Raw genomic sequence first — 87,365 nt, 5'->3', positions numbered from 1 at the left:
CTCGAAACCTACTTAACTCATTGAATCTCAAGGAGTTTTCCGTTTCGGCTGCGCCGGAAGTGGGGCGAATTATAGAGACTCAGAATCTGCCGTCAACCCTTAATTTCGCTTTTCTTTCAATAACTTGCAGATAGACCAAAAAACATCCAACTCCCTCTATATAGAAGAAGGATCCCGCACCCCTTCTATATAGAGAGAAGCCTCAGAGCACTCCATCCTCCTTCATCGCAGCCACTGCACCCGCCCCCAGACCCAGCACCCGCTGCAAAACGTCCAAGGTATGCTCACCCAACAAAGGAGGCGCATGGCGATACTCGACAGGCGTCCGCGACAGCCGAATCGGACTGGCCACCTGCGGCACCATCCCCGCCAACGCGTGAGGCAGCTCAATCGCCAACCCGCGAGACTTCACCTGCGGATCCTCGAATACCTGTGACAGATCATTGATCGGCCCACACGGCACACCTGCCTGCTCCAGCTGAGCCACCCACTCTGCAGTCGTCTTGAAGACTGTCGCCTGACGGATCAGCGGAATCAGTACAGTCCGATTCGCCACCCGCAGTTTATTAGTCGCGAAACGCGGATCGTCCGCCCACTGCGGCTGCCCCGCCACTTCGGCAAATTTACGGAACTGCCCGTCGTTGCCCACCGTGAGAATGAAGTCGCCGTCAGCCGTAGGAAAATCCTGATACGGCACGATGTTCGGATGCGCATTCCCCAGCCGCTTCGGCGCCGTGCCCGTCGTCAGGTAGTTCATCGCCTGATTGGCCAGGCATGCCACCTGCACATCCAGCAGCGCCATATCGATATGCTGCCCGCCCCCATCGTGATCACGATGAGCCAGTGCCGCCAGGATCGCCACGGTCGAATAAAGCCCCGTGAGGATATCCGTGAGCGCCACACCCACCTTCACCGGCCCGGCGCCCTCGTCACCCTCAGGTCGCCCGGTGAGGCTCATCAGCCCGCCAAGCCCCTGAATCATGAAGTCATAACCCGCGCGTTTGGCATACGGCCCGGTCTGGCCAAAGCCTGTGATCGAGCAATAGATCAGATCAGGATTGATCGCCTTCAGCGACTCATAGTCCAGACCATAAGCCGCCAACCCACCGACCTTGAAGTTCTCGATCAGGATGTCCGACTTGGCCGCCAGCTCCCGCACAAGCTTCTGACCCTCGGGACGCGTGAAGTCGATCGTCACCGATTGCTTGTTGCGGTTGGCCGACAGGTAATAAGCCGCCTCGCTGGTGTTCTCACCATAGGCGTCTTTCAGGAAGGGCGGCCCCCAGGCGCGGGTATCGTCACCATTACCTGGGCGCTCGACCTTGATCACTTCCGCCCCAAGGTCGGCAAGAATCTGCCCGGCCCATGGGCCGGCCAGCACTCGCGATAAATCCAGTACCCGCAGATGCGACAGCGCGCCCATGGTCGCTCTCCTATTAATAGAACGCCTGCAGGCCGGTCTGCGCACGACCGAGGATCAGCGCGTGAACGTCGTGAGTGCCTTCATAGGTATTCACCACTTCCAGGTTGACCAGGTGACGGGCCACACCGAATTCATCGGAGATCCCGTTGCCGCCCAACATGTCACGCGCCATGCGAGCAATCTCCAGAGACTTGCCGCAAGAGTTGCGCTTCATGATCGAAGTGATTTCAACCGCAGCGGTGCCCTCATCTTTCATGCGACCCAGACGCAGGCAGCCTTGGAGTGCCAGAGTGATCTCGGTCTGCATGTCAGCCAGCTTCTTCTGGATCAACTGAGTGGCGGCCAACGGACGGCCGAACTGCTGACGATCCAGGGTGTACTGGCGAGCGGTGTGCCAGCAGAACTCGGCAGCACCCAACGCGCCCCAAGAGATGCCATAACGTGCAGAGTTGAGGCAGGTGAACGGACCTTTCAGACCACGTACATCCGGGAAGATGTTCTCTTCCGGCACGAACACGTTGTCCATGACGATTTCGCCGGTGATCGAAGCCCGCAGGCCGACCTTGCCGTGAATCGCCGGAGCGCTCAGACCTTTCCAGCCCTTCTCCAGAACGAAACCGCGAATATCGCCAGCATCGTCCTTGGCCCAGACCACAAACACATCGGCGATCGGGCTATTGGTGATCCACATTTTCGCGCCGGTCAGGCTGTAGCCGCCGTCGACTTTACGTGCGCGAGTAATCATCGCACCCGGGTCGGAACCGTGGTTAGGCTCGGTCAGACCAAAGCAGCCGATCCACTCGCCGGAAGCCAGTTTCGGCAGGTATTTCTGCTTCTGTGCTTCAGTACCGAATTCGTTGATCGGTACCATCACCAGCGAAGACTGCACACTCATCATCGATCGGTAGCCAGAGTCGACACGCTCGACCTCACGAGCAATCAGGCCATAGCTGACGTAGTTGAGGCCGCTGCCACCGTACTGCTCGGGGATGGTCGCGCCCAACAGGCCGACCTCACCCATTTCACGGAAGATCGCTGGATCGGTCTTCTCATGGCGGAAGGCTTCCAGAACGCGTGGCGCGAGGCTCTGCTGGGCGAATTGCTCGGCAGTGTCGCGGATCATGCGTTCTTCTTCAGTCAGCTGTTGATCCAGCAGCAGGGGATCGATCCAGTTGAAGCTAGCTTTACCGCCCATGAGTGAGTCCTCGCAAATCGGGTGAATTAACGTGGCATTGATCCTAGGCCCGCTTCGCCATCCCGGCAAACGAGGATTTCGCATCCTGTTGTGCTAATTTCTCACTCCGAAACGTCGCAAAATGCCGATTGAGCGACATATTGGTGAGGTTTACGTACATGCGCCGCAAGATACCCAGTACCACAGCCCTGATCAGCTTCGAGGCTGCCGCCCGTCACGAGAGCTTTACCAAGGCCGCCGAAGAACTCTCCCTCACTCAGGGCGCCATTTGCCGACAGATCGCCAGCCTGGAGGACTTCCTCAGCGTCGAACTCTTCCGACGCTCGCGTCGCGGGGTGAAGCTGACAGAAGCGGGCCTTTCCTACAGCCGTCGGGTCGCCACCCAACTCGACGCAGTGGAGCGCGACACCCTGTCAGTGATGGGTCAGCAAGGTACCAACGTGATCGAGCTCGCCGTGGTACCGACCTTCGGCACGCAATGGCTGCTGCCAAGACTGAAGGACTTCCAGCTCAAGCACCCGGAAGTGACGGTCAACCTGACCAACCGCACGCGCCCGTTCCTGTTTGCCGACACCGACTTCGATGCCGCCATCTACTTCGGCGATGCCGACTGGTCCGGCACTGAATCCCACAGGCTGATGGGCGAGAATCCGATGCCGGTGTGCAGTCCTGCCCTGCTCGGTAACAAAACGCATCTGACACCCGATGAAATCGCCGATCTGCCGCTGCTCCAGCAAACCACCCGCCCCTACGCCTGGCGCCAGTGGTTCAACTCGCAACACCTGACCATCCCCCGCGACATGACAGGTCCGCGCTACGAGCTATTCTCCATGCTGGCCCAGGCAGCCATGCACGACATGGGCATCGCGCTGATCCCGCCATTCCTGATTCAACGCGAATTGGCCGAGAAACGCCTGGTGATTGCCAACCCGAACGAGCTCTCCAGCATCAAGGCGTATTACCTGATGATTCCGGAGCGAAAGGTCGAATCGGCCTCCCTCAAGGCTTTTCGCGATTGGCTGGTCAACCAGGCACACAGCTACAACCTAGAAGGCTAGAGGCTTTCAGCGATTACTAACCCCGTAGTCAGAAAAATCAAAGCCCTACAGATATAACTATTTGTCGCAAATCGACAGACTGTATACGAAAGTCGTACAGACGTCCCACAAGCGCCTGCCGACGTGGCTTTGCGCCCTCATTCGCGACTCATTGCGGCCTATTCACGTCACCGATGAGAAAATTCTTCAAATTCATCCAGACTCCTTGAAAGGCACGGCCTGCAAGGGATTCAACTGGCCATCTGCGACATTCGGTCACGGGATGACTTGTAGTTAATTTTCCGTCACCCGTCATAATCCCTTGAAGGGCATAAACTTCGCCTGCAAAATGCCGCGCCCCGCCCTGATTTGGCGGGATCGTGCTGATCGGCCGCCCCAGTCGCACCATCCGTAGTGCATGGGTTTACTCAATAAGATCACGCAGGAGATTTGACGTGCACATTGGTGTTCCTCTCGAAACCCAGACCGGTGAAACACGGGTTGCTGCAACCCCGGAAACCATTAAAAAGCTGATCAGCCAAGGTCATAAGGTCACTGTGCAATCCGGCGCCGGCGTCAAAGCCAGCGTTGTCGACAGTGCCTATGAAGCGGCAGGCGCAACCATTGGCAGTGCCAATGACGCGTTTGGCGCCGAGCTGATTCTCAAAGTGGTCGCGCCAAGCGATGCCGAGCTCACGCTGATCAAGCGCGGCACAGTGCTGGTGGGCATGCTCAACCCGTTCAACAACGACACCATCGCGAAGATGGCCGAGTGCGGGATTACCGCGTTCGCCCTGGAAGCGGCGCCACGCACCTCCCGGGCCCAGAGCCTCGACGTGTTGTCGTCCCAGGCGAACATTGCCGGCTATAAGGCCGTGCTGCTGGCCGCTCACTACTATCCGCGCTTCATGCCGATGCTGATGACCGCTGCGGGCACCGTGAAAGCGGCGCGCGTGCTGATTCTTGGCGCGGGTGTGGCCGGGTTGCAGGCGATTGCCACGGCGAAACGTCTGGGTGCCGTCATCGAAGCGTCCGACGTACGTCCGGCCGTAAAGGAACAGATCGAGTCCCTCGGCGCCAAGTTCGTCGATGTGCCTTACGAGACCGATGAAGAACGCGAATGCGCGGTCGGCGTCGGCGGTTACGCCCGCCCGATGCCGGCGAGCTGGATGCAGCGTCAGGCCCAGGCCGTGCACGAGCGCGCCAAGCAGGCCGACATCGTCATCACCACCGCACTGATTCCGGGCCGCAAGGCGCCGACGCTGCTCAGCGCGGAAACCGTGGCGCAGATGAAACCCGGCTCGGTGGTCATCGACCTCGCTGCAGCCCAAGGGGGCAACTGCCCGCTGACCGTGGCCGATCAGGTCGTGATCGAAAACGGCGTGACCATCGTCGGTCCGACCAACCTCGCCGGTGAAGTCGCCGCAGATGCCTCGGCGCTGTACGCACGCAACCTGCTGGACTTCCTGAAGCTGGTCTTCACCAAAGAAGGCCAGTTCGAAGTGAACCTCGAAGACGACATCGTCGCCGCGTGCCTGATGTGCCGCGACGGCCAAGTCATCCGCAAAAACGCCTAAGCAGGGATTCAGACGATGGAAGAGCTTATCTCCCCCGGTATCTACAACCTGATCATCTTCGTGCTGGCGATTTATGTCGGTTACCACGTGGTCTGGAACGTTACACCCGCGCTGCACACGCCTTTGATGGCCGTGACCAACGCCATTTCGGCGATCGTGATCGTCGGCGCCATGCTCGCCGCCGCACTGACCGTGACCCCGCTGGGCAAGACCATGGGCACCCTCGCGGTGGCACTGGCCGCGGTCAACGTGTTCGGTGGCTTCCTGGTCACCCGCCGCATGCTTGAGATGTTCAAGAAGAAAGCCCCGAAAGCAAAAGAAGAGGCGCCTAAGTAATGAGCATGAACCTCGTCACGACGCTCTACCTGATCGCGTCGATCTGCTTCATCCAGGCCCTCAAAGGCCTGTCGCACCCGACCACGTCGCGCCGCGGCAACCTGTTCGGCATGCTCGGCATGGCGCTGGCAATCATCACTACTGTCGGCCTCATCTATAAGCTGGGCGCTGAGCTGGCGACTGCTGGCATCGGTTACGTGATCGTCGGCCTGCTGATCGGCGGCACCGCCGGTTCGATCATGGCCAAGCGCGTTGAAATGACCAAAATGCCGGAACTGGTTGCGTTCATGCACAGCATGATCGGTCTGGCAGCGGTGTTCATCGCCATTGCTGCCGTGGTCGAGCCGCAGTCCCTGGGCATCGTCAAGCAACTGGGCGACTCGATCCCGGCGGGTAACCGTCTGGAGCTGTTCCTTGGCGCAGCCATCGGTGCAATCACCTTCTCCGGTTCGGTGATTGCGTTCGGCAAGCTCTCGGGCAAGTACAAGTTCCGCCTGTTCCAGGGCGCACCGGTACAGTTCAGCGGTCAGCACAAGCTGAATGCAGTATTGGGTCTGGCGACGCTGATCCTCGGCGTCACCTTCATGCTGACAGGCAACCTTGCCGCGTTCGCCCTGATGCTGGCCCTGGCGTTCGTCATGGGCGTGCTGATCATCATCCCGATCGGCGGCGCCGACATGCCGGTGGTGGTGTCGATGCTCAACAGCTATTCCGGCTGGGCAGCGGCGGGTATCGGCTTCTCGCTGAACAACTCGATGCTGATCATTGCAGGTTCGCTGGTGGGTTCGAGCGGTGCGATCCTCTCGTACATCATGTGCAAGGCGATGAACCGTTCCTTCTTTAATGTACTGCTCGGCGGTTTCGGCAATACAGCAGACGCCGGTCCTGCCGGTGAGAAGGAAGCCCGTCCAGTGAAATCCGGCTCGGCTGACGACGCGACCTTCCTGCTGACCAACGCAGACACCGTGATCATCGTTCCAGGTTACGGTCTGGCGGTGGCCCGTGCACAGCACGCCCTAAAAGAGCTGACCGAGAAGCTGACCCACCATGGCGTGACCGTGAAGTACGCGATCCACCCGGTGGCCGGTCGGATGCCTGGGCACATGAACGTACTGCTGGCCGAGGCCGAAGTGCCGTACGACCAGGTGTTCGAGATGGAAGACATCAACTCCGAGTTCGGCCAGGCCGACGTGGTGCTGGTACTCGGCGCCAACGACGTGGTCAACCCGGCCGCCAAGAACGATCCGAAATCGCCGATTGCCGGAATGCCGATCCTCGAAGCGTTCAAGGCCAAGACCATCATCGTCAACAAGCGCTCGATGGCCAGCGGCTATGCCGGTCTGGACAACGAACTGTTCTACCTGGACAAGACCATGATGGTGTTCGGCGACGCGAAAAAAGTCATCGAAGACATGGTCAAAGCGGTCGAGTAACCCTCGCCGGCAGCACCGGACGCCCCGACTTGTCGGGGCGTTTTTGTTTGCGCAAACCGTCGGACAATTTGCCGCGTTGTTGCAGATCCGGTAACGGTGTTTTACTTGAAACCCGCTAAATAGACGCCTCGTTTGCGACCTTGGTAGCGGGACAGGCGCTCGCGAAATTCACTAGACTGCGCATCCTGCTACTCGCTGCCCGAGAAAATAATCCATGTACCGTGACCGTATTCGCCTGCCTTCGTTGTTGGATAAAGTGATGAGCGCCGCCGACGCCGCTGCGCTGATTGAGGACGGCATGACCGTCGGCATGAGCGGCTTTACCCGCGCCGGCGAAGCCAAGGCCGTGCCCCATGCGCTGGCCGAGCGAGCCAAGGTCACGCCGCTGAAGATCAGCCTGATGACCGGCGCCAGCCTGGGCAACGACCTCGACAAGCAACTGACCGAAGCCGGCGTGCTGTCGCGGCGTATGCCGTTCCAGGTCGACAGCACCTTGCGCAAGGCGATCAACGCCGGCGAAGTGATGTTCATCGACCAGCACCTGTCGGAAACCGTCGAACAACTGCGCAATCAGCAACTGAAGCTGCCGGACATCGCCGTGATCGAAGCCGTGGCCATCACCGAACAGGGCCACATCGTGCCGACCACTTCGGTGGGTAACTCGGCGAGCTTCGCGATCTTCGCCAAACACGTGATCGTCGAGATCAACCTGGCGCACAACGCCAACCTCGAAGGTCTGCATGACATCTATATTCCGACCTATCGCCCGACCCGTACGCCAATTCCGCTGGTAAAGGTCGACGATCGCATCGGCAGCACTGCGATCCCGATCCCGCCGGAGAAGATCGTCGCGATCGTCATCACCCAGCAGTCGGACTCGCCATCCACCGTGTCGTCGCCGGATGTCGACACCAAAGCCATCGCCGATCACTTGATCACATTTCTCAAGCAGGAAGTCGATGCCGGGCGCATGACCAACAAGCTCGGGCCGTTGCAGGCCGGGATCGGCAACATTGCCAACGCGGTGATGTGCGGGCTGATCGATTCGCCGTTCGAAGACCTGACCATGTATTCCGAAGTGCTGCAGGACTCGACCTTCGACCTGATCGACGCCGGTAAGCTGAGCTTCGCGTCGGGCAGCTCGATCACCCTGTCGGAGCGGCGCAACAGCGACGTGTTCGGCAACCTGGAGAAGTACAAGGACAAGCTGGTGTTGCGTCCCCAGGAAATCTCCAACCACCCGGAAGTGGTGCGGCGCCTGGGCATCATCGGCATCAATACGGCCCTTGAGTTCGACATCTATGGCAACGTCAACTCCACCCACGTCTGCGGCACGCGGATGATGAACGGCATCGGCGGCTCGGGCGACTTCGCGCGCAACGCACACCTGGCGGTGTTCGTGACCAAGTCGATCGCCAAGGGCGGCGCGATTTCCAGCGTGGTGCCAATGGTCAGCCACGTCGACCATACCGAACATGACGTCGACATCCTGGTGACCGAGGTGGGCCTGGCCGACCTGCGCGGCCTGGCGCCACGGGAACGTGCCCGGGTCATCATCGATAACTGTGTGCACCCGGATTTCCGCCAGGCGCTGAACGACTACTTCGAAAAAGCCTGCGCCATTGGCGGCCACACCCCGCACATCCTGCGTGACGCCCTGAGTTGGCACATCAATCTGGAAGAAACCGGACGCATGCTGGCGGTGTAATCCGCACAGATTTTCCGCTGGCGCAAACACAGTTTCGCCAGCGGGATTTTGAAAACCACCTCAATCGCCAAAAACTGTACTGCTGTACCGGTCTTTTCCTACGGCTTTTGCCTACTCGAATCATCGAATTGGGTAAAAATGCACCAAATAAGCGCAGACAGGTACAGTTTGCGCGATTTTGACCCGTACACCCCCTATAAACAGTTAACTGGTCACTCACAATACAGGTGAACTGTATCTAGAGAGTCTGGCCAAACGAGAGGATTATGGGCACCAGTTAAACCACTACCTAATCCCGCCACAAGCGGAAGGATGTCAACCATGGAACGTACACTCAGTTCCGAACTGTTCTTCGAAGACAAAGCTGTAAACACCCAGGCTTCCCTGCCTCTGCGCGTTATCGCCAACCTGATGCTGTGGCAGCGCCGCATCTCCAGCCGCCACCAACTGGCTCGTCTGGATTCGCGTCTGCTGGCTGACGCCGGGATTAGCGAAGCACAACGCTACGAAGAGCTGAGCAAGCCGTTCTGGCGCTAAGTAGCGTCGCTGGCTCTGGTCGCTAGACCCACGCCAGCAACCCGAATTGAATATACAAGACCCGTCGCGGGAAACCGCGACGGGTCTTGTCGTTTCAGGCCTGAAAAACCTGAATACCCAAGCCTGAAACATTAGACAGGTACAGTTTTAAATATCAAAACAAATGATAAGTACAGTTTCGAAAAATGTGTTCAGGCCAGCATCCTGACCACTGTGCGAATCCGCAAGGGAAGCCTAAGATCCATGCAGAACGTGGCGAATGCTGTGCGAATGGCGTCTGACCCTCAGACACCGAGCCACCTCTCAATACGGTTTACCCACAGGAGTTCTCCCATGTCCCGCCTTCGTCTGCTCAGCGCCGCCACCCTGCTGGCCGTCGCTGCCAACGCCAGCGCCACCAGCTTCATCGTTACCACTGACGCCGTGGTTGGCGCGCTCAAGTCCTCTTCCGACGCCACATCCGACGTCACTTCGTCCTTCCGTGACGACAAGATCGTGCTCGCCGCCCGTGACGATGCTGCCAGCTTCGTGGCCAGCGAAGGCGAAATCCGTGGCGTGAAACTGGAGAGCGCACTGGATCACATCCGTCATCAGGCTCCACAACTGAACGCGACCGACGCACAGCTGGCCCAGGCCATTCTGACGATCTAAGCGACAGAAACATTACGGGGCACGCCGGTCGTGTCCCGATGTTTCGGCGCTGGCTCTAGTCCGGGCATTGCGCTAGCCTTGGGACTCGCCAACAGTTGCCGAGTCCCATGCGTTTTCTTACAAATCTGCTTATCCCTTCTGTACTGATTACCGCCTGCTGGATTCCTCTGGCAGACGCCTTCGATGTGTCCACACAGAACACCGTGGTCAGCGTCTGGGCCACCGGCATGGTGTCTTCCGCGCCGTTCGACCGTAAACTGATCATCGCCGCGCACGACGATGCCGCAGCGTTCGTTGCCAGTGACGGCCAGATGCGCGGCGCACAGCTGGAATCCGCCCTGCATTACCTGCGCAAAAGCCGGCCAAAACTTCATGTCAGCGACCTTGAACTGGCACAGGCAATTCTCGTCCAATAGTCATCCCTGTCTTTTCGGAGTCGTTCCATGCGTAGCCCGCTGATTGCTGCCGCCCTTGGCCTGCTGTTGTTGGCCGATATGACCCAGGCACACACCCTGGTAGCCACCAGTAACATCATCGTCCGCGCCTCCCAGCGCACCATCGATTTCACCTCCGACACCACCACGTCGATTCGCGACTCGAAAATCATCCGCGAAGCCCACGACGACGCTGCCAGTTTCGTGGCCAGCGACGGTGATATCCGTGGTGCAAACCTGGAAGCCGCTTTCAACACCTTGCGCACCCGCGTGCCGGAAGCTCGCGACGCCAGTGATCAGGTACTCGCCGAAGCCATCCTCGCACTGTGAAGTCACTCGGCGCCTGGCTGCTGGCCGGGGCGCTGTTGCTGCTTGGCAACAGCGCCCACGCCGGCCTGCAATTGCGGCTCAAGACCGACGGTCTGAGCCCCGCCCAACAACAGGCCAGCCAGGCGCTGCTCGATGAAGCCATGCAGGCGTTACCGCCGAGCTTCATCGAACGCCTGGACCGGCGCATCGATGTCGGCTGGACCGACGACATGCCCGGCAATGCTTACGGCCAGGCGACGCTCGTCTCCGAGCTGGACCTGAACCGCAAACTGCTCGCCAGTCTGACCGATGGCAGCGCGGCCACTCAAAAAACCAATCGCCCTCACGGCACCGTTCGCCGGGAACTGCTGGCCACGGTGCTGCATGAAATCACCCACATTTACGATCGCGCGCGCTTGTGGCCGGCGGCCGAACGCACGCTGATCCAGCGCTGCACCCGGCGCAACAACAGCGCCGGGCTGATCGGCATTCCCGATGAGTGCCGCGGCCAGAACGGTCGGCGCTTCACCCTCAGCGATGATCCACGCCTGCTCGACCTCGCAGGCTGGCAGCAATACGTCGGCCGTCGTGGCGAACGTGAACAGCACAACCGGCAGATCGCCCGCAGCCCCGACCTCTACGAAATCTCAAGCCCGAAGGAGTTTGTCGCGGTCAACATGGAGTATTTCCTCCTCGACCCGAGTTACGCCTGCCGACGCCCGGCGCTGTATCGCTTTTACCAGCAACACTTCGGCTGGGCACCGCCGGCCAAGGATGCGTGCGCCAAAACCTTCGCCTTCCTCAATGCCGGCAACGACTTTGCCAAACAGCCCCTGGGCCAGGTCGACCCGGAGCGCGTGTACGCGGTGGATTACCTGTTGGCCGAAGCCAACCAGAACTGGGTCAGCCGTTGGGGCCACAGCATGCTGCGTCTGGTGATCTGCGCACCGGGCCGGCCGCGCGGGCCGGACTGCCGACTGGATCTGGATCAGCATCTGGTGCTGTCATACCGCGCCTTTGTCGGTGACGTGCAGCTGTCGAGCTGGGACGGACTGGTCGGCAAGTACCCGTCGCGACTGTTCGTGCTGCCGCTGGCGCAGGTGATCGACGAATACACCAAGACCGAACTGCGCAGCCTGGCGTCGGTGCCGCTGAATCTCTCGCGCAGCGAAATCGAGGGCGTTGTCGAACACGCTGCCGAAATGCACTGGAGCTACGACGGCAATTACTTCTTCCTCTCCAACAACTGCGCCGTCGAAGGCCTGAAACTGCTACGCAGCGGCAGCAACAACGCCCGGCTCACCGGCCTCGACAGCATCATGCCCAACGGCTTGCTTGAAGTGCTGAAAGGGCGTGGCCTGGCCGACACCAGCGTGCTCGATGATCCGAAGGAGGCGTTGCGCCTGGGCTATCGCTTCGACTCGTTCCGTGATCGTTATCAGGCGATGTTCGATGTCTTGAAGAAGCAATTGCCGATCAAGCAGACAACCGTTGAAGAATGGCTTTCGCTGTCTGCCGAAGAGCGCCGCCCATGGTTCGAACGAGCTGACCTGCGCACCAGCGCCGCGTTGTTGTTGCTGGAGCAAGCCAGTTTCCGCCGCCAATTGCTGTTGGCTCAGGATGAAGTCAAACAACGCTACCTCGGCGCCCGGGAGCTGGAGAACGGTGGTATGGACAAGGCTAACGCCACGTTGCAGCAGATACTCGCCAACAGCGGCTTCCTCAGCCGGCCGGCAGAACTGCTCGATTCCCGGGGTTATGGCCTGCCGCAACCGAGCGAGTTCAGCCGTCTGGAAGCGGAAAGCAGCCAGCGCCAGAAACAGTTGCTGGCCCTGACCGGCGATCTCGATAAGGAAGTACGCGCATTGCTCGAGCCCAAACGAGCAGCCGAGATTGCGGCCAGCGAGGCCAACGTGAAGCAGATCGGCGAGCATCTGCGCAAACTGCACAAAGCCTCGGGCGGACTGGAATTACCCTGAAGAACAACAGCCCTGAAAACAAAAGACCGCAGCCGGTAAAGGCTGCGGTCTTTTTTATTGCCTGATGGATCAGTACAGAACGCCGTCCAGCACTTCGTAAACAATCCCGGTGCCCACCGCGATCAACACGATGTCACCGCCGGCACGACGCCATTCATAACCCGGGTAATACGGCAGGCGACTCAACGCCCGGTTATCCAGCCGTTCGCCGTAATAGCCATGGGGCAGCGGCCGGCCACGTACCAGATGAATGCCTGGAGGCGGCGGCGCACCGCGAACGAAGTAGCCATGATTGTCGCGAATCACCTGACGCACCGGGCCGAAGTCCCGAGGCGGCGGGCCGCCGCGATGGTTGCTTTGCCAATCATGGTGATCACCACCGCGATTGTCGTAGTGGCCCTGTTGCGGGCCGCCGTGGTCGTGATCGTCGCGCGGATCGGCGCTGGCCAGCAGCGGTGTCGCGCTGATCATCAGCACACCCAGACTGGCAATCAGACGTTTCGGCATTTTCATCGGGTCTTTCCTCACTGCACTGACAGCAAAAAGGGATTCAGAACGTGGTCCTGAATCCCTCGGTCTTGCTTGGTTAGTCTGTGCGTGGAGGCTCTAATTCCTCTGTATCAGGAACTTTACCTTCAGCTGACGCGAGCCTTACGCACGCCTTCGGACAGCGCCGAACACAGGCTCAGCACGCCGTCGATGGCCTGAGCCGGCGTGGTCGCGTTGGCGATGTGATCAATCAGCGCCGAGCCCACCACCACACCATCGGCCAGACGCGCAATGGACGCGGCTTGCTCAGGCGTGCGGATACCAAAACCGATGCTGATCGGCAGGTCGGTATGACGACGCAGACGCGCCACCGCCTCCTCGACGTGTTCCAGCGTCGCCGCGCCAGCACCGGTCACACCGGCAACCGACACGTAGTAAACGAAGCCGGAGCTGCCGTTCAACACTTTCGGCAGACGCGCATCATCGGTGGTCGGGGTGGTCAGGCGGATGAAGTCGATGCCTGCAGCCTGGGCCGGGTCGCACAGTTCCGAGTTGTGCTCCGGTGGCATGTCGACCACGATCAGGCCATCAACGCCGGCCTCTTTGGCTTCGGCGATGAAGCGCTCGACACCGAACTTGTGAATCGGGTTGAAGTAACCCATCAGCACCAGCGGCGTGTCGCTGTTGTCCTTGCGGAACTCGCGGACCATTTGCAGGGTTTTGAGCAGGTTCTGCTTGGCGCCCAAGGCACGGATGTTCGCCAGCTGAATCGCCGGGCCGTCGGCCATCGGGTCGGTGAACGGCATGCCCAGTTCGATCACGTCGGCACCGGCTTTCGGCAGGCCTTTGAGGATTGCCAGCGAGGTGTCGTAGTCCGGATCACCGGCGGTAACGAAGGTCACCAGGGCAGCACGGTTCTGTTCCTTGAGTTCGGCAAAGCGGGTTTGCAGGCGGCTCATCAGTGTTTCTCCTGCTTGGATTGCTCTTGTTGAGAGTGTTCCATGTGGTGCATGACGGTCTGCATGTCTTTGTCGCCGCGACCGGACAGGTTGACCACCATCAGGTGATCCTTCGGCAGTTTCGGTGCGCGTTTGAATACTTCGGCCAGGGCGTGGGCGCTTTCCAGTGCCGGAATGATCCCTTCCAGACGGCAGCACTGGTGGAATGCGGCGAGGGCTTCGTCGTCGGTCACCGAGGTGTACTGGACGCGGCCGATGTCATGCAACCACGCGTGTTCAGGGCCGATGCCCGGATAGTCGAGGCCGGCGGAAATCGAGTGGGCGTCGATGATCTGGCCATCGTCGTCCTGCAGCAGGAAAGTACGGTTGCCGTGCAACACACCCGGTACGCCGCCGTTGAGGCTGGCCGCGTGCTTGCCGGTTTCAATACCGTAACCGGCGGCTTCTACGCCGATAATCTCGACGCTTTTGTCATCGAGGAACGGGTGGAACAGGCCCATGGCGTTGGAACCGCCACCAATGCACGCCACCAGACTGTCCGGCAGACGACCTTCCTGGGCTTGCAGTTGATCGCGGGTTTCCTTGCCGATCACGGCCTGGAAGTCGCGAACCATGGCTGGATAAGGGTGCGGACCGGCCACGGTGCCGATCAGGTAGAAGGTGCTGTCGACGTTGGTCACCCAGTCACGCAGCGCTTCGTTCATTGCGTCTTTCAGCGTACCGGTGCCGGCGACCACCGGGATCACCTCGGCGCCCAGCAGCTTCATGCGGAACACGTTGGCCTGCTGACGCTCGATGTCGGTGGTGCCCATGTAGATCACGCAGTCCAGACCGAAACGCGCGGCTACCGTAGCGGTGGCCACGCCGTGCATGCCGGCGCCGGTCTCGGCGATGATGCGTTTCTTGCCCATGCGCCGTGCCAGCAGGATCTGGCCGATGCAGTTGTTGATCTTGTGCGCGCCGGTGTGGTTCAGCTCTTCGCGCTTTAGGTAGATCTTGGCGCCACCGCAGAATTCGGTCAGGCGCTCGGCGAAGTACAGAGGGCTCGGACGTCCGACATAGTCGCGCTGGAAGTAGGCCAATTCTTCTTTGAACGCCGGATCTTCCTTGGCCGCTTCGTATTCGCGGGCCAGGTCGAGGATCAACGGCATCAGGGTTTCAGCAACGTAACGGCCGCCGAACGAGCCAAACAGGCCGTTGGCGTCAGGGCCGTTACGCAGATCGGAGGTGTTCGAAGTCTGGGTCATGGTTCGCTCCAGCGGATTTCACGAGAAGACAATGGCGTTCACTCTACCCCTGACCTTCCAGGCTGAAAACCGATAAGATCGCCACAACCTGTCAGGAAAACTCACAGATACCATGAGCCATGACCTTCCCCCGCTGAACGCCCTGCGCGCTTTCGAAGCCACCGCCCGCCTGAACAGCGTCAGTCAGGCTGCGGAGCAACTGCACGTGACCCACGGTGCGGTCAGCCGCCAGCTCAAGGTGCTGGAGGAGCATCTCGGCGTCAGTCTTTTCGTCAAGGACGGTCGTGGCCTGAAACTCACAGATGCCGGCATCCGATTGCGCGATGCCAGCGGCGAGGCGTTCGACCGCTTGCGCAGCGTTTGCGCGGAACTGACCCAAAGCACCGCCGATGCGCCGTTCGTGCTCGGTTGCTCCGGGAGTCTGCTGGCGCGCTGGTTCATTCCGCGACTGGGACGCTTGAATGCCGATCTGCCGGACTTGCGTCTGCACCTGTCGGCCGGTGAAGGCGATCTCGATCCACGACGCCCGGGGCTGGATGCATTGCTGCTGTTCGCCGAACCGCCATGGCCGGCAGACATGCAAGTCTATGAGCTGGCCAGCGAGCGCATCGGCCCGGTCATGAGCCCGCTGTTCAGCGGCTACCAGCGCCTGCAATCGGCACCGCCCATCGCCCTGCTCGACGAACCCTTGCTGCACACGACTTCACGCCCGCAAGCCTGGCCGAGCTGGGCGCAGCAAAGCGGCCTCGACGCCAGGGCGTTGAAGCTGGGGCAAGGTTTCGAGCATTTGTATTACTTGCTGGAAGCGGCCGTCGCCGGGCTGGGCGTGGCGATCGCGCCGGAACCGCTGGTGACCGAAGACTTGAAGGCCGGGCGCCTGGTCGCGCCGTGGGGTTTCAGTGAAACCCCGGCGCAACTGGCGTTGTGGCTACCCAAGCGCGCCGCAGACGGGCGCGCCCGGCAATTGGCGCAGTGGCTCAGGAACGAGCTGCGCCAGGCGGATCACTCGCCGCGCTTGAACAACAGATAAGCGGCCAGCAGCCCCAGCGCACCGACCGCGACACCGGCAGTCGTCCACGGATGTTCCTGCGCGTAATCGCGGGTGGCGATCCCGGTCTCGCGGGTTTTGACTTTGACTTCTTCGTAGGCATCGCTGAGCAGGCTGCGCGAATGTTTCAGCGCGCTTTCAGCGTTGCCCTTGAGCGCTTTCAGGGTCTTGCGCGACTCGTCCGAAGCGTCGTCCTTCAGGCTTTCCAACGACTTGAGCAGACTCTCGATCTCCGCTTCCATGCTTTGCAACGAGGCTTTGCGTAACGAGGTGTTGGCCATGGTGGCTCTCCTGCATTGGTGATGAGTGGCGTGTGTTGTTTGGGACTTCACGGCTTCTGGAAAGTGCAGAAAATCTGAACTTCCCTTCGCCCAAGACGCCGAAATCAACACGGCAAATCGCTGCTAGGCTCAATTGCACACTTCAAGGAGAACGCCATGAGTGACCATCACACCTACAAGAAAGTCGAGCTGGTCGGCTCGTCCACCAGCAGCATCGAAGACGCCATCAACAATGCGTTGGCCGAGGCCAACAAGAGCATCAAGCATCTGGAATGGTTCGAAGTGACCGAAACCCGCGGCCACATCAAGGACGGCAAGGCTGCCCACTTTCAAGTGACCCTGAAAGTCGGGTTCCGGATTGCCAGCAGCTGAGTTTGGTCTACGCTTCTGAACTTGCGCGCTGGCCGAGTGCCATAGGAATGGCAATGCGCTACGAGGTGAGTGCATCGAGCGAACGGCTCGATGCCCGCCTTAATTAATCCGACCAGGGAGTGCGACCGATGAAGAAGTTGATATTGGCAGTAGGTTTGTTGAGCCTTGCGGGTGGTGCGTTTGCTGCCGGCAAGCCCTGTGAAGAACTGAAGGCTGAAATCGCGGCCAAGCTGGATGCCAAGGGCGTTTCCGGGTATTCGCTGGAGGTTGTCGACAAGGGTGCGGCCAGTGGCGGCAAAGTCGTCGGCACCTGCGAAGGCGGCACCAAAGAGATCGTTTACACCCGCGGCTGATCACGCCGGAAAAACAAAAGCCGACGCAATGCGTCGGCTTTTTTGTTGGTAATGATTTTTCATGTGGGAGCCAGCCTGCTCGCGATGGTGTGTCAGTCACTCAAGACGTTGGCTGACATGGCGCTTTCGCGAGCAGGCTCGCTCCCACAGGAAGTCAGAGTGAATTTCAGCCCTTCATCACCTGCGCCAGCAACTCGTAGGAATGCAGGCGATCGGCGTGTTCGTACAGGTCGCAGGTGAAGATCAGTTCATCAGCCTGAGTCTGTTCGATCAGCACTTCGAGTTTCGCGCGGATTTTCTGCGGACTGCCGACCATCGCCAGACCGAGGAAATCACCCACCGCCTCACGCTCATGAGGCAACCACAGTCCGTCCATGGTTTTCACCGGCGGACGTTGCACCAGACTTTGCCCACGCATCAGCGCGAGAATTCGCTGGTACACCGAGGTTGCCAGGTAGTCGGCCTGCTCATCGGTGTCGGCCGCCACCAGCGGCACGCCCAGCATCACGTACGGTTTGTCGAGTACCGCCGACGGCTTGAAGTGATTACGGTAGACGCGAATCGCCTCGTGCATGAAGCGCGGTGCGAAATGCGAGGCGAAGGCGTAGGGCAAACCGCGCTCGCCGGCCAGTTGCGCACTGAACAGACTGGAACCGAGCAGCCAGATCGGCACATTGGTGCCGGTGCCCGGCATTGCGATCACTCGCTGATCCGGGGTGCGCGGGCCGAGGAAACGCACCAGCTCAGCCACGTCTTCCGGGAAGTCGTCGGCACTGCCGGAGCGCTCACGGCGCAGGGCACGGGCGGTCATCTGATCGGAACCCGGAGCGCGGCCCAGACCGAGGTCGATACGTCCCGGATAAAGGCTTTCGAGGGTGCCGAACTGCTCGGCGATCACCAGCGGCGCATGGTTGGGCAGCATCACGCCGCCAGAACCGACACGAATGGTCGACGTGCCGCCGGCCAGATAGCCCAGCAATACCGAGGTGGCGGAACTGGCGATGCCGTCCATGTTGTGGTGCTCGGCGACCCAGAATCGCGTGTAGCCAAACTTCTCGACATGCTGCGCCAGATCCAGCGAGTTGCGCAGCGACTGCGCCGGGCTGCCGTTCTCGCGGACCGGCACCAGATCGAGGGTGGAAAACTTTACGTCGGACAGTTGCTTCATAAACCTGCATCTCCGATTGAGGGCGCAGGTGTGTTCTTGGCGAACGCAAACCTGCCCAATTCATAAGCGTGTTCTGTGCAATAAGGGCATATACCCGAGTTTCAATAGCCGATCCGAAATTTCCTACTAAAAAAGTCAACGATTCAGTTGGGCTGAACTTTGTTCCGGCGTCTATCCTCAGAAGCCTTGCAGGCAAAAACCACGACGGCGCGGCGTTTCGCGCCCGAATTGAAGGAGGCACACATGGCTATCGTGAAGAAGGCATCCGCGCATTGGGAAGGTGACCTGAAAACCGGCATCGGCTCGATTTCCACCGAAACCGGCGTCCTGCGCGAAGCACCCTACGGCTTCAAGGCGCGCTTCGAGGGCGGCAAGGGCACCAATCCGGAAGAACTGATCGGCGCCGCCCATGCGGGCTGTTTCTCCATGGCGTTCTCGATGATTCTCGGTGACGCCGGGCTCAAGGCCGACAGCATCGACACCCAGGCCGAGGTCACGCTGGATCAGGTGGATGGCGGCTTTGCGATCACCGCGGTGAAACTGATCCTCAAGGCAAAAATTCCGGGAGCGACCCAGGCGCAGTTCGAAGAGCTGAGCAACAAGGCCAAGGAAGGTTGCCCGGTGTCCAAGGTGCTGAATGCGAAGATCACTCTCGACGCGTCGCTGGTTGGCTGACGGATTGAGCCGGATCAGAACCCGCCAGGCAAAAATGTGGTCGAATAAATGACAGCAGCTTTCGCGCATCGTCGTGCGCGCTGCTTCGATGGAGCTTCAACCATGAAACGTTTTGCCTTGGCGGTTATCTGTGGCGTGCTGGCAACGTCGGCCTACGCAGCGCCCAAAGACTGCGAAGAACTCAAGCAAGAGATCGAAATCAAGATTCAGGCGAACGCCGTGCCCTCCTACACCCTGGAGATAGTCTCCAAGGAAGAGGCTGAAAAACACGACATCGCCATGATTGTCGGCACCTGCGACAACGGCACCAAAGCCATCATCTATCAGAAGAACGACCGCTGATACGCCTCAGATGATGCAGTTGACTTCGCGGTCCTCGGCGACGATTTCCCGCTTGTCGTTGTACAGGCGGGCACTCGGGGTAAACGCCAGCGAACGGCCTTCGAGCAAGTAACGCTGGCCCGCCTCGAAATGATCGTAGCGGATGGTCAGATAGCACAGCCGCTCGACGGGGCCGGTCATCAGGCTGCCGCCTCCGCCGAATACTTCAAAGTCGAAGCGCACCCGTAGCTCGTGGCTGCCGGGGGTGACCTGGAAGAAACGCCCGTCAGTCAGTCGCCTGTTGTCGAGACGCTCGGCCATCAGCAGTTTTCCGCCGGGGGTTGGCGTGGAGAATTCGACCCAGGCCATGTTTGGATCGACGGGAGGCAACGGTGTCTGGCAACCGGCGAGTACGCCTGCGGCCAATAACAGCATCAACGTGCGCATGATGGATGTCCATGAGTTCGGACATCCAGCATAACGCCGATCAGGTTCGCTGGCAGCCCGCTGGCGTTCCCTGTCCCACCACGTTGCGTTGTTGATCGTAGAGCTTGGCCCATGGACGGAAACCGATGCTTCCCGCCTGCAACTGATAACGCTGGCCGGCGTTGAAATCCTTGAATTTCACGTTCAACTGACAATCGCGCCACAGCGGCTCGGCATCCGGGCCGATGTTGGTCGCCTCGACCGGGAATTGGTAACGCACTGTCAGCTCATGGCTGCCGGGCTGCACTTCAAAATAACGATGATCGACGGCAGCCTTGTTGTCGACTTCCAGCGCCTGCAACGCTGTGTCCTGTTGCCGGGCATCCAGATCGATCCAGGCTTGCGAGGGGTCAGGGGTCGGCATTCCGAATCCGGCACAACCGGCCAGCGTCAGCACGCTTCCTGTCAGTATCAACATGCGCATAGCGGAGCTCCAATGGGCGGGATAGTCTTGGGCAGACTTTCCGGGGGATTTCTTATTTTGATCAGGCCGCTTCCAAGCCATGGGTTACTTGATCGCGTTTTGCGGATTTTGTTTCCGGGTGTGATGATTTTGTTGCTCAACGGTTGCTCAAGCCTGAGCTATTACAGCCAGCTGGCCAGCGGTCAGCTGCAGCTTTTGCGGGCGCGGGAGCCGGTGGCCAAGGTGATCGCCGACCCGACCCGCGACGCCAAACTGCGCGCTCACCTCGCCCAGTCCCAGAAAGCCCGGGCCTTCGCCAGCGAGCACCTGCACCTGCCGGACAACCAAAGCTATCGCCTCTATGCCGACATCGGTCGGCCGTTTGTCGTGTGGAATGTGTTCGCCACCCCGGAATTTTCCCTGAGCCCGCAGAACCATTGCTTCCCGATTGCCGGTTGCGTGGCCTACCGCGGCTATTACAGCCAGAGCGCGGCGCGGGGCGAAGCCGCGATTCAGCGCCTGCAAGGCATGGACGTGTCAATCGGCGGCGTCGAGGCCTACTCGACGCTGGGCTGGTTCAACGACCCGATCCTCAATTCGATGATGGGCTGGGGCGACGAGCGTCTGGCGACGCTGATCTTCCATGAGCTGGCCCACCAGCGTTTCTATGTGAAGAATGACACCGAGTTCAACGAGTCCTTCGCGACTTTTGTGGAACAGGAAGGAACCCGGCAGTGGCGGGCGTTTCGGGGCTTGCCCCCGGAAAACGACTCGAAGCTGAAGCAGCGGGATCAGTTCATTCAGTTGATCCTCGATACCCGCTCACGCCTCGAAAAACTTTATGCACAACCATTAGCGACAGCGCAAATGCGCGAGCGCAAGGCGGCGGAATTCGGACGGTTTCGACAGGACTATCGAGCGATGCGCGACGGCCAGTGGGCCGGAGACAAACGCTATGACGCCTGGGTCAATGCGCCGTTGAACAACGCACGGCTGTTGCCGTTCGGGCTGTATGACCAGTGGGTGCCGGCGTTTGCGGCGTTGTTCAGGCAGGTCGATGGAGATTGGCTGAGGTTTTATGCGCAGGTGGAGAGGTTGGGTGAGTTGCCGGCGACTGAGCGCAAAGCGGCGCTGAAAGCGTTGGTAGATTCGAAAGTCTGAGTGGCTGAAAGGTCCTGTTCGCGAGCAAGCCCGCTCCCACATTAAGTCTGTGCTCAACAAAAAACCAATGTGGGAGCGGGCTTGCTCGCGAAGGCGATATCACTGGCGCTGCAAAAACGCCTGATGCAGCTCCGCCAGCGTCTCGAAGTGATACGCCGGCGCTTCGGCACTCAGCTCTTCATGGCTGCCAAAACCGTAACCCACGGCCGCCGCATCCAACCCGTTACTGCGAGCACCGATCAGGTCATGCTTGCGGTCACCGATCATCAGCGTGCTGGCCGGGTCCAGCCCTTCCTCGGCCATCAGGTGGGCAATCAGCTCGACCTTGTTGGTGCGGGTGCCGTCCAGTTCGCTGCCGTAGATCACCTTGAAGTGTCTGGCGAAATCAAAGTGCCGGGCGATTTCCCGGGCGAACACCCAAGGCTTCGACGTCGCGATATACAGCTGCCGACCCTGGCCGCTCAGGGTTTCCAGCAACGGCGTGACGCCGTCGAACACCCGGTTCTCGTACAGGCCGGTAACCTTGAAACGCTCGCGATAGAAATTCACCGCCTCCCACGCCTTCGCTTCATCAAAACCATAAAACTGCATGAACGCCTGCAACAGCGGCGGGCCGATGAAGTGTTCCAGTCTGGTCAGATCCGGCTCGTCGATGCCGAGTTTGCTCAAGGCGAACTGGATGGAACGGGTGATGCCCTCACGCGGGTCGGTGAGGGTGCCGTCAAGGTCGAACAGTACGGTCTGGTAATGCATGAAAAATCCCGGGCAATAGAGAGAAAAATCAGAGCTGGTCGTAGCCTTCAGCCAGATGCAGGTCCTTGAGCTTCACGTAGTTCGCCGCGCTGTAGGTGAAAAAGGCGTTTTCCTTGGCGGTCAGCGGGCGGATCTGCTTCACCGGGCTGCCCACGTACAGAAAACCGCTCTCCAGACGCTTGCCCGGTGGCACGAGACTGCCGGCGCCGATGATCACGTCGTCCTCGACCACCGCGCCGTCCATGACGATGCTGCCCATGCCGATCAGCACGCGGCTGCCGACTGTGCAGCCATGCAGCATGACCTTATGGGCAATGGTTACGTCATCGCCAATCAGCAGCGGGAAGCCGTCCGGGTTGAACGGGCCGGCGTGGGTAATGTGCAACACGCAGCCATCCTGCACGCTGGTGCGTGCACCGATGCAGATGCGGTGCATGTCGCCGCGGATCACGGTCAGCGGCCACACGGAGCTGTCTTCGCCGATTTCTACGTCGCCGATCACCACCGCGGAGCCGTCGACAAAAGCGCCTTTGCTCAAGCGTGGGGTGTGATTCTGGTAATTGCGAAGGGACACGATTAGTTCTCTCTCTGTCGCCGATAGCTGCGGTGGGTGTCGATTGTAATTAAGATGGGCGCATGTTTCTTCCAGCCAAGGTGCCAACCGTGAGCGTGAACAACCCTCTTCTGCAGTCCTACGACCTGCCGCCGTTCTCCGCGATCCGTGCCGAACACGTGCAGCCGGCCATCGAAACCATCCTGGCCGACAACCGCGCCGCCATTGCCGAAATCCTCAAGACCCAAGGCCAGAACCCGACCTGGGCCGGGCTCGTGCTGGCGATGGACGAACTCAATGATCGTCTGGGCGCTGCCTGGAGCCCGGTCAGCCACCTCAATGCCGTGTGCAACAGCGCCGAACTGCGTGAAGCCTACGAGGCTTGCCTGCCGGCATTGAGCGCCTATTCCACCGAGATGGGCCAGAACCGCGAGCTGTTCCAGGCCTATGAAGCCCTGGCCAACAGTCCGGAAGCCGCCGGTTTTGACGTGGCGCAGAAAACTATCCTGGAACACGCCCTGCGCGATTTCCGCCTGTCGGGTATCGACCTGCCGGAAGCCGAACAGAAGCGTTACGCCGAAGTGCAGAGCAGGCTATCCGAGCTGGGCAGCCGCTTTTCCAACCAATTGCTCGACGCCACCCAGGCCTGGACCAAGCACCTGACCGACGAAGCCGCCCTCGCCGGCCTGACCGACTCGGCCAAGGCGCAAATGACTGCCGCCGCACAGGCCAAAGGCCTCGATGGCTGGCTGATCACCCTGGAATTCCCGAGCTACTACGCGGTGATGACCTACGCCCAGGATCGTGCGCTGCGTGAAGAAGTCTACGCCGCCTACTGCACCCGTGCGTCGGATCAAGGCCCGAACGCCGGCCAGAACGACAATGGCCCGGTGATGGGCGAAATCCTCGACCTGCGTCAGGAACTGGCCAAACTGCTCGGTTTCTCCAGTTTCTCCGAGCTGAGCCTGGCCACCAAAATGGCCGAATCCAGCGATCAGGTGCTGAGTTTCCTGCGCGACCTGGCCAAGCGCAGCAAACCGTTTGCCGCCCAGGATCTGCAACAGCTCAAGGCTTACGCCGCCGAGCAGGGCTGCGCCGATCTGCAAAGCTGGGACAGCGGTTTCTACGGTGAAAAACTCCGTGAACAACGCTACAGCGTCGCCCAGGAAACCCTGCGCGCCTACTTCCCGATCGACAAAGTGCTGGGCGGCCTGTTCGCCATCGTTCAGCGTCTGTACGGCATCGAAATCGCCGAACTGAAAGGCTTCGACACCTGGCACCCGGACGTTCGCCTGTTTGAGATCAAGGAAAACGGCCAGCACGTCGGCCGCTTCTTCTTCGACCTCTACGCCCGAGCCAACAAGCGCGGCGGTGCCTGGATGGATGGCGCGCGCGACCGTCGCCGCACCCTCGACGGTGTACTGCAAAGCCCGGTGGCCAACCTGGTGTGCAACTTCACCCCGGCCGACAGCGGCAAGCCTGCGCTGCTGACCCACGATGAAGTGACCACCCTGTTCCACGAATTCGGCCACGGCCTGCATCACCTGCTGACCCGCGTCGAGCATGCCGGCGTGTCCGGTATCAATGGCGTGGCGTGGGACGCGGTCGAGCTGCCGAGCCAGTTCATGGAGAACTGGTGCTGGGAGCCGGAAGGCGTCGCACTGATTTCAGGCCACTACGAAACCGGCGAGCCGTTGCCGCAGGATCTGCTGGAAAAAATGCTCGCGGCGAAGAACTTCCAGTCCGGCCTGATGATGGTGCGTCAGCTGGAGTTTTCGCTGTTCGACTTCGAACTGCACGCCACCCACGGTGATGGCCGCAGCGTCGCCCAAGTGCTGGAAGGCGTGCGCAACGAAGTCTCGGTAATGCGTCCTCCGGCCTACAATCGCTTCCCGAACAGCTTTGCGCATATCTTCGCCGGCGGTTACGCGGCGGGTTACTACAGCTACAAATGGGCGGAAGTACTGTCGGCAGATGCCTTCTCGAAGTTCGAAGAAGACGGCGTGCTGAATGCCGACACCGGTCGCGCCTTCCGCGAAGCAATCCTGGCTCGCGGCGGCTCGCAGGAGCCGATGGTGCTGTTCGTCGACTTCCGTGGCCGTGAGCCGTCGATTGACGCACTCTTGCGCCACAGCGGCCTGAGTGAGGACGCGGCAGCATGAGTGAGGCACCCGTGAAGACCAAAAAACGCTTTATCGCCGGGGCAGTCTGCCCGGCGTGCAGCGAGCCGGACAAACTGATGATGTGGAGCGAGGACGATGTCCCGCACCGCGAATGCGTGGCGTGCGGCTACAGCGATACGCTCAATGCCCAAGGGTTGTCGGTGCCGAAGGAACTGGGTACGCGAGTCAACACCAGCGCGCTCAAGCCTGCACCGGACAAAACTGTTCAGGCGGTGCAGTTCTTCCCGAACCCGAAGCTGAAGAAAAAGTCCGACGAGCAGCACTGATCGGCACCACCTTCCCCGATTCGTCGGTGGAAGGTGGTATTGGCTTAACACCTGTCCCTCGCACTTGCTTCGTAGGCTGGCCCTTTGCGCCACGCCTCGAAGGAAGCTGCCATGCCCGACACCAATCTCCTCCTGCAACACTGGACGCTGCCACCTTGGCCAGCGATTCGCGCCGAGCAACTGCTGCCGGCCGTCACCGGCATCATTGCCGATAATCGACGCATCATCGCCGAAGTGATCGCCAGTCAGACCGAACATCCCGGCTGGGATGATCTGGTGCTGAGCATCGACGAGGCCGACGCGCGCCTCGGCGAAGTCCGCTCGATTCTTGAAACGTTGTCGATGGTCAGATCCGACGATGCGATCTGGCTCGAGGAAAGCGCCAAGGCGCATCTGGCGATCGATCAGTATCGCTCTGAAAAAGCCCGCAATCGTCCGTTGTACGAGGCTTACCAGCGTTTGGCGCAGAGCTCGATAGCCGGCAGTTTCGATGAGTCGCGCAATATCGCGCTGGCGGGGATTCTGCGCCGATTCAAGCAGTCGGGCATCGAGCTTCCTGCTGAACAGCAACAGGAACTGGCGCGGTTGAACCGCGAGATCGGCGGGTTGGAGTACGTGTTTCTGGACAACCTCGAGCGTTGGGCCGAGGCGTGGAGCAAACGTGTCGATGATATTGCGCTGCTCACAGGCTTGTCGCCGGCGATGAAGGATCGTCTGGCGCGCGCCGCACGCGAGGCGGGGCATGACGGCTGGCTGATCCGTCTGGACCAGAACACCTGCCAGCACATCCTCAAGTACGCCGAGAACCGCGCCTTGCGAGAGGAATGCTATGTTGCCTACATGACCCGCGCCTCCGATCGCGGGCCGCTGGCCGGTCGCTTCGATAACGGTCCGGTGCTGACCAAACTGCTTGCATTGCGCCAGCAGAAAGCCCGTTTACTCGGCCATGAAAACGCCGCGCAACTGAGTCTGGCCAAAAACAGCGCCCGGACGACGGCGTGGGTCAGTGGCTTTCTCCTGCGTCAGGCGGCGCAGCTGGCACCTGTCCTCGCGCAAGATGCAGAACAACTGACAGACTTCGCGCAGCAACGCGGGATCGACCGGGTTCAGCCGTGGGATGAAGATTTCCTCGCCGAACAATGGCGCCAGCAGCAGTTTCCCGGTGCGCTGGAAAACCTCCGTGATTATTTTCCGCTCGAGGGCACCCTGCGCAGGCTCTATCTGTTCTGCGAACGGATGTTCGGGATCCGCATCGTCGAGCGGTCCGGTGGCGGCCACTGGCATGACGATGTGCGCCTGCTGGAAATCAGCGAGCATGAGCAGGTCATCGGCTACATCTACCTCGATCCGTTTCACCATGATGGTGCTATGGATTTCGCCGGCACTTCCACGCTGCGCAATCGCCGGATCAACGCCGAAGGCCGCCCTGCGCTGCCGATTGCCCTGCTCTACAGCAATTTCACACCGGCCACCGACAGCCATCCGTGCCGACTCGAAATCGAAGATCTGCGGGTGCTGTTTCATGAGTTTGGCCATTGCCTCCAGCACGTGCTGGCATGCTCGCCCCATCACACCCTGTCCGGCATTCTGCAATTGGGCCATGAAGCGGCAGAGTTTTCCGGGCAATTGTTCGAGCAGTGGTGTTTGTCGCGGGAGTTTGTGTTGTGGCTCGGCGCACATTTTCAGACCGGCGAACGCTTGAGCGCCGCACGGGTCGACGCAGCACTGTCAGCCATTGAGGCCCATTCCAGCCGGCAACAGGCCTTGTTGCTGATGGGGGCGATGATTGATTTCGAGCTGCACCTGACCCACGGCGACGGGCGCCCGGTCGAGGAGGTTTGCAACGATGTCCAGCGCCGCCTGGGGCCTCTGCAACTGCCGGACGATCACCGCTTCGCCAATGGATTCGATTACATGGTGACCCAATACGACGCTTCGGTTTACGCCTACGTCTGGTCGGGCGTGCTGGCTCAGGAAGCGTTCAAGCGTTTCAGCCGCGACTGGGTATTCAACGCGCAAAACGGACGTGAATTTCGCACCACATTCTTTGCGCCGGGTGCCGGGCGTCCGTTGCTGGACGCGGTGGAAGCGTTCATCGGCCGGCCGGTCGCCGGCCTCGTTGACGGGGAGGCCGGACGAGTTACTTCAGATTGACCGTCTGAAACCAGCTCTTCATCGAGCACGTGGCAAACGCGCTGGTGCTGCAATCGCCATTGGCCAGTGCGGTGCGCAACTTGTCGACATCGGCCTGCATCACGTAGCGCACGCTGTCCCGAAAGTGCCCACTCTCACCAAAGCCGCCCTGGGTCATTTCGTTCAGGGCGTCTTCCTTGCTCCAGCCCTGCACGACGATCCGGTACATCGCCGCCATCAGGCCGGTGCGATCGGAGCCGTGCTTGCAGTGCATCAACACCGGGCCGTCGGCTTCGGCGGACTGGATGGCACGCAGGGTCTTGAGCACATCACTGTCGTCCACGTGATTGGTGCGATAGGGCAATTGCACCTGATGGATACCGGGGGCTTTCAGCCAGTTGGAATCCGCTTCCGGCAGGAAGTTGATAACCGTGGCCACCTTCAGGTTGTTCAGCAACGGCACCGCGCCGTCATCGGGGAGTGCGCTGCGATAAAGCGTGGGCGACATCTGGAACAGGTTGTATTGCACCTCTACCGGCTGCGCCCACTCGACGGGACGGGAAGCCGGAGTTTGCGCGGCCTGAGCGGGAATCCAGCTGATCAGGGCCAGCAGCGACAAACAGAATGCGGAGGAAAAACGCGTCAGGAACATGCTTTGCGGCGACCGTGTGGGTTTCGTCAGTGAAGGCCGCAGCTTGCGAGCTTCGCGGTCAAATCCGCGTGAGGCGCTTGTAAAAGAATCGTGAATACCGCGGTTCCCTTGGTCGAAAAGCGGTCTTTTTTTGGCTGAATCGGTTCACCCGGTTGATTAGCCTGCTACCATTTGTCACATCATGTTGCAGACGCGTCCCCCTTCTCCCGGTCATCCCGGCCACGTCGCAGCCAGAAAATTCTTGAGCCGTTCGCAGAAACGGCTGACAACCATCAATGCCTGATGAGGTGCATCCCCATGTCTGATGAAGATCGAGACAACCCGCGGCGTGAGTTTTTGCGCAAATCCCTGACCCTGATTCCGGTCGTTACCCTCGCCGGCAGCGGACTCGGCAGCACGGTGCTGCAAGCGGCGCCTGAAAGCGCGCCTGCCACAGCTTCGGCAAAAGCGGCCGCCGTAGAAGCCAGCCCTTATCAGCCGAGCTACTTCACTGCCGAAGAGTGGGCGTTCATCAATGCCGCTGTCGCGCAATTGATCCCCAACGATGCGCAGGGGCCGGGTGCACTCGAAGCCGGTGTGCCGGAATACATCGACCGTCAGATGAACACCCCGTACGCCGCTGGTGCCCTTTGGTACATGCAGGGCCCGTTCAATGCCGACGCCGCGCCGGAGATGGGCTGGCAGAGCAAACTGGTCCCGAAAGAGATCTATCGCCTCGGCATCGCCGCCACGGATCAGTGGGCAAAATCCCTCAACGGTAAAACATTTGCCGAGCAAGACAGCGCTACCCGAGACGATCTGCTCAAGCAGCTTGAAGCCGGAAAACCGCAATTCGACGCAGTTCCGGCGAAGATTTTCTTCAGTCTGCTGCTTCAAAACACCAAGGAAGGGTTCTTCTGCGACCCGATCCACGGCGGCAATAAAGGCATGGTCGGCTGGACCATGATCGGCTTCCCCGGCGCCCGCGCCGATTTCATGGATTGGGTGGAACGCAACGAGCAGTACCCCTTCCCGGCAGTTTCGATTCGCGGCGAGAGGGCGTGAGCATGGCAACGGTAATGAAGAAGGTTGACGCGGTGATCGTCGGTTTCGGCTGGACAGGCGCGATCATGGCCAAAGAGCTGACCGAAGCCGGGCTCAACGTGCTGGCGCTGGAACGCGGACCGATGCAGGACACCTACCCGGACGGCAACTATCCTCAGGTGATCGACGAACTCACCTACAGTGTGCGGAAAAAACTCTTCCAGGACGTTTCCAAGGAAACCGTCACCATCCGCCACAGCGTGAACGACATCGCCCTGCCGAACCGCCAGCTGGGCGCGTTTCTGCCGGGCAACGGCGTGGGCGGCGCCGGGCTGCACTGGTCGGGCGTGCACTTTCGCGTCGACCCGATCGAACTGCGCATGCGCAGCCACTACGAAGAGCGCTACGGCAAAAGCTTCATCCCCAAGGACATGACCATCCAGGACTTCGGCGTCAGCTATGAAGAGCTGGAGCCGTTCTTCGATTTCGCCGAAAAAGTTTTCGGCACCTCCGGCCAGGCCTGGACCGTGAAAGGCCAACTGGTCGGCCAGGGCAAGGGCGGCAACCCGTACGCGCCGGATCGCTCGAATCCGTTCCCGCTGGAAGCGCAGAAGAACACGGTTTCCGCACAGCTGTTCGGCAAAGCGGCTACGGAGGTGGGTTACAAACCCTACAACCTGCCTTCCGCGAATACTTCAGGGCCGTACACCAATCCTTACGGCGCGCAGATGGGCCCGTGCAACTTCTGCGGTTTCTGCAGCGGTTACGTCTGCTACATGTATTCCAAGGCCTCGCCGAACGTGAACATTCTGCCGGCGCTGAAGCCGCTGCCGAATTTCGAACTGCGGCCTAACGCCCACGTTCTGCGGGTCAACCTCGACAGCACGAAAACCAAAGCCACCGGCGTCACCTACATCGACGGCCAGGGCCGCGAGATCGAGCAACCGGCGGATCTGGTAATCCTCGGCGCGTTCCAGTTGCACAACGTGCGGTTGATGCTGCTCTCCGGTATCGGCAAACCCTACGATCCGGTCAGCGGTGAAGGCGTGGTCGGGCGTAACTTCGCCTACCAGAACATGGCGACCATCAAAGCGTTCTTCGACAAGGACACCCACACCAACAACTTCATCGGTGCCGGCGGCAACGGTGTGGCGGTGGATGATTTCAACGCCGACAACTTCGATCACGGGCCTCACGGTTTCGTCGGTGGCTCGCCGATGTGGGTCAACCAGGCCGGCAGCCGACCGATCGCCGGCACCTCCAACCCGCCGGGCACCCCAGCCTGGGGCAGTGCATGGAAACGCGCGACCGCCGATTACTACACCCACCAGGTGTCGATGGACGCCCACGGCGCGCATCAGTCCTACCGTGGCAACTATCTCGATCTGGACCCGGTGTACCGCGATGCCTACGGCATGCCACTACTGCGGATGACGTTCGACTGGCAGGAAAACGACATCAAGATGAACCGCTTCATGGTCGAGAAAATGGGCAAGATCGCCGAGGCCATGGGCCCGAAAGCCATCGCCGTGATCGGCAAGAAAGTCGGCGACCACTTCAACACCGCGTCCTACCAGACTACCCACCTCAACGGTGGCGCGATCATGGGCACCGATCCGAAGACCAGCGCGCTGAACCGCTACCTGCAGAGCTGGGACGTGCACAACGTATTCGTCCCGGGCGCCTCGGCATTCCCGCAAGGCCTGGGTTACAACCCGACCGGGCTGGTTGCCGCGCTGACCTACTGGTCGGCGAAAGCGATTCGCGAGCAATACCTGAAAAACCCCGGCCCGCTGGTTCAGGCTTAAGGAGCGATGACCATGAAGACTCTCGTTATCGCGACCCTGGCGCTGCTCGGCGGCGCTGCCGTTCATGGCGCCGAAGTTGATCAATCCTTGATCAAACAAGGCGAATACCTCGCCCGTGCCGGTGACTGTGTGGCCTGCCACACGGCCAAGGACGGCAAGCCGTTCGCCGGCGGCCTGCCGATGGAAACCCCGATCGGCACGATCTACTCGACCAACATCACCCCGGATAAAACCGGCGTCGGTGACTACAGTTTCGAGGATTTCGACCAGGCCGTGCGGCATGGCGTGGCCAAAAACGGCAGTACCTTGTACCCGGCGATGCCGTACCCGTCCTACGCCCGCGTCAGCGAAACCGACATGCAGGCGCTCTACGCCTACTTCATGCACGGCGTGGAACCGGTGGCACAAGAGAACAAGGTCAGCGACATCCCGTGGCCACTGAGCATGCGCTGGCCACTGATGGGCTGGCGCTGGCTGTTCGCACCGAAGGTCGAGGATTACAAAGCCGCGTCGGACGATGCCGTTGTCAGCCGTGGGGCGTATCTGGTGGAAGGCCTCGGACATTGCGGCGCCTGCCATACGCCACGGGCCCTGACCATGCAGGAAAAATCCCTGAGTGCGTCTGAAGGCAGCAGTTTTCTGTCAGGTAGTGCGCCGCTGGAAGGCTGGATCGCCAAGAGCCTGCGCGGCGACCACAAGGACGGGCTCGGCAGCTGGAGCGAAGAGCAACTGGTGCAGTTCCTCAAGACCGGTCGCAGCGACCGCAGTGCAGTGTTCGGCGGCATGAGCGACGTGGTCACCCACAGCATGCAGTACATGACCGACGCCGACCTGACCGCGATTGCCCGATACCTGAAATCGCTGCCGGCCAATGATCCTGCCGACCAGCCACATCAGTACGACGAGAAGGTCGCCAAGGCCTTGTGGAACGGTGACGACAGTCAGCGCGGCGCTTCGGTGTACATCGATAACTGCGCGGCGTGCCACCGCACCGACGGCCATGGCTACACCCGGGTGTTCCCGGCGCTGGCGGGCAATCCGGTGCTGCAATCGGACGACCCGACTTCGCTGATTCACATCGTGCTCAAGGGCGGCACCCTGCCTGCGACGCACACAGCGCCGTCGACCTTCACCATGCCGGGTTTCGCCTGGCGTCTGTCGGATCAGGAAGTGGCGGATGTCGTGAGTTTTATTCGTGGAAGTTGGGGTAACAAGGCTTCCCCTGTCACTGCGAAAGAGGTTGCCAAGTTACGCACTGATGATATGACTACAACATCATCCGGTGATCTTGGACAAGTAACCAGCCACAACTAAGTGCAATAACCCCTGCATGATCAATCATGCAGGGGTTATTGATTCAAACGCTGTTACGGATTGGTAATACTGGCATAGGCTTTGGCCAGGGCAACCAGTTTGGCCCGATCCTGCTCACCGATTTCACCGTCGCGATCCACATCGTGCTTCAGACGGCCAATGCTGAAAGTGTGGCCGCCATCCTGGGAGGTTGCGGTAACAAAAATCGGGTCGACCAGCCTTTCAATCTGCTCGCCGGCTTCGGCATCCCAGCCCAATTCCTTACGCGCCAGTTGCATGGAAACCACTGTATTGGGCTCCGATGGGCCGGGCTGCATCAGTTGCAGAAAAATACCGCGCGAATTCAAAAACGACATCATCAATTCCTTTTGTCTTTTATATAATAAAGCGTTGTGAAGCGGAGTAAATACTACGAACTTGAAGAGCAAACCAACAGCCAACTTATGTTTCTTTAGTTTGCACAGCTGCAACTTTACCTATAAGAAAACTACAACTAACTGCGAGATTTATTGATGCACGGCCGAACGGTAGTGGATCATCCGCGACCTTGCGGATACTGTATGCATGTACAGACCAAGGACACCCGTGATGACCAGCCCCTTGCCCCCGCGCGGTCGCGGCACCGCGACCAACCCGCACAACCGCTTCGCGCCGAGTCGTTCGGTGGCCGAGGATGATGGCTGGTTTCAGGAAGTGCCTTTGACCCAGGGCACCGAAGTCAGCTTCGAGACGGCAAAGACCATCATCACCCGCAACACCTCGCCGGACCTGCCCTTCGACCGCTCGATCAATCCCTATCGCGGCTGCGAGCATGGCTGCATTTATTGCTATGCACGGCCCAGCCACGCCTATTGGGACATGTCGCCGGGGCTGGATTTCGAAACCAAACTGATCGCCAAAACCAATGCCGCCCAGGTGCTTGAAGAACAGCTGGGAAAAAAAGGCTATCAATGTGCGCCCATCAACCTCGGCTCCAACACCGATCCCTATCAGCCGATCGAACGCGAACACCGGATCACCCGCCAGACCCTCGAAGTGCTGCTGCGCTACCGACACCCGGTGACCATCGTCACTAAGGGGTCGCTGATCCTGCGTGACCTCGATCTGCTCACCGAACTGGCGCAACAGCGGCTGGTGGCGGTGATGATCAGCCTGACCACCCTGGACGACGAACTCAAACGCATCCTCGAACCCCGCGCCGCCGCGCCCAAGGCGCGGTTACGGGCGATCCGGGTGATGCGCGAAGCGGGGATTCCGGTCGGCGTGCTGTGTTCACCGATGATTCCGATGATCAACGACAGCGAGATCGAAAGCCTGCTGACCGAAGCCCACGCGGCCGGCGCCCAGAGCGCGGCCTACATGATGCTGCGCCTGCCGCTGGAGGTGGCGCCGCTGTTCGAGGAATGGCTTGAAGCACACTACCCGCAGCGCGCCGCCCATGTACTGAGCCTGATCCGCCAGAGCCGTGGCGGCGAGCTGTACGACAGCCGCTTTGGTGCGCGGATGCGTGGCGAGGGGCCATTTGCCGACCTGCTCGCCCAGCGCTTCGCCAAAGCACTGAAACGCCTTGGGCTCAATCACCGCGAAGGTTTCAACCTCGACTGCACGGCCTTCTGTCCGCCAGGTCGCCAGATGGCGCTGATCTAGGGACAATTGGCCTGTGGCCGAGAGGAAGGAATGCTTGGCCCGGTTTACGCCAGTCACGTATTTTGTGACCTGGAACACACGTTCTAGAGCGCTTGATTCAGTTTGAGTTAAGTTTCGGCAGTTACCTTGTTCATCGAGTGACTGACGGGTCGGGATGACCCGGATGTTCTAAACAGCCACTGGCTTCACACCGGAATACACGGGAACGACTCCCCGAATCCGCCAATGAGGATGAATCATGAGTGACAAGGATAAACAGCCGTTGGCTGCGTCGGCGCAAGCCGCCTCTGTGGCGGAATCCGCCGATGCAGCGTTGAAGCAGATCGTTAACGGCTTTTTGCATTTTCATCATGAGGTCTTCCCGCAGCAGGAAGAACTCTTCAAGAAACTCGCCACGGCCCAGTCGCCACGGGCGATGTTCATCACCTGCGCCGACTCGCGCATCGTGCCCGAACTGATCACCCAGAGCTCGCCCGGCGATCTGTTCGTGACCCGTAACGTCGGCAACGTGGTGCCACCCTACGGCCAGATGAACGGCGGCGTTTCCACCGCTATTGAATATGCGGTACTGGCCCTTGGCGTTCAGCACATCATCATCTGCGGCCACTCCGATTGCGGCGCCATGCGTGCGGTGCTCAACCCGGACAGCCTGGAAAAAATGCCCACGGTCAAAGCCTGGCTGCGCCACGCCGAAGTCGCGAAAACCATGGTGCATGACAACTGCAACTGCACCGACGAAAAAGAAAGCATGCCGATCCTCACCGAGGAAAACGTCATCGCCCAACTGCAGCACTTGCGTACCCATCCTTCGGTAGCCTCGCGCATGGCGAATGGTCATCTGTTCATCCATGGCTGGGTCTACAACATCGAAACCAGCGAAATCAAAGCTTACGACGCGGATCAAGGACGCTTCCTGCCGCTCGACGGCAGCCATCCGATCCCGGTGGCGACGCCCAAAGCGCGCTTCTAAATCCTCCTAAAAATCTGTGTGGTTTGACGCCGGCCGCTGTTTCAGCGGCCAGGCCTCGCCACGCCTGAAGAAAACTTCGGGAGTATCGCCATGCGTGCGGCTCAATTGAAAGCTGTGTTACCACGGGAGCTGCTCGCTTCAGTGGTTGTGTTTCTGGTCGCCCTGCCACTGTGCATGGGCATTGCCATTGCGTCAGGGCTGCCGCCGGCCAAAGGCCTGATCACCGGGATCATCGGCGGTCTGGTGGTGGGCTGGCTGGCGGGTTCGCCGTTGCAGGTCAGCGGCCCGGCGGCGGGTCTGGCGGTGCTGGTATTCGAGCTGGTGCGCCAGCACGGCATCGAAATGCTCGGGCCGATCCTGCTGCTCGCCGGTTTTCTGCAACTGGTAGCGGGACGGCTGAAGCTCGGTTGCTGGTTCCGGGTCACGGCGCCAGCGGTGGTGTACGGCATGCTTGCGGGGATTGGCGTGCTGATCGTGCTCTCACAGGTGCATGTGATGCTGGATGCTGCGCCGAAGCCCTCCGGCCTCGACAACCTCACGGCCTTCCCCGGCGCGGTGGCGCAGGCCTTGCCGTCCGTTGGCTGGCAGGCCGGGTTGCTCGGGCTGTCGACCATCGCCGTGATGTGGCTGTGGGAGAAATTCCGCCCGCATTCGCTGCGTTTCATTCCGGGTGCATTGCTCGGTGTCGGCCTGGCGACAGGTGCCAGTCTGCTGCTGGCGTTGCAGGTCAAACGTGTTGAAGTGCCGGCGAATCTGGCCGAAGCCATCGACTGGCTGAAACCGGCGGATCTGCTCAGTCTGGCTGACCCGACGCTGCTGATCGCCGCGTTCGCCGTGGCCTTCATCGCCAGCGCCGAGACCCTGCTGTCCGCCGCCGCGGTGGATCGCATGCACAGCGGCCCGCGTTCGGACTTCGACCGTGAGCTGTCGGCGCAAGGCGTCGGCAACATGCTTTGCGGCCTGGTTGGCGCGCTGCCGATGACCGGAGTGATCGTGCGCAGTTCGGCCAACGTCCAGGCCGGCGCCACCACACGCTACTCGACGATTTTCCATGGCCTGTGGCTGCTGGCGTTCGTGCTCTTGCTGTCGAGCCTGTTGCAGAGCATTCCGGTGGCGAGTCTGGCGGGCGTTCTGGTCTACACCGGGTTCAAACTGGTGGATCTCAAGGCGTTCCGTGGTCTGGGCCGTTATGGCCGGATGCCGATGTTCACCTACGCCGCCACGGCGCTGGCGATCATCTTCACTGACCTGTTGACCGGCGTGCTGATCGGTTTCGGCCTGACCCTGGTGAAACTGGCGTTCAAGGCCTCGCGCCTGAAAATCAGCCTGATCGATCTGCCGCAGGACGGGGAAATGGAACTGCGTCTGGTGGGCGCGGCAACGTTCCTCAAAGTACCGGCACTGACTCAGGTGCTGGGCAGCATTCCGCCGGGCACGACGGTGCATGTGCCGCTCAACAATCTGAGCTACATCGACCATTCGTGTCTGGAACTGCTCGAAGAGTGGGGCCGGGCGAATGCGGCCAAGGGGGCGAAACTGTTGATCGAGTCGCGCGGACTCAAGCGCAGGCTTGAGGGTCGGATCCGTACTACCACCGGAATCGGTGCAGCAGGCTAAAGCCATTGGGGGGGAACAGAGTGATCTGTTTCCCCCCAAACGTTTGCGCCGAGATCAAGCCGCAGGCTGATCCAGCTCCAGGCCCACGCCCAGACGGCGGCTCATGCACGGCCAGCGTTTCCACGCCGCACCGGTGTCCGGGCTGCTGAGTTTCTCGCGATAGGCTTCTACCGACTCCAGCGCAAAGCTGTCGTCGTCGAGCATGCTGTCCACCGCGTGGTGCACCACTTCGTCGAGTTGGTTGGCAAATTCCTCACCGATCAACTGGTGAGCAATCAGATTAGCGACCGTCATGTCCAAGGGGATCAGTGGCTGGCCGAAATGCTTGATGTACAGGTCGTTGACCTCTTCGACAAAACGGTGCGCCAGATAGGCTTCGTCCAGCAGACTGTCCAGGCCCACGGGCGGCTGGATGAAGTACTGCTCGGCGATTTTCAGCACCGGTTTGATCTGCGACTCGATTCCCGCTTCCCTGGCGACTTCATTGGCTGCATCCAGCAGGTCTGGCACTTCGTCGATGTAGGCGGCGACAAAACGCGTCAGCACGCCATTGGCGTCGGTTTCCGGCAACTGGATGGCCGGGTGCAGGTGTTGCAGTTGGGCTTCCAGCTGACGGGTCAGCTTTCCGGTTTCAATCTCGTGTTGTCGGGCTATATGTATTTGCTCGCGCAATGCGGCGGTGTTCATGAAAACTCCAGGAAACAAGGCAATGAAATAGGGAAGACATAACTTAGCTGGCTTACGAAAAATGCTAAGACGCATTTGTCATAATTATTTCATCCTTGATGCACCGGCGTTATATCGGTTTGCCACCACTCGTCTGCATCCTTCTCCATTCGTGCCCTGGAACGCAAGTGCCAGCTGTTTCATTCGATTTACGTCCGCACATTGCATTTTTCAGCGGCTGTCTATACTCGCCAATGAATGGAGTTAGCTGATGACGCCCGACTGCCCACGCAGCAAGGCCCGGCGATTCAAGTTCGTAGTCTGATGCAGCCGCTCCCTTGCCTCTGGTGAAAGCCGGCGGGATAACAAGAACGATAAGGGGAACCCGCAATGATGCGACATCCACACGTCTGGATGGGCCTCCTGTTGTGGTCGATTTTCAGCCCGGTGCAAGCTGCCTGGACTGTGAATATGGCGCCTGGAGCGACTGAAATCAGTCACGCAGTATTCGACCTGCACATGACCATTTTCTGGATCTGTGTGGTGATCGGGATCATCGTCTTCGGCGCCATGTTCTGGTCGATGATGGTGCACCGCCGTTCTACCGGGCAGGTCGCCGCAAAATTCCACGAAAGCACCACCGTCGAAATTCTCTGGACCGTCGTCCCGCTGCTGATCCTGGTGGCGATGGCCGTTCCGGCGACCGCGACCCTGATCAAGATGTACGACACCAGTGAGCCGGATATCGATATCCAGATCACCGGTTATCAGTGGAAGTGGCACTACAAATACCTGGGCCAGGACGTCGAGTTCTTCAGCAACCTGGCCACGCCCGCCGAGCAGATCCACAACAAGGAAGCCAAGGGCGAGCACTACCTGCTCGAGGTCGACAAGCCGCTGGTGCTGCCGACCGGCGCCAAGGTGCGCTTCCTGGTGACCTCCGCCGACGTGATCCACTCCTGGTGGGTGCCGGCCTTCGCGGTCAAGCGCGATGCGATCCCCGGGTTCGTCAACGAAGCCTGGACCCGCATCGACAAGCCCGGCCTCTACCGTGGCCAGTGCGCCGAACTGTGCGGCAAGGACCACGGCTTCATGCCGATCGTGGTTGACGTCAAAGAGAAGGCCGATTACGACAAATGGCTCGCCGAACGCAAGGCCGAAGCGATGCAGCTCAAGGAGCTGACCAGCAAGGAATGGACCCTCGACGAACTCAAGGAGCGCGGCGACAAGATCTACCACACCACCTGCGTCGCCTGTCACCAGGCTGAAGGCCAGGGCCTGCCGCCGATGTTCCCGGCCCTCAAGGGTTCGAAAATCGCCACCGGTCCGAAAGACGCGCACCTGAGCATTGTCTTCCACGGCAAGCCCGGCACCGCCATGGCGGCGTTCGGCAAGCAGCTGTCGGAAGTCGATATCGCAGCGGTCGTGACCTACGAACGTAACGCCTGGGGCAACAACAAGGGCGACATGGTCACGCCAAAAGAAGTGCTGGAGCTGAAACAGGCGGAAAGCAAATGAGCCGGTCTATTGCGTACTTCGTGAACCGGTCGGGGCCCTGCGTCCCGGCCTGCCCAGTCCACTCACTTGAAGGAGACCGGCCATGAGCGCTGTCATCGATGACCACGGTCATGCCGACCACGACCACGCCCACGGCCCCGCCAAAGGCCTGATGCGCTGGGTGCTGACCACCAACCACAAGGACATCGGCACGCTGTATCTGTGGTTTGCGTTCTGCATGTTCCTGCTTGGCGGCTCGTTCGCCATGGTGATCCGCGCCGAGCTGTTCCAGCCCGGCCTGCAGATCGTGCAGCCGGAATTCTTCAACCAGATGACCACCATGCATGGTCTGGTGATGGTATTCGGGGCGGTGATGCCAGCGTTCGTCGGCCTCGCCAACTGGATGATCCCATTGATGGTCGGCGCGCCGGACATGGCCCTGCCGCGGATGAACAACTTCAGCTTCTGGCTGCTGCCGGCGGCATTTCTGCTGCTGGTTTCGACCCTGTTCACCGCCGGTGGCGGGCCGAACTTCGGCTGGACGTTCTACGCACCGCTGTCCACCACCTATGCGCCGGAAAGCGTGACGTTCTTCATCTTCGCCATCCACCTGATGGGGATCAGCTCGATCATGGGCGCGATCAACGTGATCGCCACCATCCTCAACCTGCGCGCCCCCGGCATGACCCTGATGAAAATGCCGCTGTTCGTCTGGACCTGGCTGATCACCGCGTTCCTGCTGATCGCGGTGATGCCGGTGCTGGCCGGGTGCGTGACGATGATGCTGATGGACATCCACTTCGGCACCAGCTTCTTCAGTGCTGCCGGCGGTGGTGACCCGGTGCTGTTCCAGCATGTGTTCTGGTTCTTCGGCCACCCCGAGGTGTACATCATGATCCTGCCGGCCTTCGGTGCCGTCAGCCAGATCATCCCGACCTTCTCGCGCAAGCCGCTGTTCGGCTATACCTCGATGGTCTACGCCACGGCGAGCATCGCGTTCCTGTCGTTCATCGTCTGGGCGCACCACATGTTCGTGGTGGGCATTCCGCTGGTGGGCGAGTTGTTCTTCATGTACGCGACGATGCTGATCGCGGTGCCGACCGGGGTGAAGGTGTTCAACTGGGCCAGCACCATGTGGCAGGGCTCGATGACCTTCGAGACGCCGATGCTGTTTGCCGTGGCGTTCGTGATCCTGTTCTCCATCGGCGGTTTCTCCGGGCTGATGCTGGCCATCGCCCCGGCCGACTTCCAGTACCAGGACACCTACTTTGTGGTCGCGCACTTCCACTACGTGCTGGTGCCGGGGGCGATCTTCGGGATTTTCGCGTCGGCCTATTACTGGCTGCCGAAATGGACCGGCCACATGTACGACGAAACCCTGGGCAAGCTGCACTTCTGGCTGTCCTTCGTCGGCATGAACCTGACGTTCTTCCCGATGCACTTCGTGGGTCTCGCGGGCATGCCCCGGCGGATTCCGGACTACAACCTGCAGTTCGCCGACTTCAACATGGTGTCGTCGATCGGCGCGTTCATGTTCGGCGCCACGCAGATTTTCTTCCTGTTCATCGTGATCAAGACCATCCGTGGCGGCGAACCGGCTCCGGCCAAACCGTGGGATGGCGCCGAAGGTCTGGAATGGAGCGTGCCGTCACCGGCGCCGTATCACACCTTCACCACACCGCCGGAAGTGAAATGAATACTTTCTGCCTTGTGGAAACTCCTGTGGGAGCGGGCTTGCCCGCGATGGCGGTCTGCCTGAAACACCGCGTCGGCTGCATCGCTGGCAAGCCGGCTCCCACAGGGTTCTCGGCCGAGGGCAAGGATCATGGCTGACTCGATCTCGATGAAAAAGCTGGTCACCCGACTGCTCGGCGTAGTGGTGGCGATGTTCGTCTTCGGTTTTGCCCTGGTGCCGATCTACGACGTGATGTGCAAGGCCTTCGGCATCAATGGCAAGACCGCCGGGCAGTACGAGGGCGAGCAGACCGTCGATGCTACGCGGCAGGTGCGGGTGCAGTTTCTGTCGACCAACACCGCCGACATGCCGTGGGACTTCTACCCCAAGCATGACGAATTGACGGCCAACCCCGGCGCGGTGAACGAGATGATCTTCATCGCGCGCAATCCCACCGACAAACCGATGAGCGCGCAAGCGGTGCCAAGCATCGCGCCGAGCAATGCGGCGGCGTATTTCCACAAGACCGAATGCTTTTGCTTTACCCAGCAGGTGCTGCAGCCCGGTCAGCAGATCGAGATGCCGGTGCGTTTCATCGTTGACCGCGACATGCCCAAGGACGTGAAGCACCTGACGCTGTCCTACACGCTGTTCGATATCACCGCCCGACATCCTCCGGTGGCTGCAAACACTGGCGGTTAAGCGTGCCCGATAAGGAGAACAATAAATGGCAACTCATGAGCACTATTACGTCCCGGCCCAGAGCAAGTGGCCGATCGTGGCCACGGTGGGGATGTTCGTCACCGTGTACGGTCTGGCGACCTGGTTCAACGATCTGAAGGCAGCGCGCCCGGAATCCCACGGCCCGCTGATCTTTTTCGTCGGTGGGCTATTGCTGGCATACATGCTGTTCGGCTGGTTCGGCGCGGTGATCAAGGAAAGCCGAGCGGGGTTGTACAGCCCGCAGCTGGACCGCTCGTTCCGCTGGGGCATGAGCTGGTTCATCTTCTCCGAGGTGATGTTCTTCATCGCCTTCTTCGGCGCGCTGTTTTATGTACGGCATGTATCCGGCCCGGCACTGGGCGGCGAAGGCACCAAAGGCATCGCGCACATGCTCTGGCCGAACTTCCAGTTCACCTGGCCGCTGCTGCACACGCCGGATCCGAAACTGTTCCCGCCGCCCAAGGAAGTCATCAGCCCCTGGGGCCTGCCGCTGATCAACACCATTCTGCTGGTGAGCTCCAGCGTGACCATCACCATCGCCCACCACGCGCTGAAGAAAGGTCATCGCGGCGCGCTGAAACTGTGGCTGGCAATCACCGTGCTGCTGGGTTGTGCGTTCCTCGGCTTCCAGGCCGAAGAATACATCCACGCCTACCACGAACTGGGGCTGACCCTCGGCTCGGGCATCTACGGCGCGACGTTCTTCATGCTCACCGGTTTCCACGGCGCCCACGTGACCATCGGCACGATCATTCTGTTCGTGATGCTGATGCGCATCATGAAGGGCCATTTCGACAACGAACATCAGTTCGGTTTTGAAGCGGCGAGCTGGTATTGGCACTTCGTCGATGTGGTGTGGATCGGCTTGTTCATCTTCGTTTACGTGCTCTGAGGATCAGCTCACCAAGGCGCGTGCGACACCAGTTGGCCGCTGTAGAAACCCCAGGCGATCAGGCCGACGGTGACGGCGGCCAACGTCACCCGAACACTCAAGGCGATGACCAGGCGATTCGAGCTGCTGTCGTCCTTGACCAGGAAAAACAGGCCGCTGAACAGGCTGACCACCGTGGCAATCAGCATCAGGACGATGGCTGCTTTGAGCATGGGAAGAACTCCGGGGGAACAAGCGATGCACTTGAGTATAGCGATCGCACTCACTGATTTTCCGGCGCAACCATGAAGCGCTTTCGGCCGGGCGTGGTGCCGACACTGGTGGTCGGCCTGCTGCTGCCGTTGCTGATTTCACTGGGCTTCTGGCAACTGGGACGGAGCGCGGAGAAAACCGCCCTGCTCGCCAGCTACGCCGAACGCCGCGCCGCCGAACCGATGGCCAGCACCGAGTTGCTGCACAGCGCCGATCCGGCGTTTCGCCGGGTGCATCTGCACGGCCAGTTCGATGCCGCCCACAGCCTGTTGCTGGACAACCGTCAGCGCAACGGCAAGGTTGGCGTCGAATTGCTGCAACCGTTCCAGGATCAACGCAGCGGCCAGTGGCTGCTGGTCAATCGCGGCTGGCTGCCATGGCCGGACCGGCGCACGGCACCGCAATTCAACACGCCGGCTGACGCCGTGAATGTCGATGCCTGGGTGTACGTCGCCCCCGGCGCCACCTTCCAGCTGCATGCCGATCCGGTCAGCAGCACCTGGCCGCAAACCGTCACCGCCATCGAGCCCGCCAAGCTGTGGAAAACCCTCGAACGCGACGGTTTCGCCTACGAATTACGTGCCGAACCCGGCCCGGCCAGCTATCAGGCTGACTGGCCGGTGGTCGCAATGGGCCCGGAAAAACACCTTGGTTACGCCGTGCAGTGGTTCGCCATGGCCACCGCCCTGCTCGGTCTCTACCTCTATCTCGGCTGGCACAACGCAAAGGAGAAACACCATGGGAGCGGCCATGAATCCACCCAGCATGTATGAAACGAAAGCCCCGGCCAGTCGCCGTCGCGGACGCATCCAGCTGCTGCTGATCGTGCTCGGTGTGGTCGGTCCGATGATCCTCGCCACCGGCATGTACAAGCTGCAGTTCTGGGTGCCGGAAGGTCGCAGCTATCACGGCGAACTGATCGGCAACGGCCAGACCCGCGCCGACCTCGGTATCCAGGCTGACGAAACGCGCTGGCAGATGCTCGTGACCGCACCGAAGGATTGCGCGGTGGACTGCCAGCAACTGGTGTACCTGGCGCGGCAGATCCAGATCGGCCTGGGCCGCGAAGCCGGGCGCGCCAGCCATGCCCTGGCCGCTGCACAACCGTTGGCTGCCGACTACGAAGCCAAGCTGACCAGCGAATACCCGCAGCTGCAACGCTACCCGCTGGACGCGGCCACCTTCAGCAAGGCCACGGGCGATAAGGCCACGCCGCAGCTGTGGATCATCGATCCCCACGGCAACCTCGTGCTGCGCTACGACCCGAGCGTCAAGGGCAAGGATCTGCTCAACGACCTGCGTCACCTGCTGAAACTGTCGAATATCGGATAAGGGCATCGTCATGGCCAAACCTGGATTTCGCCTCGCGCTGTTTGCCACCCTGCTGGCACTGATCGTGGTGCTGCTCGGCGCCTACACCCGCCTGACCCACGCCGGCCTCGGCTGCCCGGACTGGCCGGGCTGCTACGGGTTCATCAGCGTGCCGAAAAGCGAAGCCCAACTGGCTCATGCCGAACTGCATTTCCCGGACGCGCCGGTGGAAGCGCACAAAGGCTGGAACGAGATGATCCACCGCTACTTCGCCGGCACCCTCGGCATGCTGATTTCGGTGCTGGCCGGGCGCGCGTGGGTCAATCGTCGTCATCCGAGGCAACCGCTGAAACTGCCGCTGTTTCTGCTGGCGGTGGTGTTCGCCCAGGCTGCATTCGGCATGTGGACGGTGACGCTCAAGCTCTGGCCGCAAGTGGTGACCGGGCATTTGCTCGGTGGCTTTGCGACCCTGAGCCTGCTGTTTCTGCTGACGTTGAGACTGTCCGGCGTGCTGCCGGCGCTGACCGTGCCCAAGCGTCTGCAATATTGGGCGACTGCCGGATTGCTGTTGGTGATCGGCCAGATCGCTCTCGGCGGCTGGGTCAGTTCCAACTACGCGGCAGTGGCCTGCATCGACTTCCCGACCTGCCACGGCCAGTGGCTGCCGCCGGCGGATTTCGCCAACGGCTTTCACCTGACCCAACACATCGGCCCGAATTACCTCGGCGGGCAACTCGACAGCGATGCACGCACGGCGATTCACCTGACTCATCGCATCGGTGCGTTGCTGGTGACAGTCGTCCTGCTTGGTCTGGCCTGGCAACTGAAAGTGGTCGGAATGACACGACTGGCCGGGCTGGTGCTGATCGCCCTCGGCGCGCAGATCACCCTCGGCATCAGCAACGTGCTGTTTCATCTGCCCCTGCCGGTCGCCGTGGCGCATAACGCCGGCGGTGCAGCGCTGCTGCTGACGATGGTGCTGGTCAACTACCACGCGCGAACCAGCCTGGTTCGGGTCAAGCAACCGATGATCGCACGCTGGCGCCTGAGCCCGCGTAAGCACTCGGCGGCGCCCATCACTATTAAAGGAGAGACGCCATGGCGATTCTGATCGGCGAACGTCCGGCGCAGGCGCTGTGGCGTGATTACCTGGAGCTAACCAAACCGAAAGTCGTGGTGCTGATGCTGATCACCTCGCTGGTGGGCATGTTCCTCGCGACCCGCGCCGGGGTGCCGTGGACGGTGCTGGTGTTCGGCAACCTGGGGATCGCGTTGTGTGCCGGTGGCGCGGCGGCGGTCAATCATGTCGTGGACCGGCGCATCGATGCGGTCATGGCCCGCACCCACAAACGGCCGCTGGCGGAGGGCCGGGTTTCGCCCACAGGCGCACTGACCTTTGCGCTGGTGCTGGCACTGCTCGGCCAGGCCTTGCTGCTGACCTTCACCAATCCGCTGACCGCATGGCTGACCCTGGCCTCGCTGCTCGGCTACGCGGTGATCTACACCGGTTTCCTCAAACGCGCGACGCCGCAGAACATCGTCATCGGCGGCCTTGCCGGCGCCGCACCGCCGCTGCTTGGCTGGACCGCCGCCACCGGCCACGTCAGCGCCGAACCGTTGCTGCTGGTGCTAATCATCTTCGCCTGGACCCCGCCGCACTTCTGGGCGCTGGCCATCCACCGCAAGGAGGAATACGCCAAGGCCGACATTCCGATGCTGCCGGTCACCCATGGCGAGCACTACACCAAGGTGCACATTCTGCTGTACACCTTCGCCCTGCTGGCGGTCAGCCTGCTGCCGTATGTGATCCACATGAGCGGCCTGCTGTACCTGATCTGCGCGCTCGGGCTGGGCGCAAGGTTTCTGCAATGGGCCGTGGTGCTGTACCGTGGCACTCGGCCGCACGCGGCGATCAACACCTTCAAGTACTCTATCTGGTACTTGTTTCTGCTGTTCATCGCCCTGCTCGTAGACCACTACCTACTGTTGAACCTATGACTCGAACCCAGAAAACCGTCTTCATCCTCGTCGCCGTGATCGCGCTGATCCTCGGCCTGACCGTCAACAAAGTGCTGAGCGGCAAGGGCCAGGGCGACCCGACCGCACTGATCGACGCCGGCATCATCCTGCTGCCGCAGAGCCGTAACCTGCCGGACGTGACGATGACCAATCAGGACGGCCAACCGGTCACGGTCAACGAGCTCAAGGGCAAGTGGAGCCTGCTGTTCTTCGGCTACACCTTCTGCCCGGACATCTGCCCGACCACCCTCGCCCAGCTGCGCCAGATCAAGAGCGAACTGCCGAAGGATGCGGTGGATAAATTGCAGATCGTGCTGGTCAGCGTCGACCCGAACCGCGACAACCCTGCACAGTTGAAGCAATACCTGGGCTACTTCGATCCCCAGTTCGTCGGCCTGACGCCGAAGTCGATCGACGAGCTGCAGAAGGTGGCGAATGCGGTGAGCATTCCATTCATTCCGGCCGATACCAGCAAACCGAATTACACGGTGGATCACAGCGGGAATCTGGCGGTGATCGGGCCGGACGGTACGCAGCGCGGGTTCATTCGTGCGCCGTTGAACAACGCAAAGCTGATTGCGCAGTTGCCGGTGATGCTGAACCGCAAGTAAGAACAGCACTGTTCCAATGTGGGAGCGGGCTTGCTCGCGAATGCAGTGTGTCAGTCGACCTATGTTTATCTGACCCACCGCTTTCGCGGGCAAGCCCGCTCCCACAGGGACTGTGTTTTGGGCACAAAAAAGGGGACGCCACTGGCGTCCCCTTTTTCGTTGCGGAGTCCGAATCAGAACGCCGGCAACACCGCGCCTTTGTACTTCTCGGTAATGAATTTCTTCACTTCCGGGCTGTGCAGCGCAGCGGCCAGTTTCTTCATGGCGTCGCTGTCCTTGTTGTCCGCGCGGGACACCAGGATGTTCACGTAAGGCGAGTCGCTGCCTTCGATGACCAGCGCATCCTTGGACGGATCGAGCTTGGCTTCCAGCGCGTAGTTGGTGTTGATCAGCGCCAAGTCGACCTGGGTCAGCACGCGGGGGATGGTCGCGGCTTCCAGTTCACGGATCTTCAGGTCTTTCGGGTTCTGGGCGATGTCCTTGACGGTCGACAGGATGTTGGTCGGATCCTTCAGGGTGATCACGCCGGCCTTGGCCAGCAGCAACAGCGCACGGCCGCCGTTGGTGGCGTCGTTCGGGATTACCACGTTGGCGCCGCTTGGCAGCTCTTCGATTTTCTTGAACTTGCTGGAGTAGGCGCCCAGTGGTTCCAGGTGCACGCCGGTCACGGAAACCAGGCTGGTGCCCTTGGCCTTATTGAACTCATCGAGGTACGGCTGGTGCTGGAAGAAGTTGGCGTCCAGACGCTTCTCGGCCACCTGGACGTTCGGCTGAACGTAATCGGTGAAGACCTTGACCTTCAGATCCACGCCTTCTTTGGCCAGTACCGGCTTCACGAACTCGAGGATTTCCGCGTGCGGCACCGGGGTGGCAGCAACGGTCAGGGTTTCGTCGGCGTGGGCCGAGAACGCTGCAACGGCAGCCAGGGCAACGATCAGTTTTTTCATTCAGCTAACTCCTTTTTACGGCGCCCGTCTGGCGCCTGCCAGCGAATGGCCGGCTCATGTCATTACAAAACCGGTTATTTGCGCGAGAAGTGTACGACCAGTCGGTCACCTACCATTTGCAGCACTTGCACCAGAATCAGCAGCAACACCACGGTCACGATCATCACGTCAGTCTGGAACCGCTGATAGCCGAAACGGATCGCCAGGTCACCCAGTCCACCGGCACCGACCACACCGGCCATGGCCGTGTAGGAAACCAGTGTAATCGCCGTCACCGTAATCGCTGCGAAGATGCCCGGACGGGCCTCCGGCAGCAAGGCGTTCATGATGATCTGGCGGGTGGTCGCGCCCATCGACTGGGTCGCTTCGATGATGCCGCGATCGACTTCACGCAGGGCGGTTTCCACCAGCCGCGCGAAGAACGGCGTCGCACCCACTACCAGCGGCGGAATCGCACCGGCCACGCCCAGCGAGGTGCCGGTGATCAGCACGGTGAACGGAATCATCACGATCAACAGAATAATGAACGGCAGTGAACGCAGGATGTTCACCACCAGCGACAGCAGCGCGTACACGCCTTTGGCTTCGAGCAACTGACGCGGGCTGCACAGGAACAGCAGCACGCCCAGCGGCAGGCCGAGCAGCACGGTGAACAGCAGCGAACCGCCGAGCATCATCATGGTGTCGCCGGTGGCGAGCCAGATTTCGTACCAGTCGATATTGGTGAAGAAACTCATCAGGTCTTCCATCAGCGCAACACCTCCATGTGAACGTCAGCGGCGGTAAAGCGGGCGAACGCCGCTTCCATGTCGCCACCGGTGACGGCGAGGGTCAATTGCCCGTAAGGAATGTCTTTGATGCGGTCGATACGACCGGCCAGGATGCTGTAGTCCACACCAGTTTCCCGGGCGACAGTACCGAGCAACGGCGCGTAGGTCGCTTCGCCCTGGAAGGTCAGACGCACGATGCGGCCCGGCACGTGAGCGAAGTCATCGCGCTGCTCGCTTTCGTCGATCTGCTCGCTTTCCTGCACGAAGCGCTTGGTGGTCGGGTGCTTCGGATGCAGGAACACATCAGCCACCGAACCTTGCTCGACGATTACACCGGCATCCATTACGCCGACCTGATCGCACACGCGGCGGATCACATCCATCTCGTGAGTAATCAGGACGATGGTCAGCTTCAGCTCACGGTTGATCTCGGCCAACAGTTGCAGGACCGATGCAGTGGTCTGCGGGTCGAGGGCGCTGGTGGCTTCATCGCACAGCAGGATTTTCGGCTTGGTCGCCAGAGCGCGGGCGATGCCGACGCGCTGCTTCTGACCGCCGGACAGCTGTGCCGGGTACTTTTTGGCGTGATCGGACAGACCGACCCGCGCCAGCAACTCGGCCACACGCTGGTCGATCTCGGCGCGGGACAGTTCACCGGCCAGGGTCAGCGGCAGCGCGACGTTGTCAGCCACGGTCTTGGACGCCAGCAGGTTGAAGTGCTGGAAGATCATCCCGACCTGCTGACGGAAACGGCGCAGGCCGTTGGCGTCCAGCGCGGTGACTTCTTCACCGTCGACGATGATCTTGCCGCCACTGGATTGCTCCAGGCGATTGATCAGACGCAGCAGGGTACTTTTTCCCGCGCCGGAATGGCCAATCAGGCCGAACACCTGACCGTTCTCGATGGAGAAGCTGGTCGGGTGCAGCGCGGTGATGTCCTTACCGGCGACGCGGTAAGTCTTATGGACGTTTTGAAACTCGATCACGTAGCGAACCTTGTGGGGCGCGTTGGAAAAGGATCAGCGGTTAGCCGGGCGCGCATTTTAGCCTGTCCGTATAGAGGTTCTTAGCATTTATTTCGCAAATAACCTTCGATTTGGCAATAACAGGATCAAAGGTCATAAAAAAGGAACGCCCGAAACCCTCGTCAGTCACTACTTAAGCGACTTGAAAACCCTGGGTGCCGTGCCTGGGAAACACTCAAGCGTCCCGGAGCAATCCCGGGACAAACAGGAGTTCATGACTGATGAGTACCAAGAAACCTGCCGATGACAAAAGCCAACTGGCCGGCACTGATACCCCGGATCGCGCCAACACCAACGCCAAACTCGACAGCCTGGAAAAATTTCGCTCCGACGCCACCGGTCAGGCCCTGCGCACAAACCAGGGCGTGAAAATTGCTGATAACCAGAACACCCTCAAGGCCGGGGCTCGCGGGCCGTCGCTGCTGGAAGACTTCATCATGCGTGAGAAGATCACGCACTTTGACCATGAACGGATTCCCGAGCGCATCGTTCACGCCCGCGGCACCGGCGCCCATGGATTCTTTCAAAGCTACGAGAACCATTCGGCGCTGACCAAGGCCGGTTTCCTGCAGGATCCGGGGAAGAAAACTCCGGTGTTCGTGCGCTTTTCCACGGTCCAGGGGCCGCGCGGCTCCGGCGACACCGTGCGTGACGTGCGCGGTTTTGCCGTGAAGTTCTTCACCGACGAAGGCAACTTCGATCTGGTCGGCAATAACATGCCGGTGTTCTTCATTCAGGACGCGATCAAGTTTCCTGACTTCGTCCACGCGGTGAAACCCGAACCGCATAACGAGATCCCCACCGGCGGCTCGGCTCACGACACGTTCTGGGATTTTGTGTCGCTGGTACCGGAATCGGCGCACATGGTGATCTGGGCCATGTCCGACCGGGCCATCCCGAAAAGCCTGCGCAGCATGCAGGGCTTCGGCGTGCACACCTTCCGGCTGATCAATGCCGAGGGCAAATCGCGCTTCGTCAAATTCCACTGGCGCCCCACCGCCGGCACCTGTTCGCTGGTGTGGGACGAGGCGCAAAAACTTGCGGGTAAAGACACCGACTACCATCGGCGCGATCTGTGGGAAGCCATCGAAATGGGTGACTACCCGGAATGGGAACTCGGCGTTCAGGTCATCGAAGAGGAAAACGAGCATGACTTCGACTTCGACATCCTCGACCCGACCAAACTGATTCCCGAGGAAATCGTTCCGATCACGCCGCTGGGCAAGATGACCCTCAACCGCAACCCGGACAATTTCTTCGCCGAGACCGAGCAGGTAGCGTTCTGCCCGGGCCATATCGTGCCGGGCATCGACTTCTCCAATGACCCATTGCTGCAAGGCCGGCTGTTTTCCTACACCGACACGCAGATCAGCCGACTCGGCGGGCCGAACTTTCATGAGCTGCCGATCAATCGCCCGGTCGCGCCATTCCACAACGGCCAGCGCGACGCCCAGCACCGCACGGTGATCGACAAGGGTCGCGCGTCCTACGAACCGAATTCCATCGATGGCGGCTGGCCGAAGGAAACCCCGCCGGCTGCGCAGGACGGCGGGTTCGAAAGTTATCCGGAGCGCATCGACGCCAACAAGATCCGTCAGCGCAGCGAATCGTTCAGTGACCACTTCTCCCAGGCGCGGCTTTTTTTCAACAGCATGAGCCCGCATGAGAAAGAGCACATCATCGCTGCCTACAGCTTCGAGTTGGGCAAGGTTGAGCGGGAATTCATCCGGGCGCGGGAAGTGAACGAGATTCTCGCCAACATCGATCTGGAGCTGGCCAAACGCGTGGCGGCCAACCTGGGTCTGCCAGCGCCAGGCAAAGGTACTGTGGACGTGTCGAAAACATCACTGGATCGCTCGCCAGCGTTGAGTCAGGCCAACCTGCTGCCGGAGAACATCAAGACGCGAAAAGTCGCAATCCTCGCGGGCAACGGCGTCGATGGTGCGGCGATTGAAGCGATGAAGAAGGCGCTGGCGGCAGAAGGAGCGCACGCCAAACTGCTCGGCCCGACCTCAGCGCCGGTGAAGACCGCCGATGGCAAAAGCCTCGCGGTGGATGCGTCGATGGAAGGTTTGCCTTCAGTGGCGTTCGACGCGGTGTTCGTACCGGGTGGCGCGGCGTCGGTCAAGGCGTTGAGCGGTGACGGCGTGGCGTTGCACTACCTGCTGGAGGCGTACAAACACTTGAAGGCAATCGCGCTGCATGGCGAGGCCAAACAGTTGCTGGGCTTGCTGAAGCTGGAGATGGATGCCGGATTGCTGGAGGGCAAGGATGTAGGCGCGCTGACCAAGCCATTCTTTGCGGCGATCGGGCAGCATCGGGTTTGGGACCGGGAGCCCAAGGCCAAGGCTATTCCAGCTTAAGGCTGTTGGTTGACTGAAAGGACGCCTTCGCGAGCAAGCCCGCTCCCACATTTAGTTCGTGTACGACACAGAACCAATGTGGGAGCGGGCTTGCTCCGGGCGGCGTTCCGACGAAGCTTTTAGGGTTTAGCAGGGCTCAGAACCATCTGCGCCGGCACGGTGCGCAGAATCTGCTTCTCGATCTTCAAATCGAAATCCGGATCCAGCTTCTTCACGCGCTTGGTAATCAGCGTCGCCAGCCACGGGTAGTCATTGGTGCGCGGGGCCTGAATGCTCACCGCACAGTCGTAATTCACCACATCGGCGGCGATCGCATCCAGTTGGCGGCGAAGTTTGCGGCTATCGGTGATGTTCAGCGCAACCGTGGTGCTCTCGGCAGTTGGATCGATCACCTTGGCTTTCGGCTTGGCTTCCGCGGCCTGGAGCGCTGCTTCGGCTTTCTCCAGTTCAGCCTTGCGCGCTTCGGTGATCGCGCCATTGACGCCACCGGTAAGCGCCGGGGCCTTGGGCATCAGCACGCGGGCACGGGCCAGTGCGGTCGCGGCCGCGTTCACATCGCCCTTCTGCAGGACGATCTGGCTGCGACGCAGATAGGCTTCGGCCAACTGACGCTGGTATTGCTCAAGGGATTGATCGTTGGGTGTCTCGGCCTGCAAGGCTGCCAACTGGTCTTCGGCAGTGGCCAGTTCGCTGCTGGCCAGGCTTTGCTCCAGCTGTGCGATGGCCGTGGCCCGCGCATCGGGGACTTCGGCCACCGGCGGCGTGCTTTGGCAGGCGCCCAGCAGCACTGAAAAGGCCACAAGGAGCAGATAACGGGAGGCGAACGGCTTCATTCCTGCGACTCTCTATTTGCGCAAAAAACGAGCAAGTCTACACCCCTCGACGGGGCAGAACAAAAGTCAGCAGAAACAGTGCGGCCGCTGTCACAACGATTGACGGGCCGGCCGGGGTGTCCTTGAACCAGGACAGCGCCAGCCCGCCACACACGGCGAGCATGCCCAGCACGCTCGCGCCCAGTGCCATCTGCTCCGGCGAACGGGCGTGACGTTGTGCCGCAGCCGCCGGGATGATCAACAGCGAAGTAATCAGCAATACACCGACGATTTTCATCGCCACCGCGATCACTACTGCGATCAACAGCATCAGCGCCATACGTAAACCGGCGACCGGCAGGCCTTCGACTTTGGCCAGTTCCTCGTGCACGGTGATCGCCAGCAGCGGGCGCCACAGCGTCACCAGCAACACCAGCACCGCCGCGCTGCCGCCGAGGATCCACGCCAGATCGGCCGGGCTGATCGCCAGCAGGTCGCCGAACAGATAGGCCATCAGGTCGATCCGCACTTCATGCATGAAGCTTAGTACCACCAGCCCGAGGGAGAGCGTGCTCGGTGCGAGAATTCCCAAAAGGGTGTCGGACGCCAGCGGCTGGCGTTGTTGCAGGGTCACCAGCAGCACCGCCAACAGCAGGCAGCCGACGGTGACCGCGACAGTCGGGCTGACATCCAGCAGAAAGCCCAAGGCCACGCCGAGCAGCGCGGCGTGGGACAGGGTGTCGCCGAAATAGGCCATGCGCCGCCAGACCACAAACGAGCCGAGCGGCCCCGCGACCACCGCCAGCGCCAGACCTGCAAGCAGGGCGTAAAACAGAAAATCAGCCATGCTTGCAGCTATCTCCGTGAACGTGAGGTTGAGCCGACAGGGGCCCTTTGACCACCGAACCGTGCAGGTCGTGGGCGTGGTCATGATGGTGGTGATAGATCGCCAGGCTCGGCGCGTTGTTGCCGAACAACTCGACGAAGGCCGGATCGCCACTGACCTGCTCGGGATGCCCGGAGCAACAGACATGACGGTTGAGGCACACAACCTGATCGGTGGTGCTCATCACCAGATGCAGATCGTGGGACACCATCAGCACGCCGCAGCCGTGACGGTCACGCAGACGGGTGATCAGGCTGTACAGCTCGGCTTGCCCGGCGACATCGACACCTTGCACCGGCTCGTCGAGCACCAGCAGTTCCGGCTCGCGAAGCAGCGCCCGGGCCAGCAGCACGCGCTGCATTTCACCGCCGGAAACGCTTTGCACCGGGCTGTCGATGACGTGCTCGGCGCCGACTTCCTTGAGTGCCGCCAGCGCACGCGGGCGATCAACGCCCGGCACCAGGCGCAGAAAGCGCAGCACCGACAACGGCAAGGTCGGGTCGACGTGAAGTTTTTGCGGCATGTAACCGACGCGCAGTTTCGGCTTGCGCCAGACGCTGCCGCTGTCGGGTTTCAGCAGCCCGAGCACGGCACGCACCAGCGTGGTCTTGCCGGCGCCGTTGGGGCCGATCAGGGTGACGATCTGCCCCGGCTCGACGCTCAGGTGAATGTTGTCCAGCACGTTCTGCCCGGCAAACCGGACAGCCACCTGCTCCAGACGGATCAGCGCATCGCTCATCAAGCCCCCCGGCAACCGGAGCAGAGGCCGACCACTTCGACGGTCTGGGCCTCAACAATGAAGCCGACGTCCCTGGCGCTGTGGACGATAGCGTCGCTGATGGTTTTTTGCTCAAGTTCGATGGCGGCGTGGCATTCGCGGCAAATCAGGAACTGGCCCTGGTGCGAATGTTTCGGGTGAACGCAGCCGACAAAGGCGTTGAGCGAGGAAATGCGGTGCACCAGACCGTTTTCCAGCAGGAAATCCAGCGCCCGGTATACGGTCGGCGGCGCGGCGCGGCGGCCGTCCTGCTCGCTGAGCACCGCCAGAATGTCGTAGGCACCCAGCGGCTTGTGGCTTTGCCAGACCAGTTCCAGCACGCGCCGGCGCAGCGCGGTCAGGCGCAGGCCTTTCTGTGCACACAGGGCATCGGCCTCGGACAGCGCGCTGTGAACGCAGTGCGAGTGGTCGTGGGGACGGCTGGCAATCGGTGTAATAGGCATGAGCGGCGACGAGTTTGGTTAGAGACGTTATTATGTTACCCGTTCTCGCCTCATTGAGTGGTCATCGTGTCCCGACTTTTTTCTGTTTTTGTCGTATTCATCACCGGTTTTCTGCTGATCGGTCCGGCTCAGGCCGAGGTCAGAGTCCTCACCAGCATCAAGCCCCTGCAATTGATTGCCGCTGCGGTGCAGGACGGCGTGGCGATTCCGGAAGTGCTGCTGCCACCGGGCGCTTCGCCGCATAACTACGCGTTGCGTCCGTCCGACGTGCGCAAGGTGCAATCGGTGGACCTGCTGTACTGGATCGGCCCGGACATGGAAGGTTTCCTGCCTCGCGTGCTGAACGGTCGTACGCTGCCGAGCGTTGCCGTACAAGACCTGCCGGGCATGAAGCTGCGCCGCTTCGCTGCGGACAGCCATTCCCATGCCGAAGAAGCCGACGAACACGATCACGACCATCGCCCGGGCAGCCTCGATGCGCATTTGTGGCTATCACCGGTGAACGCGCGGGTTATTGCCGACAAAATGGCCGCTGACCTGAGCGCTGCAGACCCGGCCAATGCCGAGCGCTATCAGAGCAACGCCAAAGCGTTCGACGAGCGTCTGGATGCACTGGATCAGCGTTTGAAGAAACGCCTGGCCAGTGTTGAAGGCAAACCCTACTTCGTCTTCCACGAAGCCTTCGACTACTTCGAAGACGCCTACGGCCTGAAACACACCGGCGTGTTCAGCGTCGCGGCGGAAGTGCAGCCGGGCGCCCAGCATGTGGCGGCGATGCGCGCGCGGTTGCAGGAGGTCGGCAAGACATGCGTGTTCAGTGAGCCGCCGCTGCGTCCACGCCTGGCCGAAACGCTGGTGGCGGGCCTGCCGGTGAAGCTGGCGGAGCTGGATGCATTGGGCGGGTACACGCCAGCGACGGCTCAGGGTTACGAGCAAGTGCTGGAGAAGCTGGGGAATGATCTGGCGGGTTGTCTCGAATCGCTCTGATACAAAAAAACCGCAGCCTGCAGGCTGCGGTTTTTTCTTTTACAGGGCGAAAGGTAGCGGCGTGCTGACCGTCTGACGCTGCGCCAGACGCTGCTCGAACTCTTTCGGATCGTGAATCAGCACGTCCTGCCCGGCGAACGATTCCGCCGCAATCAGGCGCGATAGCCAGAACCGCACGCACGCCACTCGCAGCATTGTCGGCCACAACTCGGCCTCAGCGGCCGTGAATGGGCGCAGCGCCGCATAAGCACCCAGGAAAGCACGTGCACGTGGACCGTCGATCAGGCCGTCATCGTCCGAACACCAGTCGTTCAGGGCAATCGCCACGTCATAGAGCATCGGCCCGGAGCAGGCGTTGTAGAAGTCGATCAGCCCGGTCAGGTGCGTGCCTTCGAACATCGCATTGTCGCGGAACAGGTCGGCGTGGATGTTCGCCCGTGGCAGCGCGAGAATTTTCTCTTTCTGTTGAGTGATTTCGTCCAGCGCGGTTTGCAGCAGTGCGCGCGGTTCGTCGCTCAGGTGCGAAAGAAACTGCGTGCCCTCTCCCAGCATCCAGTCCAGGCCACGATCGGTCTTGCGCTTGATCATGTTGTCGCCCTGGGTCGCCAGATGCAGATGCGCCTGCAAGTCACCGACCTGCGCGCAATGCTGGGCGTTGGCCTGCTTGATGTGCTTGCCGGCCAGGCGCGGTTGCAGCAGCGCCGGTTTGCCTTTCAGCTCGCGCAGGGCCACGCCGTCAGTGGTGCGCAGTGCGTAAGGCACCGGCAGATCGGCTTCGTGCAACACGTCGAGCAGGTCGATGAAGAACGGCATTTCCTGCACCGGCCCGCGCTCGACAAGGGTCAGGACGAACTCGCCCTTTTCCATGCTGATGAAGAAGTTGGTGTTTTCGCTGCCGGCGGCGATCCCCTGGAAATCGAGCAGACGGCCGAGCCCGTAAGGGGCGAGAAAGGTTTCCAGCTCGGGCCGAGCCAGGGGGGTGAACACAGACATGGTTAAAAACTGCTCAGTTCTGGCGCCGCTATCAGACGGCGCCGATTAAAAGTCAGGAAACTTACTTCCAGGTAAAGATTTCCCACGACGGAATCAGCATATCCGGCTGGTCGGACCGGATGTAGTTCGCGTCCGTACCATCGGCGCGCACCAGGAAATAGGGCTTGCCGCCCTTCGGTGTGACCTTGATCGCATACACGAATCCACTCCGGCTGTATTCCTGAATGACCTTGTCGCCTTCCGTGTGCGTGCTAATGGTAACTTCCGGCTCTGACGATGGCGCATCATCCGCCGCGATCGCGGCCAGCGGTGAGACAGCAATCAGACTGACCAGCAGCAAGCGATTTAACGTACGCATGATAACCTTGTCCCTTTGTCGTCAACGGTCCCGCTATTCTAGCGCCGGGCCCGCCGAAAAGGTTGATTCTGCTCATGAGCCAAGCCCCCCTCGTCCTGGTGGACGGTTCGTCTTACCTGTACCGCGCCTTTCACGCGCTGCCACCGCTGACCACCTCCAAAGGCATGCCGACCGGTGCGGTCAAAGGCGTATTGAACATGCTCAAGAGTCTGCGCAAGCAGTATCCGGACAGCCCGTTCGCCGTGGTGTTCGACGCCAAGGGTGGGACATTTCGCGATGAGATGTACGCCGAATACAAGGCCAACCGCCCAAGCATGCCCGACGACATGCGCGTGCAGATCGAGCCGCTGCATCAGAGCGTGATCGCCCTCGGTTTCCCGCTCCTGTGCGTCGAAGGCGTCGAGGCCGATGACGTGATCGGCACCCTGGCCCGCAGCAGCGCGGCCGCCGATCGCCCGGTGATCATCTCCACCGGCGACAAGGACATGGCGCAACTGGTCGACGGTCACATTACCTTGGTCAATACCATGTCCGGTAGTTCGATGGACGTGGAAGGCGTGAAGGAGAAATTCGGCGTCGCTCCGGAGCAGATCATCGATTATCTGGCCCTGATGGGCGATTCTTCCGACAACATCCCCGGCGTTCCCGGCATCGGTCCGAAAACTGCCTCTGGCTTGCTGGTGGGCGTCAACGGTGGCCTGACCGAGCTGTATGCGCAACTCGACATCGTGCCGACCCTGCCGATCCGTGGCGCCAAGACCCTGCCGGCCAAGCTCGAAGAGCACAAGGAGATGGCCTTCCTCTCTTACCAACTGGCGACCATCAAGGTCGACGTGCCGCTGGATATCGGCCTCGAGGACCTGCAAATGGGTCCGGAGGACCCGGCCAAACTTTACGAGCTATACACCCTGCTGGAATTCAAGAGCTGGCTGAATGACCTGGATCGCGATGCCAAGCGCCAGGAACTGAGCGCTGCTGCCGAGCCTGAGCCGGCCGTCGACCTGTTCAGCACGCCTGCGGAAGAAGCGCCCGCCGCTCCGGCTGAAGCTGCGTACGAAACCATCCTCGATCAGGCACGATTCGACGTCTGGCTGGAAAAGCTGAAGAACGCCAAGCTGTTCGCCTTCGACACCGAAACCACCGGGATCGACGCGCAGCAGGCACAACTGGTCGGCTTGTCCTTCGCGGTGCAGGCCAACGAAGCGGCCTACATCCCGCTGACCCATTCCTACATCGGCGTGCCGGAGCAGCTGGATCGCGACACCGTGCTGCGCGCGCTCAAGCCGATCCTCGAAGACCCGAGCAAGCTCAAGGTCGGCCAGCACGCCAAGTTCGACATGAACATCCTGGCCAACTGCGCCATCGGTGGCGACCAGAACGAAGGCATCACCGTGCGCGGGATCGCCTTCGACACGATGCTTGAGTCCTACGTGCTCAACTCCACCGCCACCCGTCACGACATGGACAGCCTGGCGCAGAAGTACCTGGATCACACCACCGTGAGCTTCCAGGACATCGCCGGCAAAGGCGCCAAGCAACTGACCTTCGACCAGATCGCTCTGGAACAGGCTGGACCCTATGCCGCTGAAGATGCCGACGTGACCCTGCGCCTGCACCAGACACTGTTCGAGAAGCTGAGCGCCATCCCGAGCCTGGCCAGCGTGCTCACCGACATCGAAATCCCGCTGGTGCCGGTGCTTGCTCGTATCGAGCGCCAGGGCGCGTTCGTCGACGCTGAACTGCTCGGCATCCAGAGCATCGAGCTGGGCAACAAAATGGTCGCGCTGGAGCGTGAAGCCTTCGAAATTGCCGGTGAAGAATTCAACCTCGGCTCGCCGAAGCAACTGGGCGTGATCCTCTACGAAAAACTCGGCCTGCCGGTGCTGAAGAAGACCGCCAAGGGCCAGCCGTCCACCGCCGAAGAAGTGCTGGCGAAACTGGCCGAGGACGATCACCGCTTGCCGAAAGTGCTGATGGAACACCGCTCCATGAGCAAGCTGAAAAGCACCTACACCGATCGCCTGCCGGAGCAGATCAACCCGCGTACCGGGCGTATCCACACTTCGTACCATCAGGCCGTTGCGTCGACCGGTCGCCTGTCGTCGAGCGATCCGAACCTGCAGAACATCCCGGTGCGCACTGCCGAAGGCCGACGTATTCGTCAGGCCTTCGTCGCGCCGAAAGGCTACAAGCTGCTGGCGGCGGACTACTCGCAGATTGAACTGCGGATCATGGCCCACCTGTCTCGCGATGAAGGGCTGATGAATGCCTTCCGTAACAACCTGGACGTGCACACGGCCACCGCGGCGGAAGTGTTCAAGGTTGAGCTGAACGAAGTGTCCTCCGACCAGCGCCGTGGCGCCAAGGCGATCAACTTCGGTCTGATCTACGGCATGGGCGCGCAGAAGCTGGGCAAGGACATCGGCGTCGACACCAAGACCGCCAAGGCCTACATCGACACCTACTTCGCGCGCTACCCGGGCGTTCGTGAATACATGGATCGCACCCGCGCCCAGGCAGCGGATCAGGGCTTCGTGGAAACGATCTTCGGTCGTCGCCTGTATCTGCCGGACATCAACTCCAACAAGCCGCAGGAACGTGCTGCCGCCGAGCGCACGGCAATCAACGCGCCGATGCAGGGCACCGCAGCAGACATCATCAAGAAAGCCATGGTGGCGGTGGATAACTGGCTGAGCGCTTCAGGGCTGGACGCCAAAGTCATCCTGCAGGTGCACGACGAACTGGTGCTGGAGGTTCGCGAGGATCTGGTCGATCAGGTTCGCGAAGAAATTCGCGTACACATGAGCGAAGCGGCAAAACTGGACGTGCCGTTGCTGGTGGAAGTGGGAGTTGGCAACAACTGGGACGAGGCGCACTGAGGCGTCTGGAACGGGGCTTTGCCGCGACATGACGTCGCGGCAAAGGCGTCGAATGGGCTTAGTTCTGATCGCTCTTGAGCTTATTCCAAAGTTTTTTGAAAAGATTCTGAACTAATCTTGCGTCAGGGCACTCAGAGATACTGAATGGCTGGTGAAGCCCTTCGATGCTCCTATGTTGTGTTAAGTGTTGGCAGATATCTGAACCCCGCCCTAGCGGTTCGGAACTTAAACCCCGGAACTTCTCCCTCCCCATATGAAGTCCGGGGCTTTTTTTTGCCTCAAAACTGCCTGTGGCGCCGTCATGCTGCGTTAAAAGCACTGCTAAAAATGCTCATTTAGGTCCCCTAAACTCCGCTTTTTAGCAGTGCTTTTGCCTTGCCTGACAGCACCACAGACAGTTTTGAAATCCCTTACTCTGCCGCTGCTTCTGCGCCTTTGTCTGCCAGCTCCATCCAGCCTGCCAACACAGTGTAGGCCTCTTCCAGGCCCATGCGTTTTGGGGCGGAGAACAGCTGGATCGTTACCTGATCACCCCAACCTTTACGGATTTCCGACTGCACCTTGAGCAGGGTGTTCTTGGCTGCGCCATAGGTCAGTTTGTCGGCCTTGGTCAGCAGGATGTGCATCGGCATGCCGGCGGCAACGGCCCAGTCGAGCATCAACAGGTCGAAGTCGGTCATTGGATGACGGATGTCCATCATCAGAATCAACCCCTTCAAACTCTCGCGGCCACCGAGGTACGCCTCAAGGTGACGCTGCCAGTGTTGCTTGAGCGGGATCGGTACTTTTGCATAACCGTAGCCCGGGAGGTCGACCAGACGCCGTTCATCGTCTAGCTTGAAGAAGTTCAACAGCTGTGTGCGACCCGGGGTTTTCGAGGTGCGCGCCAGGCTGGCGTGAGTCAGAGTGTTCAGCGCGCTGGATTTACCGGCGTTGGAACGACCGGCGAACGCCACTTCGAAGCCTTCGTCGTCGGGGCACTGATCGACTTTGGCGGCACTGAGCATGAACGTGGACTGTTGGCACAGGCCGAGGATGGGATTCTTGAGTTGCATGGGATTTCCGATGTGGGCGGCGCCGGGATTAGGCGCGGAACGCGGTGTCGCTTCCGTTTCAGTGACGCCAGTATATAATGCCGCAGATTTTGTGTGTGCTTTGTCCCAGCGAAGGATGAGGTTCACGAGAGCGACAGACCTTGATTGCGCATTAGAACGCAGAACGCTCTCAACCCTGAAAAGGTCGTTTTATGACGAAATGGCTGCTGGCTGCCGGAGTCTTGATGCCGCTTTACAGCGCACAGGCTACACAGGATCCGGAAGCCGTGTACAACCGTGTTTGTGGAGCCTGTCATTCCGGCCAACTACCCATGGCGCCCAAAAGAGGCGATCAGGAAGCTTGGACGCCGAGGTTGGCGAAAGGTATGGAGACGCTGGTGCAACACGTGACCCAGGGTTTCAAGGCGATGCCGCCGCGTGGTTTGTGCATGGACTGCAGTGCCGAGGATTACCAGGCCCTCATCCTCTGGATGAGCGAGAGTAAGCCCGGTCCATAACTCTTAACCCTTAGCCGTAGTTGGATTAGCTGATGAACAAACTGATCGTGAGTCTGCTGTTGACCGTGGGAATCTCAGGCTTCGCCCATGCTGCCGGTGATGCAGCCGCAGGCCAGGCAAAAGCCGCCGTATGCGGCGCCTGCCATGGCCCGGATGGCAACAGCATGGCGCCAAACTTTCCAAAGCTGGCCGGACAGGGGGAACGCTACCTGACCAAGCAATTGCACGACATCAAGTCGGGCAAGCGCACCGTTCTGGAAATGACCGGCCTGCTGACCAACCTGAGCGATCAGGACCTGGCTGACATCGCCGCCTACTTCGCCAGCCAGAAAGGAAGCGTCGGCGCCGCCGATCCGAAGATCGTCGCTCGCGGTGAAGCCCTGTTCCGTGGCGGCAACCTCGAGAAAGGCCTGCCAGCCTGCACCGGTTGCCACTCGCCAAACGGCGCCGGCAACGCAGCCGCCGGCTTCCCGCATCTGGGTGGCCAACACGCTCAGTACATCGCCAAGCAACTGACCGATTTCCGCAAAGAAGAAGCCGGCCGCAACAACGACGGCGACGCGATGACCATGCGCACCATCGCCCGCAAGCTGAGCGATGAAGACATCGCAGCCGTCTCCAGCTACATTCAGGGCCTGCACTAAGACGCACGATTCGAGCATTGCGTGCGATGGCCAACGCCTGCCACGTTAACGCTCGATTAATCCGTCGCAGCAAGTATAAAAAGGGTGGCTTTGGCCGCCCTTTTTTGTGGCCGCTGCCGTTACACTACAGAACTCACGCCCGCCAGGACCTGTCTGAAAACAGGTCGCGCGAGGCGACCAAAATTGTCCAGGAGTAAAGCATGCGTAACCTGATCATCAGCGCCGCCCTCGTCGCTGCCAGCCTGTTCGGCGTGACCGCCCAGGCCGCCGAAGCCCCTGCTGCCCCTTACGTCGAGCTGAGCAACCCGGTGCCGGTCGCCGTGCCTGGCAAGATCGAAGTGGTCGAGCTGTTCTGGTATGGCTGCCCGCACTGCTACGCGTTCGAGCCGGTGATCAATCCATGGGTTGAGAAACTGCCGTCCGACGTCAACTTCGTGCGCATTCCTGCGATGTTCGGCGGTCCTTGGGACGCTCACGGTCAAATGTTCCTGACCCTGGAAGCCATGGGCGTCGAGCACAACGTGCACGCTGCCGTATTCAACGCCATTCAGAAAGAACATAAGAAGCTGACCGACAAGAACGACATGGCCGACTTCCTCGCCACTCAAGGCGTGGACAAGGACAAGTTCCTGGCGACCTTCGATTCGTTCGCCATCAAGGGGCAGATCGTGAAAGCCCGCGAACTGGCCAAGAAGTATGAAATCTCCGGCGTTCCAACCATGATCGTCAACGGTAAGTACCGCTTCGACATCGGCTCCGCCGGCGGCGCCGAACAGGCGCTGAAACTGGCCGACCAACTGGTGGCCAAAGAGCGAGCGACCAACAAGGCAGCCGCCAACTAAGCGCGGTATTCGCCATGCGCCGCTGGGGTGCCGAACGACTCGTTGGCCTGCATGATCCGCAGGTCAACGAGCATCACCTGGAATCGACGGGCCTGCCCGCAGACAGCCGTCTGCGCTTGCTCAGCTTCAATATTCAGGTCGGCATCAGCACCGAGCGCTATCGGCACTACCTGACCCGCAGCTGGCAGCATCTGCTGCCGCACCCCGGGCGCTCCAGCAACCTGCAAAAGATCGGCAATCTGCTCGGCGACTTCGATCTCGTCGCCCTGCAGGAAGCCGATGGCGGCAGCCTTCGTTCAGGCTACGTCAATCAGGTCGAACACCTGGCCCAGCTCGGCGCCTTCCCCTACTGGTATCAACAACTCAATCGCAACCTTGGCCGACTGGCCCAGCACAGCAATGGCGTGCTCAGTCGCCTGCGGCCGTGGGCGATCGAAGACCATCCGCTGCCGGGTCCTAAAGGGCGCGGTGCAATTCTGGTGCGTTTTGGCGAAGGCCCCGAGGCTCTGGTGGTGGTGATGATGCACCTGGCGCTCGGCGCCCGCACCCGCAGCATGCAGTTGGCCTATATTCGCGAGCTGATCGGCGACTACAAGCATCAGGTGCTCATGGGCGACATGAACACCCACGCCAGCGATCTGCTGCAACACTCGCCGTTGCGCGACCTCGGCCTGCTGGCCCCGCAACTTGAAGCGACATTCCCCAGCTGGCGCCCCCAACGCTGCCTGGATCATATCCTGCTCAGCCCGACCCTGACCCTGGAAAAGGTCGAAGTGCTGGCACAACCGATTTCCGATCACCTGCCGGTCGCGGTAGAGATTCGTCTGCCGGGTTCGCTCACGGCCGATGCATTGCCCGCGTTGAGCACTGCCCTTCGCGGAACCCCTGAATGAGCGACGAAGCCCAGCGCTGGAAAGAGAAATACCTCAAAAGCATCGAACAACAGGAAAAGCTCGAACGTCGATGGGACGCCCGGCTCGACCTGCTGCGCCGTGGTCTGGTGCGCAGCACCCTGGCGGCGGAAGGCACCGACCGCGTGGTCGATCAGTGCATGAAAGAGATGCGCGACGTGGTGCGCACCGATGACATGGACGCCGGCCTCGCCGCCCTGCTGCCGCGCCTGGAAAAAGCCGTACTTGATTCCGAGCAGCGCCGGGAAACCCGGATCGAACAGGTCAGCACCGCACTGACTGCGCTGGTCACTCAGTTGCAATCCCTGCCCCTGCCCCGAGACGTGGCCCAGCCACTGAAGAAATTCGCCAAGCAATTGGACGGCCGGGTGAGCCAGGCAAGGGAAATGCCCTTGTTGCTCAGCGAACTCAGCGGCTTGCAGGGCAAGGCCTTGAGCCAGCTGGAGACACCGGCGGAACCGGGACGACCGGGGTTGTTGCAGCGTCTGTTCGGCAGCCGCGACAGCGAGCAAACGCCTGCTCCAGTGGCTCAGCCCGCTGAGGTCGTACCGCCAGCGCAGCCACAGCCACAGCAACCGCCCGTCGCGCATGAAACCGCGCCAGCGCAGGAAGCTCCTGTTGCAAGCGCCGAACCAGTCGCCACTGCGACCGTCACCCAAGCGCCGATCGCCGCACCCGAAGTCGAGCAGCCGCAAACTCCAGCGCCAACCCACGATTACCATGCGGAGTCGGAGGTGGTGGCCTTCGAGCCGGCCAGAATACTCACCGAAGCCCCCACCGCCGCCAGCGAACCAGAACCCGCCAAGCCAGAACCGGAGCCGCAGGCCTTCACGCCTCCTCCGGTTTTCGCGCCGGCAGTGCCAACAGCCATCAACCCGGACGAACTGATCCACCCCGGCGATACTCCGCCGCCTGTTATCCTTGACAGCCTGCCCCTGCCCGAGCCCATCGCTCAGGCATTGGCTGCAATCGATCCGGAGCAATCCGAGCACGAAATTCTCTACGCCCTGCCCGACTCGCCGGAACCGTCCTACAGCTCGGTCGCCAAACACATCGAAGACACGCTGATCGGGTTGCTGGATGACCTGACCCTGCCAGAGCGCCATCGTCCGCAAGCCGAGGCGATGCGCGAACGGCTGAAAAACGGGCTGAACTGGTACGAACTGCTACCGATCCTCGACGATCTGGCGACGTTGATGCTGGCCATTACCGACAGCGGCCAGCACGAATTCGAAGCGTACCTGCAACAACTCAACGAACGTCTCGAAGCGTTCCAGAGCAATCTGCAGGCCGCCAGCGAAGGCCACGCCGACAACAGCTCCGCGGCGCGGGCGATGGACACGCAAATCCGCGAACAGGTCGACGGCTTGCAGACCAGCGTTCAGGAAGCAGCCGATCTGGATGATCTCAAGCAGGTGCTGGAAAACCACCTCGAAGGCCTGCTCGGCACGATGGATCGGCACCAGAAGCAGCGTGACGCCCGGGAACAGGAAGTCGCAGGACGCCTGAAAAGCCTGGCCGAGCGCGTCGCGCACATGGAGCAGGAAGCGCTGGGCTATCGCGAACACCTTGAAGAGCAGCGCCAGAAAGCCCTGATCGATCCGCTCACCGGCCTGCCTAACCGCGCCGCCTGGACCGAACGGCTCGAACATGAAATCACCCAATTGCAGCAGCACGGCAACACCCTGAGCCTGGCCATGCTCGACCTCGATCACTTCAAACGGATCAACGACAACTACGGCCACCTGGCGGGCGACAAGGTTTTGAAGATCATCGCCACGGTGCTGCGCAAACGCCTGCGTGGCAGCGATTTCATCGCTCGTTTCGGCGGCGAAGAGTTTGTCCTGCTGCTGCCAGCCACTACGCCGGCCGTCGGCGCCAAATTCCTGGAAACCCTGCGAGCGGCCATCGAAGCCTGCCCGTTTCACTTCAAGGGTGAGCGCGTCACGATCACGGTTTCCATGGGACTGGCGTCGTTCCGGCCAGGAGAACACAGCGATCTGGTGCTCAAAAGAGCCGATCAGGCGCTTTACCGGGCGAAAAATGCAGGGCGTAACCGGGTGGAGCTGGGCTGAGGGCAATTGTTCCATATTGTTTAAATCAGCACTTCAAGCGTCGAAGCGCAAGGCGATACGTTACACTGTTGCATTATCGTCTTGCGTGTACTGCCCTCTGCCATGAAATTTTTTACCCTCCTTGCGTCGCTGATCCTCTTGGCCGGTTGTGCCAGCGGCCCGCGCTTCGACACCAGCCATCCTTCGGTCAATCACGACAGTCGCGTGCAGTTTGTGATCGTGCACTACACCTCCGCCTCACTCGAGCGATCTCTGCAATTGCTGACCCACGGCGAAGTCAGCAGCCATTACCTGATCGGCGACGACAAGAACGCTACCATCTACAAGCTGATGGACGAAAACCTGCGTGCCTGGCACGCCGGCGAAAGCGAATGGCAAGGCCGCACCTGGCTCAACTCCAGCTCGATCGGCATCGAAATCGTTAATCCGGGCTTCAAGGACACACCGACCGGTCGCCTCTGGTATCCCTACAGCGAAGCCCAGGTGCAATCGCTGATCGCCCTGCTCAAGGACATCAGCAAACGCCAGGGCATCAGCCCGCGCCACATCATCGGCCATAGCGACATCGCCCCACTGCGCAAGCTCGACCCTGGCCCGCTGTTTCCCTGGAAACGCCTGGCAGCCGAAGGGCTGGGGCTCTGGCCCAACGAACAAGCGGTGGCACGCCAGCAGGCGCAGTTCGACGCCGAGCTGCCGAGCATCACCTGGTTCCAGAGCCAGCTGGCGCGCCTGGGCTACTCGACGCCGCAGACCGGCGAGCTGGATGTGGCGACCCGGCATGTGCTCGCGGCCTTCCAGATGCACTACCGCCCGACGCGCTTTGACGGCACGCCGGATGCGCAAACGGCAGCGTTGCTGCTGGTGCTGAATCAGACAAAATAATGACGCCCGCCCGACGGTCAGGGCGAAATCGCAATCAGCAGCTATAACTCATTGGTAATTCTTCGGATATCCATGATGGTTGCTACCCGAGAGACGCTGCGTAGCTGGTTTTATCGCCCCTGGTTTCTGGCGATGATCGCGGCTGTCCTCAGTGCGAGCCTGCTGATCGCTGGCGGCCTGTACGTCGCCATGCGCCAGGTCGAACAGAGCGAGAGCCAGGAAATGAACGCTCAGGGCGAGCGTTTTCTCGCACGCCTTGAGCAACTGTTCGGCCAACTGCGCGAAAGCCTCGACGATCTGGAAGCCCAGCCTTTGCGCAGCTGCGACGACGAGATGATCGCCACATTGCAGCAAGTGACTTTCAACTATCGATTTGTCTACGAAGCCGCCTACAGGGATGCGACACGAGTCTGCTCCAACCGTCCGCGCCAGGAAGGTCTGTCGGTGGCCCGCCCTCCGGACATCAAAGGCCCGACTTACAGTTACTGGCTGAATACCACCACCGAACCTGATGAAAATCGCGCGGCATTGATGCTCGGTCGCGGCAACTTCCGCGTGGCCACCTCACGCGGACATTTGACCGACATGGTCGATCTGTCGCCCGGCAGCAGCCTGTTGGTGGTGCTGGATCATGGCAGCCGGGCGATTCCGGTACTCGGCGTTCCACAAGCCTGGCCACCTGCCGACCCTTGGCCACCGAAAAGTACGGATGCGTTGCAGGTTACCCAATCGCACCTGATCTACCGCATGCCCACCGACAACCCGGAATACCAGTTGGTGCTGATCAGCCCACGCACGGGCATGCACATTCCGCAGCTCTGGTGGTGGATGGTGCCCTTCTGTCTGGTGCTCGGTGCGGTGGTGGGCGTTCTGGTGTTCTGGATCGTACGCCAGCGCCAGTCGCTGGACGCCGAGTTGCACGGCGCGATCCGCCGGGGTGAATTGCAGGTGCTTTATCAGCCGATTTTCGATCTCGACAGCCGCAACTGCGTCGGCGCCGAAGCGCTGCTGCGCTGGCGCCGACCGGACGGCACGCTGACCAGTCCCGACCTGTTCATCCCGATGGCCGAAAACACCGGGCAGATTCGCCAGATGACCGACTTCGTCCTGCAACGTTTGCTCGAGCAATTGGGCCAGTTACTGCGAGCCAATCCGCAGCTGTACATCTCGGTGAACCTGGCCGCCTGCGACGTGATGGTGCCGCGCATCGGCCAGGTCATGGAGCGGCTGTTGACTCTGCATCGGGTGGCGGCGCGCCAGATAGCGTTCGAAGTGACCGAGCGCGGGCTGATCGACGTCGTGGTGGCCCGGGAAAACCTGCAAGCGCTGCGTGATGTCGGTCATCAGGTGCTGATCGACGATTTCGGCACCGGCTATTGCAGCCTGGCGTACCTGCAAACCTTGCCGGTGGATTGCCTGAAGATCGACAAGGCATTCATCGATGCCCTCGGCCATGACGCCGCCAGCAGCGGTGTCGCGCCGCACATCATTCACATGGCCCAGGCGCTGGATCTTAAAGTGATCGCCGAAGGCATTGAATATGAATCCCAGGCCGAACTGCTGAGCAGCGAAGGGGTAAAGTTCGGACAGGGCTGGCTTTTCGCCCACGCCTTGAGCGCGGTGCAGTTCATCGAGCTGATCACCCGTGGTCGGCGACTCGCCGGCCGCCGAATCGACGACGAGGCCTAGACCGCCAGCGCCATGTAGAACTGCGTGCCCTGCCCCGGCCGCGAGTAAACGCCCATCCTCCCGCCGTGCAGCTGGACGATTTCCTTGCACAGCGCCAGTCCTAGCCCGGCCCCGCCCTTTTTCCTGCCGACCTGGACGAAGGGTTCGAAGATCCGCCCTTGCTGACCGTAGGCAATCCCTTCGCCGTTGTCTTCGACGCTGATGATCACGCGCTCGCCATGGCGACGGGCCTGCAAGCGAATCAGCCCGTCGCGCGCCGTGTGGCGCAAGGCGTTGTCGATCAGGTTGTCGAGGACTCGATCGAGCTGCGCCTGATCCGCCTGCAAGCGTGGCAGCGGGCCTTGCGCTTCGACCTGCAGGGTAACGCCCTTCTGCGCCGCTGAATCGGCGAAACGCAAACGCGCCTGTTCCAGCAGATCCTCGATGGAACACGGTGCCAGCGTGAGCTTCTGCAAACCGCTCTGATAACGCGAGAAATTCAGCAGATCGTTGATCAGCTGCATCAAGCGCTGCATTTCTTCGTTAACCGTGTCGAGCAGGTCGGATTCGCGCGACTCTTGAGGAAATTTCGCCCGCTCGCGGAACAGACCGAACGCCATGTGCATGCCCGTGACCGGTGTTCGCAATTCGTGGGACGCTCGCAGCACGAACTCGCTGCGCACCCGTTCGAAGGCGCGCTGCTCGGTGACGTCATGCAAAACCATCACGGCGCCGAGAATATGCCCCTGGGTATGACTGACCGGCGTCAGGCTGTAGGTCAGCAGACGCGATTCGCCATCGACCTCGATGCTCAAATCATCCGGCGCCCGTTCAAGGGTGCCACCGCGCAGTACCAGTTGCAGTTGTGCATCCAGCTCAGGACGCTGAAGCGCTGTGCCCAGGCCCTCGCCGAAACGGTCGCTGTCCCAGCCAAGTTGTCGCTGGGCCACCGGGTTCAGGTGTTCCAGACGACCCTGACGGTCGATCATCAGCAAGCCGTCATCGATGCTGTCGAGTACCGCTTGCAAACGCTGCTGGCCAGCCAGCAGTTCGTCGACGTTGGTCGCCTGATGCTCGCGTAGGGCTTCGGCCATCAGCCCGAAACGGCGGGTCAACAGGTTGATCTCCATCGCCGAGGACACCGGCAGCGTCACTTCGAAGTTGCCCTGGCCGATATTGTCTGCAGCTTTAGCCAGCGCCTCGATCGGCGCACCAAAACGCCGGGCAATGCCCTGGGCGGTGATGAAGCCGATGATCAATACCGCCAGCCCCACCAGTCCGAGCAGTCCGGAAATCAGCAGCGCGCGGTCGCGGGCGGCGTGCTGCACCGAATTGATGTTGTCCAGCGCGTGCTTGTGCTCGGAGATCAGACCGTTGCGCAGAATGTTGAAACGTTCGCGCAAGTCGCCGCCGCCACTCAAAGCGGCGCCCGGATCGCGGGACACGTCAAACGCCTCGAGGAAGCTCAGGTAGTCGGCCTTGGCCTGACTGAACCCGTACTGGCGGTCGTCGTCTTTCTGTTCCTGGGCGATGCCTTCGTCGAGCAGTTGGAAGTAATGCTGTTTGGACGCTTCAAATGCCACGGGGTCGGGCTTTTCCGCAAGCATCATGATCAATTGATCCCCGAGGGTCTGGCGCAGTTTGAGCCCCAGATCGAGGGTGACGAAGTTGTTGCGGATCAGCGCCTCCTGAGTGCCGGCCATCTGCATCACGCTGACCAGCCCGAGCATCAGCCCGAGCAAGGCCACGGTGATCAGCGCGGAAATGCTCAGGAACAAGCGGGTCCGCAGCTTCATCGCCAGTTTCATCGGCGGATGCTCACAGGTTGTACTGCTTGCGCTTGCGATACAGGGTCGAGGCGTCGATCCCCAGGGTCTTGGCCGCTTGGTCGAGGGTGCCGGCGGTCGCCAGTACTGCGCCGATATGGGCTTTCTCCAACTCATCAAGGCTCAGTGCAGCGCCAACCCGTGGCGCGTTGTTGGCCGGTTGTTCAGCCATGCCGAGGTGGCTGATTTCCACGCGCTCCTGCGGGCAGATGATGCTCGCCCGCTCGACCACGTTGCGCAGCTCACGGATGTTGCCGGGCCAGCGATAACCCAGCAGCGCTTCCCGGGCCTCGTCGCTGAAACCCCGCGCCGGGCGGGCATATTCCTTCACAAAACGAGCGAGGAAACGGTCTGCCAGGGTCAGGATGTCTTCGGCCCGCTCGCGCAGCGGCGGCAGATGCAGAGTGATGACGTTCAGGCGATAGAGCAGGTCTTCACGGAAACGTCCGTCGCGCACCATGTCTTCGAGATTGAGGTTGGTGGCGGCGAGAATGCGCACATCGGCGCGGCGGGTGACCGGATCCCCTACCCGCTCGTACTCCTTGTCCTGGATGAAACGCAGCAACTTGGGTTGCAATGTCAGGGGAAAATCGCCGATCTCGTCGAGAAACAGCGTGCCGCCATCGGCTTGGTTGACTCGGCCCAGCGTGCTTTCGCTGGCCCCGGTAAACGCGCCGCGACTGTGACCGAACAGCTCGCTTTCCATCAGTTCGGCAGTCAGCGACGGGCAATTGATGGTGACGCAGGACTTCTTCTCGCGCTTGCTCCAGCCGTGAATGGCTCGGGCCAGTTCACCTTTACCGGTGCCGGACTCACCGAGGATCAGGATGTTGGCGTCGGTGCTCGCCACTTGCCGCGCCGTTTCCAGTACGACTTTCATCGCCGGGCTGTGGGAATCGAGACCGTCCTTGGGTTTGCGGATCTCCCCTTCGAGGGCTTCCAGACGCGCCGATAGCTGGCGCACTTCAAGCTGCTTGGCAGTCGCCAGGCGCAGTTGATCCGGGCTGCACGGCTTGACCAGATAATCGGCGGCGCCGGCCTGAATGGCATCGACCGCCGTGTCGACGGCCGAATGAGCGGTGACGATCACCACCCGCATCCACGGCGCCTGAATGCGCATCTGCGCCAGTACATCAAGGCCGTTGTCTTCGCCCAGACGCAAATCGAGGAAGCACAGGTCGAACACCTGACGTTGCAGCAGCGCGTCAGCCTGGGCCGCGCTGTTGGCAGTGGCGACGGTATAACCTTCGTCTTCGAGGCAATAACGGAAGGTTCGCAGGATGGCGGATTCATCGTCCACCAGCAGAATGCGGCCTTGGTGCTCAGTGGCTGATTCCATTTTTCCTACGCTCCATAAGTGAATGTCTTGGGTTAGTCCCGGAAAAATCGGGCAAGTTGCATGGTTGATTCTGATCGATTCCGGTCATAGCAGGGTAGCTCTCTCCTGCCCTCACGGCTAATCCGCTGATTTTGTTGATTTTTTAAACATCGCACAGTTTCAGGACGGTTTCCTGCCTCCTTTTCTGACATCCGCACCCTGCTCTCAATTCAAAAAGAATGATTTCTCCTACGAAATAATCGTGCATTACGCACGACGCCGCGAGGGTCATCGTGCAGGATGCGTCGTCAGCAACTTTCACTGCATCTATAACCGTCTGATTTTATTAGATTTTTTAAAACAAAAAAGCTGGCATGCGGGCTGCAATACATCACTCAGCCCGGGCAGAAATGCACTGCCCCCACCGAACAAGAGTGAGGAACCCAGGATGACTCGCCCACGTGCCGCCCAAATGCGTATTTCGCCACTGCATCTGCAGCAGGCCCTGTTTGGCGCACTTGCGCTGCTGATCACTCTGATCGCCTGCCAGCAATACCTGCGCTGGGAGCAGAGTCAGCAACCTGAGCCCCTGATTTCCATGCAACACGCGACGCAGACGCACTTCAGCGCCGTCAGCAGCAGCCAGGCCGACAACGGCGCGATGCGCATGATGGACGTCGACCAGCCACAGCCACTGGGCGAAATGCCCCGTGAAGAACGCTGGGTTTTCTGATCAACGAATTTGGGCGCCCCTGCGCCGAGACCGGCAACACCCCTAAATAGAAGCAAGGAGAATCACCATGTTGAGCTGGGCAATCACATTCCTGATCATTGCCATCATCGCTGCAGTACTGGGCTTCGGTGGTATCGCGGGCACCGCCACGGGTATCGCCAAGATTCTCTTTGTCGTGTTCCTGGTGATGTTCATTGCTTCCTTCTTCTTTGGCCGTCGCGGTCGAGGTTGAACATGAAGGGTTTAAAGACACTGGCAGCCGCCCTGCTTCTGGGCGGTAGTGCCATGGCGATGGCGGCCAATGACGGCCAGGCGCGGGTCAACGAGCTGTTGAATTCCGACCCGCAATACAGGGAAACCTGGGAAGGCGTGGTGAAGAAGGAAGAACGCCTGCCGGAATGGGTGATGAACCTCTCCGGCGCGCCGGACCAACAGATGAACGCCGTCACCGAAGATGGCGATCAGTATCTGGTGGGGCCGCTCTGCGAATCGCAGGACAAATGCCTCAACCACCGCCTGATCGTCGCCTTCAGTTTCGACAAGAAAGATGCCTACGCCATGCTGGTCGATGTGCCCGAAGGACTGCCGGCCGACAAGTCGCCAACGCGACATGCCACCTACCGCTTCCTCGGCAAGCCCGACCAGGGCATGCAGGATCTGTTGATGGAAACGCTGAAGAAAGATCCGAACTGGTATTGAACATGAGGGCAGCCGAGAGGCTGTCCTCTATTGCACCCGCCCGAGGAAGGCCGGTGCATGACCAGGGGGCCGGGACGTTCTGACTGTTGCAGGGTCGGAGTGACCTACGGGTACAGGGAGTGCCTGCGATGAGGGCCGGGTCAGGGTAAAAGCTGCGACGCAAGTTCGCCAACCGGAGCGGTTCGACGGACTTGCGCTGGGCTTTCAACGTGACAAAACGTTGATCCAGAGCGTTCTGCTCGTCTTTTTTATCGCTCACACTGCGTGCGAAAGCATTTCGCGGTGTTTCGTCGCGACCGTATATCGAGAAAGAGTCGATCGAGTAAGTCGGACTTTTAGTTTCCGAACGTAGGCTTTTTCCTAAATTTTTCGTCGAAATCACTCGTTCAAAAAATAACCAACCTACGCTGTAATGGCCGGTTCACGGCACTTATGCCTGCCGAAATGTCGTATTCGAACCGGTTGGGACGCCAGTTTCATAAAAAAAAGCTCATGCCGATTCGGCATAGGGTAGGCGTTTACGGCATTAGACGGCGCAACCTTGCATCGGAATAGTTGCGCCTTTTTTCGCCTGCCGGAGAGCCGTAAACACGCGCTTCGGGGCACCTTATACGGAGGCAGATGCACAGACTTTTCCGCTAAAGAGCGTTCCAGTTCCTGCATGTGCCTGAGTCAAACGCAAGTAAGGGTAAAGATAATGAAGAAGGCAAAGCTTAGCCTCGCCTGGCAGATCCTCATCGGTCTGGTGTTGGGGATTGCAATCGGTGCGTTGCTCAACCATTTCAGTGCCGAGAAGGCCTGGTGGATCAGCAACGTCCTGCAACCGGCAGGCGATATCTTTATCCGTCTGATCAAGATGATCGTGATCCCGATCGTCATCTCTTCCCTGATCGTCGGCATCGCCGGCGTGGGCGACGCCAAGAAGCTCGGGCGTATCGGCCTGAAGACCATCATCTACTTCGAAATCGTCACCACCATCGCCATCGTTGTCGGCCTGCTGCTGGCCAACCTGTTCCATCCGGGTGCCGGCATCGACATGAGCACCCTGGGCACTGTGGACATCTCCAAGTACCAGGCGACCGCCGCTGAAGTGCAGCATGAACACGCGTTCATCGAGACCATCCTCAACCTGATTCCGTCGAACATCTTCGCGGCCATGGCTCGCGGCGAAATGCTGCCGATCATCTTCTTCTCCGTGCTGTTCGGTCTCGGTCTGTCGAGCTTGCAGTCGGATCTGCGCGAACCGCTGGTGAAGATGTTCCAGGGCGTCTCGGAAAGCATGTTCAAAGTCACTCACATGATCATGAACTACGCGCCAATTGGTGTGTTCGCCCTGATCGCGGTGACCGTGGCCAACTTCGGTTTCGCCTCGCTGCTGCCGCTGGCCAAGCTGGTGATCCTGGTTTACGTCGCCATCGCCTTCTTCGCCTTCGTGATTCTGGGCCTGATCGCCAAGATGTTCGGTTTCTCGGTGATCAAGCTGATGCGCATCTTCAAGGATGAGTTGGTCCTGGCTTACTCCACCGCCTCCTCGGAAACCGTGCTGCCACGCGTGATCGAGAAGATGGAAGCTTACGGCGCACCGAAAGCCATCTGCAGCTTCGTAGTCCCGACCGGCTACTCGTTCAACCTCGACGGTTCGACCCTGTACCAGTCCATCGCGGCGATCTTCATTGCCCAGCTGTACGGCATCGACCTGTCGATCAGCCAGCAACTGCTGCTGGTCCTGACCCTGATGGTTACTTCCAAAGGCATCGCCGGCGTACCGGGCGTGTCCTTCGTGGTGCTGCTGGCCACCCTGGGCAGCGTCGGCATTCCGCTGGAAGGCCTGGCGTTCATCGCCGGTGTCGACCGTGTGATGGACATGGCGCGTACCGCCCTGAACGTGATCGGCAACGCCCTCGCCGTACTGGTCATCGCCCGTTGGGAAGGCATGTACGACGACGCCAAGGGCCAGCGCTACTGGAACTCGCTGCCGCACTGGCGCAGCAAGGAAAAACTGCCGGCCGGTGAAATCTCGAAACAGTAATGCAAAATCTTGCTCGCGAAGGCGGGGGGTCCGGAAGAGAGTTGTTGAATGTGCCGGCCGCTTCGCGAGCAAGCTCGCTCCCACAATGATTAATGCAAGCCATACGAACAAACCCCGGAGAAATCCGGGGTTTGTCGTTTCTGGCGACCCCGCTATCATTCGCCGCATCTTCCGGGGGATTTGACTGATGCTTAATGGCCTGTGGCTTGGCTTCTTCATCGTGGCAGCCGTTTCGGCGCTGGGGCAATGGCTGATCGGCGGCAACGCCGGGATCTTCGCGGCGATGGTGGAAAGCATTTTTGCCATGGCCAAGCTGTCGGTCGAAGTCATGGTGCTGCTGTTCGGCACACTGACCCTGTGGCTGGGCTTTCTGCGCATCGCCGAGAAAGCCGGGATCGTCGAATGGCTGGCCAAAGCGCTGGGCCCGCTGTTTCTGCGGCTGATGCCGGAAGTGCCGCCGGGCCACCCGGCAATCGGGCTGATCACCCTGAACTTCGCCGCCAACGGTCTGGGCCTGGACAACGCCGCCACACCGATCGGCCTTAAAGCGATGAAGGCGCTGCAAGAGCTCAACCCCAGCTCGACCATCGCCAGCAACGCGCAGATCCTGTTCCTGGTGCTCAACGCCTCGTCCCTGACTCTGCTGCCGGTGACGATCTTCATGTATCGCGCCCAGCAAGGCGCGCCGGACCCGACATTGGTGTTCCTGCCGATCCTGCTGGCCACCAGTTGCTCGACCATCGTCGGCTTCCTGTCGGTGGCGTTCATGCAGCGCCTGCGGGTCTGGGATCCGGTGGTGCTGGCCTACCTGATTCCCGGCGCGCTGATCCTCGGCGGCTTCATGGCGTTGCTGGCGACGATGTCGGCCACGGCGCTGGCGGGGCTGTCGTCAATCCTTGGCAACCTGACGCTGTTCGGCCTGATCATGCTGTTCCTGGTGATCGGTGCGTTGCGCAAGGTGAAGGTCTACGAGGCATTCGTCGAAGGTGCGAAGGAAGGTTTCGACGTTGCCAAGAACCTGCTGCCGTATCTGGTGGCGATGCTCTGCGCGATCGGCGTATTGCGCGCATCGGGCGCGCTGGATTTCGGCCTCGACGGCATCCGCCATCTGGTGGAGTGGGCAGGGTGGGACACACGCTTCGTCGATGCGCTGCCGACTGCGATGGTCAAACCGTTCTCCGGCAGCGCCGCCCGGGCGATGCTGATCGAAACGATGAAGACCTCCGGCGTCGACAGTTTCCCGGCGCTGGTGGCCGCGACGATCCAGGGCAGCACCGAAACCACGTTCTATGTGCTGGCGGTGTACTTCGGCGCGGTGGGCATCCAGCGGGCACGGCATGCCGTGGGATGCGCGCTGCTGGCCGAGCTGGCGGGCGTGCTCGGCGCTATCGGCGTCTGCTACTGGTTCTTCGGCTGATAGAAAAGCCTGTGGGAGCGGGCTTGCCCGCGAAGAGGGCCGCACATCCAGAACTTCTGGTGACTGACACACCGCCATCGCGGGCAAGCCCGCTCCCACAGGGGCTACGGTGAATCAGGGTTTTGCGGGGCCGAATTTCTGGCCTTGTTCCACCGCCCACGCCACCACCTTCGCGGTGAGGCGATCACTGGCCTGACCGAATCCGGCCACCACCGCCGGCACCTTCACATCATTGAGCGGCTGACGCTCTTCGAAGCGGCGACTGGCGAGAATCCGCTGGTCGTATCCGCGCACCAGCAACGCATCGACACGCACCACCACGCTGGCCTGTGTGCCCTGATATTCGGTTTGAAACGCCTGCAAGCTACCGCCCAGTTCAAGATCCGCCTGGAAGTTGCTGTCGTCGGTGCTCAACAGCGATATACGTCCGTCACGCTGGAATCCATCCAGCAACCGATTACGCACCAGCACCGGCGCCGGATCGCTCCAGCGCGAGGCCTTGTAGCTGCTGATCACGTCACCCTGAGGAATCACCGCGATGCTCGGCCGGTTCAGCGCTTCGCTGGCCTGCAGTTTGTTCAGACGCAGCGACCAGTGCTGAGCCGCCGTCGAACCGGCCGAGGCGGGCGCCTGTGCGGCTGGCAAACGGTAGACGTCCAGCGGCTCGGACTTGGGCAAGATCGAGCACGCGCTGATCAACGTGAAGCCGGCGAGGAGGGCGAGGCGAGTCAGCTTCATGGCGTGAACTCCTTGTTCTTGTCACTGCCCAGCAGGTAACCGCTGGGGTTGGCCTCCAGGCGTTGGGAAATGGCACGCAGCGAGTTCAGGGTTTCCCGCAGTTCGCGGATCGCCGGGGCCAGGCCGTTGAGGCCCTGCATGCCGCTGTCGAGGGAATTCTGATTCTTGCTGAGCAGGCCGTTGATGGTGACGCTGCTTTGCTCCAGGGATTTCATCGCCTGTTCGGCACTGCCGAGCGCCTGTTTGCCCTGATCGTTGAGCAGGCCGTTGGCGTTGCGCATCAGCGCGGACGTCTGTTCGAGCATGTTGCCGGCCTGTTTACCCACTGTCGCCAGTTGCTGCATGGCCTGGCGCAGGTCGCCGCGCTGATCGTTGATCGAGCCGGTGGTCTGCTCCAGATGCTCGAGGGTCTTGCTCACGCGTTCGATGTTGTCGGCAGAGAACATCTGATTGGCATTACTGAGCAACGTCGTGACCCCGCTCATCAAATCGTTGCTGTCGCTGAGCAACCGCGAGATGGGCGAGGGCGATGCAACGATGGTCGGCAGGTTGCCTTCATGGCCCTTGAGTTTCGGGCTCTCTGGCGTGCCTCCGCTGAGCTGGATGATCGAGGTGCCGGTGATCCCGGCCAGGGCCAGTTTGGCTTCGGTGTCTTCCTTGACCGGCGTGTCGCCGGCCAGACGAATCCGTGCCAGCACTCGCCGCGGGTCCTGCGGGTCGAGGCGCAGGCTGACCACATCGCCGACCTTGATCCCGCTGTACTGCACCGGGCTGCCGCGGGACAAGCCGCTGACCGCTTCGTTGAAAACGATTTCGTAGTCCTTGAACTCGGTGTCGACGCTGGACTTGGCCAGCCACAGACCGAAGAGCAGGGCGCCTGCCACCACAATCACCGTGAACAGGCCGATCAATACATGATGGGCTCGGGTTTCCATGTCAGACCTCGTTGAGCTGTTTGGCGGCGTCCAGCGCCGAGCGGCCGCGAGGGCCGTGGAAGTATTCGTGAATCCAGGCGTCATCGGTTTCCGAGACCACGTCGATGGGACCGGCCACCAGCACCTTCTTTTGCGCCAGTACCGCGACGCGGTCGGTGATGGTGTAGAGCGTGTCGAGGTCGTGGGTCACCAGAAACACGCTCAGGCCCAGCGCATCGCGCAGGGTCAGGATCAACTGGTCAAACTGCGCCGCGCCGATCGGATCGAGGCCAGCGGTGGGTTCGTCGAGAAACAGAATGTCCGGGTCCAGCGCCAGCGCCCGGGCCAGTGCCGCGCGCTTGATCATCCCGCCGGACAGCGAGGCGGGGTACTTGTCCGCCGCCGACAGTGGCAGCCCGGCCAGCGCCAGCTTCACCGCCGCCAGATGCTCGGCGTCGTCGCGGCTGAGCCCTGCGTGTTCAATGAGGGGCAGGGCGACGTTCTCGGTCACGGTCAGCGACGAAAACAGCGCGCCTTTCTGGAACAGGACACCGAAGCGCCGCTCGATCAGCGAACGCTCATGCTCCGGCAAGCTCGGCAGGTTCTGGCCGAACACCTTGACCATGCCTTCGCTGGGCTGGCGCAAGCCGACGATGCTGCGCAGCAGCACCGACTTGCCGCTGCCGGAGCCGCCGACAACGGCCAGGATCTCGCCTTTGTACAAGTCGAGATCGAGGTTCTCGTGCACGCTCTGGCTGCCGAAGCGATTGCACAGGCCACGGACTTCGATCACCGCCTCGGAGGGCGCGCGGGGTAGACGACTCACCAGCCCATCTCCATGAAAAACAGCGCGGCAACCGCATCGAGCACGATCACCACGAAAATCGATTGCACCACGCTTGAGGTGGTGTGGGCGCCGACCGATTCGGCGCTGCCGCTGACCTTGAAGCCTTCGAGACAGCCAATGGCGGCAATCAGGAACGCAAAGATCGGGGCTTTGACCAGGCCAACCAGGAAATGTTGAATCCCTATGTCGCTTTGCAGCAGCGACAGGAACATCGCCGGCGAGATATCCAGCGACACCGCGCAAACCACCGCGCCTCCGACGATCCCGCAGATCATCGCCAGAAAGGTCAGCATCGGCAGCGCCACCAGCAACGCCAGCACCCGCGGCACCACCAGCAATTCCATGGGATCGAGGCCGAGGGTGCGAATCGCGTCGATTTCCTCGTTGGCCTTCATCGAGCCGATCTGCGCGGTGAAGGCACTGGCGGTGCGGCCGGCCATCAGGATCGCCGTGAGCAAAACGCCGAACTCGCGCAGGAAGGCAAAGCCCACCAGATCTACGGTAAACACGCTGGCGCCGAAACTGGCCAGCACCGTTGCCCCGAGAAACGCCACAACCGCGCCCACCAGAAAGGTCAGCAGCGCCACAATGGGCGCCGCGTCGAGGCCGGTCTGTTCGATGTGCGCAATCATTGGCGTGATCCGCCAACGCTTGGGCCGGAACAGGCTGCGGGCGATGGTTTCGAGGATCAGGCCGACGAAGCCGAGCAGTTGCAGGGTGTCTTTCCACACCGTATCGACGGCCCGGCCAATGCGCGTCAGCAATTGCACGCTGACACTGATTTCCGGTTCCTTGATCGGCACGCAGAAATCGGTCAGCGAGCGATACACGGTTTGCAACAAGGCGCGGTCGGCGCTGGAAATCGTGCAGTCGGGGTGTTCGGCGGATTTGCCCAGCCGCTCGGAGCCGAGCAGTTCGACGAGCAGCGACGCGCCGGCGGTGTCGAGGGCGCCAAGGCCGTTGAGGTCGATGGGGGTATTGGCGTCGTACTGGCCGTGAAGCGTTTCGCTCAGTTGCTTGAGGTCGGCGTAATGGGCAAGCGTCCAGTCCCCGGTGACCCGCAGGCGGGCAGGGGTGATCGAGGTGTCCAGGCGGGCACTGCCGGTCGTTGGGCTGCTGGTCATAAGCTCCGTGCTTGTTCGGCTATATCGCAAACCTACGTAATAGCACGAACAGGATTACTTTTCTTTGGTCGGTGTGCTGTCCGTGACCTCGAAGCGCAGCACGCCAATCACCTGACCGTCCTCGGTCAACACCCGCACCTGCCACTTGCCCGCCGGGTTGCCGGGGAAGTTCTGCTTGTGGGTCCAGGCCCGGTAGCCTTCCTTGCGCCCGCCGTGAATGTCGAGGGCGATGCGGTCGACCTCTTTGCCGTTGAACTGCCACACGTGATAGATCCGTTCATCGAGCCCACGCGGCGCGTTGATCGCGGTGTAGGCATAGAGCCCGCCGCCACGGATCTGCTCGGCGCTGACTTCCTTGAGGCTGGCGCCCGGAACCCGGTCCTGCACCTGGGTGCTGATCGCCACGTCGGTCATCCACAGCGTTGCTGGTGGCACCCACGAACGCAGGACCCAGCCCACACCGCCGATACCGATGGTGATGCTGAGGATCGCCAAGGCATTGCGCACAGTGCGGATCGGGAAGATCGACGCCAGGCTCGGGAACGACAACACCACCGCAATCCCCAGCGCCCATTTGAAGCTTTGCGAAGTGGTCAGGTGCATGATCACTGGCAGCGCGGTGAGCAGGGCGGCGAACAGGGTCAGGGTGTGCAGCGCGAGGAACGCCCAGCGCCGTGGCGCCAGCCATTTGTAGTAGAGCGGGTCGACGATCGAAATCAGCGCCGCAATGCACAGCAGCCCGGTGAAAAACAGCTGGCCGCTGTTCCAGGTGGTGGTGATGAAAAAGAACGGCAGGACGAAAAACAGGCTTTCCTGATGGATCATCTGCGTCGCGTAACGCAGCAGCGGCTGGGGAATTTCCCGTTTGAAGATCCGCGTGAACAGCTTCGTCAGGCTGTTTTCCAGCATCAGCCAGATCCAGCTCAGCAGCATGATCGTGGTGATCCAGCTCGCCAGCCCCTGTTGCCGGTCGACCAGAATGAAGCTGCCGACCCCGGAGATGAAACCGCCGAGCGCAATAACCCCGGGGTAGCGCTTCATCAATTCGAGAATGCGCTGGATCAGGAGGGTCAATTTAGACATTTGGGCGGTTCACGACAGTCGAGGAAAAAACCCCGACAGAGTACCGCCCGCCGGGCCGCGTGGCGAGGCTGCCGGTCAATCCGGATGCACGGACTTGCGCCGATGCAGGCGCCAGCCGAGCAGAATCAGCACCAGCACGCCCAATCCGCCCGCCAGCAGCCACAACACCTGATCGTCGCTGAGCAGCGGTTTCTCGATCCGCAGATAACCCGGTTGCAGCAGCAACTCGCGCATGGCCTTGTTCGCCGCCTCCAGCGTCACGCCTTGCAGCTCCCGCGCAGGATCGGCAAAGCGCCCGTCCTCGTAGTCGCCCAGGGCGCTCCAGTAATAGTCGGCCAGGGCGCTGGTGCCTTGCACCGCCCAAGCCTGATGGGCGATGGCGGCCTGTTTGAGGCGGTTGAAGGTGTCGGCGTCGAGGCCGTTTTTCAGCAGGTCGGCCTTGAGCTCTTCCAGCACTTGTTCGGCTTCGGCAATGTCAGCGCGATCCAGATCGGCGTTCAGGCTCATGAAGCCGACACCGCCAAACACTTCGCGCTCAGCCCACGGCCCGTAGGACAAACCGTGGTTCAGGCGCAATTGGCGGTACAGCGCCCACTCCAGGTATTCCTTGAGCAGATCGAAGGTTTCGTCGTACTGATCGTCCAGCACCGGCTCCGGCACCAGCCAGTGCAGCTTGGCGCTGTTGCCGATGAAGCCGCGAGTGATCGTGCGTTCATGAGCGGCGCTGGCGCGGATGTCCGGCAACGGACGGTGTTCGCTCGGGTCGACCGCTTCCAGCGCGCCCCACGCCCGTTCCAGATAAGCCGGCAGCAGTTTGTCGAGGTCACCGACGACGATCAGGGTCATGTTGTTCGGCGCGTACCAGGCCTTGCGCACCTTCTCCAGTTGCTCGCGGGTCAGGTCATGGACCTCGGCCCGCTGTGGGCATTTCAGACCCAGTTCGACCGCCAGTTGATTGCTCGCGGTGTGGCCCAGATCCTGCCGATCGAGAAAGCGTTGCAGCCGGGTGTAATGACCGCCGTCCTCGCGCTCGACCACCCGTTTGGCAGCGTTGATCGCGTTGTCGTCGAAGCGGGTCTGGGTCAGCAGGTCCAGCAGCAGGTCGAGGACCTTGCGCTGGTTTTTCGCCGGGGCTTCGATGACGAAGGTGGTGTCGGCGTTGCTGGTGAAGGCGTTCCAGTCGCCGCCGAGGGCCTGCATGCGTTCTTCGAGGCCACCTTCGCCGGTAGCGTCGATGCCGCTGAACAGCAAGTGCTCGAGCAGGTGCGGCAGCTCCTTTTCATTGCAGTCGAAATCGTCCAGACCGACGCCGATCACCAGCCGGATCGCCACATGCCCACGCTCGGTGCCGGGCTTGAGCAGCAATTGCAAGCCGTTTGGCAGCGCATAGCCTTCGACCTGAAAACGATCCAGGGCGAAGGCGGGCAGGGAACCGAGCAACAGACAGGCGAACAACAGGCAACGCATAACGAGCTTCCATACGGCTGAATTGGAGATCCGTGTCGTCAGTCAGATCGCTTTCGCGAGCAAGCTCGCTCCCACAAAGGAATGCATTTCAAATGTGGGAGCGAGCTTGCTCGCGAAGGCGCCCTGGAGACTGAACTCTGAGTTACTGACTGACCACAACCCCAGACGTTCAAGGCGAATGCGTGATGTCCGCCATATCGTCCACCGCCAGCGCGCCGGTATCGGAAGTTTCCAGCACCACGTAGGCGCTGCTGCAGAACAGCGAGTTCAGGCGTTTCATGTCGGCAATCAACTCCAGGTGCAACGAACTGGTCTCGATACTCTGCACGATCTTACGTTGCAACCGGCTGACATGGGCGTGGGCCAGACGCCGTTCCTGTGCGCGAAAGCGACGTTTCTCACGCAGCAACTGGCGGGCGCTTTCCTTGTCGCCGCTGAGGAACACCGACAGCCCGAGCCGCAGGTTGGCGATCAATTGCTGGTGCAGGCCGGCCAGTTCTTCCAGTCCGTCTTCGGAAAACGACCGGCGTTGCGAAGTCTTCTGCTGCTGCACTTTGCGCAGCATGCGTTCGATCAGGTCGCTGGCCAGTTTGAGGTTGATCGCCAGCTCAATGATCTCCGCCCAGCGCCGACTGTCCTGCTCGCCGAGATCTTCGCGGGGCATCTGCGCCAGGTACAGCTTGATCGCGCTGTACAGCGCTTCGACGTCATCGGTCAGCTTGCGCATTTCCTGAGTGATGGCGGTCTGCTTGCCGCGCAGCACGTCGAGGGTCGCGTCGAGCATGTTGTCGATCAGGTCGCCCATGCGCAGGGTTTCCCGAGCGGCGTTGGCCAGCGCCAGACTCGGCGTGACCAACGCGGTGGGATCAAGGTGGCGGGGCTTGGCGGTGCCGTTGACCTCCGGCCGCTCCGGCAGCAGCCAGGCGCACAGCCGCGCCATCGGCCCGACGCTCGGCAGCAGGATCAGGCAACGCGCGGTGTTGTAGAGCAGGTGGAAGCCGATGACCATTTCCTGCGGACTGAAATCCAGGCTGTCGATCCAGTGCACCAGCGGGTCGAGCACCGGAATGATCAGCAGCAGCCCGATCAGTTTGTACAGCAGGCTGCCCAGCGCCACCTGCCGGCCGGCGGCGTTCTGCATGCTGGTGCTCATGAACGCCAGCACGCCGCTGCCGATGTTGGCGCCGATCACCAGCCCGATCGCCACCGGCAGGCTGATCACCGCAGCGCCGGCGAGGGTGGCGGTCAGCAGCACGGCCGCCAGGCTGGAGTAGGAAATCATCGCGAACAGCGCACCGACCAGGGCGTCGAGCAGGATATCGCCGGTCAGCGACGCAAAAATCACCTTCACCCCTTGGGCATGGGTGATCGGCGCAGCGGCCTCGACGATCAGTTGCAGCGCCAGAATGATCAGCCCAAGCCCAATGGACACGCGGCCCATCTGCCCGAGCCGCGTCTGTTTGCGCGACAGAAAGAAAATCACCCCGAGGAAAATCAGCAGCGGCGACAGCCACGACAGGTCGAAGGTCAGCACCCGCGCCATCAGCGCCGTACCGACATCGGCACCGAGCATGGTCGCCAGGGCCGGGGTCAACGCCATCAGGCCTTGACCGACAAAGGACGTCACGAGCATGGCGGTGGCGTTGCTGCTCTGCACCATCGCGGTGACAACGATGCCGGCGACGAAGGCCAGCCAGCGTTTGGACATGTTCTGGCCGATCACGTGGCGCAGATTGGTGCCGTACACCCGCAGGATGCCGGTTCGAACGATGTGCGTGCCCCAGATCAACAGGGCCACGGCAGAGAGCAGATTGAGCAGGGTGAGCATGCAGACCCCCTGTAATAGCAGCGCCCCAGAGGGGCAAGTTGACGGTACCGCGCAATTTCTACGTTCTGATACTTAAGCTGTAGTTGGCTAACGGTCTGGGCGCCAGCATTGCACAGCTAAAGCGGGGATTGAAACAAAAGTGTCATGAAAAGGGCTTCACCCGCGTCTTTGAATCCCGCTCTCACAGGGCTTGCAGCTTTGCTGGATCAGTCGCTGAAATGATCTTCGCCGAGACCCACATCGATCAAATACCTAGCTGTTTTTGGATCTCTCTCATCACATCGCACATAACACTTTATGTGCATGATCAGGCTATATCTGTGAGGAACTAGAAGAATCACCCCATCTAACTGATCAAACAGCTTGGCCTGCAGCTGCCGTTTCTCCTCGTCACTCGACACCTTTATCCAGTCGTTACCCTCGGCCAACTCGGGCGTCCAACCAGCGTTTCTGAACATGGATTGCAGATCGCCCAATAGTTTCGCTGTCTGGTCATAAGGTAGCGTCTCGATCATTGGAGACGTTGAGATGGTAATCACCCGTTCCTTCCGGTAACCAACAGCGCCGAAAACGGTCGCTGGTAGCGTAAATCCATGTACCGGATCATCGAACTTTAAAATAACCGGGCTGCTGATCCACGTTGAGTCAACTTCGGGAGGCTCGCTGGGATAGATGGCCGTTTTGCGTATCACAGGAAACGTCGAGTCCCTCACGACGCTTTCGTATGGCTTCCCGATATGAAGAGCTAAAAAATCCATTGGGTAATGAAAAGATGTAAGGCAAACAAAAAGTAAGACAAACACCACTATCCGCCAGCATGAGCCTCGACGATTGCAATAGCCCCTCATGCCCCGCTTCGATCCCGACCCACACTGATATCAATCAGGTATTTCGCGGCTTCGGGTTCTCCCTTGTCACAACGCGCGTAGCACTTGATTAACAGAAGCAGGCTGTATTGCCCCGGCACATATAGATCAATGCCAACGGCCTGATCAAAGAGCTTGGCCCGAAGCCGCTCGCGCTCATCGGCAGAGTCGACAATGAACCAGTCATTATTGTCCAAAGGCTCAACCTTCCACCCTCGGGACTTAAGGGTGTCCTGTACGGTGACCAGTCGATCTAAAGCTTGCGTGAATGGCAGGGTTTCCGACATCGGCGATGTGGTGAGCGTTGAGACCTTCTTGTTTGCATAAGTTATGGCGCCAAACACCGTCGGGGGAAGCTTGAACCCGTGAGCAGGGTCATCAAAGTCAATGACCGTCGGACTGCTGATCCACGTAGAACCAGGACGCGGAGGATCTTCCGGATCATCTGGGTCGCCTGGATAGATCGCCGTCTTGTCTTCGACAGGGAAACTTGAGTCTTTGACCACCAGTTCGTAAGGCTTTCCGATATGGACCGATAAAGTCCTGGTACTCCAACGCGAGTAAATCAGGCTTCCAACCACCAAAAGAGCCAAAAAGAACAGCATCAGCCAGCGCCGCTTCAGGAAAGTCACTGGCGCACTCCATTTCCACTTGCGATGTCAGTTATAGAGCTTTGCAACTGGCTTTTAGTGGTCGGATTTTTTAACAGCGCGTTGAATTGTGCTGCGGCACGAAGCACGAACTTCATCCTTTGATCCTTGTCCGCCAAATTTGCTAACGGATTGCTGCTGAAGGTGACGCTTCGGCTGTCCGGGGCTTTGCATTGGCTGGCCAGAGTGAGCTGAATCCCCTCCGGAACACCAGAAAGCAAACCCGTAACGACAGAAACTATGTCTGAAGCATGTGTGCCGCGGATAAGCGAGGCGAAATGCACGTCGTCATACATAGCAGGCTGCAGGATATTGATCTGTTCATGAGCGGCCATGGAGTTAACGCTATCAGCAATGTTTCCCGCATCGATTGCTTCGAACGTGTCAAAAATCTCTTTATGAGCAACGCCGAAGCGAACGGTCTTCCCGATAGGCCACATCACGTCTTTGGCGATGTCTGCTCGACTTCTCAAGCACTTTTCCATTTCCTTGTAGCCACGCACCATAAAAAAGCGGTGCAAGGGATACACGTCGAGAAATAGCGCGGTATTTCCCAATGCGAGCATCTCGTAAACATAATCAAGTTGCTGCTGAACCAACGATCTGGGGTTGTCTCCCAACGTAATATCGGTCGTCGGAACCGGGTTTTCTGATCTCGCCTTATCCAATTCAGATTGAACCTTTGGATCGGTACGGCTGAACTTGAGTCCAAAGCCTTCAAACAGAGTCTCCGAGGGTGCCTCACGCAACTTTCGATGAGCTTCTTTTTCTGCAGCGATGCCTTTTTGCAGCTTGGCAGCGTGCAAAAGCCCACACCCCACCTGCTTCGAAGCAAACGCCGCCAGCCCCGCCCACTGAAACCGGTTATCCGCCAGCCACAACTGCGCGTACGCCGCGTTGATCTTGCGGTTGCGCGCCTGTGGGTCGGCAATCAGTACACCGCCCGGGGCGACCCATTCTTCGGCTTCTTTCTGGAATCGGCGCCACAGGCAGTTGCAGGTCAGCAGCGGGACTTCGACGCGGGTTTTCGGGTTGGGGCCGGTCTTGGTGGTTTCGCGTTTGCAGGCAGGCAGCTCGCAGGTGCTGTCCCAGAGCTTTTTCATGTCCAGGTCGTCGGGGGCGATGCATTGTCCGGTCATTGCTTCTTCCTTGAGGCTCACACTGTCCAGCGCACGACCGCCAGATCTGGCTGGAGGGTCGCGACGCTCTGGGTCATGCCTTGTTCGTTGGTCTGGCCTTTGACGATGCGGCCTTCGGCGGTTTCGATTTCGTAGCCTTGTTCGGCGATGGGTTCACCATTGCCGGCGCTGACCGCTTTGAACTCGACCAGTGGCTTGCCAATGATCGGCAACGGCGGGATGAACGGCGCGGGTGTATGGCTGCTGCCAATGATGACGTCACCGGAACCGCCGACCACCACGCCGCCATGGCTGGCGGTGCTGTCGAGGGTCATGGCGTTCTTGCCGTTGATCAACACGGTCGCGGAGAAGGCGCCACTGAGGGCCTGCCCACAAGTGCATGTGTCACCCAGGCGAGCGGCGGCGAGGCCGTTGAAGAAGACGTCGGGCGAGCCACTGGCAATCGGGTTGGTGCCATGGCCGGGGAGCGGGCAGGTGGTCGGATCCGTGACGCGTGCAGCTGGCTTTCCGGACATGTGCATTCCTTGTCATTGTCAAAGCGAGGGGGGACGCTAACCAGCGCAGCCCGGTGCGTCAACCTTCACGGCTCCTGTGCGTTTCGGCCGGGCAGGAAAAAGGGGCCCGAACAGACTGTGTGAAAACACACTGACAGGCCTTAGACCAAACGCCCCGACTTATTCGGGGCGTTTGTTTTTGTGCTGAAAAAGGCTCTTCAGCCCATCAGT

At 60.7% G+C, this 87,365-nt stretch carries 87 protein-coding genes; 49 read left to right on the top strand and 38 right to left on the bottom strand.

The window, feature by feature from the left end:
- Window positions 1-202: 202 nt before the first annotated feature.
- Complete coding sequence (locus tag CAF63_RS27115) at window positions 203-1,423, bottom strand: CaiB/BaiF CoA-transferase family protein (protein WP_085690456.1); 1,221 nt, start codon at window positions 1,421-1,423, stop codon at window positions 203-205.
- A gap of 13 nt (window positions 1,424-1,436) precedes the next feature.
- Entirely contained in the window at window positions 1,437-2,618 is a 1,182-nt protein-coding gene (locus CAF63_RS27110) for an acyl-CoA dehydrogenase (RefSeq protein WP_011331834.1), read from the bottom strand.
- 158 nt (window positions 2,619-2,776) lie between these two features.
- Here CAF63_RS27110 and CAF63_RS27105 point away from each other — a divergent pair, with 158 nt between their 5' ends.
- The 10 genes from CAF63_RS27105 to CAF63_RS27060 all read left to right on the top strand — a co-directional run bounded on the left by CAF63_RS27105 (window position 2,777) and on the right by CAF63_RS27060 (window position 12,619).
- The gene (locus CAF63_RS27105) at window positions 2,777-3,676 is read left to right on the top strand and encodes a LysR family transcriptional regulator (RefSeq protein WP_085690455.1); all 900 of its coding nucleotides are present in this window, start codon (window positions 2,777-2,779) and stop codon (window positions 3,674-3,676) included.
- A 434-nt stretch (window positions 3,677-4,110) separates the two neighbouring features.
- Window positions 4,111-5,232: a Re/Si-specific NAD(P)(+) transhydrogenase subunit alpha gene (locus CAF63_RS27100; protein WP_085690454.1), complete on the top strand. Its 1,122-nt coding sequence runs from the start codon at window positions 4,111-4,113 to the stop codon at window positions 5,230-5,232.
- Window positions 5,233-5,247: 15 nt separating this feature from the next.
- Entirely contained in the window at window positions 5,248-5,568 is a 321-nt protein-coding gene (locus tag CAF63_RS27095) for an NAD(P) transhydrogenase subunit alpha (protein WP_003220416.1), read from the top strand.
- Entirely contained in the window at window positions 5,568-7,001 is a 1,434-nt protein-coding gene (locus CAF63_RS27090) for an NAD(P)(+) transhydrogenase (Re/Si-specific) subunit beta (protein ID WP_085613551.1), read from the top strand. Before CAF63_RS27095 ends, CAF63_RS27090 begins: the two co-directional genes overlap by 1 nt.
- Before the next feature lie 214 nt (window positions 7,002-7,215).
- A complete protein-coding gene (locus tag CAF63_RS27085; protein ID WP_085690453.1) occupies window positions 7,216-8,709 on the top strand; it encodes an acetyl-CoA hydrolase/transferase family protein in 1,494 nt (497 codons plus the stop codon).
- 321 nt (window positions 8,710-9,030) lie between these two features.
- Window positions 9,031-9,246, top strand: coding sequence for a DUF1127 domain-containing protein (locus tag CAF63_RS27080; RefSeq protein WP_007911656.1), 216 nt, complete (start codon window positions 9,031-9,033; stop codon window positions 9,244-9,246).
- 333 nt (window positions 9,247-9,579) lie between these two features.
- Window positions 9,580-9,897: a DUF2388 domain-containing protein gene (locus tag CAF63_RS27075; protein WP_085690452.1), complete on the top strand. Its 318-nt coding sequence runs from the start codon at window positions 9,580-9,582 to the stop codon at window positions 9,895-9,897.
- A gap of 107 nt (window positions 9,898-10,004) precedes the next feature.
- Entirely contained in the window at window positions 10,005-10,313 is a 309-nt protein-coding gene (locus CAF63_RS27070) for a DUF2388 domain-containing protein (protein ID WP_085690451.1), read from the top strand.
- Between the two features lie 27 nt (window positions 10,314-10,340).
- Entirely contained in the window at window positions 10,341-10,661 is a 321-nt protein-coding gene (locus tag CAF63_RS27065; protein ID WP_085690450.1) for a DUF2388 domain-containing protein, read from the top strand.
- Complete coding sequence (locus CAF63_RS27060) at window positions 10,658-12,619, top strand: DUF4105 domain-containing protein (protein ID WP_085690449.1); 1,962 nt, start codon at window positions 10,658-10,660, stop codon at window positions 12,617-12,619. The genes CAF63_RS27065 and CAF63_RS27060 overlap by 4 nt, the downstream gene beginning before the upstream one ends.
- A gap of 69 nt (window positions 12,620-12,688) precedes the next feature.
- Here CAF63_RS27060 and CAF63_RS27055 read toward each other — a convergent pair whose 3' ends face one another.
- The 3 genes from CAF63_RS27055 to trpB form a co-directional block, all read right to left on the bottom strand.
- Window positions 12,689-13,132 carry an anti-virulence regulator CigR family protein gene (locus CAF63_RS27055; RefSeq protein WP_064379331.1) on the bottom strand — a complete coding sequence of 148 codons (444 nt, stop codon included), beginning with the start codon at window positions 13,130-13,132 and terminating at the stop codon, window positions 12,689-12,691.
- Window positions 13,133-13,254: 122 nt separating this feature from the next.
- Window positions 13,255-14,067, bottom strand: a complete 813-nt coding sequence (gene trpA, locus CAF63_RS27050) for a tryptophan synthase subunit alpha (protein ID WP_085690448.1) — start codon at window positions 14,065-14,067, stop codon at window positions 13,255-13,257.
- Window positions 14,067-15,314: a tryptophan synthase subunit beta gene (gene trpB, locus CAF63_RS27045; protein WP_064379337.1), complete on the bottom strand. Its 1,248-nt coding sequence runs from the start codon at window positions 15,312-15,314 to the stop codon at window positions 14,067-14,069. The genes trpA and trpB overlap by 1 nt, the downstream gene beginning before the upstream one ends.
- Before the next feature lie 112 nt (window positions 15,315-15,426).
- Here trpB and CAF63_RS27040 point away from each other — a divergent pair, with 112 nt between their 5' ends.
- Entirely contained in the window at window positions 15,427-16,344 is a 918-nt protein-coding gene (locus tag CAF63_RS27040; protein WP_085690447.1) for a LysR family transcriptional regulator, read from the top strand.
- Here CAF63_RS27040 and CAF63_RS27035 read toward each other — a convergent pair.
- Window positions 16,317-16,643, bottom strand: coding sequence for a YqjD family protein (locus tag CAF63_RS27035; RefSeq protein WP_007953918.1), 327 nt, complete (start codon window positions 16,641-16,643; stop codon window positions 16,317-16,319). The two genes, CAF63_RS27040 and CAF63_RS27035, sit on opposite strands and share 28 nt — an antisense overlap.
- A 156-nt stretch (window positions 16,644-16,799) precedes the next feature.
- Here CAF63_RS27035 and CAF63_RS27030 point away from each other — a divergent pair, with 156 nt between their 5' ends.
- Window positions 16,800-17,015: a dodecin gene (locus CAF63_RS27030; RefSeq protein WP_007953919.1), complete on the top strand. Its 216-nt coding sequence runs from the start codon at window positions 16,800-16,802 to the stop codon at window positions 17,013-17,015.
- Between the two features lie 128 nt (window positions 17,016-17,143).
- Complete coding sequence (locus tag CAF63_RS27025) at window positions 17,144-17,368, top strand: DUF1161 domain-containing protein (RefSeq protein ID WP_085690446.1); 225 nt, start codon at window positions 17,144-17,146, stop codon at window positions 17,366-17,368.
- Window positions 17,369-17,534: 166 nt separating this feature from the next.
- Here the strand turns inward: CAF63_RS27025 and CAF63_RS27020 are convergent, their stop codons facing one another.
- Window positions 17,535-18,536: an LLM class flavin-dependent oxidoreductase gene (locus CAF63_RS27020; protein ID WP_065260633.1), complete on the bottom strand. Its 1,002-nt coding sequence runs from the start codon at window positions 18,534-18,536 to the stop codon at window positions 17,535-17,537.
- A 243-nt stretch (window positions 18,537-18,779) separates the two neighbouring features.
- Between CAF63_RS27020 and CAF63_RS27015 the strand changes: the two genes are divergently transcribed.
- The gene (locus CAF63_RS27015) at window positions 18,780-19,211 is read left to right on the top strand and encodes an OsmC family protein (protein WP_085690445.1); all 432 of its coding nucleotides are present in this window, start codon (window positions 18,780-18,782) and stop codon (window positions 19,209-19,211) included.
- A gap of 102 nt (window positions 19,212-19,313) precedes the next feature.
- Complete coding sequence (locus tag CAF63_RS27010; RefSeq protein ID WP_085690444.1) at window positions 19,314-19,553, top strand: DUF1161 domain-containing protein; 240 nt, start codon at window positions 19,314-19,316, stop codon at window positions 19,551-19,553.
- 6 nt (window positions 19,554-19,559) lie between these two features.
- Here CAF63_RS27010 and CAF63_RS27005 read toward each other — a convergent pair whose 3' ends face one another.
- Both CAF63_RS27005 and CAF63_RS27000 read right to left on the bottom strand, forming a co-directional pair.
- Window positions 19,560-19,979, bottom strand: a complete 420-nt coding sequence (locus CAF63_RS27005; RefSeq protein ID WP_007953944.1) for a hypothetical protein — start codon at window positions 19,977-19,979, stop codon at window positions 19,560-19,562.
- Window positions 19,980-20,019: 40 nt separating this feature from the next.
- Window positions 20,020-20,442: a hypothetical protein gene (locus CAF63_RS27000; protein WP_085690443.1), complete on the bottom strand. Its 423-nt coding sequence runs from the start codon at window positions 20,440-20,442 to the stop codon at window positions 20,020-20,022.
- Window positions 20,443-20,499: 57 nt separating this feature from the next.
- On the opposite strand from CAF63_RS27000, the gene CAF63_RS26995 reads away from it, so the two are divergent.
- A complete protein-coding gene (locus CAF63_RS26995) occupies window positions 20,500-21,582 on the top strand; it encodes an aminopeptidase (protein ID WP_085690442.1) in 1,083 nt (360 codons plus the stop codon).
- Between the two features lie 99 nt (window positions 21,583-21,681).
- On the opposite strand, the gene CAF63_RS26990 is transcribed toward CAF63_RS26995, so the two are convergent.
- Both CAF63_RS26990 and CAF63_RS26985 read right to left on the bottom strand, forming a co-directional pair.
- The gene (locus CAF63_RS26990) at window positions 21,682-22,335 is read right to left on the bottom strand and encodes an HAD family hydrolase (RefSeq protein WP_085690441.1); all 654 of its coding nucleotides are present in this window, start codon (window positions 22,333-22,335) and stop codon (window positions 21,682-21,684) included.
- 28 nt (window positions 22,336-22,363) lie between these two features.
- Window positions 22,364-22,909: a gamma carbonic anhydrase family protein gene (locus tag CAF63_RS26985; RefSeq protein WP_085690440.1), complete on the bottom strand. Its 546-nt coding sequence runs from the start codon at window positions 22,907-22,909 to the stop codon at window positions 22,364-22,366.
- A gap of 62 nt (window positions 22,910-22,971) precedes the next feature.
- Between CAF63_RS26985 and prlC the strand changes: the two genes are divergently transcribed.
- The 3 genes from prlC (at window position 22,972) to CAF63_RS26970 (ending at window position 27,491) form a co-directional block, all read left to right on the top strand.
- Window positions 22,972-25,050: an oligopeptidase A gene (gene prlC / locus CAF63_RS26980; RefSeq protein ID WP_178081331.1), complete on the top strand. Its 2,079-nt coding sequence runs from the start codon at window positions 22,972-22,974 to the stop codon at window positions 25,048-25,050.
- Window positions 25,047-25,337: a YheV family putative zinc ribbon protein gene (locus tag CAF63_RS26975; RefSeq protein WP_085690439.1), complete on the top strand. Its 291-nt coding sequence runs from the start codon at window positions 25,047-25,049 to the stop codon at window positions 25,335-25,337. Before prlC ends, CAF63_RS26975 begins: the two co-directional genes overlap by 4 nt.
- Window positions 25,338-25,448: 111 nt before the next feature.
- Entirely contained in the window at window positions 25,449-27,491 is a 2,043-nt protein-coding gene (locus CAF63_RS26970) for a M3 family metallopeptidase (RefSeq protein ID WP_085690438.1), read from the top strand.
- Here the strand turns inward: CAF63_RS26970 and CAF63_RS26965 are convergent.
- On the bottom strand, window positions 27,478-28,122 hold the full coding sequence (locus CAF63_RS26965) for a dual specificity protein phosphatase family protein (RefSeq protein ID WP_085690437.1): 645 nt from the start codon (window positions 28,120-28,122) through the stop codon (window positions 27,478-27,480). The two genes, CAF63_RS26970 and CAF63_RS26965, sit on opposite strands and share 14 nt — an antisense overlap.
- Window positions 28,123-28,419: 297 nt before the next feature.
- Here CAF63_RS26965 and CAF63_RS26960 point away from each other — a divergent pair, with 297 nt between their 5' ends.
- From CAF63_RS26960 to CAF63_RS26950, 3 genes are read left to right on the top strand one after another with little or no spacing between them, the layout of a single operon-like run.
- Entirely contained in the window at window positions 28,420-29,166 is a 747-nt protein-coding gene (locus CAF63_RS26960; protein ID WP_085690436.1) for a gluconate 2-dehydrogenase subunit 3 family protein, read from the top strand.
- 2 nt (window positions 29,167-29,168) lie between these two features.
- On the top strand, window positions 29,169-30,953 hold the full coding sequence (locus CAF63_RS26955; RefSeq protein WP_007953975.1) for a GMC family oxidoreductase: 1,785 nt from the start codon (window positions 29,169-29,171) through the stop codon (window positions 30,951-30,953).
- 12 nt (window positions 30,954-30,965) lie between these two features.
- Window positions 30,966-32,267: a cytochrome c gene (locus CAF63_RS26950; RefSeq protein WP_085690435.1), complete on the top strand. Its 1,302-nt coding sequence runs from the start codon at window positions 30,966-30,968 to the stop codon at window positions 32,265-32,267.
- Between the two features lie 53 nt (window positions 32,268-32,320).
- Here CAF63_RS26950 and CAF63_RS26945 read toward each other — a convergent pair whose 3' ends face one another.
- Window positions 32,321-32,623, bottom strand: coding sequence for a hypothetical protein (locus CAF63_RS26945; protein WP_085690434.1), 303 nt, complete (start codon window positions 32,621-32,623; stop codon window positions 32,321-32,323).
- Window positions 32,624-32,855: 232 nt separating this feature from the next.
- On the opposite strand from CAF63_RS26945, the gene CAF63_RS26940 reads away from it, so the two are divergent.
- The 3 genes from CAF63_RS26940 to CAF63_RS26930 all read left to right on the top strand — a co-directional run bounded on the left by CAF63_RS26940 (window position 32,856) and on the right by CAF63_RS26930 (window position 36,501).
- Window positions 32,856-33,914: a PA0069 family radical SAM protein gene (locus tag CAF63_RS26940; RefSeq protein ID WP_007953978.1), complete on the top strand. Its 1,059-nt coding sequence runs from the start codon at window positions 32,856-32,858 to the stop codon at window positions 33,912-33,914.
- Window positions 33,915-34,152: 238 nt separating this feature from the next.
- A complete protein-coding gene (locus CAF63_RS26935; protein ID WP_085690433.1) occupies window positions 34,153-34,884 on the top strand; it encodes a carbonic anhydrase in 732 nt (243 codons plus the stop codon).
- 90 nt (window positions 34,885-34,974) lie between these two features.
- A complete protein-coding gene (locus CAF63_RS26930) occupies window positions 34,975-36,501 on the top strand; it encodes a SulP family inorganic anion transporter (protein ID WP_085690432.1) in 1,527 nt (508 codons plus the stop codon).
- 54 nt (window positions 36,502-36,555) lie between these two features.
- On the opposite strand, the gene CAF63_RS26925 is transcribed toward CAF63_RS26930, so the two are convergent.
- Window positions 36,556-37,188 carry a hypothetical protein gene (locus tag CAF63_RS26925; protein ID WP_007953981.1) on the bottom strand — a complete coding sequence of 211 codons (633 nt, stop codon included), beginning with the start codon at window positions 37,186-37,188 and terminating at the stop codon, window positions 36,556-36,558.
- A 369-nt stretch (window positions 37,189-37,557) separates the two neighbouring features.
- Here CAF63_RS26925 and coxB point away from each other — a divergent pair, with 369 nt between their 5' ends.
- The 4 genes from coxB to CAF63_RS26905 all read left to right on the top strand — a co-directional run bounded on the left by coxB (window position 37,558) and on the right by CAF63_RS26905 (window position 41,954).
- A complete protein-coding gene (coxB, locus tag CAF63_RS26920; protein WP_085690431.1) occupies window positions 37,558-38,685 on the top strand; it encodes a cytochrome c oxidase subunit II in 1,128 nt (375 codons plus the stop codon).
- An 82-nt stretch (window positions 38,686-38,767) separates the two neighbouring features.
- A complete protein-coding gene (ctaD, locus tag CAF63_RS26915; protein ID WP_085612523.1) occupies window positions 38,768-40,360 on the top strand; it encodes a cytochrome c oxidase subunit I in 1,593 nt (530 codons plus the stop codon).
- A 129-nt stretch (window positions 40,361-40,489) separates the two neighbouring features.
- Window positions 40,490-41,041, top strand: a complete 552-nt coding sequence (locus tag CAF63_RS26910) for a cytochrome c oxidase assembly protein (protein WP_085606414.1) — start codon at window positions 40,490-40,492, stop codon at window positions 41,039-41,041.
- 25 nt (window positions 41,042-41,066) lie between these two features.
- Window positions 41,067-41,954, top strand: a complete 888-nt coding sequence (locus tag CAF63_RS26905; RefSeq protein WP_085690430.1) for a cytochrome c oxidase subunit 3 — start codon at window positions 41,067-41,069, stop codon at window positions 41,952-41,954.
- An 8-nt stretch (window positions 41,955-41,962) separates the two neighbouring features.
- Here the strand turns inward: CAF63_RS26905 and CAF63_RS26900 are convergent, their stop codons facing one another.
- Window positions 41,963-42,166, bottom strand: a complete 204-nt coding sequence (locus CAF63_RS26900) for a twin transmembrane helix small protein (RefSeq protein WP_064592503.1) — start codon at window positions 42,164-42,166, stop codon at window positions 41,963-41,965.
- Window positions 42,167-42,238: 72 nt separating this feature from the next.
- Here CAF63_RS26900 and CAF63_RS26895 point away from each other — a divergent pair, with 72 nt between their 5' ends.
- The 5 genes from CAF63_RS26895 to CAF63_RS26875 are packed head-to-tail and all read left to right on the top strand — an operon-like array spanning window position 42,239 to window position 46,147.
- Window positions 42,239-42,979, top strand: a complete 741-nt coding sequence (locus CAF63_RS26895; protein WP_085690429.1) for an SURF1 family protein — start codon at window positions 42,239-42,241, stop codon at window positions 42,977-42,979.
- Window positions 42,945-43,538: a hypothetical protein gene (locus tag CAF63_RS26890; protein ID WP_085690428.1), complete on the top strand. Its 594-nt coding sequence runs from the start codon at window positions 42,945-42,947 to the stop codon at window positions 43,536-43,538. The genes CAF63_RS26895 and CAF63_RS26890 overlap by 35 nt, the downstream gene beginning before the upstream one ends.
- A gap of 10 nt (window positions 43,539-43,548) precedes the next feature.
- A complete protein-coding gene (locus CAF63_RS26885) occupies window positions 43,549-44,628 on the top strand; it encodes a heme A synthase (protein WP_085690427.1) in 1,080 nt (359 codons plus the stop codon).
- Entirely contained in the window at window positions 44,616-45,515 is a 900-nt protein-coding gene (cyoE, locus tag CAF63_RS26880) for a heme o synthase (protein ID WP_007953992.1), read from the top strand. The genes CAF63_RS26885 and cyoE overlap by 13 nt, the downstream gene beginning before the upstream one ends.
- Window positions 45,512-46,147, top strand: coding sequence for an SCO family protein (locus tag CAF63_RS26875; protein WP_085690426.1), 636 nt, complete (start codon window positions 45,512-45,514; stop codon window positions 46,145-46,147). The genes cyoE and CAF63_RS26875 overlap by 4 nt, the downstream gene beginning before the upstream one ends.
- A gap of 173 nt (window positions 46,148-46,320) precedes the next feature.
- Here CAF63_RS26875 and CAF63_RS26870 read toward each other — a convergent pair whose 3' ends face one another.
- The 3 genes from CAF63_RS26870 to CAF63_RS26860 all read right to left on the bottom strand — a co-directional run bounded on the left by CAF63_RS26870 (window position 46,321) and on the right by CAF63_RS26860 (window position 48,850).
- On the bottom strand, window positions 46,321-47,094 hold the full coding sequence (locus CAF63_RS26870; RefSeq protein WP_007953996.1) for a MetQ/NlpA family ABC transporter substrate-binding protein: 774 nt from the start codon (window positions 47,092-47,094) through the stop codon (window positions 46,321-46,323).
- Between the two features lie 74 nt (window positions 47,095-47,168).
- A complete protein-coding gene (locus tag CAF63_RS26865) occupies window positions 47,169-47,843 on the bottom strand; it encodes a methionine ABC transporter permease (protein WP_007953997.1) in 675 nt (224 codons plus the stop codon).
- Window positions 47,843-48,850 carry a methionine ABC transporter ATP-binding protein gene (locus tag CAF63_RS26860; protein WP_007953999.1) on the bottom strand — a complete coding sequence of 336 codons (1,008 nt, stop codon included), beginning with the start codon at window positions 48,848-48,850 and terminating at the stop codon, window positions 47,843-47,845. Before CAF63_RS26860 ends, CAF63_RS26865 begins: the two co-directional genes overlap by 1 nt.
- Before the next feature lie 260 nt (window positions 48,851-49,110).
- Between CAF63_RS26860 and katE the strand changes: the two genes are divergently transcribed.
- Entirely contained in the window at window positions 49,111-51,252 is a 2,142-nt protein-coding gene (gene katE, locus CAF63_RS26855) for a catalase HPII (protein WP_085690425.1), read from the top strand.
- 119 nt (window positions 51,253-51,371) lie between these two features.
- Here katE and CAF63_RS26850 read toward each other — a convergent pair whose 3' ends face one another.
- The 4 genes from CAF63_RS26850 to zur are packed head-to-tail and all read right to left on the bottom strand — an operon-like array spanning window position 51,372 to window position 54,171.
- The gene (locus tag CAF63_RS26850) at window positions 51,372-52,085 is read right to left on the bottom strand and encodes a PA5502 family lipoprotein (RefSeq protein WP_085690424.1); all 714 of its coding nucleotides are present in this window, start codon (window positions 52,083-52,085) and stop codon (window positions 51,372-51,374) included.
- A gap of 37 nt (window positions 52,086-52,122) precedes the next feature.
- Window positions 52,123-52,911 carry a zinc ABC transporter permease subunit ZnuB gene (znuB, locus tag CAF63_RS26845; RefSeq protein WP_085690423.1) on the bottom strand — a complete coding sequence of 263 codons (789 nt, stop codon included), beginning with the start codon at window positions 52,909-52,911 and terminating at the stop codon, window positions 52,123-52,125.
- Window positions 52,904-53,689 (bottom strand): zinc ABC transporter ATP-binding protein ZnuC, encoded by a 786-nt coding sequence (gene znuC, locus CAF63_RS26840; protein WP_085690422.1) that lies wholly within the window; start codon window positions 53,687-53,689, stop codon window positions 52,904-52,906. The genes znuB and znuC overlap by 8 nt, the downstream gene beginning before the upstream one ends.
- Window positions 53,689-54,171 (bottom strand): zinc uptake transcriptional repressor Zur, encoded by a 483-nt coding sequence (gene zur, locus CAF63_RS26835; RefSeq protein ID WP_064379572.1) that lies wholly within the window; start codon window positions 54,169-54,171, stop codon window positions 53,689-53,691. The genes znuC and zur overlap by 1 nt, the downstream gene beginning before the upstream one ends.
- A gap of 57 nt (window positions 54,172-54,228) precedes the next feature.
- Between zur and CAF63_RS26830 the strand changes: the two genes are divergently transcribed.
- Window positions 54,229-55,158 carry a zinc ABC transporter substrate-binding protein gene (locus CAF63_RS26830; RefSeq protein ID WP_011331782.1) on the top strand — a complete coding sequence of 310 codons (930 nt, stop codon included), beginning with the start codon at window positions 54,229-54,231 and terminating at the stop codon, window positions 55,156-55,158.
- Between the two features lie 39 nt (window positions 55,159-55,197).
- Here CAF63_RS26830 and CAF63_RS26825 read toward each other — a convergent pair whose 3' ends face one another.
- Both CAF63_RS26825 and CAF63_RS26820 read right to left on the bottom strand, forming a co-directional pair.
- Window positions 55,198-56,151 (bottom strand): homoserine kinase, encoded by a 954-nt coding sequence (locus tag CAF63_RS26825; RefSeq protein WP_085690421.1) that lies wholly within the window; start codon window positions 56,149-56,151, stop codon window positions 55,198-55,200.
- A 61-nt stretch (window positions 56,152-56,212) separates the two neighbouring features.
- Window positions 56,213-56,509, bottom strand: coding sequence for a DUF2782 domain-containing protein (locus CAF63_RS26820; protein WP_011331780.1), 297 nt, complete (start codon window positions 56,507-56,509; stop codon window positions 56,213-56,215).
- 74 nt (window positions 56,510-56,583) lie between these two features.
- Between CAF63_RS26820 and polA the strand changes: the two genes are divergently transcribed.
- A complete protein-coding gene (polA, locus tag CAF63_RS26815; RefSeq protein WP_085690420.1) occupies window positions 56,584-59,388 on the top strand; it encodes a DNA polymerase I in 2,805 nt (934 codons plus the stop codon).
- 410 nt (window positions 59,389-59,798) lie between these two features.
- Here polA and yihA read toward each other — a convergent pair whose 3' ends face one another.
- The gene (gene yihA / locus CAF63_RS26810; protein ID WP_039764859.1) at window positions 59,799-60,443 is read right to left on the bottom strand and encodes a ribosome biogenesis GTP-binding protein YihA/YsxC; all 645 of its coding nucleotides are present in this window, start codon (window positions 60,441-60,443) and stop codon (window positions 59,799-59,801) included.
- A gap of 191 nt (window positions 60,444-60,634) precedes the next feature.
- Here yihA and CAF63_RS26805 point away from each other — a divergent pair, with 191 nt between their 5' ends.
- From CAF63_RS26805 to CAF63_RS26775, 7 genes are all read left to right on the top strand, one after another.
- Window positions 60,635-60,940, top strand: coding sequence for a cytochrome c5 family protein (locus CAF63_RS26805; protein ID WP_085690419.1), 306 nt, complete (start codon window positions 60,635-60,637; stop codon window positions 60,938-60,940).
- 32 nt (window positions 60,941-60,972) lie between these two features.
- Entirely contained in the window at window positions 60,973-61,584 is a 612-nt protein-coding gene (locus tag CAF63_RS26800; RefSeq protein WP_039764863.1) for a cytochrome c, read from the top strand.
- Window positions 61,585-61,784: 200 nt separating this feature from the next.
- Window positions 61,785-62,426 carry a thiol:disulfide interchange protein DsbA/DsbL gene (locus CAF63_RS26795; RefSeq protein WP_007954043.1) on the top strand — a complete coding sequence of 214 codons (642 nt, stop codon included), beginning with the start codon at window positions 61,785-61,787 and terminating at the stop codon, window positions 62,424-62,426.
- A 14-nt stretch (window positions 62,427-62,440) separates the two neighbouring features.
- On the top strand, window positions 62,441-63,319 hold the full coding sequence (locus CAF63_RS26790; protein ID WP_085690418.1) for an endonuclease/exonuclease/phosphatase family protein: 879 nt from the start codon (window positions 62,441-62,443) through the stop codon (window positions 63,317-63,319).
- Window positions 63,316-65,412 (top strand): GGDEF domain-containing protein, encoded by a 2,097-nt coding sequence (locus CAF63_RS26785; RefSeq protein ID WP_085690417.1) that lies wholly within the window; start codon window positions 63,316-63,318, stop codon window positions 65,410-65,412. Before CAF63_RS26790 ends, CAF63_RS26785 begins: the two co-directional genes overlap by 4 nt.
- A gap of 102 nt (window positions 65,413-65,514) precedes the next feature.
- The gene (locus CAF63_RS26780) at window positions 65,515-66,294 is read left to right on the top strand and encodes an N-acetylmuramoyl-L-alanine amidase (protein ID WP_085690416.1); all 780 of its coding nucleotides are present in this window, start codon (window positions 65,515-65,517) and stop codon (window positions 66,292-66,294) included.
- A 75-nt stretch (window positions 66,295-66,369) separates the two neighbouring features.
- Window positions 66,370-67,983, top strand: a complete 1,614-nt coding sequence (locus CAF63_RS26775; protein WP_178081330.1) for an EAL domain-containing protein — start codon at window positions 66,370-66,372, stop codon at window positions 67,981-67,983.
- Here the strand turns inward: CAF63_RS26775 and CAF63_RS26770 are convergent.
- Window positions 67,980-69,770, bottom strand: coding sequence for a KinB sensor domain-containing domain (locus tag CAF63_RS26770; RefSeq protein WP_085690414.1), 1,791 nt, complete (start codon window positions 69,768-69,770; stop codon window positions 67,980-67,982). The genes CAF63_RS26775 and CAF63_RS26770 overlap by 4 nt on opposite strands.
- A 10-nt stretch (window positions 69,771-69,780) precedes the next feature.
- Window positions 69,781-71,127, bottom strand: coding sequence for a sigma-54-dependent response regulator transcription factor AlgB (algB, locus tag CAF63_RS26765; protein ID WP_025112294.1), 1,347 nt, complete (start codon window positions 71,125-71,127; stop codon window positions 69,781-69,783).
- Window positions 71,128-71,554: 427 nt separating this feature from the next.
- On the opposite strand from algB, the gene CAF63_RS26760 reads away from it, so the two are divergent.
- The 5 genes from CAF63_RS26760 to CAF63_RS26735 all read left to right on the top strand — a co-directional run bounded on the left by CAF63_RS26760 (window position 71,555) and on the right by CAF63_RS26735 (window position 75,984).
- Window positions 71,555-71,839, top strand: a complete 285-nt coding sequence (locus CAF63_RS26760; RefSeq protein WP_085690413.1) for a hypothetical protein — start codon at window positions 71,555-71,557, stop codon at window positions 71,837-71,839.
- Between the two features lie 67 nt (window positions 71,840-71,906).
- The gene (locus CAF63_RS26755) at window positions 71,907-72,071 is read left to right on the top strand and encodes a DUF1328 domain-containing protein (RefSeq protein ID WP_003177151.1); all 165 of its coding nucleotides are present in this window, start codon (window positions 71,907-71,909) and stop codon (window positions 72,069-72,071) included.
- A gap of 2 nt (window positions 72,072-72,073) precedes the next feature.
- Window positions 72,074-72,538 carry an inhibitor of vertebrate lysozyme family protein gene (locus CAF63_RS26750; RefSeq protein WP_085690412.1) on the top strand — a complete coding sequence of 155 codons (465 nt, stop codon included), beginning with the start codon at window positions 72,074-72,076 and terminating at the stop codon, window positions 72,536-72,538.
- A 697-nt stretch (window positions 72,539-73,235) separates the two neighbouring features.
- Window positions 73,236-74,567, top strand: coding sequence for a glutamate/aspartate:proton symporter GltP (gltP, locus tag CAF63_RS26740; RefSeq protein ID WP_085690411.1), 1,332 nt, complete (start codon window positions 73,236-73,238; stop codon window positions 74,565-74,567).
- 187 nt (window positions 74,568-74,754) lie between these two features.
- On the top strand, window positions 74,755-75,984 hold the full coding sequence (locus tag CAF63_RS26735; RefSeq protein ID WP_085690410.1) for a nucleoside recognition domain-containing protein: 1,230 nt from the start codon (window positions 74,755-74,757) through the stop codon (window positions 75,982-75,984).
- Between the two features lie 114 nt (window positions 75,985-76,098).
- Here CAF63_RS26735 and CAF63_RS26730 read toward each other — a convergent pair whose 3' ends face one another.
- The 11 genes from CAF63_RS26730 to CAF63_RS26680 form a co-directional block, all read right to left on the bottom strand.
- Window positions 76,099-76,722, bottom strand: coding sequence for an ABC-type transport auxiliary lipoprotein family protein (locus CAF63_RS26730; protein WP_085690409.1), 624 nt, complete (start codon window positions 76,720-76,722; stop codon window positions 76,099-76,101).
- Window positions 76,719-77,657, bottom strand: a complete 939-nt coding sequence (locus CAF63_RS26725) for an MlaD family protein (RefSeq protein ID WP_085690408.1) — start codon at window positions 77,655-77,657, stop codon at window positions 76,719-76,721. The genes CAF63_RS26730 and CAF63_RS26725 overlap by 4 nt, the downstream gene beginning before the upstream one ends.
- A 1-nt stretch (window position 77,658) precedes the next feature.
- Window positions 77,659-78,462: an ABC transporter ATP-binding protein gene (locus CAF63_RS26720; protein WP_039764888.1), complete on the bottom strand. Its 804-nt coding sequence runs from the start codon at window positions 78,460-78,462 to the stop codon at window positions 77,659-77,661.
- The gene (locus CAF63_RS26715; protein ID WP_085690407.1) at window positions 78,459-79,607 is read right to left on the bottom strand and encodes an ABC transporter permease; all 1,149 of its coding nucleotides are present in this window, start codon (window positions 79,605-79,607) and stop codon (window positions 78,459-78,461) included. Before CAF63_RS26715 ends, CAF63_RS26720 begins: the two co-directional genes overlap by 4 nt.
- A 54-nt stretch (window positions 79,608-79,661) precedes the next feature.
- The gene (locus CAF63_RS26710) at window positions 79,662-80,690 is read right to left on the bottom strand and encodes a DUF5924 family protein (RefSeq protein WP_085690406.1); all 1,029 of its coding nucleotides are present in this window, start codon (window positions 80,688-80,690) and stop codon (window positions 79,662-79,664) included.
- A 75-nt stretch (window positions 80,691-80,765) separates the two neighbouring features.
- Entirely contained in the window at window positions 80,766-82,157 is a 1,392-nt protein-coding gene (locus CAF63_RS26705) for a pitrilysin family protein (protein WP_085690405.1), read from the bottom strand.
- Window positions 82,158-82,326: 169 nt separating this feature from the next.
- Complete coding sequence (locus CAF63_RS26700; protein ID WP_085690404.1) at window positions 82,327-83,985, bottom strand: Na/Pi cotransporter family protein; 1,659 nt, start codon at window positions 83,983-83,985, stop codon at window positions 82,327-82,329.
- A gap of 206 nt (window positions 83,986-84,191) precedes the next feature.
- Window positions 84,192-84,788, bottom strand: a complete 597-nt coding sequence (locus CAF63_RS26695; RefSeq protein WP_256574552.1) for a hypothetical protein — start codon at window positions 84,786-84,788, stop codon at window positions 84,192-84,194.
- A 41-nt stretch (window positions 84,789-84,829) separates the two neighbouring features.
- Complete coding sequence (locus CAF63_RS26690) at window positions 84,830-85,483, bottom strand: hypothetical protein (RefSeq protein ID WP_256574551.1); 654 nt, start codon at window positions 85,481-85,483, stop codon at window positions 84,830-84,832.
- Window positions 85,480-86,640, bottom strand: a complete 1,161-nt coding sequence (locus CAF63_RS26685; RefSeq protein WP_085690403.1) for a DUF2515 family protein — start codon at window positions 86,638-86,640, stop codon at window positions 85,480-85,482. The genes CAF63_RS26690 and CAF63_RS26685 overlap by 4 nt, the downstream gene beginning before the upstream one ends.
- 17 nt (window positions 86,641-86,657) lie before the next feature.
- Entirely contained in the window at window positions 86,658-87,155 is a 498-nt protein-coding gene (locus CAF63_RS26680; protein ID WP_085690402.1) for a PAAR domain-containing protein, read from the bottom strand.
- Window positions 87,156-87,365 lie beyond the last annotated feature (210 nt).

Source organism: Pseudomonas sp. B20(2017) (assembly GCF_002113125.1).
In the GTDB taxonomy this organism is placed as follows: domain Bacteria; phylum Pseudomonadota; class Gammaproteobacteria; order Pseudomonadales; family Pseudomonadaceae; genus Aquipseudomonas.
The sequence above is the reverse complement of the archived record's forward strand: the minus strand, read 5'-3'. Positions and strand labels throughout refer to the sequence as shown.

Bases quoted from the DNA above. Each gene is read 5' to 3' on its own strand.
- CAF63_RS26935 (WP_085690433.1), top strand. From the start codon at position 34,153: ATGAGTGACAAGGATAAACAGCCGTTGGCTGCGTCGGCGCAAGCCGCC.
- CAF63_RS26820 (WP_011331780.1), bottom strand. From the start codon at position 56,509: ATGCGTACGTTAAATCGCTTGCTGCTGGTCAGTCTGATTGCTGTCTCA.
- CAF63_RS26800 (WP_039764863.1), top strand. From the start codon at position 60,973: ATGAACAAACTGATCGTGAGTCTGCTGTTGACCGTGGGAATCTCAGGC.
- znuC (WP_085690422.1), bottom strand. From the start codon at position 53,689: ATGAGCGATGCGCTGATCCGTCTGGAGCAGGTGGCTGTCCGGTTTGCC.
- CAF63_RS26865 (WP_007953997.1), bottom strand. From the start codon at position 47,843: ATGGAAGACCTGATGAGTTTCTTCACCAATATCGACTGGTACGAAATC.
- zur (WP_064379572.1), bottom strand. From the start codon at position 54,171: ATGCCTATTACACCGATTGCCAGCCGTCCCCACGACCACTCGCACTGC.
- CAF63_RS26890 (WP_085690428.1), top strand. From the start codon at position 42,945: ATGGGAGCGGCCATGAATCCACCCAGCATGTATGAAACGAAAGCCCCG.
- CAF63_RS27005 (WP_007953944.1), bottom strand. From the start codon at position 19,979: ATGCGCACGTTGATGCTGTTATTGGCCGCAGGCGTACTCGCCGGTTGC.
- CAF63_RS26775 (WP_178081330.1), top strand. From the start codon at position 66,370: ATGGTTGCTACCCGAGAGACGCTGCGTAGCTGGTTTTATCGCCCCTGG.
- CAF63_RS27075 (WP_085690452.1), top strand. From the start codon at position 9,580: ATGTCCCGCCTTCGTCTGCTCAGCGCCGCCACCCTGCTGGCCGTCGCT.
- CAF63_RS26955 (WP_007953975.1), top strand. From the start codon at position 29,169: ATGGCAACGGTAATGAAGAAGGTTGACGCGGTGATCGTCGGTTTCGGC.
- CAF63_RS26805 (WP_085690419.1), top strand. From the start codon at position 60,635: ATGACGAAATGGCTGCTGGCTGCCGGAGTCTTGATGCCGCTTTACAGC.
- CAF63_RS27055 (WP_064379331.1), bottom strand. From the start codon at position 13,132: ATGAAAATGCCGAAACGTCTGATTGCCAGTCTGGGTGTGCTGATGATC.
- cyoE (WP_007953992.1), top strand. From the start codon at position 44,616: ATGGCGATTCTGATCGGCGAACGTCCGGCGCAGGCGCTGTGGCGTGAT.
- CAF63_RS27085 (WP_085690453.1), top strand. From the start codon at position 7,216: ATGTACCGTGACCGTATTCGCCTGCCTTCGTTGTTGGATAAAGTGATG.
- CAF63_RS27030 (WP_007953919.1), top strand. From the start codon at position 16,800: ATGAGTGACCATCACACCTACAAGAAAGTCGAGCTGGTCGGCTCGTCC.
- gltP (WP_085690411.1), top strand. From the start codon at position 73,236: ATGAAGAAGGCAAAGCTTAGCCTCGCCTGGCAGATCCTCATCGGTCTG.
- algB (WP_025112294.1), bottom strand. From the start codon at position 71,127: ATGGAATCAGCCACTGAGCACCAAGGCCGCATTCTGCTGGTGGACGAT.
- katE (WP_085690425.1), top strand. From the start codon at position 49,111: ATGAGTACCAAGAAACCTGCCGATGACAAAAGCCAACTGGCCGGCACT.
- CAF63_RS26905 (WP_085690430.1), top strand. From the start codon at position 41,067: ATGGCAACTCATGAGCACTATTACGTCCCGGCCCAGAGCAAGTGGCCG.
- CAF63_RS27105 (WP_085690455.1), top strand. From the start codon at position 2,777: ATGCGCCGCAAGATACCCAGTACCACAGCCCTGATCAGCTTCGAGGCT.
- CAF63_RS26685 (WP_085690403.1), bottom strand. From the start codon at position 86,640: ATGACCGGACAATGCATCGCCCCCGACGACCTGGACATGAAAAAGCTC.
- CAF63_RS26990 (WP_085690441.1), bottom strand. From the start codon at position 22,335: ATGCATTACCAGACCGTACTGTTCGACCTTGACGGCACCCTCACCGAC.
- CAF63_RS26755 (WP_003177151.1), top strand. From the start codon at position 71,907: ATGTTGAGCTGGGCAATCACATTCCTGATCATTGCCATCATCGCTGCA.
- yihA (WP_039764859.1), bottom strand. From the start codon at position 60,443: ATGCAACTCAAGAATCCCATCCTCGGCCTGTGCCAACAGTCCACGTTC.
- ctaD (WP_085612523.1), top strand. From the start codon at position 38,768: ATGAGCGCTGTCATCGATGACCACGGTCATGCCGACCACGACCACGCC.
- CAF63_RS26705 (WP_085690405.1), bottom strand. From the start codon at position 82,157: ATGCGTTGCCTGTTGTTCGCCTGTCTGTTGCTCGGTTCCCTGCCCGCC.
- CAF63_RS27095 (WP_003220416.1), top strand. From the start codon at position 5,248: ATGGAAGAGCTTATCTCCCCCGGTATCTACAACCTGATCATCTTCGTG.
- CAF63_RS26970 (WP_085690438.1), top strand. From the start codon at position 25,449: ATGCCCGACACCAATCTCCTCCTGCAACACTGGACGCTGCCACCTTGG.
- CAF63_RS26965 (WP_085690437.1), bottom strand. From the start codon at position 28,122: ATGTTCCTGACGCGTTTTTCCTCCGCATTCTGTTTGTCGCTGCTGGCC.
- CAF63_RS26725 (WP_085690408.1), bottom strand. From the start codon at position 77,657: ATGGAAACCCGAGCCCATCATGTATTGATCGGCCTGTTCACGGTGATT.
- CAF63_RS26975 (WP_085690439.1), top strand. From the start codon at position 25,047: ATGAGTGAGGCACCCGTGAAGACCAAAAAACGCTTTATCGCCGGGGCA.
- CAF63_RS27025 (WP_085690446.1), top strand. From the start codon at position 17,144: ATGAAGAAGTTGATATTGGCAGTAGGTTTGTTGAGCCTTGCGGGTGGT.
- prlC (WP_178081331.1), top strand. From the start codon at position 22,972: ATGTTTCTTCCAGCCAAGGTGCCAACCGTGAGCGTGAACAACCCTCTT.
- CAF63_RS26780 (WP_085690416.1), top strand. From the start codon at position 65,515: ATGAAATTTTTTACCCTCCTTGCGTCGCTGATCCTCTTGGCCGGTTGT.
- CAF63_RS26760 (WP_085690413.1), top strand. From the start codon at position 71,555: ATGACTCGCCCACGTGCCGCCCAAATGCGTATTTCGCCACTGCATCTG.
- coxB (WP_085690431.1), top strand. From the start codon at position 37,558: ATGATGCGACATCCACACGTCTGGATGGGCCTCCTGTTGTGGTCGATT.
- CAF63_RS26960 (WP_085690436.1), top strand. From the start codon at position 28,420: ATGTCTGATGAAGATCGAGACAACCCGCGGCGTGAGTTTTTGCGCAAA.
- CAF63_RS26795 (WP_007954043.1), top strand. From the start codon at position 61,785: ATGCGTAACCTGATCATCAGCGCCGCCCTCGTCGCTGCCAGCCTGTTC.
- CAF63_RS27015 (WP_085690445.1), top strand. From the start codon at position 18,780: ATGGCTATCGTGAAGAAGGCATCCGCGCATTGGGAAGGTGACCTGAAA.
- CAF63_RS27040 (WP_085690447.1), top strand. From the start codon at position 15,427: ATGAGCCATGACCTTCCCCCGCTGAACGCCCTGCGCGCTTTCGAAGCC.
- CAF63_RS27110 (WP_011331834.1), bottom strand. From the start codon at position 2,618: ATGGGCGGTAAAGCTAGCTTCAACTGGATCGATCCCCTGCTGCTGGAT.
- CAF63_RS26925 (WP_007953981.1), bottom strand. From the start codon at position 37,188: ATGAACACCGCCGCATTGCGCGAGCAAATACATATAGCCCGACAACAC.
- CAF63_RS26770 (WP_085690414.1), bottom strand. From the start codon at position 69,770: ATGAAACTGGCGATGAAGCTGCGGACCCGCTTGTTCCTGAGCATTTCC.
- CAF63_RS26730 (WP_085690409.1), bottom strand. From the start codon at position 76,722: ATGAAGCTGACTCGCCTCGCCCTCCTCGCCGGCTTCACGTTGATCAGC.
- CAF63_RS26900 (WP_064592503.1), bottom strand. From the start codon at position 42,166: ATGCTCAAAGCAGCCATCGTCCTGATGCTGATTGCCACGGTGGTCAGC.
- CAF63_RS26825 (WP_085690421.1), bottom strand. From the start codon at position 56,151: ATGTCTGTGTTCACCCCCCTGGCTCGGCCCGAGCTGGAAACCTTTCTC.
- CAF63_RS26875 (WP_085690426.1), top strand. From the start codon at position 45,512: ATGACTCGAACCCAGAAAACCGTCTTCATCCTCGTCGCCGTGATCGCG.
- CAF63_RS26910 (WP_085606414.1), top strand. From the start codon at position 40,490: ATGGCTGACTCGATCTCGATGAAAAAGCTGGTCACCCGACTGCTCGGC.
- CAF63_RS26940 (WP_007953978.1), top strand. From the start codon at position 32,856: ATGACCAGCCCCTTGCCCCCGCGCGGTCGCGGCACCGCGACCAACCCG.
- CAF63_RS27090 (WP_085613551.1), top strand. From the start codon at position 5,568: ATGAGCATGAACCTCGTCACGACGCTCTACCTGATCGCGTCGATCTGC.
- CAF63_RS26750 (WP_085690412.1), top strand. From the start codon at position 72,074: ATGAAGGGTTTAAAGACACTGGCAGCCGCCCTGCTTCTGGGCGGTAGT.
- CAF63_RS27070 (WP_085690451.1), top strand. From the start codon at position 10,005: ATGCGTTTTCTTACAAATCTGCTTATCCCTTCTGTACTGATTACCGCC.
- CAF63_RS27010 (WP_085690444.1), top strand. From the start codon at position 19,314: ATGAAACGTTTTGCCTTGGCGGTTATCTGTGGCGTGCTGGCAACGTCG.
- CAF63_RS26700 (WP_085690404.1), bottom strand. From the start codon at position 83,985: ATGCTCACCCTGCTCAATCTGCTCTCTGCCGTGGCCCTGTTGATCTGG.
- CAF63_RS26790 (WP_085690418.1), top strand. From the start codon at position 62,441: ATGCGCCGCTGGGGTGCCGAACGACTCGTTGGCCTGCATGATCCGCAG.
- znuB (WP_085690423.1), bottom strand. From the start codon at position 52,911: ATGGCTGATTTTCTGTTTTACGCCCTGCTTGCAGGTCTGGCGCTGGCG.
- CAF63_RS27080 (WP_007911656.1), top strand. From the start codon at position 9,031: ATGGAACGTACACTCAGTTCCGAACTGTTCTTCGAAGACAAAGCTGTA.
- CAF63_RS26930 (WP_085690432.1), top strand. From the start codon at position 34,975: ATGCGTGCGGCTCAATTGAAAGCTGTGTTACCACGGGAGCTGCTCGCT.
- CAF63_RS27000 (WP_085690443.1), bottom strand. From the start codon at position 20,442: ATGCGCATGTTGATACTGACAGGAAGCGTGCTGACGCTGGCCGGTTGT.
- trpB (WP_064379337.1), bottom strand. From the start codon at position 15,314: ATGACCCAGACTTCGAACACCTCCGATCTGCGTAACGGCCCTGACGCC.
- trpA (WP_085690448.1), bottom strand. From the start codon at position 14,067: ATGAGCCGCCTGCAAACCCGCTTTGCCGAACTCAAGGAACAGAACCGT.
- CAF63_RS27020 (WP_065260633.1), bottom strand. From the start codon at position 18,536: ATGAAGCAACTGTCCGACGTAAAGTTTTCCACCCTCGATCTGGTGCCG.
- CAF63_RS26710 (WP_085690406.1), bottom strand. From the start codon at position 80,690: ATGTCTAAATTGACCCTCCTGATCCAGCGCATTCTCGAATTGATGAAG.
- CAF63_RS26895 (WP_085690429.1), top strand. From the start codon at position 42,239: ATGAAGCGCTTTCGGCCGGGCGTGGTGCCGACACTGGTGGTCGGCCTG.
- CAF63_RS26715 (WP_085690407.1), bottom strand. From the start codon at position 79,607: ATGACCAGCAGCCCAACGACCGGCAGTGCCCGCCTGGACACCTCGATC.
- CAF63_RS26950 (WP_085690435.1), top strand. From the start codon at position 30,966: ATGAAGACTCTCGTTATCGCGACCCTGGCGCTGCTCGGCGGCGCTGCC.
- CAF63_RS26870 (WP_007953996.1), bottom strand. From the start codon at position 47,094: ATGAAAAAACTGATCGTTGCCCTGGCTGCCGTTGCAGCGTTCTCGGCC.
- CAF63_RS26945 (WP_085690434.1), bottom strand. From the start codon at position 32,623: ATGTCGTTTTTGAATTCGCGCGGTATTTTTCTGCAACTGATGCAGCCC.
- CAF63_RS26785 (WP_085690417.1), top strand. From the start codon at position 63,316: ATGAGCGACGAAGCCCAGCGCTGGAAAGAGAAATACCTCAAAAGCATC.
- polA (WP_085690420.1), top strand. From the start codon at position 56,584: ATGAGCCAAGCCCCCCTCGTCCTGGTGGACGGTTCGTCTTACCTGTAC.
- CAF63_RS26680 (WP_085690402.1), bottom strand. From the start codon at position 87,155: ATGTCCGGAAAGCCAGCTGCACGCGTCACGGATCCGACCACCTGCCCG.
- CAF63_RS26850 (WP_085690424.1), bottom strand. From the start codon at position 52,085: ATGAAGCCGTTCGCCTCCCGTTATCTGCTCCTTGTGGCCTTTTCAGTG.
- CAF63_RS27115 (WP_085690456.1), bottom strand. From the start codon at position 1,423: ATGGGCGCGCTGTCGCATCTGCGGGTACTGGATTTATCGCGAGTGCTG.
- CAF63_RS26735 (WP_085690410.1), top strand. From the start codon at position 74,755: ATGCTTAATGGCCTGTGGCTTGGCTTCTTCATCGTGGCAGCCGTTTCG.
- CAF63_RS27035 (WP_007953918.1), bottom strand. From the start codon at position 16,643: ATGGCCAACACCTCGTTACGCAAAGCCTCGTTGCAAAGCATGGAAGCG.
- CAF63_RS26885 (WP_085690427.1), top strand. From the start codon at position 43,549: ATGGCCAAACCTGGATTTCGCCTCGCGCTGTTTGCCACCCTGCTGGCA.
- CAF63_RS27065 (WP_085690450.1), top strand. From the start codon at position 10,341: ATGCGTAGCCCGCTGATTGCTGCCGCCCTTGGCCTGCTGTTGTTGGCC.